Origin of the sequence: Acetobacter musti (genome assembly GCF_011516835.1) — a bacterium.
GTDB classification, from domain to species: Bacteria; Pseudomonadota; Alphaproteobacteria; order Acetobacterales; family Acetobacteraceae; genus Acetobacter; species Acetobacter musti.
Map to the genome: position 1 here is coordinate 109,681 of NZ_WOTB01000003.1, position 115,343 is coordinate 225,023.

The 115,343-nt window shown below is 57.8% G+C and carries 88 protein-coding genes (2 of these 88 only partly in view); 40 read left to right on the plus strand and 48 right to left on the minus strand.

The window, feature by feature from the left end:
• Both GOB93_RS03430 and GOB93_RS03435 read right to left on the minus strand, forming a co-directional pair.
• A protein-coding gene (locus GOB93_RS03430) for a hypothetical protein (RefSeq protein WP_173582133.1) crosses the window boundary here: on the minus strand, positions 1 to 448 show its 5' portion. 122 nt of this gene lie to the left of the window's left edge; the window shows 448 of its 570 coding nt (coding positions 1-448); the start codon lies at positions 446 to 448; the stop codon falls past the left edge of the window.
• 173 nt (positions 449 to 621) lie between these two features.
• Positions 622 to 2,130 (minus strand): pyridoxal phosphate-dependent decarboxylase family protein, encoded by a 1,509-nt coding sequence (locus GOB93_RS03435; RefSeq protein WP_173582134.1) that lies wholly within the window; start codon positions 2,128 to 2,130, stop codon positions 622 to 624.
• 252 nt (positions 2,131 to 2,382) lie between these two features.
• On the opposite strand from GOB93_RS03435, the gene GOB93_RS03440 reads away from it, so the two are divergent.
• On the plus strand, positions 2,383 to 3,177 hold the full coding sequence (locus tag GOB93_RS03440; RefSeq protein ID WP_173582135.1) for an alpha/beta hydrolase: 795 nt from the start codon (positions 2,383 to 2,385) through the stop codon (positions 3,175 to 3,177).
• Between the two features lie 18 nt (positions 3,178 to 3,195).
• Here the strand turns inward: GOB93_RS03440 and GOB93_RS03445 are convergent, their stop codons facing one another.
• Positions 3,196 to 4,059 (minus strand): DUF1217 domain-containing protein, encoded by an 864-nt coding sequence (locus GOB93_RS03445; protein ID WP_173582136.1) that lies wholly within the window; start codon positions 4,057 to 4,059, stop codon positions 3,196 to 3,198.
• Positions 4,060 to 4,336: 277 nt separating this feature from the next.
• Between GOB93_RS03445 and GOB93_RS03450 the strand changes: the two genes are divergently transcribed.
• The 3 genes from GOB93_RS03450 (at position 4,337) to GOB93_RS03460 (ending at position 7,710) form a co-directional block, all read left to right on the plus strand.
• Positions 4,337 to 5,794, plus strand: coding sequence for a circularly permuted type 2 ATP-grasp protein (locus GOB93_RS03450; protein ID WP_173582228.1), 1,458 nt, complete (start codon positions 4,337 to 4,339; stop codon positions 5,792 to 5,794).
• Entirely contained in the window at positions 5,776 to 6,840 is a 1,065-nt protein-coding gene (locus GOB93_RS03455) for an alpha-E domain-containing protein (RefSeq protein ID WP_173582137.1), read from the plus strand. Before GOB93_RS03450 ends, GOB93_RS03455 begins: the two co-directional genes overlap by 19 nt.
• A 150-nt stretch (positions 6,841 to 6,990) precedes the next feature.
• Complete coding sequence (locus GOB93_RS03460; RefSeq protein ID WP_206752607.1) at positions 6,991 to 7,710, plus strand: DsbA family oxidoreductase; 720 nt, start codon at positions 6,991 to 6,993, stop codon at positions 7,708 to 7,710.
• Here the strand turns inward: GOB93_RS03460 and GOB93_RS03465 are convergent.
• Complete coding sequence (locus GOB93_RS03465; protein WP_173582139.1) at positions 7,698 to 8,678, minus strand: bile acid:sodium symporter family protein; 981 nt, start codon at positions 8,676 to 8,678, stop codon at positions 7,698 to 7,700. The two genes, GOB93_RS03460 and GOB93_RS03465, sit on opposite strands and share 13 nt — an antisense overlap.
• A gap of 325 nt (positions 8,679 to 9,003) precedes the next feature.
• On the opposite strand from GOB93_RS03465, the gene GOB93_RS03470 reads away from it, so the two are divergent.
• On the plus strand, positions 9,004 to 9,723 hold the full coding sequence (locus GOB93_RS03470; RefSeq protein WP_242010506.1) for a hypothetical protein: 720 nt from the start codon (positions 9,004 to 9,006) through the stop codon (positions 9,721 to 9,723).
• A 126-nt stretch (positions 9,724 to 9,849) separates the two neighbouring features.
• The gene (locus tag GOB93_RS03475) at positions 9,850 to 10,734 is read left to right on the plus strand and encodes a lipid-binding SYLF domain-containing protein (RefSeq protein ID WP_173582140.1); all 885 of its coding nucleotides are present in this window, start codon (positions 9,850 to 9,852) and stop codon (positions 10,732 to 10,734) included.
• Between the two features lie 29 nt (positions 10,735 to 10,763).
• Here the strand turns inward: GOB93_RS03475 and mltG are convergent, their stop codons facing one another.
• From mltG to GOB93_RS03495, 4 genes are all read right to left on the minus strand, one after another.
• Positions 10,764 to 11,789, minus strand: a complete 1,026-nt coding sequence (gene mltG / locus GOB93_RS03480; RefSeq protein ID WP_173582141.1) for an endolytic transglycosylase MltG — start codon at positions 11,787 to 11,789, stop codon at positions 10,764 to 10,766.
• 29 nt (positions 11,790 to 11,818) lie between these two features.
• Positions 11,819 to 12,697: an aldose 1-epimerase family protein gene (locus GOB93_RS03485; protein WP_173582142.1), complete on the minus strand. Its 879-nt coding sequence runs from the start codon at positions 12,695 to 12,697 to the stop codon at positions 11,819 to 11,821.
• Positions 12,698 to 12,806: 109 nt separating this feature from the next.
• Positions 12,807 to 14,984, minus strand: a complete 2,178-nt coding sequence (locus tag GOB93_RS03490) for an RNA degradosome polyphosphate kinase (protein WP_173582230.1) — start codon at positions 14,982 to 14,984, stop codon at positions 12,807 to 12,809.
• Between the two features lie 283 nt (positions 14,985 to 15,267).
• Complete coding sequence (locus GOB93_RS03495; RefSeq protein ID WP_173582143.1) at positions 15,268 to 16,059, minus strand: chromosomal replication initiator DnaA; 792 nt, start codon at positions 16,057 to 16,059, stop codon at positions 15,268 to 15,270.
• Positions 16,060 to 16,170: 111 nt separating this feature from the next.
• Between GOB93_RS03495 and purM the strand changes: the two genes are divergently transcribed.
• Entirely contained in the window at positions 16,171 to 17,256 is a 1,086-nt protein-coding gene (gene purM, locus GOB93_RS03500) for a phosphoribosylformylglycinamidine cyclo-ligase (protein WP_173582144.1), read from the plus strand.
• A 171-nt stretch (positions 17,257 to 17,427) separates the two neighbouring features.
• Positions 17,428 to 18,084, plus strand: a complete 657-nt coding sequence (gene purN, locus GOB93_RS03505; protein WP_173582145.1) for a phosphoribosylglycinamide formyltransferase — start codon at positions 17,428 to 17,430, stop codon at positions 18,082 to 18,084.
• Positions 18,085 to 18,133: 49 nt separating this feature from the next.
• Here the strand turns inward: purN and GOB93_RS03510 are convergent, their stop codons facing one another.
• Both GOB93_RS03510 and GOB93_RS03515 read right to left on the minus strand, forming a co-directional pair.
• Positions 18,134 to 18,334, minus strand: a complete 201-nt coding sequence (locus tag GOB93_RS03510) for a DUF2905 family protein (protein ID WP_173582146.1) — start codon at positions 18,332 to 18,334, stop codon at positions 18,134 to 18,136.
• Positions 18,335 to 18,355: 21 nt separating this feature from the next.
• On the minus strand, positions 18,356 to 19,615 hold the full coding sequence (locus tag GOB93_RS03515; protein WP_173582147.1) for an MFS transporter: 1,260 nt from the start codon (positions 19,613 to 19,615) through the stop codon (positions 18,356 to 18,358).
• Positions 19,616 to 19,831: 216 nt separating this feature from the next.
• Between GOB93_RS03515 and ada the strand changes: the two genes are divergently transcribed.
• The 5 genes from ada (at position 19,832) to GOB93_RS03540 (ending at position 25,407) form a co-directional block, all read left to right on the plus strand.
• Positions 19,832 to 20,938, plus strand: a complete 1,107-nt coding sequence (gene ada / locus GOB93_RS03520) for a bifunctional DNA-binding transcriptional regulator/O6-methylguanine-DNA methyltransferase Ada (RefSeq protein WP_198912662.1) — start codon at positions 19,832 to 19,834, stop codon at positions 20,936 to 20,938.
• A gap of 138 nt (positions 20,939 to 21,076) precedes the next feature.
• Complete coding sequence (cmk, locus tag GOB93_RS03525; protein ID WP_173582148.1) at positions 21,077 to 21,733, plus strand: (d)CMP kinase; 657 nt, start codon at positions 21,077 to 21,079, stop codon at positions 21,731 to 21,733.
• A 64-nt stretch (positions 21,734 to 21,797) separates the two neighbouring features.
• Positions 21,798 to 22,871 carry a cation diffusion facilitator family transporter gene (locus GOB93_RS03530; RefSeq protein WP_173582149.1) on the plus strand — a complete coding sequence of 358 codons (1,074 nt, stop codon included), beginning with the start codon at positions 21,798 to 21,800 and terminating at the stop codon, positions 22,869 to 22,871.
• A gap of 52 nt (positions 22,872 to 22,923) precedes the next feature.
• A complete protein-coding gene (locus tag GOB93_RS03535) occupies positions 22,924 to 23,826 on the plus strand; it encodes a cation diffusion facilitator family transporter (RefSeq protein ID WP_173582232.1) in 903 nt (300 codons plus the stop codon).
• Between the two features lie 216 nt (positions 23,827 to 24,042).
• Positions 24,043 to 25,407, plus strand: a complete 1,365-nt coding sequence (locus GOB93_RS03540) for a chloride channel protein (protein ID WP_173582150.1) — start codon at positions 24,043 to 24,045, stop codon at positions 25,405 to 25,407.
• Between the two features lie 31 nt (positions 25,408 to 25,438).
• Here the strand turns inward: GOB93_RS03540 and GOB93_RS03545 are convergent, their stop codons facing one another.
• Entirely contained in the window at positions 25,439 to 26,164 is a 726-nt protein-coding gene (locus GOB93_RS03545) for a glycosyltransferase family 25 protein (protein ID WP_173582151.1), read from the minus strand.
• Positions 26,165 to 26,447: 283 nt separating this feature from the next.
• Here GOB93_RS03545 and GOB93_RS03550 point away from each other — a divergent pair, with 283 nt between their 5' ends.
• Positions 26,448 to 27,539 (plus strand): FkbM family methyltransferase, encoded by a 1,092-nt coding sequence (locus GOB93_RS03550; RefSeq protein ID WP_198912663.1) that lies wholly within the window; start codon positions 26,448 to 26,450, stop codon positions 27,537 to 27,539.
• 13 nt (positions 27,540 to 27,552) lie between these two features.
• Here the strand turns inward: GOB93_RS03550 and GOB93_RS03555 are convergent, their stop codons facing one another.
• Positions 27,553 to 28,914, minus strand: coding sequence for a carbohydrate porin (locus GOB93_RS03555; protein WP_338422284.1), 1,362 nt, complete (start codon positions 28,912 to 28,914; stop codon positions 27,553 to 27,555).
• Between the two features lie 61 nt (positions 28,915 to 28,975).
• Between GOB93_RS03555 and GOB93_RS03560 the strand changes: the two genes are divergently transcribed.
• Positions 28,976 to 29,398 carry a secondary thiamine-phosphate synthase enzyme YjbQ gene (locus GOB93_RS03560; RefSeq protein WP_173582152.1) on the plus strand — a complete coding sequence of 141 codons (423 nt, stop codon included), beginning with the start codon at positions 28,976 to 28,978 and terminating at the stop codon, positions 29,396 to 29,398.
• Between the two features lie 208 nt (positions 29,399 to 29,606).
• Here the strand turns inward: GOB93_RS03560 and GOB93_RS03565 are convergent, their stop codons facing one another.
• Both GOB93_RS03565 and GOB93_RS03570 read right to left on the minus strand, forming a co-directional pair.
• Positions 29,607 to 30,020: a hypothetical protein gene (locus GOB93_RS03565; RefSeq protein WP_242010526.1), complete on the minus strand. Its 414-nt coding sequence runs from the start codon at positions 30,018 to 30,020 to the stop codon at positions 29,607 to 29,609.
• A 276-nt stretch (positions 30,021 to 30,296) separates the two neighbouring features.
• A complete protein-coding gene (locus tag GOB93_RS03570; protein ID WP_173582153.1) occupies positions 30,297 to 31,328 on the minus strand; it encodes a glycosyltransferase family 4 protein in 1,032 nt (343 codons plus the stop codon).
• A gap of 202 nt (positions 31,329 to 31,530) precedes the next feature.
• Between GOB93_RS03570 and GOB93_RS03575 the strand changes: the two genes are divergently transcribed.
• The gene (locus GOB93_RS03575) at positions 31,531 to 33,342 is read left to right on the plus strand and encodes an ATP-binding cassette domain-containing protein (RefSeq protein ID WP_173582154.1); all 1,812 of its coding nucleotides are present in this window, start codon (positions 31,531 to 31,533) and stop codon (positions 33,340 to 33,342) included.
• A gap of 267 nt (positions 33,343 to 33,609) precedes the next feature.
• A complete protein-coding gene (locus GOB93_RS03580) occupies positions 33,610 to 34,122 on the plus strand; it encodes a hypothetical protein (protein WP_173582236.1) in 513 nt (170 codons plus the stop codon).
• Between the two features lie 119 nt (positions 34,123 to 34,241).
• Here the strand turns inward: GOB93_RS03580 and GOB93_RS03585 are convergent, their stop codons facing one another.
• From GOB93_RS03585 to GOB93_RS03630, 10 genes are all read right to left on the minus strand, one after another.
• Entirely contained in the window at positions 34,242 to 34,841 is a 600-nt protein-coding gene (locus tag GOB93_RS03585) for an acetate uptake transporter (RefSeq protein ID WP_173582155.1), read from the minus strand.
• A gap of 152 nt (positions 34,842 to 34,993) precedes the next feature.
• Positions 34,994 to 35,710 carry a trypsin-like serine peptidase gene (locus tag GOB93_RS03590; RefSeq protein WP_242010510.1) on the minus strand — a complete coding sequence of 239 codons (717 nt, stop codon included), beginning with the start codon at positions 35,708 to 35,710 and terminating at the stop codon, positions 34,994 to 34,996.
• A gap of 223 nt (positions 35,711 to 35,933) precedes the next feature.
• On the minus strand, positions 35,934 to 36,368 hold the full coding sequence (locus GOB93_RS03595; protein WP_173582157.1) for a cytidine deaminase: 435 nt from the start codon (positions 36,366 to 36,368) through the stop codon (positions 35,934 to 35,936).
• Between the two features lie 8 nt (positions 36,369 to 36,376).
• Entirely contained in the window at positions 36,377 to 37,369 is a 993-nt protein-coding gene (gene galE, locus GOB93_RS03600; RefSeq protein ID WP_173582158.1) for a UDP-glucose 4-epimerase GalE, read from the minus strand.
• Between the two features lie 489 nt (positions 37,370 to 37,858).
• Positions 37,859 to 38,851 carry a CgeB family protein gene (locus GOB93_RS03605; RefSeq protein ID WP_173582159.1) on the minus strand — a complete coding sequence of 331 codons (993 nt, stop codon included), beginning with the start codon at positions 38,849 to 38,851 and terminating at the stop codon, positions 37,859 to 37,861.
• 59 nt (positions 38,852 to 38,910) lie between these two features.
• The gene (locus GOB93_RS03610; RefSeq protein WP_173582160.1) at positions 38,911 to 41,775 is read right to left on the minus strand and encodes a glycosyltransferase; all 2,865 of its coding nucleotides are present in this window, start codon (positions 41,773 to 41,775) and stop codon (positions 38,911 to 38,913) included.
• Positions 41,776 to 41,983: 208 nt separating this feature from the next.
• Positions 41,984 to 45,328 (minus strand): glycosyltransferase family protein, encoded by a 3,345-nt coding sequence (locus GOB93_RS03615; protein WP_173582161.1) that lies wholly within the window; start codon positions 45,326 to 45,328, stop codon positions 41,984 to 41,986.
• A 197-nt stretch (positions 45,329 to 45,525) separates the two neighbouring features.
• A complete protein-coding gene (gene rpsA, locus GOB93_RS03620) occupies positions 45,526 to 47,238 on the minus strand; it encodes a 30S ribosomal protein S1 (RefSeq protein ID WP_173582162.1) in 1,713 nt (570 codons plus the stop codon).
• 375 nt (positions 47,239 to 47,613) lie between these two features.
• Positions 47,614 to 51,930, minus strand: coding sequence for a translocation/assembly module TamB domain-containing protein (locus GOB93_RS03625; protein WP_408742339.1), 4,317 nt, complete (start codon positions 51,928 to 51,930; stop codon positions 47,614 to 47,616).
• Positions 51,930 to 53,927: an autotransporter assembly complex protein TamA gene (locus tag GOB93_RS03630; RefSeq protein ID WP_173582164.1), complete on the minus strand. Its 1,998-nt coding sequence runs from the start codon at positions 53,925 to 53,927 to the stop codon at positions 51,930 to 51,932. Before GOB93_RS03630 ends, GOB93_RS03625 begins: the two co-directional genes overlap by 1 nt.
• A 306-nt stretch (positions 53,928 to 54,233) precedes the next feature.
• Here GOB93_RS03630 and GOB93_RS03635 point away from each other — a divergent pair, with 306 nt between their 5' ends.
• The 5 genes from GOB93_RS03635 (at position 54,234) to GOB93_RS03655 (ending at position 59,555) form a co-directional block, all read left to right on the plus strand.
• Positions 54,234 to 55,289 carry a lysophospholipid acyltransferase family protein gene (locus GOB93_RS03635; protein ID WP_173582165.1) on the plus strand — a complete coding sequence of 352 codons (1,056 nt, stop codon included), beginning with the start codon at positions 54,234 to 54,236 and terminating at the stop codon, positions 55,287 to 55,289.
• A 322-nt stretch (positions 55,290 to 55,611) separates the two neighbouring features.
• The gene (gene miaB, locus GOB93_RS03640) at positions 55,612 to 56,952 is read left to right on the plus strand and encodes a tRNA (N6-isopentenyl adenosine(37)-C2)-methylthiotransferase MiaB (protein WP_173582166.1); all 1,341 of its coding nucleotides are present in this window, start codon (positions 55,612 to 55,614) and stop codon (positions 56,950 to 56,952) included.
• Between the two features lie 68 nt (positions 56,953 to 57,020).
• On the plus strand, positions 57,021 to 58,076 hold the full coding sequence (locus GOB93_RS03645) for a PhoH family protein (RefSeq protein ID WP_173582237.1): 1,056 nt from the start codon (positions 57,021 to 57,023) through the stop codon (positions 58,074 to 58,076).
• Positions 58,060 to 58,629 (plus strand): rRNA maturation RNase YbeY, encoded by a 570-nt coding sequence (ybeY, locus tag GOB93_RS03650; protein ID WP_173582167.1) that lies wholly within the window; start codon positions 58,060 to 58,062, stop codon positions 58,627 to 58,629. Before GOB93_RS03645 ends, ybeY begins: the two co-directional genes overlap by 17 nt.
• On the plus strand, positions 58,611 to 59,555 hold the full coding sequence (locus GOB93_RS03655) for a hemolysin family protein (RefSeq protein WP_173582168.1): 945 nt from the start codon (positions 58,611 to 58,613) through the stop codon (positions 59,553 to 59,555). The genes ybeY and GOB93_RS03655 overlap by 19 nt, the downstream gene beginning before the upstream one ends.
• Positions 59,556 to 59,920: 365 nt before the next feature.
• Here the strand turns inward: GOB93_RS03655 and GOB93_RS03660 are convergent, their stop codons facing one another.
• Together GOB93_RS03660 and GOB93_RS03665 are read right to left on the minus strand one after the other, a co-directional pair.
• Positions 59,921 to 61,027: an NADH:flavin oxidoreductase/NADH oxidase gene (locus tag GOB93_RS03660; RefSeq protein ID WP_173582169.1), complete on the minus strand. Its 1,107-nt coding sequence runs from the start codon at positions 61,025 to 61,027 to the stop codon at positions 59,921 to 59,923.
• A 49-nt stretch (positions 61,028 to 61,076) separates the two neighbouring features.
• Positions 61,077 to 61,739, minus strand: coding sequence for a hypothetical protein (locus GOB93_RS03665; protein WP_173582170.1), 663 nt, complete (start codon positions 61,737 to 61,739; stop codon positions 61,077 to 61,079).
• A gap of 234 nt (positions 61,740 to 61,973) precedes the next feature.
• On the opposite strand from GOB93_RS03665, the gene purU reads away from it, so the two are divergent.
• The gene (gene purU, locus GOB93_RS03670; protein ID WP_173582171.1) at positions 61,974 to 62,864 is read left to right on the plus strand and encodes a formyltetrahydrofolate deformylase; all 891 of its coding nucleotides are present in this window, start codon (positions 61,974 to 61,976) and stop codon (positions 62,862 to 62,864) included.
• A 123-nt stretch (positions 62,865 to 62,987) separates the two neighbouring features.
• Here the strand turns inward: purU and GOB93_RS03675 are convergent, their stop codons facing one another.
• From GOB93_RS03675 to mutM, 7 genes are all read right to left on the minus strand, one after another.
• Positions 62,988 to 63,362 (minus strand): hypothetical protein, encoded by a 375-nt coding sequence (locus GOB93_RS03675; RefSeq protein ID WP_173582172.1) that lies wholly within the window; start codon positions 63,360 to 63,362, stop codon positions 62,988 to 62,990.
• A gap of 129 nt (positions 63,363 to 63,491) precedes the next feature.
• Positions 63,492 to 65,933, minus strand: a complete 2,442-nt coding sequence (gene gyrB / locus GOB93_RS03680; protein ID WP_173582173.1) for a DNA topoisomerase (ATP-hydrolyzing) subunit B — start codon at positions 65,931 to 65,933, stop codon at positions 63,492 to 63,494.
• A 150-nt stretch (positions 65,934 to 66,083) separates the two neighbouring features.
• Positions 66,084 to 67,241 carry a DNA replication/repair protein RecF gene (gene recF / locus GOB93_RS03685; protein ID WP_173582174.1) on the minus strand — a complete coding sequence of 386 codons (1,158 nt, stop codon included), beginning with the start codon at positions 67,239 to 67,241 and terminating at the stop codon, positions 66,084 to 66,086.
• A 59-nt stretch (positions 67,242 to 67,300) separates the two neighbouring features.
• Positions 67,301 to 68,425: a DNA polymerase III subunit beta gene (gene dnaN, locus GOB93_RS03690; protein ID WP_173582175.1), complete on the minus strand. Its 1,125-nt coding sequence runs from the start codon at positions 68,423 to 68,425 to the stop codon at positions 67,301 to 67,303.
• Between the two features lie 226 nt (positions 68,426 to 68,651).
• On the minus strand, positions 68,652 to 70,124 hold the full coding sequence (gene dnaA / locus GOB93_RS03695) for a chromosomal replication initiator protein DnaA (protein ID WP_173582176.1): 1,473 nt from the start codon (positions 70,122 to 70,124) through the stop codon (positions 68,652 to 68,654).
• Positions 70,125 to 70,631: 507 nt separating this feature from the next.
• Positions 70,632 to 70,901: a 30S ribosomal protein S20 gene (gene rpsT / locus GOB93_RS03700; RefSeq protein ID WP_173582177.1), complete on the minus strand. Its 270-nt coding sequence runs from the start codon at positions 70,899 to 70,901 to the stop codon at positions 70,632 to 70,634.
• Between the two features lie 188 nt (positions 70,902 to 71,089).
• On the minus strand, positions 71,090 to 71,947 hold the full coding sequence (gene mutM, locus GOB93_RS03705) for a bifunctional DNA-formamidopyrimidine glycosylase/DNA-(apurinic or apyrimidinic site) lyase (protein WP_173582238.1): 858 nt from the start codon (positions 71,945 to 71,947) through the stop codon (positions 71,090 to 71,092).
• Positions 71,948 to 71,975: 28 nt separating this feature from the next.
• Here mutM and GOB93_RS03710 point away from each other — a divergent pair, with 28 nt between their 5' ends.
• The 5 genes from GOB93_RS03710 (at position 71,976) to GOB93_RS03730 (ending at position 77,615) form a co-directional block, all read left to right on the plus strand.
• On the plus strand, positions 71,976 to 72,770 hold the full coding sequence (locus GOB93_RS03710; protein ID WP_173582178.1) for a class I SAM-dependent methyltransferase: 795 nt from the start codon (positions 71,976 to 71,978) through the stop codon (positions 72,768 to 72,770).
• A 6-nt stretch (positions 72,771 to 72,776) separates the two neighbouring features.
• On the plus strand, positions 72,777 to 74,093 hold the full coding sequence (coaBC, locus tag GOB93_RS03715) for a bifunctional phosphopantothenoylcysteine decarboxylase/phosphopantothenate--cysteine ligase CoaBC (protein WP_173582179.1): 1,317 nt from the start codon (positions 72,777 to 72,779) through the stop codon (positions 74,091 to 74,093).
• Positions 74,094 to 74,130: 37 nt separating this feature from the next.
• Positions 74,131 to 74,583, plus strand: coding sequence for a dUTP diphosphatase (gene dut, locus GOB93_RS03720; RefSeq protein ID WP_173582180.1), 453 nt, complete (start codon positions 74,131 to 74,133; stop codon positions 74,581 to 74,583).
• 111 nt (positions 74,584 to 74,694) lie between these two features.
• Positions 74,695 to 76,452, plus strand: a complete 1,758-nt coding sequence (locus tag GOB93_RS03725; RefSeq protein ID WP_173582181.1) for an ABC transporter permease subunit — start codon at positions 74,695 to 74,697, stop codon at positions 76,450 to 76,452.
• A 194-nt stretch (positions 76,453 to 76,646) separates the two neighbouring features.
• On the plus strand, positions 76,647 to 77,615 hold the full coding sequence (locus tag GOB93_RS03730; RefSeq protein WP_173582182.1) for a LysR substrate-binding domain-containing protein: 969 nt from the start codon (positions 76,647 to 76,649) through the stop codon (positions 77,613 to 77,615).
• Between the two features lie 6 nt (positions 77,616 to 77,621).
• Here GOB93_RS03730 and GOB93_RS03735 read toward each other — a convergent pair whose 3' ends face one another.
• The 3 genes from GOB93_RS03735 to GOB93_RS03750 form a co-directional block, all read right to left on the minus strand.
• The gene (locus GOB93_RS03735) at positions 77,622 to 79,199 is read right to left on the minus strand and encodes an aldehyde dehydrogenase (NADP(+)) (RefSeq protein ID WP_173582183.1); all 1,578 of its coding nucleotides are present in this window, start codon (positions 79,197 to 79,199) and stop codon (positions 77,622 to 77,624) included.
• A gap of 28 nt (positions 79,200 to 79,227) precedes the next feature.
• Entirely contained in the window at positions 79,228 to 82,131 is a 2,904-nt protein-coding gene (locus GOB93_RS22365; RefSeq protein WP_198912664.1) for an MFS transporter, read from the minus strand.
• Between the two features lie 200 nt (positions 82,132 to 82,331).
• The gene (locus GOB93_RS03750; RefSeq protein WP_173582185.1) at positions 82,332 to 83,219 is read right to left on the minus strand and encodes a LysR family transcriptional regulator; all 888 of its coding nucleotides are present in this window, start codon (positions 83,217 to 83,219) and stop codon (positions 82,332 to 82,334) included.
• Between the two features lie 157 nt (positions 83,220 to 83,376).
• On the opposite strand from GOB93_RS03750, the gene GOB93_RS03755 reads away from it, so the two are divergent.
• From GOB93_RS03755 to GOB93_RS03765, 3 genes are read left to right on the plus strand one after another with little or no spacing between them, the layout of a single operon-like run.
• Positions 83,377 to 84,570: an acyl-CoA dehydrogenase gene (locus tag GOB93_RS03755; RefSeq protein WP_173582186.1), complete on the plus strand. Its 1,194-nt coding sequence runs from the start codon at positions 83,377 to 83,379 to the stop codon at positions 84,568 to 84,570.
• 1 nt (position 84,571) lies between these two features.
• Positions 84,572 to 85,726: a CaiB/BaiF CoA transferase family protein gene (locus tag GOB93_RS03760; protein WP_173582187.1), complete on the plus strand. Its 1,155-nt coding sequence runs from the start codon at positions 84,572 to 84,574 to the stop codon at positions 85,724 to 85,726.
• Positions 85,727 to 85,777: 51 nt separating this feature from the next.
• Positions 85,778 to 87,109 carry an MFS transporter gene (locus tag GOB93_RS03765; protein WP_173582188.1) on the plus strand — a complete coding sequence of 444 codons (1,332 nt, stop codon included), beginning with the start codon at positions 85,778 to 85,780 and terminating at the stop codon, positions 87,107 to 87,109.
• Between the two features lie 355 nt (positions 87,110 to 87,464).
• On the opposite strand, the gene GOB93_RS03770 is transcribed toward GOB93_RS03765, so the two are convergent.
• Positions 87,465 to 88,856 (minus strand): M20/M25/M40 family metallo-hydrolase, encoded by a 1,392-nt coding sequence (locus GOB93_RS03770; RefSeq protein WP_173582189.1) that lies wholly within the window; start codon positions 88,854 to 88,856, stop codon positions 87,465 to 87,467.
• 175 nt (positions 88,857 to 89,031) lie between these two features.
• Between GOB93_RS03770 and GOB93_RS03775 the strand changes: the two genes are divergently transcribed.
• Positions 89,032 to 90,444, plus strand: coding sequence for an ABC transporter ATP-binding protein (locus GOB93_RS03775; protein ID WP_198912665.1), 1,413 nt, complete (start codon positions 89,032 to 89,034; stop codon positions 90,442 to 90,444).
• A gap of 313 nt (positions 90,445 to 90,757) precedes the next feature.
• On the opposite strand, the gene GOB93_RS03780 is transcribed toward GOB93_RS03775, so the two are convergent.
• The 3 genes from GOB93_RS03780 to GOB93_RS03790 form a co-directional block, all read right to left on the minus strand.
• Positions 90,758 to 93,466 (minus strand): M16 family metallopeptidase, encoded by a 2,709-nt coding sequence (locus tag GOB93_RS03780; RefSeq protein WP_173582190.1) that lies wholly within the window; start codon positions 93,464 to 93,466, stop codon positions 90,758 to 90,760.
• Positions 93,467 to 93,563: 97 nt separating this feature from the next.
• A complete protein-coding gene (locus tag GOB93_RS03785) occupies positions 93,564 to 94,403 on the minus strand; it encodes an SDR family NAD(P)-dependent oxidoreductase (RefSeq protein ID WP_173582191.1) in 840 nt (279 codons plus the stop codon).
• A 149-nt stretch (positions 94,404 to 94,552) separates the two neighbouring features.
• Positions 94,553 to 97,072, minus strand: a complete 2,520-nt coding sequence (locus GOB93_RS03790; RefSeq protein ID WP_242010512.1) for a DUF3772 domain-containing protein — start codon at positions 97,070 to 97,072, stop codon at positions 94,553 to 94,555.
• Positions 97,073 to 97,430: 358 nt separating this feature from the next.
• On the opposite strand from GOB93_RS03790, the gene GOB93_RS03795 reads away from it, so the two are divergent.
• Positions 97,431 to 99,377: an OPT family oligopeptide transporter gene (locus GOB93_RS03795; RefSeq protein WP_173582192.1), complete on the plus strand. Its 1,947-nt coding sequence runs from the start codon at positions 97,431 to 97,433 to the stop codon at positions 99,375 to 99,377.
• Here GOB93_RS03795 and GOB93_RS03800 read toward each other — a convergent pair.
• Both GOB93_RS03800 and GOB93_RS03805 read right to left on the minus strand, forming a co-directional pair.
• Complete coding sequence (locus tag GOB93_RS03800) at positions 99,352 to 100,098, minus strand: TadE/TadG family type IV pilus assembly protein (RefSeq protein WP_338422285.1); 747 nt, start codon at positions 100,096 to 100,098, stop codon at positions 99,352 to 99,354. The two genes, GOB93_RS03795 and GOB93_RS03800, sit on opposite strands and share 26 nt — an antisense overlap.
• Positions 100,095 to 100,703 (minus strand): TadE/TadG family type IV pilus assembly protein, encoded by a 609-nt coding sequence (locus GOB93_RS03805; RefSeq protein ID WP_173582193.1) that lies wholly within the window; start codon positions 100,701 to 100,703, stop codon positions 100,095 to 100,097. The genes GOB93_RS03800 and GOB93_RS03805 overlap by 4 nt, the downstream gene beginning before the upstream one ends.
• A 295-nt stretch (positions 100,704 to 100,998) precedes the next feature.
• On the opposite strand from GOB93_RS03805, the gene GOB93_RS03810 reads away from it, so the two are divergent.
• The 3 genes from GOB93_RS03810 to GOB93_RS03820 all read left to right on the plus strand — a co-directional run bounded on the left by GOB93_RS03810 (position 100,999) and on the right by GOB93_RS03820 (position 104,202).
• The gene (locus GOB93_RS03810) at positions 100,999 to 103,398 is read left to right on the plus strand and encodes a heavy metal translocating P-type ATPase (protein ID WP_173582194.1); all 2,400 of its coding nucleotides are present in this window, start codon (positions 100,999 to 101,001) and stop codon (positions 103,396 to 103,398) included.
• Between the two features lie 95 nt (positions 103,399 to 103,493).
• Positions 103,494 to 103,700, plus strand: a complete 207-nt coding sequence (locus GOB93_RS03815) for a heavy-metal-associated domain-containing protein (protein ID WP_173582195.1) — start codon at positions 103,494 to 103,496, stop codon at positions 103,698 to 103,700.
• A gap of 220 nt (positions 103,701 to 103,920) precedes the next feature.
• Entirely contained in the window at positions 103,921 to 104,202 is a 282-nt protein-coding gene (locus GOB93_RS03820; protein ID WP_173582242.1) for a hypothetical protein, read from the plus strand.
• 4 nt (positions 104,203 to 104,206) lie between these two features.
• Here GOB93_RS03820 and GOB93_RS03825 read toward each other — a convergent pair whose 3' ends face one another.
• On the minus strand, positions 104,207 to 104,752 hold the full coding sequence (locus GOB93_RS03825; protein ID WP_173582243.1) for an HNH endonuclease: 546 nt from the start codon (positions 104,750 to 104,752) through the stop codon (positions 104,207 to 104,209).
• A 220-nt stretch (positions 104,753 to 104,972) separates the two neighbouring features.
• Here GOB93_RS03825 and gluQRS point away from each other — a divergent pair, with 220 nt between their 5' ends.
• The 3 genes from gluQRS (at position 104,973) to GOB93_RS03840 (ending at position 108,577) form a co-directional block, all read left to right on the plus strand.
• The gene (gluQRS, locus tag GOB93_RS03830; RefSeq protein WP_173582196.1) at positions 104,973 to 105,872 is read left to right on the plus strand and encodes a tRNA glutamyl-Q(34) synthetase GluQRS; all 900 of its coding nucleotides are present in this window, start codon (positions 104,973 to 104,975) and stop codon (positions 105,870 to 105,872) included.
• A gap of 227 nt (positions 105,873 to 106,099) precedes the next feature.
• A complete protein-coding gene (locus GOB93_RS03835; protein ID WP_173582197.1) occupies positions 106,100 to 107,302 on the plus strand; it encodes a pyridoxal phosphate-dependent aminotransferase in 1,203 nt (400 codons plus the stop codon).
• 120 nt (positions 107,303 to 107,422) lie between these two features.
• Positions 107,423 to 108,577, plus strand: a complete 1,155-nt coding sequence (locus GOB93_RS03840) for a pyridoxal phosphate-dependent aminotransferase (protein WP_242010530.1) — start codon at positions 107,423 to 107,425, stop codon at positions 108,575 to 108,577.
• Between the two features lie 10 nt (positions 108,578 to 108,587).
• Here GOB93_RS03840 and GOB93_RS03845 read toward each other — a convergent pair whose 3' ends face one another.
• Positions 108,588 to 109,433 carry a 2OG-Fe(II) oxygenase gene (locus GOB93_RS03845; RefSeq protein WP_173582199.1) on the minus strand — a complete coding sequence of 282 codons (846 nt, stop codon included), beginning with the start codon at positions 109,431 to 109,433 and terminating at the stop codon, positions 108,588 to 108,590.
• Positions 109,434 to 109,645: 212 nt separating this feature from the next.
• On the opposite strand from GOB93_RS03845, the gene GOB93_RS03850 reads away from it, so the two are divergent.
• Positions 109,646 to 111,325, plus strand: a complete 1,680-nt coding sequence (locus GOB93_RS03850; RefSeq protein ID WP_173582200.1) for a M3 family oligoendopeptidase — start codon at positions 109,646 to 109,648, stop codon at positions 111,323 to 111,325.
• Between the two features lie 779 nt (positions 111,326 to 112,104).
• Here GOB93_RS03850 and groL read toward each other — a convergent pair.
• The 4 genes from groL to GOB93_RS03870 all read right to left on the minus strand — a co-directional run.
• Positions 112,105 to 113,748, minus strand: a complete 1,644-nt coding sequence (gene groL, locus GOB93_RS03855; RefSeq protein ID WP_173582201.1) for a chaperonin GroEL — start codon at positions 113,746 to 113,748, stop codon at positions 112,105 to 112,107.
• A gap of 54 nt (positions 113,749 to 113,802) precedes the next feature.
• Positions 113,803 to 114,096: a co-chaperone GroES gene (gene groES, locus GOB93_RS03860; RefSeq protein ID WP_173582202.1), complete on the minus strand. Its 294-nt coding sequence runs from the start codon at positions 114,094 to 114,096 to the stop codon at positions 113,803 to 113,805.
• 505 nt (positions 114,097 to 114,601) lie between these two features.
• Positions 114,602 to 114,805 carry a cold-shock protein gene (locus tag GOB93_RS03865; RefSeq protein WP_146887918.1) on the minus strand — a complete coding sequence of 68 codons (204 nt, stop codon included), beginning with the start codon at positions 114,803 to 114,805 and terminating at the stop codon, positions 114,602 to 114,604.
• 137 nt (positions 114,806 to 114,942) lie between these two features.
• Positions 114,943 to 115,343 carry the final stretch of an adenine deaminase gene (locus GOB93_RS03870; protein ID WP_194299962.1) on the minus strand. The gene runs 1,420 nt beyond the window's last position, so only the last 401 of its 1,821 coding nucleotides appear in the window; its start codon lies beyond the right edge, outside the window; the stop codon is at positions 114,943 to 114,945.

Below are 115,343 nucleotides of genomic sequence, written 5' to 3' on the forward strand. Positions count from 1 at the left end.
ATGTCTCGAAGCCGGCCAGGGTGACTGCGATGCCGGTTCCGGATCCCGAAATCATCATATAGCCCTTACGATCTCCGGAAGCACTTCTGTCTGTCATTCCCAGAGCGTCTTCCTCGGCGATCGTTTCATCCCATGTATAGCGTCCTGCGGCGTAATCCATTCCATGCTGACCGGTGTCGATGGAATGACGCAGTTCTTTCATGTATTCGCCGACAGTCGTGGTCACACTCATACCCGACTGGCCGCCCGGGTCGGTCTCCACTTCCGTGATAATGTCGGAAGCCGAAACCAGCGCTCCTCCGATCTCCACGAGATCATCGCCACGACTTCCGGTTCCTGTGAAAACATCAACTGTCACTGACCCGGTCCCTGCCGAGGTCTGCTCGTAGTAGTCCCATTCAAGTGTTTTTTCATTTGTCGCCGTCATCAGCGTGGCTGCAACCTGCATGATGTCTCTTCTCCCGGATTTTCCAGAATACTCAGAGTCCCGGGTACTTCTTAATAAAGTCCGAAAATTACGGAGACGTGACCGGCAGATCTTTCCTGCGCTTTACGCAACCCGTTTCGAAAAAGGGACCAGATCCCGCCGGGACAACAGGTCCTGACGGTGTCTTACTTTTATCAGCCGGCAGAATTTCCGCGCGATCTGTCTTCTGGCATCCTCTGCAAATCTCGCCGCATCGCCAGGTTCAGCACCGCATCCACCATCCGGTCCGCATCTGCGCAGGTCGTCCGGTGGTTGACGATCGCCGCCCGGATCACCAGTTGCCCGCTGATGCGCGTCGTAGACGGCGCCGTTATGCCGCTTTCCTGCAAATCCTTGACCAGTTCGGCGTTAAACGTATCCTGCGTCGCCTCGTCAGTACCCGGTACACGCACCCTGAAACAGACAATGTTCAGCGTCACCGGCGCCATCAGTTCGAGCGTCGGCTCCCGCTCTACCCTTGCGGCCAGATGCTGTGCGACGTCGCAGCACTGATCGACCATTCTGCCTAGCCGCCGTGTGCCGTAGATCGATAATGTCGCCCAGACTTTCAGTGCGCGAAAGCCGCGTGACAGATCCGGTCCCAGGTCGCAGAACCATGGCGCGCCTGCGGCCAAACCGCGGTCTTCCCGTGAGAGATAAGACAGGGTCTGAGCGAAGGCGGCGGCGTGACGAACCGGATCGCGGACGATGACACAGCCAGCATCGTAAGGGACCTGAGCCCATTTATGGAAATCGAACGCCAGGCTGTCGGCTTTGCCGATCGCTTCGAGCGCCGGATGAAATCGTTCTGACAGCGTTGCCAGGGCTCCGAAGGCGCCGTCGACATGGAACCAGAGCTTTTCGGTCCCGGCGATGGCGGCTATATCCTCCAGCGGATCGATCGCCCCTGTATCCACGGTCCCTGCTGTGCCGACAACCAGAAATGGTTCGGCGCCTGCCTTACGGTCTTCGGCGATCATCTGGCGCAGCGCGGAAACATCCATCCGGAAGGAGGTGTCGACCGGCACCAGCCGCAGCGCATCTGTGCCGAGGCCGGCCAGATCGAATGCCCGGCTGACGCAGCCATGCACGGTCCGGGCCGCGTAGCCCACAAGTTTCCGCGCCTGCAGGCCGGTTTTGCGCATCTCCGTTCCGGCCGGCTGAGCACGGGAGGCAACGATTACGGCGATGAAGTTCGCCATTGAGGACCCGGTGACGAGCAGGCCGGACGCTGTTTCCGGCAGACCCATCATGGTGGCGGCCCAGCGGATGACCATGCGCTCGACCTCGACCGGTGCGTGGTCGCGACCACCAAGATTGGCGTTCAGTCCCGCGGCCAGCATTTCCGCAAGCATGCCAGCGGGTGTGCCGCCGCCATGCACCCAGCCCATGAAGCCAGGGTGTCGGTTTCCAGTGCTGTAGGGCAGGACAGCCTGTTCAAACCGGGTGAAGAACTCTGTGAGTGTTCCGCTTTCTTCGGGTATGGGCGCCTCACGAAAACTTTCGCGTATCTGTTCAGGAACGGGTTGCCAGACCGGACGCTCCCGCAATGTGGAGAGGTTATCGATCATTGCGTCGAGCATACGATGTCCGGACGCGCGGAACTGTTCCCACTCTTCTCCGGATGGATCGAGTGAGTCTGAAGAAAAGTCGCGACTGGTCATTCGTTCCGGTTTCCAGACAGGGTTCAGACGGATATTCGCGTCCGAGTCTGACTTAGCACTTAGCATGGATGAATTTCTGTTCCCAGGCGGCCCGACCGCTGAAATGGATTATGCTTCGTCTGCGGTGATTTCGATCGGCGCATTTTACCGAATACGAATAAACTCTTCCTCTGCCATGGCAGGCTGGTAAATTCGTTCCCGATATCGTTGTTTATCCTTTCTTACGGATACGCTCAGGAGGCGGAACCAGTCATGTTCTTTGAAGGGTTCACGCTGACTACGCGGGAGATCAACGGTGTGGTATACCGGTTCCGTTCAGAGGGAACTGGCAGACAGACAGTCATGCTTCTTCATGGGCGACCGGAGACGCACGCTGCCTGGCATCATGTCGGTCCGTTTCTTGCAGCGGATTATCGGGTCATCTGCCCTGACCTCCATCCCGAACGAACACCGGCGGAACAGGCCTCCGATCTTCTGGAACTGGCAACAGTGACGGGTCACGACAGGCTCGTAATCGCCGGTCAGGATTATGGCGCGCATCTTGCCTGCCAGATTGCAGCTGCGGCGCCGGAAAGGGTGCAGGCCGTGATTGTGATGGAGGCCCTGCCCGCCCCTGATCACACAGGGCGCGATGATATGGCGTTCTCTCTGTCGCAATATGACTGCTGCTGGTTCGGGCAGCTTCATCCTAAACCTGAATCTCAGACGATTCCCGTACCATCCGAATGGCTTGAAAATCCTCTTCCTTCAGAGAGTATTTTTGCGCCTGAAGCTGTCGCAGACTATCTGTCTGCCTCGATATGGCAGTATGCGGTCCCTGTGATCTGGCCTGTGCCCCGCGCCAGACTGACATGCCCGTTGATGGCACTCTGGGCAAATTCCGGCCGTATCGGAGGATGGTACAATCCACTTACCCTGTGGCGCGAAACCACAACGGGCGAGATCAGTGGTCACCCGATCAGCGGACGACATTTTCTTGCGGAAGAGACACCTGTTGACGTCGGGAATTCGATCCGTACTTTCATGCAGCATCTGACATCGGCCTGACGGGCCAGGGCGACCCGGTCAGCCGAAGAGCTGTGAGACGAGAGAAGTGCTGCCGGATGACAGACCGAAGAGGCTGAGTGCCGGATCTGTGCTTCCGTCCGAACCATACAGGGAGAGCACTGTGTTGGTCTTGGTTACAGTCTGCGGGGTTATCTGCAGCATTCCCAGGTAGCGTTCCGCGTATTGCTGGATTTTTTCCGATGACGAAAAATCCGAAAGGTCGACGCTTTTTGTCAGGAGCCGCTTCTGCTCGTCATAATCGAGGGCGCCGAACTCTGTCGGATTAAACCCGCTTACTGTTTCGACGACTTTCAGCAGTTTGCTGTCTGACATGATATCATTGAGCGTCATGCTGCCGCTCATGACGCGTGAGAAATACAGAGCATATCCCACCCCTGATACGGTGCCTGTTGTAGAATCGGAGCTCTCCAGGGAAGTCTCGTACTGGCTCATTTCATAACTGGATACGGTCGATTCCAGCTCGGTCGGGTCAGAAAACGGCGTGGACGAAGACGTTGAAGACGCCGATGAGGACGTTTCGTTCCATGCGGCAAAGGCTTTAGCGAATTTGAGCCATGTCGCGTTGCCGGATTTTGCTGCGACCGATGTCGATGATGTCGGGTCCTGTGTCAGCAGATCTTTCACCAGGGCGGTCTCACCCTGGATGGAGCTCAGACCATACGCGCCCAGCACGACAGCCAGAGCCTTGTAGTTCTTCATCAGAGCGGACGCGGAGGTAATGGTCGACGCGTCGTTCTCGAAAGACGTGACGTAATTGGAAACAGTAGCATCCGTTTTTGCGTAAGTCGTGGCGGCCTTTGCCTCGTCTTTTTCGTCGAGAATATAGGTCGCAACTGGTGATAGTCCTGAAATGCCGGACATCAGGCCGCCTCCGCATCGACCGCATTTTGCGGTCATCGTGTGAACAGGTATGCAGACAGTGAAATATTGGGATTAACAATGGGTTAAGAAGACTGTCCGGCCATTGTGCGAACTTCACGCCGCGGGCATTTCATTTCGGTCTTGGCGGGCGTCTTATTTCTTGCTTGAGTGCAACGAACCCTCCTGAATCATCAGCGTTCGGAGAGGAAACGGGCAGGAGCAACCATTGGCCGACAAACGCGACGGACAGCCAGGACAGGACCCAGCCACTCAGAACATTCCGGAAACACAGTCTGGAACCGGTCTGTTTTCGCACTACCGGAACGGCCATTTTTTTTGCGAACTGACGAACAGCGACGGCACGCCTGATCCCCAGATTGATCTGATCCGCAGCCGGCTTGATGCTCTTCCCCTCAATGACCTCCGTAACCGGGCCAGGCAGGCCGAGCAGGAGCTCTACAATCTTGGAATAACCTTTACGGTCTACTCGGAACGGGATGCTATTGACCGTATTCTGCCCTTTGATCTGGTGCCGCGCATTCTGACTCAGGCGGAGTGGCGGCATGTCGATGCAGGCGTAAAACAGCGTGTACGGGCGCTGAACATGTTTCTGTGGGACATCTACCACGATCAGAAAATCCTGAATGACGGTATTATCCCGCGCGATCTCGTTGTCGGTAATGCAAACTACTGTCCCGCTATGATCGGTCTCGATGTTCCGGGCGGCACATACGTTCATGTCAGTGGCACCGACCTGGTTCGTGACGACAGCGGCAGATTCCTGGTACTGGAAGACAATGCCCGCACGCCGTCCGGCGTGTCCTACGTCATCGAGAACCGGCACACGACGCTGCGTGTCATGCCGGATATTGCGTCAGGTATCGATCTGATGCCCGTTGATGAATATGGCGTGCATCTGCAGAACGCTCTTGCCGAACTGGCTCCCGGAGGTGTGGACGACCCACAGGTGGTTCTGCTGTCTCCGGGTATCTACAATTCCGCCTATTTCGAACATGTTTTCCTCGCCCGGGAGATGGGCGTGCCGCTGGTGGAAGGTCGCGATCTCGTCACCGAAAATGATCGTGTCTATATGCGCACGACTGCGGGCCTGCGTCCGGTGCACTCCATATATCGTCGGCTGAATGACGACTTTCTTGATCCGGAAGCTTTCGATCCCACCAGTATGCTCGGTGTGCCGGGGCTGGTCGAAGCGTATCGCAAGGGTAACGTGACCATTGCGAACGCGATCGGCACGGGTGTGGCGGACGATAAGGCCGTTTATGCGTATATGCCGCGTATCATTCGCTATTATCTCGCGGAAGAGCCTATTCTCTCCAATGTCGAGACCCATATCTGCGCGGAACCTGAAGGACTGGCCTACACGCTCGCGAACCTGAACAATCTGGTTGTCAAACCGGTTGGTGAATCCGGCGGATACGGGCTGATCATCGGGCCTCATGCCACGAAAGAAGAGCTGGCTGAATTCAGAACCAAACTGGAGGCCGATCCGTCAAACTATATCAGCCAGCCGGTCATCAGTCTTTCCGTTTCGCCCACGCTCTGTGAGGACGGTCTCGAACCGAGGCATGTCGATCTTCGTCCGTTTGCCGTAACCGGGAAATCGACCTGGGTGCTTCCTGGCGGCTTGTCCCGGGTCGCGCTCCGGCGCGGTTCGCTCGTCGTCAATTCGTCGCAGGGCGGTGGCTCCAAGGACACATGGGTACTCGCGCAATGACCACCACTGTTGATCCGATCGCCACCGTCCCGCTTCCGCTCCTGTCCCGCTATGCCGAATGCACGATGTGGCTTGCGCGTTATATGGAGCGGATCGAGAATCTCGCACGAATCATCGATGTTACCGAGACGTTTGTCCGGAGCGGCGCGTCGGATGGCTGGCGGGCCATTGTGCAGATCAATGCCGATGAGGAGCGCTTTTTCGCTACCCATGATGCGGCGACGGCCAGAAGCGTGATTACATTTTATACGATCGATACGGAGAACCCGACATCGATTGTCTCTCTCGCCCATGCGGCGCGGGAAAACGCGCGGTCGCTGCGTCCGGTCATTTCGACGGAAATGTGGTCCCAGCTCAACATTTTCACAAAGTTCATCCGTGGCCTGAACCGGGAAGATATCCGTCCGAGCGAGATTTCGCAGCTCTGTGCGCGCATTAAGCAGGACTGTCAGACCCATACGGGGATTACCGAAGGCACGTTCTATCGGGATCAGGCGAGTATTTTCTACAATGCGGGTCGTCATCTGGAGCGGGCCGATCAGATTACCCGGCTGATCGACATCAAATATCACACGCTGCTGCCGTCGGAAGCGGGTGTCGGTTCGGAAGTCGATATCAGCCAGTGGTCAGCCGTTCTGCGTTCCGCTGCCGGCTATCATGCTTATCGTCGTGTCATGACGGCTGATATCCGGCCATCCAGCATTGTCGGGTTTCTGCTCAAGAGCGAGGCGTTTCCGCGTTCGCTTTCCACCAATCTCCGTCATCTGCATGGCAATCTCACACAGTTGCGACGGGATTATAATCTCCGGGGCGCGTCCAGGATTGTCGGGCGGGTCGAGCATCTGCGAAATATTCTTGATCAGCAGACGGCCACCGAGATCATTGTGAGGGGTCTGCATGAGTTCAATGACTGGATTCAGAGCGAGTTACAGGACATCCAGAGAGAAATAGCGAATGTGTTCTGGCCCGCACCCGGTCTGGCTGCCGTCGACGCAAAGATCTCTCAGCCGGAACCGGTGACGGGTCAGACTCAGTCACAATCCTGACAGGCTGCTGGCTCGCGGGTCTGACGAAAAGCTGATCAGACGGCGATTCTGCAAGGCCGCATGAGCGAAAATTGCCCGCCCCGGATAAAATAAACGGGACTGCGGGGATTCGGGTGGGCAACCGGCGCATGGTGTTTCTATTATACCGTCATGAACATGCTTGCCCCTGTCCGGACCAGGATCGGCGTCGAAGTTATCTTTGACTTCGTCTGTCCCTGGTGTTGCCTGGGGATTGAAACGGCGGTTGCAGCTTTCCGGGACAGGCAGGACGTTGAGGTCACCTTTCGCTGGCGTCCGTTTATTCTGAATCCGACAATTCCGCCGGGTGGGACTGATTTCGCGACCTGGCTTCGCGGAAGACATGGCGGTGAGGAGCGGGCCGGGCGTTTTCTGCGGCTTATTGAAGCGCAGGGGCGCGAACTGGGTAAGATTCTTCATTTCGACCGGATCAGACAGGTTCCTCCGACGATGGATGCCCACCGTCTTGTTGCCTGGGCGTCATCGAGAGGAGACTGTACGGGACTCGTGCTCGGGATTTTCGATGCCTATTTCAGGAATGGCTCCGATATCGGCAACCCGGTAATCCTCGCGTATATCGCGGAACAGCATGGGTTCGACCCGGAGCTTGCGCTGCATTTCCTCACGGGCCGGACCCTGATCGGGACTGTCACGTCTGATCAGCTGAGTGCCCAGAGGGCGGGTATTAATGGCGTGCCATCCATCATTATCGACGGCCTCGCCATGACGGGTGTTCATGACGCGCGGGTTCTGTGCCGGCTCCTGGATGCGGCACTGGCCGCGATGCCTGCGGCCGGCATGGATGCCAGGGAGACCTGGAGCGCCGGTCCGGGTCCGTTTCAGGCGGTCTGACTGTCACCCTCTTCCGCCGTTTCGGCCTGCCTGGCAAATCGTTTCGCCATCCAGGCGCAGACAAAGAGCTGAATCTGATGATAGAGCATCAGCGGCAGCACGACGAAACCCACACTTGCCGCCGGGAACAGCACGTTCGCCATTGGCACACCGGACGCCAGGGTTTTCTTTGATCCGCAGAAAACGATAGCGACCTCGTCTTCACGCGAGAATCCGAGCAGGCGGCTGCCGATTGTTGTCACGGTGAGCACGACAGCCAGAAGCGCCGTGTCCACCACGGCGATGACGGCGAGCTGTTCCAGCGGCAGGCGGTGCCAGAGTCCCTGCACGATCGCCTCACTGAAGGCTGTGTAGACCACGATCAGGATTGATCCGCGATCGGTCATGGAAAGCAGTTTCTTGTTTCTGTGCGCCCAGCCACCGATCCATGGCTGCAGCAGCTGGCCTGCCACGAACGGCAGCAGCAGCTGCAGAACGATGCTCATCACGCCGCCTGACTGCGCGCCGTGCTTCGCGAGCACGAGGCCGACGAGAACGGGTGTGATGAAGATGCCCGCGATATTGGAGGCTGTTGCGGAGCATACGGCTGCCGGCACGTTTCCGCGTCCGATTGATGTGAAGGCGATCGAGGACTGAACGGTCGAGGGCAGGCAGCACAGGAAGAGCACGCCCATCCAGACGTCGTCGAGCAGAAGGCCAGGGGCGAGCGCGTGGAGCGCAAGGCCCAGAAGCGGGAATAACACGAAAGTGCATGCAAGGATGGTCAGATGCAGCCGCCATGCTGTCAGGCCGTTCAGCACGGCCGCCCGTGAGAGGCGGGCGCCCTGAAGAAAGAACATGATGGCGATCACGATGACGGCGAGCCACTGAAAGATCGGAACAGCGGCGCCGTGACAGGGCAGAATCGTGGCGATGATCAGCGTGGCAATCAGGCTGAGCAGAAACGGGTCCGGCTTGAACGGCATCATATTTTCCAAATCGATCAGGGCGGACGCGGCGTCGTGCATCTCACTGCGCGGTGTGATTGCGAACCGCCGCCATTTGGGCCACGTTTAGCGACAAATGGAACACTTAGCTATTCATCCCCGCAGGCCGTCGCGATACCGTTACCGCCTGTCCGTTGCTGTCATTTCTGGCCTGTGCGTGGCCGGAATTCTGCTGCCATCCGCTTTGCGAGCTGCTCCTGTTCCTGCCGAGTGTGCGCGGGTTACTCACGGGAATGCAGGCAGTGCCACGGGCGAGATCATTCTGGACCGTGTCACGGTGACATCGGGTTCCGGCGGAGACGTGCTTATGGCGACACGCCAGACATTCTCCGGAGCCGGTGCGGAGAGCGGTCAGGAACTCGCCGATGCGGCCTCTGTTCTGCTGCTGGCTGCGTTTACGGGGCACCATAATGCCGCCTGTTCGGGCTGGCTTGAGGCGGAGGGAAGAGCTGCCGAGAAAGCGCTCGCCGGCAGCCACAATCTCGACATGAGCTGGAGCGGAGCGGATATCCGGCATGGAAAGCTCCATGTCAGCGTCGGCACGGCGCATCTCGCGCTGAAAAACAGTGGTGCCGATGCGAATGCCGCTCTGTCCTTCGATGGTGTTTCGGTCAGCGGGATGACTGCTCAGTCTCTGATGCCATCGACCGCCAGCGCCAGTTTCAGCCTGCCATCCGATGAACTCGCGTCGCTCATGGCTGCCACGGCGGGAAAATCGGCCAGTCTTCCGGCTGTGCATGCGACCATCCATTCTCTCACCGCGCAGCGGGATACGATCGTACTTTCCGGAAATGGTCGTGCGACGCTGACGGGTGAGACCGGAAGCACGTCGGCGGGCGGTCATCTTGAAGTCCGTGATATCAGCGCCCTGATTGATCGTGCCCGCCAGGATAATCAGATGAAACTGGCGGCGGCTCTGATCCTGGCCCGCATGGTCAGTCATAAGATTACTGATGGAAATGCCTGGGACACCACATGGGAAGGCGGTATTCTGACGGTCAACGGCGTGCCTCTTCCCCTGAAGTGACGCCCCCCTGCCCCGGATTTACCCCGGCTGGTCCGAAATTGCAGCGTGAACGAACCTCGGCCATGCTGCGGCCATAAATTCGGGCGATTCGGATTCATCTCGCCTTTCTGACAGGAGACCTTACGTATGCGGGCTCGCCGTTTTCCCCGGCTTTCCCTTTACCCGGCAACTGCCTGTATGGCGGCTGCCCTGAGTTTGTTCGGTCTTCCGGCGAAGGGGCGCGCTGCCACGGAAACTCAGCAGGCTCTTGTGGATAAGGCCACGCTTGCCGTGCAGGACGTGTTCAGTGGTGCCCAGACCACTGATCGCGTTTATCGTTATCTTGGAAAGGCCCGGGCGGTCATGGTCTGTCCGTCCGTTTTCCGGATGTCGATTGGAATCGGAGGCTCTGGCGGCGGGTGTGTGCTGCTGTCGCGGGATGCGCGGGGATCATGGTCGGACCCGGCTTTTTACAGACTTGGTTCCGCTTCTCTGGGCTTTCAGCTCGGTGTTCAGTCGTCTGAAATCCTGTTCTTCGTGATGACCGATCGCGGTCTGCAGGCTCTTCTGGATAGTCAGTTTCAGTTCGGTGCCAATGCCAACGCGTCCTTTGCGACGATGGGTGGCGGAATTGAAAGTGGGACGGCCGGACGCACCAATACGGACATCATGGCGATTCAGAAATCCTCCGGTCTTTTTGCCGGCATCTCTCTTGGCGGATCGAAGCTGACGGTCGACAGCGATGCGAACCGTGCTTACTACAATCAGATCGTCGGTCCGACCGAGATCGTCATTTCAATGCGGGTCAACAACACGAGCGCTGATCCGTTGCGTGAAATTCTGACCCGCTACAGCACAGCAGCGACATCAGCAGCCGCGACGACCGGAGCCGCCACTGCCGGAACGACGACAGCGCCGGCGGACGGTCCGACATCTCTTACGCCGGCCTATACGCCGCCAGCTTCTTCCGGGGCCGGGGGCGCTATCCAGTCTCAGTCACTGCCTCCGGTGACTTCAGGCAAACAATACTGATATCCGGGCCAGCAGTTATGGGGCGGCGATTATGGATGCGTAACGGATGGTGCCATGTCCGCGCCGGAGCCCCGCACGGTGCGTAACGCGGAGACATTCCGATTATGCTCGTTGAGGGATGGCGTGAACCTGTGTGTCCCGTCACCTGCCGCGACGAAGTAAAGGTCGTCGCCTGGCGCCGGGTGAGCCACTGCTTCGAGTGAGGCAAGGCCCGGTGAACAGATCGGTGTGGGGGGCAGACCGGCGGTTACATATGTATTGTAGGGGCTCTGAATGCCCATGTCAGCATGAGTGAGCGCGCGTCCGAGCCGTCCGGCACCGTCGGTCAGTGCGTAAATCGTCGTCGGGTCCGCCTGGAGTTTCATCCCGAGGCGCAGTCTGTTGAGAAAGACCCGGGCCACATGGGGCCTTTCCGCCGGGAGGCCTGTCTCTTTTTCGACGATGGACGCCAGGATAACCATCTGTTCCGGGTCCTGCAGTCCTGCCGAAGGATCGCGATTTTCCCAGACATGAGAGACCGCACGCTGCATCGCCAGCTTCATTCGTGCGACGAGTGCGCCGCGTCCTGTATTGCGCAGATAATAATAGGTCTGTGGCAGGACGTCGCCTTCCGGAAGCGTGTCGATTTTGCCGCTCAGAAGAGGCGCTTCGTTCAGCACCGTGAGGATCTGTTTTGCCGCGAGGCCTTCGGGGATTGTAATCGGATGTCTGACAGGCTGTCCGTGCCGCAATACGTTCAGAAGATCGCGCATCGATCCATACGCGGGAAACTGTAATTCCGCCGCGTGCAGTTGTCCTTCGCGTCGTGTCAGGGCGATGGCCGCGCGAAATATCCAGACATCCGGCATGTCATTCCGCAGCGCCCCGCCCTCCTGAAGTGCAGCGATAGTGCTGGCATAACCGCCTGGCGGGATGACCAGCGCTTTTGTTTCGGGCAGTGGGCCGGGGGCGGAATATCGCCAGTAACCGATACCCGGGACGGCTCCGGCAGCAAGCAGGCCGCCCCCGATGACGGCTGAAAGGATACGGCGCCGGCGTTTTTGCCGTGATTTCACCGCATCCGGTTTTTTCCTGGCTGCTCTCGTCAAAATTCAGCGACTTTCACGGACCAGCATGCTTCCCATTCCTCCTCTGGCTGGAGGTGGAACAGGCCCGGCTTGTCGCGGAATTCACCGCTGAAGCCCTGCGGCGTCGCCATGCCATGCCATGGCTCGATGCAGAGAAAAGGCGCGCCTGGCTTTGTCCACACGCCCAGTTCGGGAAATGCCTGCCAGGACAGACGAAGTCCGCAGCGCCCTGGCTGTCCGAAAACGACTGACCGGCTTCTGATCCGGTCGAAAATCACGGCGTCATCGATGAAGAGGGAATCGTCGAGAGGCAGCTCCCGTCCGATGACGGGCGTGGGATAAGCCGCCGCCGCCAGCAGACCGCCAGAGACTCTCCGGATCGGTTCCGGTTCGGCTTCTTCAAAGACCAGGCGATATTCGTCTCTCACGTCGCCCGGGTGCAGAGGCCAGCGGAAAGCCGGATGGGCGCCAAGGGACGCGTGCAAGCTCCTGTTCTCGTCGGGATTGCGCACTGTGTAGCGGACGGTCAGTTCACCATCGCTGATTGTATAGGCGATCCACAGACGAAAGCGGAACGGGAACATGGCGAGACTCTGCTCATCTTCATGCAGTTCCAGCACACACCCGTTCTCCGTCGTCTCTGACAGACGGAAGACGCGATCCCTGGCGAAACCGTGCTGGGTCATATGATATGATTTGCCGTTGATCGTCGCTGTATCCTCGGGCAGACGCCCGACGATTGGAAATAACACCGGTGAATGGCGGCGCCATTCCGGGCCTGCGTTCCAGAGCAGTTCCGTGCCGTCGCTCTGTGTCAGTGAAACCAGTTCGGCGCCTTTTATGGACACCGCAGCCCTCAGCGATGCGTCGCCGAACGTGTGAATCTCTGTGCCCATAAGGGTTCCTCCGGAGTGTTGATCCGGAAACCTGTATGGAGCATTCAGCGCAGATCGTAAAACCTGGGTGCCGGCGCCTCGGCAGGAAGGGAGGTTGGCCGGACCGTGCTCAGTCGTCGGCCAGCCGGTCCCTTGGATGAGGCGGCAGGGCGGCGCGAATTCCGACATCTCCTGCCGCTGATCCGCGTCCGGAGAGCGATGGGTGGGTCATGAACCACTCATGTGCGGAAAACGGTTTTGCGCCGGGATCAAGGCGGCGATAGCGGCCTGTACGTTCGAGAATCCAGGAGTTCAGATTATCTTTCAGGTCGGTGACCATGATCTGGTCCAGGACCTGGGCATGAACGGTCGGGTTGGTGATAGGGACAAGGCTTTCCACACGCCAGTCCATGTTTCGCGTCATCCAGTCCGCGGATGAAATGAAAACTTTCGCGGAGCGCGACGGCAGGCGATGGCCATCCCCGAAAGCGTAGATACGGGCGTGTTCAAGGAATCGTCCGACGATCGATTTGATACGGATATTTTCGGACAGGCCCGGAACGCCGGGTCTCAGGCAGCACATACCGCGCACCACGGCCATGATCTTTACGCCGGCGCGAGAGGCTTCGTACAGTTTGTCGATCAGTTCGGGATCGACGAGTGCATTCATTTTCAGCCAGATCTGCCCTGGACGTCCGGCGCGGACATGAGCGATCTCGGCTTCGATCAGGGCCTCAAGCGTCTTCCGGCAGGTCAGTGGCGAGAAGGCGATGGCTTCCATTTTGGATGGCATCGCATAGCCGGTCACGTAGTTGAACAGGCGGGCTGAATCCCGGACGAGTTCCGGATTGCAGGTGAAGAACGACAGATCCGTATAAATTTTTGCCGTGATCGGGTGGTAGTTCCCGGTTCCGAAATGCGCGTATGAGCGGACTGTATTTCCTTCGCGCCGGACCACGAGGCTCAGCTTTGCGTGGGTTTTCAGATCGGCGAATCCGAACACCACCTGGACGCCGGCTGCTTCCAGCGCACGGGACAGCCGGATGTTGGCTTCTTCATCGAACCGGGCCCGAAGCTCGACCATCGCCGTCACGGATTTCCCGGATTCCGCTGCCTCGATGAGTGCTTTCACGATCGGGCTGTCGCGGGACGTCCGGTAGAGAGTCTGCTTGATCGCAATGACGTTCGGGTCCAGGGCCGCCTGGCGCAGGAACTGCACCACCACATCGAAACTCTCGAACGGGTGGTGAACGATCAGATCCTTTGCGCGGATCGCCGCGAAACAGTCACCACCGAAATCGACAATCCGCTCCGGGAAACGCGGCGTATAGGGCGGAAACAGCAGATCGGGCCGGTCGTCGACGATCATCTGCCGAAGATCGACGACGCCGATCATGCCGGAATGAACGGCGACCTCCTCGGGCGGAAGATCGAGTTCATCGACGATGGCGGCGGCAAGTTCAGGCGGGACACGTGCTTCCATGTCCACATGGATCACGACACCACGGCGACGCTGTTTAAGCGCTGTTTCGTAGGACCGGACCAGGTCTTCAGCCTCGTCCTCGAATTCGACATCGGTATCGCGGATGACACGCAGCATGCCGCCTTCACCGATGACGAGACCGGGATAAAGCCGGTCGATGCAGAGCGTGATCAGATTTTCGAGAAGAATGAACCTGACGACCGGCGGCTTTCCGGGCGGAGATGGCAGGCGGATAAACCGTTCGACCTGCGCGGGCAGCAGGATCAGCCCGTTCATGACGAATTTGTCTGTCTCGGCCGAGATCAGGCGCAGCGCCAGGGCGAGGCCCATATTCGGGATGAAAGGCAGCGGGTGGGCGGGATCGACTGCCAGCGGTGTCAGAACCGGAAACACGCGCTCCATGAAATATTCGGTCAGCCAGGTGCGATCCGCGTCATCGAGCTGGTCGAGACCGCAGAGCACTACGCCGGCATCTGCCAGAAGCTCGCGCAGATGAGTCCAGATTCTCTGCTGTTCACGCAGAAGCTGTGCGGAGCGCTCACGAACGGCGGCAAGCTGCAGAGCGGGTGTCAGCCCGTCCGGAGACAGTGACACCAGACCCTCACGGACCTGGCCGACAAGGCCTGCCACGCGCACGGAGTAGAATTCATCGAGATTGCTGGCGCTGATCGAGAGGAAACGCAGCCTTTCCAGGAGCGGATTGCGGACATTGTCTGCTTCCTCGACGACACGCTGGTTAAACGCCAGCCAGGACAGTTCACGATTAATGAAACGGTCCGATGAGGTCGCATCGATCGGATGGTCCGCTACATCTCTGGCCCGCACAGCAGCAAGAGCGGATGTCGTTTTGGCGGTTTTTCGACGGGATGGCGCCCCGGCAGTATTTCCTGACGATCGTGACGGTGTGCGTTTCGCCTCGCCTGTCGTGCCTTTTACTCTGCGCCCTGTTCCCCGCGCTCTGGTGCCGTCACTCCCCGCCAATTGTCTCTCCAGCTCTGTAACCATTTCCCCGTGATGGGGTTAGCATGTTTCATCGTAGGCAGCATGACGGCCACTGTCATATGACAATTCGTGGAAAACTCTGCCGGGCCTGTCGGCATCCTGACGATCAGCCGTGTTCCGTGACGGACGCCATGGACATGTCGGCAAGGATACAGGCTGCCGCGACGCGATCCAGCGGCGTGCCGGATGTCAGCATTTTTGCATCGATCCGCGCCACGGCCTCCTGTATGGCCCTTGGCTCACGCGGAAGACGCTGCAGCAGCCATTCTGTGACAGCGCGCGATACGACGAGTTGCCGCTCGGCCAGCAGGCGCAGCATCAGGCGGAGCAGCAGCGTGTCCTCCGCCGGTTTCAGTTCCACTGTCATGGTGGCCCGCAGCCGGCTGCACAGGTCCGGCAGGGACACGCGCCAGCGCGCCGGCGGCAGACGGGCGGCGAGCAGCAAGGGAATTCTGCGTTCCCGCGCCATGTTTACGATCCGCAGGAGCGCCAGTTCGTCGATTCTTTCAGTGGGCAGGGAATCGAGCGCCAGTCCGGCCGGCTCTGGGTCTGTCAGTGCTGCGGCGTCAGGCAGTCCGGCCTTGCATTCGACAACGGGGGCGCTGTGCCGCTCAGCCCATGCCCGGAGCAGATGAGTTTTTCCACGTCCCGGACCGCCCCACAGCAGGAGCCGTCCTTCCGACCAGCCGTGCACGGCATCGTCTGAAAACAGCCATGCACGGGCTGCGGCGTTCGATTTCGCCGCGACAAAGCCGGTCTCATCGAAACGCGGCCTGTGTGTGAATGCGAACGCGGTTTGCGCGGGAAATTTCTGGCAACGCGCGGGTGTGACAATACCTGCGTCGCCTGGAAGGCACGCTGTCTCATAACGTTCCGGATCGCAAACCTGTTCAGTCACCGCTATGCGCGCCGCCCCGCCTGCCCTAAAGGAAACCCTGAACCCTGTTACCTCAAACGGCACGGATATTCGACCTTCCGTCGACCGTCCACAGATGAGACGAGCATACCGATGAGCAACACCACACCAGATTCCCGGTCTCAGGGTCTCACCTATCGTGAAGCCGGTGTGGATATCGAAGCCGGAGATGCCCTTGTCGAGGCTATCAAACCGGCGGCGAAAGCGACGATCCGTTCAGGCGTCATGGGTGGGCTTGGCGGATTTGGCGCCCTGTTCGATCTCAAAGCGGCCGGCTTCGCCGATCCTGTCCTCGTTTCCTGCACGGATGGCGTGGGCACAAAGCTCAATCTGGCCATCGACTGCGGTCTGCATGACACGGTCGGCATCGATCTTGTGGCGATGTGCGTCAATGACCTCGTTGTCCAGGGGGCGGAGCCGCTGTTTTTCCTGGATTATTTCGCAACGGGAAAGTTGGCGGTCGAGGATGCGGCGCGTGTCGTTCGCGGCATAGCGGAGGGCTGCCGACTGTCGGGTTGCGCTCTGGTCGGAGGTGAAACGGCGGAAATGCCCGGCATGTATGCTCCGGGTCACTACGATCTGGCGGGTTTTTCCGTCGGCGCCGCGGAACGTAACGCGCTTCTGCCTGGAACGATCAGGCCTGGTGATGCTCTGATTGGTCTGCCTTCCAGCGGCGTTCATTCCAATGGGTTTTCTCTCGTTCGTCGTATTCTGGAAGCGGCGGGCCTCGCTCTGCGGGATGACGCTCCTTTTTCGGAAGGCCAGACGCTCGCCGAGGCGCTGATGACGCCGACCCGCCTCTATGTAAAACAGGTGCTGGCGTTACATCGCGAAGGGCTGCTGTCGGGTGCTGCTCACATCACGGGTGGCGGGCTGCCTGGCAATCTGCCGCGCGTTCTGCCGAAGGGGACCAAGGCGGTCATCGACCAGACATGGACACCGCTCCCTGTCTTCCGCTGGCTGGCGAAGACCGGTGGTGTCGCTCCGGATGAGATGCTCCGGGTGTTCAACAGCGGGATCGGGATGGTGCTCATCACGCCCGAGCCTGATGCTGCCCTTGCCCGCCTCAGAGACTTCGGTGAAGCACCGATACGTCTTGGGCATGTTGAAGAAGGCACCGAAGCGGACGCCGCTCCGACGCTCGATATGGCTGTGATGCCGGATTTCGCGGAGGGCTGATTCCCGCGCTCAGTGTGAAATTCATCCTGTATGTCGGGAAATGAATTTAATTGCTTGATATTAAATAGTTTTTATGAATTTCAGGCATTCGCCTGATTTCTTAGAAAAATTGTTTAATACCATGTTTTTAAAGCTATTTATCAGTTCTGATTGTTCAGGAAATCGTTTGCTGTGACATCCCCTTCATCTTCACCTGCTGCAAAAAAAATCCGTATCGCTATCCTGATCAGCGGTCGGGGCAGCAATATGCGTTCGCTGATAGCTGCATGTGCTGCGTCCGATTTTCCGGCTTCGGTATCGCTGGTTCTGAGCAACAGAGAGGATGCGGCCGGACTTATTTACGCACGGGAAGCGGGTCTTGAGGTCCGGGCGGTTCCGCATCGGCCTTACGGCAAAGATCGTGAAAGCCATGAGCGCGCGGTTAATGCTGCTCTGACAGAGGCGGGTGTCGAATTTGTCTGTCTCGCTGGCTATATGCGGCTTCTCACGCCGTATTTTACCGATAGCTGGGCGGGGCAGATGATCAATATTCATCCCAGTCTTCTGCCGCTTTTTCCGGGCACGCATACGCATGAACGGGCGCTTGAAGCCGGTGTGCGCGTTCATGGGTGTACGGTGCATCGCGTCACCGCCGGCATGGATGAAGGACCGATCATCGCGCAGGCCGCCGTTCCTGTTTTTCCGGACACCGACACGCCCGACAGTCTGGCCGCCCGCGTTCTGGCTCAGGAGCATCTGCTCTATCCGGCCGCTTTGCGACGTCTTCTGTGTGGTCCGGCCTGTGAGATGCCGGTTCCGGAGAAGAACGACGCTCTGCTGGTGGTCTGAGGCGCGGGGACTACGAATGACCGCTCTTCGGAAAAGGCAGTGAAGACCTTTACCGGCGCAGCAGCCACAGAATCAGCGACAGAACGACGCTGAGCAGAAGCCCGGTCATGAGAGGCATGTAGAATGTAAAACCGGGTCTCTGGATGACGATGTCTCCGGGCAGGCGTCCGAAATGCAGGCGCATCAGCCAGGGCCAGAGCAGTCCGGCAGCCAGAATCAGCAGGCCTGCGACGATCAGGACTCTCGACACGGACTGTTCACTCCGAAAAAATCATGCCCGCTCCATCGGGTGTAGCCGGGCGTTCAGAATCGTCAGCGTAAGGACCGATAATGCTGCTGCGCCGACCACCAGCATAAGCGGCAGCGCGAGGCCGACGCCAAGGACGGAGGCAATACCATGCTGCAGCAATGCGTTGCTCGCCGCAATCAGATTGCCGAACTGATAGGCCACGCCGGGAAAAGTGGCGCGCACGGATGCGGGAGACAGTTCACTGAGATAGGCCGGTACCACGCCCCATGCTCCCTGAATGCAGAACTGCATGCAGATGGCGCCGATCGTCAGCCAGATCAGCGAATGCGGGAGCGTCCAGAGGGGTAGCAGCGGGAGGACCAGGAAGGCCGCAAGTGCAATTGCATATTGCCTTCCGATCTTCTGGGACAGATAGCCGAAGAAGACCCCGCCCGTTATCGCCCCGATATTATAGAGCACCACGATCAGGGTGACGTGCTCCGGCGCGATTTTTCTCTCAAGGGCGAGGAACAGCTTCGGGTACAGATCCTGCGAGCCATGGCTCATAAAGTTGAATGAGGCCATGAGTGTGACTGCGAAGATGCACAGGGCTGTGTTGCCGCGGATCACGCTCCACAGACCCGGAGCGGCTTCCCTGTCACCATCCTTCTGGCGTGCCAGCCAGTCGGGGCTCTCCGGGACACGCCACCAGATATAGATCGCGGATACGACCGCGCTTCCGCCAAGGATGAACAGGCCGCGCCATCCGAGAACCGGTAGCAGGAGAAACATCAGTGAGGCGAGCAGATAGCCTGCCGGATAGCCTGCCTGCAGAATGCCCGAGGACATTCCCTTCCATGATGGCGGCACACTCTCCATGATAAGGGATGTTCCGACGCCCCATTCACCTCCGAGGGCGACGCCGAACAGCGTGCGCAGGACAAGAAACACTCCGATTGTCGGCGCGAAGGCCGAGGCCACTTCGATCAGCGAGTAGATCAGGATTGTCCCGATCAGGACCGGTTTACGGCCGTATTTATCCGCTGCCCGGCCGCACAGAAACGCTCCGATCGGGCGTGTGAGGAGAGTCAGCGTCGGTGCGAGCAGCACGGTCGGGAGCGGGACGGCGAAGCTTTCGGCGACATTGTCCAGGGTGAACAGAACGATGAAAAAATCGCATGCGTCCAGCATCCAGCCCAGAAACGATGCCGCGACGACATGCCGTGCTGTTGCGAGATCCTGTCTTGTGTCCGGAACGCGGGCGCCGGGAAAAGCCGATGGCGAAAAACTCTCAGTGGTCATGCCGTATCTCCAGATCGACCGTGCTTCGTCGCATGCGAACGCGGGCGAGGCCACTGATGACGCAATCACGTTCCTGACATTCCGGGACTGCAGGCTGCATCCCGTTCCGGGATCGCAGTTCATGCTGGCAACGGAAAGAGTCCGCTTCCCTGCAGTCCGGATTCAATCGCAAAATCCGGAGTGCCTGTCGCCCAGCCGCGTGGCAGGTTCGGAAACATGATGAACAGACAGAAGAATGCCTGGCCCCTGCCCTGCCCGCCGATTCCGGAAGATCCTCGCCTGGCACGAATCCGCGATCGTGATCCGACGGCTGACGGGGTTTTCTGGTATTCTGTTGCAACGACGGGTGTTTATTGTCGTCCTTCCTGCCCTTCACGGCACGCAAATCCGGGCAATATTCGTTTTCATGCCAGTCCGGCTGAAGCGCATGCGGCGGGATTTCGGCCCTGTCAGCGCTGTCACCCGGACGAGACCAGCTTCCATCATGCAGCACTGATCGAACAGGCCTGCCGGAGCATGGATCGTGCGGAAATATTCCCTTCGCTTCCGGATCTGGCGCGGCAGGCAGGGCTTAGTCCCGGTCACTTTCACCGACTCTTCCGTGCCGCGACCGAACTGACTCCTGCCGCGTATGCTCAGGCTGTCCGGGCGGACAGGGCACGCGCCGCGCTCAGCACAGCCGAAACGGTTACTGAGGCGGTTTATGACAGCGGCTTCAGCTCCGGCGGACGTTTCTACGAGCGGGCCGGCTCGATGTTCGGCATGACACCCACATCGTGGCGCGCTGGTGGAAAAGGCGAGACTATCCGTTTTTCTCTCGGAACATGCTCGCTGGGGGCGATCCTGATCGCGAGTACGGAGCGCGGCCTTTGTTCGGTGCTTCTCGGGGATGATCCGCAGTCCCTCTCTGCCGATCTGCGGCGCCGTTTTCCGAACGCGCTCCTGACCGGATCTGATCCCGTTTACGACCGTATTGCGGCGCAGGTTATCGCCTGCATCGAGAACGGAACCATGCCGGATCTCCCGCTTGATCTGCGTGGCACGATATTCCGTCAGCATGTATGGGCCGCGCTTCGGGATATTCCTTCGGGAGCGACGACGACTTATGCTGAACTTGCCGCACGTCTCGGCTCGCCGGGTGCCAGTCGCGCGGTCGGGAGCGCCTGCGCGGCCAATCCGCTTGCCGTGATCGTGCCGTGTCATCGTGTCGTCCGCCGGAGCGGTGATCTTGCGGGCTACCGCTGGGGTCTTGCCCGCAAACGGGCGCTGCTGGACCGGGAAGCCGTTCCTGAACCGTGTCCGGAGAGTGACACAGACAGGTGACACGCCGCGAACTCATTCTCGCAGGTTGACGGTGAATTTCCGCTCAGGGTATCGCCCTGCCCGGGACATGCATGTCCGTCGCTATGGCGACGCGTTCGCCCGGAGACGCCGCGCACAAACCGGGAAGAGGAATTTGCCATGACGAAGTCGCCGCCGGTTATTGCCGTGGACGGACCTGCAGCTGCCGGCAAAGGGACTCTCGCCAGATGCCTCGCCGAATCTCTGAATCTGCCTTATCTCGATACAGGTCTTCTTTACCGTGCCGTTGGTCGCCGGATGCTTGATGAGCGGCTCGACCCTGCTTCGCAGTCCGGTGAACAGCTGGCGCTTTCGCTTCGGCCTGACGACCTGAAGCGTACTGATCTCCGGACTCCCGATGTGGACCGGGCAGCGAGTCTTGTCGCACGGGATCAGGCTGTGCGGCAGGCACTTGTCCATATACAGCGGGCCTTCGCGGCGGAGCGTGGCGGCGTGCTTGACGGTCGTGACATCGGGACCGTGATCTTTCCGGACGCCGATGTGAAACTGTATATTACGGCCTCTGCCCGCACGCGCGCCGAACGTCGCTATATGCAGATGGCCGGAACGGAGACTGAGACGAACCGCGATGCTGCAATCAGCGAAGTGGAAGCAGCACTTATCGAACGGGACAGGGCCGATGCGACGCGCGCGGCGGCGCCGCTCCGCATGGCTGACGATGCTGTCAGGATTGAAACGGACAATCTGAACGCTGGGCAGGTACTGGCGGAAGCCATCCGGATCGTTAAATCTGTTCTTGACGCGAAAATGGTCTGATCTTTCTGCCTGAACAGAACCGGGCAGCTATCGCGTCATCATCTGTCCTGAGGAGTATCGTGCCATGAACGCCCCACGGACTGAAAACGACCCGCGCCACGTACATGTTTCCGCCTGTGGTCATGATCACGAAGAGCATGACCACGCTCCTGGTCACGGGCATGAACATGGGCACGGGGACAATCCGGGACATGACCATGCTCATGATCACCATGATCATGAGCATGGCCTGTTCGGTCATCACCATCATGCGCCGGATTCATTCGGAACAGCTTTTGCCATCGGCATCGGGCTGAATACGCTCTATCTTATTGCCGAGACTGTCTGGGGTATTCTCGCGCACTCACTCGCCTTGCTGGCCGATGCCGGACACAATCTTTCGGATGTTCTCGCTCTTGGCGCTGCATGGCTCGCGCACAGTCTTTCCCGACGAGCACCGTCCACGCGCTTTACCTATGGTCTGCGGCGCTCTTCCATCCTGGCGGCGCTCAGCAACGCGGTGATTCTGCTTGTCATTACCGGCGGGATTGCATGGGAAGCCATTCTGCGTCTGATGCATCCGGCGCCTATCACCGGTAGGGTCGTTATGATCGTCGCCGCTCTGGGCATTCTCGTAAATGGCGGCACGGCGCTGCTCTTCATGCGCGGGCAGAAGAACGATCTTAATCTTCGTGGCGCCTTTCTGCATATGGCAACAGATGCCGTCGCCTCTCTTGCTGTCGTCATTACCGGCGCGCTGGTGATGCTCACGGGCTTTCTCTGGCTTGATCCTGCCATCAGCCTCGCAATTTCCGTCCTGATCGTCGCGGCGACCTGGTCGCTGCTTCGTGATTCGCTGGATATGGCGCTTGACGGGGTTCCGAAAGGAATCGATGTCGCTGGCGTGGAAGCCTATCTCCGGAGTCTTCCCGGCGTCACTGGTCTCCATGACCTGCATGTCTGGGCGATGAGCACGACCGAAACGGCGCTGACTGTTCATCTTGTGCGTTCAGGCACGGACGGTTCGGACAATGACCGGATTCTGGAAGCAGCCGGTGAAACACTCCGCTCGCGCTTTGGAATCATCCATCCCACGCTCCAGATTGAACTGAGCCGCTGCGATACCGGTTGCAGTCTCGGAGTGATGCCTGTTGCCTGATACCGTCGCGCCGCCCGAACTCTCCGGCCATCCGGCAGCCCGGGAGGACGGTATTGGCAAAACCGCCGTTGCCTGGCTCAGTCTCGGGGTCGCCGTTATTGCTCTGGGTCTGAAATATGCTGCATGGGCCTGCACCGGCAGCGTTGCGCTGAAATCGGATGCGCTTGAGACGGTCATCAACGTTGTGGCGGCTGTTGCCGGGCTTCTGGCGATCAGACTGGCCGAACGTCCGGCGGACGATAATCATACCTACGGGCATTATAAAGCAGAATATCTGTCGGCGATTATCGAAAGCGCCATGGTTCTGGTGACGGCTTTCGCGATCGGCAGGGCGTCGGTCGGCGGTTTTCTTCATCCGGTTCATGTCGATGCGCCCTGGTCCGGGATTGTTCTGAACGGGACCGCCACGATTCTGAACCTTGTCTGGGGATACACGCTTCTGCGTATCGGTCGCGCGAGGCGTTCCCCCGCTCTTGTCGCTGGTGGCCAGCATGTCTTATCCGATGTCTGGACCGGATTTGCTCTCATCGCGGGACTGGCTCTGATTCCCTTTACGGGCTGGCACTGGCTGGATCCCACTCTTGCGGCGCTTGTCGCTGTCAATGTGCTTCGCGTTGGCTGGGAGATGCTTCGCCAGTCTGTCGCCGGTCTGATGGATGAAGCGCCGGATCCGGAAACACTTCAGAAAATGCGCGAGGTCATCGCCCGGAACGCGGTCGGCGCACTTGAGGCCCATGACATTCGTATCCGCGAAGTCGGTGCGGTCACTTTCATTGAATTTCATCTTGTTGTGCCCGGAAGCATGACTGTCGCCGTGGTTCATGAAATCTGTGATCGTATCGAGGTCGGACTCCGCCAGGTTATCGGACGGGCGCTGATCAATATTCATGTCGAGCCCGAGTACAAGGCCAAGAATACCGGCATCATCCTGACATCCGATGACCAGAAGGCCTGATCCGGAAGTCTTTGCTCCTGCGGAATGACATAACCGGACGATCGGTGAACCAGGGCGGCGCACACGCGTTACAGAAAAGACAGATTTAAATCGGGGTCACATGTTTAGGCTTGGAAAGTTACACGACCGGGCGTAAGCCCGGATTACAGTCTTCGCCGTAATTCTGTCGATGAAGGCTCCGCGTCATGCCCCCGGAAACGAGTTGACAGAAACCGCATGTCTCCTGCTTCAGGCCGTATCAGACATTTTCGTGAAACTGCCCGCATCACGACAGCGGAATGGCGCCGGAAGCTGATTTACTGGGGCGGTTCGATCATGGTTGGGATCGTCGCCGTTACTTTTGCCGAACTCGCTGACGATGCCGCGAAACTTCGCCATGTGGTTCTGACATGGAGCCCGTGGCTCATGCTGATTGTCACACCGGGCGGTCTTGCTCTTTCAATCTGGCTGACGCGGACCTTTTTCCGGGGGGCGCAGGGCAGCGGTATTCCGCAGGCTATTGCCTGCATGCATCTGTCCGATATCACGGTCGTCAACCGCGTTCTCTCCATCCGCATCGCTGCTGCGAAAATCATGCTCACCTGTCTGGGGCTTTTTTCAGGAGCTTCTATCGGCCGCGAAGGGCCGACGGTTCAGGTGGGCGCCGCTATTATGAACGCCGTCGGTCGTTTTACCTGGCTTGGTGACGCGGTTTCCCATCGCGCCCTTGTGCTGACCGGTGGCGCGGCCGGTGTTGCCGCTGCCTTTAATACTCCTCTTGCCGGCATTGTGTTCGGAATTGAGGAACTGGCTCATTCCTTTGAGCAACGCACCAGCGGCGTCGTTCTTGCCGGTGTCGTTCTGGCTGGTGTGACAGCCATCGCTCTTGTCGGCAATTACTCCTATTTCGGTCACACGGACTCGATTGTACCGGTTGGCGCAAGCTGGGTGGCCGTGCTTGCCTGCGGGTTGCTGGGCGGTATTACCGGCGGCTCGTTCTCCGCTATTCTGATCCGGGCTTCTCGCGGCCTTCCCGGTACGGCCGGGCGGTTCATCGCGCAGCGTCCTGTCGCTTTTGCTGCTCTTTGTGGTCTTGTACTTGCGATAATCGGCCTCGCTTCCGGCGGGATGACTTATGGCACCGGGTATGCTCAGGCCAGAGCGATTATTCAGGGCGAGGAGCATTATCCGGCGTCCTATTTTATACTGAAATACATCGCAACCATTGTTTCTTACTGTTCCGGCATACCGGGCGGCCTGTTCGCGCCTTCTCTTTCAGTGGGAGCGGGTATGGGAGGCTGGGTAGCTCAGTTTCTGCCGCAGGCTTCGCCAGGCGCGGTCGTTCTTCTTGGGACTGTGGCCTATTTTTCTGCCGTGGTGCAGGCTCCGCTGACGGCGACTGTCATCGTCATGGAAATGTGCGACAATCAGCAGGTTACTCTTGCTCTTCTGGCGAGTTCGTTCCTGGCATTCGGTGTTTCCCGCATGATCTGTAAACAGCCACTCTACGGAGCGCTCGCGGAACGCTTTCTGCGCACGGTTTCGCCCGGCAGTGTTCCCCCTGTCCGGGAAAATGCGGATAAGAAAAAATATGTCGCGTAGCAGTAATGTTATGACATGACGGCTCGTCAGGTCAGGAACTGATAATTGTTGATTTTGCGTGCTCGTTCTTTGTGATGCAGAGCGCGGGAAAGCTCACGAATGATGCCAGACTCTCGTAATGCTCGCTCATGACATGATCGAGAGAGGTGTTGAAGAGCGTATCGTGAGTGCGGAAGTGGTATCTCTTCTTATTATGCAGAGGCAGGCAGACATCGAGCATACGACGGGCTCCCTTCGGTGATATGGCGTAACCGCAGATGCCGAGCGTATGATAGAGCCGGAATGGTAAAGACCGGACGTCAAGCTTTCTGAATTTTTCAGCGCCGAGGCGAACAAGTGTTTCGTTGAATCTGGCGACGCAGTAAGTGACGTCCGGCAGCAGTTCAAATGTCAGGCTGATATCGGCATTACTTCCCCAGAGGATGATGTCCCAGTCCTCCGGCAGCTCTGACAGGATTTTCTCCGACTGGGAAATGAAATTCCGGCAAAGCATGGCGTCGTCCTCAAAGATGCAGGCTGGCTCGTCATTTTCCAGGACAGCATTCCAGAGCAGGATATGAGACATCGCCGAACCGAGCGCGCCTTTCGAGTAGGACAGGTCGGGCTTCATGATCCCGCCCGCGATCAGTTCTTCCCGGTCAAGAGTGGTGCCTTCCACAGCGCTGAAACGACGAATATCATCGATATGTGCATTGGCGTTCCGGAACTCTTTCAGCCGCTCTGTGTCACAGTCCCGGTTGATGACCACAAGTTTCACGCTTCCTCGCCCGTCCCGTCAGTTGTTCTCAGGGAATAGTCACAGGGAGTGTTTAAGACGCCGATAACAGGAACGGCGTTCGTTTCTGTTCGCCGGCAATGCGTCACGACTACGTGAAACATTGCCGGGACCAGCCGCTTTGCGTTGCCGGCTCGTTCTTTCCCGACTGTCAGCCTCACCGGATCGGGGTCAGGCCATCCGGCTCTGCAGAGGCGGCGAGGTTTTGCGGTTTCGAGACAATGCGTTACCATCTGGAAACAGAGTCCGGGACCGGGGAAGCGTTATGCCGCGAACGATACTACCCGGCGATGCGACCGGTGAGTTTTTTCGGGAAATCGGTGGAACAATGCGTCATGTCGCCATGGCACTGGCTTTGCGTATTCCTCCGCTTCGTCGTCTGCATACGCAGAGAGATACGCTTGTCAGGGAGCGTGATGCTATCCAGGCCCGGCTGGATCTCGAACGGGTCAGATGCGCCGGAACGGAAGCAAGAACTCCGTTCTGGTTCTACAACAGCGCCTTTGACGCCATTGCTCTCATGAAAAAATATCAGGCGGCGGATGTACCGCCGAAGGCCGGGCATCTCGGCAATTATCTCGGTGTTTATACGCACATACGCTTCTTTCCCGGCATCCTCGACTGCCGGGAAGGTCAGGTGGATGCCGGTCTTCCCCTGCCCGCAAACTGGCATACCGACATTGTCGAATGGGGAGCTGCCCTGCGAGCCGTCGATCTGTCCGGTCCGGTATTTACTGTCATGGAGCTTGGTTGCGGCTGGGGCTGCTGGCTTAACAATACCGGGGCCGCCGCGCGGCGCGCGGGGAAGAAGGTCAGACTGATCGGGATCGAGGGCGAACCTGTCTACGTGGACTTCGCCAGAGAGGCCTGCGCGACAAATGGTTTTCAGCCTGATGAAGTCACCATTATCCATGGCGTCGCCGCCAGTCGCAAAGGCGCCGCTCTCTTCCCGACGCAGACTGTTGAAGGTGCGTCCTGGGGGCTCGAACCTGTCTTTGGGGCCTCAGAGCAGCAGCGCCGGGAAGCCGCAGTCAGCGGCTCGCACGTCGAAGTGCCGATGCTGCCGCTCTCTGATCTCATTCCCGAAGGTATGTCTCTCGATCTGCTCCACATGGATATCCAGGGCGGAGAGGCCGATTTCGTCAGAGACTGTATCGCCACGCTGAACCGGTCTGTCGCTTATCTCGTCATCGGCACTCATTCACGCGAGATTGAAGGTCAGCTCTTCCACCTTCTCTCCGGAGCCGGCTGGATACCGGAGATCGAGCGTCCCTGCATCTTCACGCTGAATGGCAAAGAGTGTTTCACAACCGTTGACGGGGTGCAGGGCTGGAGAAATCCGGCATTACGGCCGTAAGTCCCGTGGATTTCTAAAGCGACATCCCCAGATGCAGTCCGAAGATCAGTGCGTCCTGAACTTTCCGGCCCGAGATCGTATCGTAAACGCCGCCGCTCGGATTGATCAGGCCCTGCATGTCGGGCTGCACGGACAGCCAGGACAGTGCCTGCCATGTGTAGGTCAGCTCAATATGATACTCATTCACTAGGGATTTTGAACTGCCGTCCGGTCTTTGTGCCGTCACATAGCGACCAGGCGCCGCGTAGCCGAACCCCAGCCCCAGACTGTCTCCCTTGCGGTGAAACGGATCCACAAGCACGATCCCGGCATCCAGTGAGGCCGCGATCTGGTTTCTGTCCGAGAGCCCGGTATAATCCCAGCGCACAAAGCCTTTCAGTGTGCCCTCACCGGTGTTTTTCACCAGGGTATGATCGAGGGTCATGTAAACGGCCCAGTTGCCGCGACGGTTCACCGAAGGATCGGCCTGAAGTGGAAACGGTCCGGTATCGGCAAAGAAACCGGCCTTCCATGTGCCTTCATGCCCGAAAAAACTGACGTCCCGGTCCAGTTCCCCGATCACGAACGTTCCGGTGCCAAACCAGAATTTCGTGCCGCTCGGGTCCTGGTTCTGATTCCACGGATCCGTAGGGTTAGTGAACCGCCGCGCGCCCGTGGCGTTGTCATCCGAAACAGCCAGTCTGAGCAGCCATTTTTTTGCGAAAGCGATATTGATCCGCACCGCCGGGGACGCCACCGGGGAGGCCGGTCCCTGATCGTAGAGATTGTTGCTCGGCAACATTGGCCAGCCGAATGACCCATTGAGAAAATTCTGCGCTGTATCGCTGACCATGAAGTCCGAGCTGAGATCGAGTTTGCCGATCCGCAGCGAAAAACGGTTATCTCTGCTGTGCCAGTTGTAAGCCAGTTCATACAGACGCAGATTCGGATCGGCCTCGCTCGTGGAGGTCTGGTTGAATGCGTAAAGCGGATAGTTACTGAAAGGTTTGCCGCGAATGTCCATCGCGCTGATCTCAAATGTCCCCCAGGCGCCGTCCGCCGTGCTCATTCCCGCCAGCCGCGCGGGATCAAGCGTCAGATCCACCGTCGTTGCGCCGATATAATGTTCCGACGGTCTGGCGCCTCCGCGTGGAATGCCCCAGACTTCCTCGGCGTCTGACACGCTTACGCCGACACCGGCCTTCGCCCATTTCTGCTTCAGTTCGTTCCAGCCAAAAGGATCGTCAATACTGAAACGATCCTCCGCCTGAGCGAGCCCCGCGAAAACTGTCCCGGAAAGAGCGAACGCCGCGCCGGAACGAAATAAAAACCGGTGCAGACATAATACGGAACGTAGAACTGACCATCTCCCCATCAGACAGACCGGAACCGGCACATCACACCGGTCCTGCGTCCCGGACCTGTCCGCGATATATCACATCGGAAAGGAGAAACGCATGAGACAGGCCACGCATCGCCTGACCATCAGAACCGGTGGTAAAGGCCTCATTCCCATCACACACTTCGTCACGGACTGGATCACGGAAACCGGCATCGTTACCGGCCTGCTCACCGTCTGGTGTCCGCACACCTCCTGCTCGCTCACCGTTCAGGAGAACGCTGATCCCACCGTGCGGGAGGACATTGCCCGCTTCTTCGAGAGTCTCGTTCCGGAACAGGCCGGACGTTACGTCCATTCTTACGAAGGTCCGGACGACATGCCCGCTCATCTGCGCACCATGCTGACGCAGTCCGGACTTTCCATTCCGGTCATTGACGGTGAACCCACATTTGGCGTGTGGCAGGGGCTCTATCTTTTTGAACATCGTCGTGCATCGCATCACAGGGAGATCGTACTGCATCTGATGGGTGAGGAGTAGGACAACCTTTGCCCGTCGGGGGCACATCCCTCTGCGCGGGCCGGTCGCGGGATGCAGGAGATCCAGGTGTGTATGACGGCTTCCGCGCGCTGCGCGCAGACTATCCGACGGAACTGAATTTCCGCTCCCGGGTCATCAGGATGATCGTGTGAAGCGGAAACTTCATCGGACTGTCAAAATCCGGCGGACCGTGAGGGGGTGTCTGCCCTCAGTGTTTTTCCATGCGATCATCTCCAGGGCGCACGGAAGCAGCCGGAGCGGCGGTTACCGCAGGTTCATTCACGGAAATGACGGCTTCGTTAGCGATCGAGACCACATCCGTTGGCCGGTCGGCATTTTCCTGTTCTGTCTGTGCGATTCCTGTCGTCATTGCACGCAGCCGCGCCACTTCTTCCCGCACATCGCTGAGAATTTCGACCAGCGCCGCGTGATCTTCGGCGGCGCGCTGGTCCGATCCGCGTGTCAGGATGGCGTTTCCCACCATCAGCGCCGGAAGCGCCACAAGCTGGATCGAGTTGCTTACGTACAGCAAAGGCCCCTGCCATGTCGGTTCCAGGACGGGGATCAGCGAAAACAGGAAGAATGCGTAAACGCACCAGATACTGCCAAATATCACCGTCATTCGTACGGCGAGATGGTCATTAAAGCGGTCAAGCAGACCGGGCTCGCCGGGGGATGAATCAGATCTGCGCCGGTCCCGGTAGAACCAGCTGAGAGGTCTCCACGTATGGCGGGATTTCACAACGACAGGTCCGTTCATGAATCAGTCAGGCAGAAGTGCCGATAACATCGTTTCCTGTTTCATGAGGTGGGGTCAACAGAATTGCCGGCATGACAGTCATCCGCCATCGTGTCTGCGATGCCATTCCGCATCGCTGAATATGGCTGCGGGACGCATTCAGGGTTTACGGGCATCGATCAGAGTCTGATAAATTGCCAGATAATCATCGGCCATCCGGCGCGCTGTGAAGCGCCGCTCGAATTCGCGTCTGATCGTCGCATGGTCCAGAGCCTCGACACCGGGATAGGCTGCGATCGCCTCCTGTTCGTCGGAAACGACCGCACCTGTCACACCATCTTCCAGCACTTCGGGAACCGAGCCGTGCCGGAAGGCGATGACCGGTGTTCCGCAGGCCATCGCCTCGATCATGACGAGGCCGAATGGCTCCGGCCAGTCTATCGGCATCAGGAGCGCCCGCGCGCCGGACAGGAAGGCGGGTTTCTGCCGATCGTTGATCTCGCCGATCAGTTCCACGCCTTCGCCCAGCATCGGCACGATTTCACGCTCGAAATACTCGGCGTCCACCTTATCGATTTTTGCCGCGATCTTAAGCGGAACACCGACTGCCCGTGCAATCCGGATTGCCTTATCCACGCCTTTTTCCGGGCAGATCCTGCCGAGGAAAGCAAGATAGTCACGCGGCCCGGGCAATGGCGTGAGCAGATTTTCCGGAAGGCCGTGCAGGACCGTTCCGACATAATGGGCCTGGGGCAGTGGCAGTCGCTGATTATTTGAAATCGACACGATCGGCACGTGAGGAAACGCGTCGAAAACAGGCTGCAGTTCCATCAGATCGAGCCGCCCGTGCATTGTTGTGACAAAAGGTGTCTTCTGGCGGCTGAAATGGGTAAAGGGCCAGTAATCCATATGAAAATGCATAATATCGAACTGGTCGGCGAGCCGCGCGACGTGTTCCATGAGGAGCATGTGCGGCGCGATCGGATCGCGGATCGCAGGGTCCAGCCGCAGGGCCCGGGGCCAGACTGCGTCCAGAGTTGCTGTCGTCACGCTGTCGCCGCTCGCAAAAAGCGTTACGTCATGGCCGAGAGCTACGAGTTCGTCCGTCAGATACGAGACGACGCGCTCCGTGCCACCGTAAAGTTTCGGAGGTACAGCCTCATGAAGAGGGGCTATCTGGGCGATACGCATGAGCCAGTGAACTCCGGTCTTATTCTGTTGCAGCGGAATGGTGCCTGCGTAATATCAATACAGGCACTGTTTCCACCTGCACACCTGAAAGATACGTGACGATCACGCTGCTCATCGCCTCCTGCTCTCGCTTTCCTCATGTGTTGCAAACGCCTACACTGATGAAAAGTTACAGAGTGGAGCTACGCATGGGTGCCCACGCGTGAAGCGCGCCGGTGAAGTTACAATTCCCGACGACGAACTCCCGCATTATGCGGGACATCCCGTCAGGTTCATTGTCCGATATGCCCGGAGCCGGGCTCTTCCGCATCTGATCGTATTCGGATTTGTAACCCTGGCGGTTTCATGTGCCGTCTTCTCATCATATGCCATCAGACACCTGGTCGATACGATGGATGCTGTTCCGCGTGGCGGAGGCGATCACGGGTCCGTTCATGCGGTATGGGTCGCGGTTGCATGGCTTGCTGTCATCATCGCGGCGGATAATCTTTCATGGCGTGTCGCCGGCTGGTACGCGGTAAAAGCCTTTGTTGCCGTCACCGGCGACGTAAGGCTCGATCTGTTCCGGTATCTGACGGGACATTCCACCGGCTATTTCGCGGACCGGATGCCTGCGGCCCTTGCCGCCCGCATTTCCACGGCGGGAACGGCAACCTTCACGCTTGAGAGCCTGATGGCGTGGAATGTCCTTCCACCGTGCCTCAACGTCCTGCTCTCCATCGGCCTGATGATTACCGTCAGTCCGCTGATGGGAAGCGTTATTACTCTGCTGTCATTCAGTCTTGCCGCGCTCATGTTCCGCATGGCCCGGAACGGGCGGCAGCTTCACGCGACCTACGCTACTGACGCGGCGGGTGTTGACGGTGAGATGCAGGACGTTGTCGGCAATCTGCCGCTCGTCCGGACGTTCGGGATGCTGGGCTTTGAGCGGACCCGGCTAGCCCACACCCTGCATGGAGAAATGGCGACCCGCGGAAAATCTCTTCGTCATATGGAGAAGCTCCGGCTGGTTCACGCCCTGCTCACGGCCGTTCTGACGGCGGGTCTGCTGATATGGGTTGTCCTTCTATGGCAGGCTGGCAAGGCCACCGTGGGCGATGTCGTCATGGTGGTTAATCTTGGTTTCATGATTCTGCACGGCACGCGGGATCTCGCCGTCGCGCTGGTTGAGACGGTCCAGCATACCGCCCGTCTTGGCGAGACGCTGTCCACCATTCTTGTGCCTCATGAAATGCAGGACCGTCCCAATGCGACCGGCTTTAAAGGTGCCACCGCCGGCGAGGTCCGGTTTCAGGATGTCACTTTTGCCTATCCGACCGGCCCGAACGTGCTGGAGCATTTCAATCTGCACGTCGCTGCGGGAACCCGCGTCGGTCTGGTCGGCCGTTCCGGCTCTGGCAAAAGTACTGTGCTCGCGCTGCTTCAGCGCCAGCGTTATGTCCTGAGTGGCGCAGTTCTGATCGATGGTCAGAATATCAATGATCTTTCCGAGACAGCACTTCGTGGCTGTATGTCGGTCGTGCCGCAGGATGTTTCGCTTCTGCGGCGATCGGTTGCTGACAACATCCGCTACGGTAAACCCGAGGCCTCAGACGAGGATGTACGCCAGGCCGCTGATGCGGCTGGCTGTACTGACTTCATTACCGCGCTTCCTCAGGGCTTTGATACGGAAGTTGGCGATCGTGGTGTGAAGCTCTCCGGCGGCCAGCGTCAGCGTCTCGCCATTGCCCGCGCGTTTCTCCGGAACGCTCCGATTCTGATCCTTGATGAGGCGACCAGCGCACTGGACAGCGAAAGCGAACAGCACATCCAGATAGCGCTTTCGAAGCTGATGGTCGGACGCACGGTCATTGCCGTGGCCCATCGTCTCTCCACACTGAAAGATTTTGACCGGATCGTCGTTATGCAGAAGGGTCATATTGTGGAAGATGGCTCGCCGGCGGAACTTGAACGTCGCGAGGGTCCTTATCGGGAGTTCCTCAGCCTCCAGGCGATGGATATTGCGCCAATCTGAGCCTGTGACGGTGATATCTGCCAGCCTTGATGATGTATTCTGGTCCGTGACCTCAGGTCTGCAGACCGCGATCTTACGTAGCCGGCCTGGTCCGTAACGTGTTCTCTGGCGTCGAATACGAGGCTCAACGGGCTTATGTCGGGGGCCGGATACCAGGCATGAAGAAAAACGGGCTGGCAATTCGCTCATCTCTGCGGAATCTCTTTGGGCAGTTTTTTCTGTCTGATTTCAGACAACTGGCAGGCTCAGGATCGAAGTTTCAGCGCAATGACGATGACGTGGGGAGATTTTCAGGCTGTTGTTCAGCTTTCGGCCGGGCTTAACGTCGCCATTCTGAGTTTTGTCGATATCAGCCTGCCTGCCATCAAGGAGAGGCGACGCGTTTTCAGCAAGGCGCGGCAGGAGCTGGAAATTCACCGCAAGAATCCGCACAAACAGACCGTCACGGAGATCGCCGAGCATAAGCAGAATGTTGGCAATATCGACCGGCAGCTTTTCGATCTCTGGCGGGAGACCGCCGACTTTGAGAGTTTCGAAGACTCACTGATGAAATCGACAGGTGTCTTTGGTATTGTTGGCGCCGTTCTGAGTCTCAGCCTGCTGATGTATTCAGCGTTTCACTACGACGAGGCAGTAACGCTTACGGATGAAGCGCTGGTCTTCCTGTCATTCCTGTCGCTTGGCGCGGCCTTTATTATCAATTTCTTCACCGCGTCGAAGGCCAGTCGTTTTACGAAGCGGTGCAACGATCTCCGCGAAAAAATGCGTACGACCCTCTGAAAGGTCTCCGGTGGGTATTCTTCGTTCCGGACATTGCTTCCCTGACAATAAAAAGACCCACCGGCAGGGTGCTGGCGGGTCCATGGATGCATGATGACAGAGAATGAAGACGACAGAAATCAGGCGGCGACAGGTGAACCCACGGGCAGATGCGCGACGACACGAGGGATGCCAACCGGAAGAACCGCCCGGCCAAGCTGCGCTTCGATGACTTCGGCCATCGCCAGATAGAGAGCTGAAACGCCGCAAAGCAGGCCTTCAAAGCCGGCGAAATGCGTAATCGCGGCGTTGCCTGTTGCTTCACCGGCGGCAAGAAGTGCGAACAGCACGGTCAGTGAGCCGAAGACGAATTGCAGCACCCGGTTAGACCGCAATGTGCCGACAAACATGAATGCCGTGAATACGCCCCACAGGCCGAGATAGCAGGCCATTGCGGTTGGGTCCGAGGCAGCGATCAGCCCGAGTTTAGGCAGGAAAATCAGCAGGACAAGAGAAATCCAGAAAGCCCCGTAGGATGTAAAGGCGGTCAGGCCGAAGGTGTTGCCTTTCGGATATTCCAGCAAACCTGCGCACATCTGCGCGGCTCCGCCAAAGATAATTCCCGTAGCGATTACGGATGAATTAAGCGGCAAAAAACCTGCATTACAGAGATTGAGCAGGATTGTCGTCATTCCGAACCCGGCAAGTCCGAGGGGTGCGGGATTAGCTAGACGTTCCATCGCGGAACTCCCGGCAAATAGGGGATTATGAACTGAGCAGAACCAGACTGGTCCGGAGCTGCCCGGCGCACGCATAGTCGCGCGCTTCCGGCTATCTAACAATAATTATAATAACTGAGATGCATTATGTTTTTATCACAATTTTGTGTGGATTATCTCCGATCGTCTTGGGTTTTCTCTGATGTCACTGGCATCAGAGGCGCTGCGGCTCCGCCGCGCCCGAAATTAGCGAGAACCTGCACCCCTGTTACGATCCAGTTGCCGTTCCGGTAGACGAGCAGTGGAGCACCGCTGCTTCCCCGCGTTGCATCGCAGTTGTGGGAAATCATTGGCTGTCCGTTGCCGTCGGCGACAATGGCCATGACATGACAGGCCATATCTGACGTTACGACCTCGCGAAAATCCTGCTCGTAACCGCCGAGCATTACGCCATCGCCCGGAGCAGGAAGGTTCTGTGCGACAGTCAGACTCTGTGTCGGTGTGCCGGCTGGCGCGTCAAGGAACAGGGTTGCCCGGTCGTAAGCTGCTGTAAGGGCTTCACGACGAGGATCGTAGCCGGGCGGTATCAGGAACCGTGCGACACGGGCATGAGAGGCAAATTGACCCCGGTTGTAGGCGCGAAGAAAATGAACGTCACGCGGCTGGATATAATGGCCGGTTTTTGCGATCCACAGACAATGGGCTGCAGTTTCCACAACAGCAGGAGCGATCAGAAATCCTGTACAGCGGCCGCCCAGTTCGGTCTGAACCCGGCCGATTGCGCTCCATGGCAAATCTTCCACGCCCACCTGCCGGCGTGTATCCCCAGTTCCGATCCCGGGTCTTGCAGGAACCGGGACAAGCTGGGCATGAGCGATCGGGGCTGACATGGCGACGAACAGGCCGCTGATTGCTGCTGCCCACCAGAGTATTTTTATGCCGATCTTTGCTGTCTGGCATTGACTGGGGAATAATTTTATTCCGGATGTTGCTTTCGCAGAACAGACCATAGAGATAACATCATAAATTATTCCGGATTTTTCTGGAATCCGGCTATTGATATCTGGATCTGACGATCGCCGGGAACGGCGCAGTGCATCCGGATTTCAATGATTACCTCGGCGTTCCCACTGAAACACCGAGATTATCAGGACCAAAACTATCTGGCAGAAGCTCGGCCAGTGTCCGTGTCAGCAGAATTTTACCGGCCGGATCTACCATATGCACCTTCGTCTCGGGTGCCGCGAACTCACGCAGTTTCTGGCGGCAACCTCCACATGGCGGGCAGGGCTCGGCCGCACCGCAAACGACGGCTTCAATGATCCGGCGTCCGCCAGCAGCGACCATCGCCGAGATAGCACCGCCTTCTGCACAGATTCCTTCCGGGTAGGCTGCATTTTCCACGTTACAGCCAGAGTAAATATGGCCGTCATCGCAAAACATCGCTGCGCCGACTTTAAAGTGTGAATATGGCGCGTAGGCCTTCTCGCGGATTGACGTTGCTGCGGCAATTAACTCGTGAGGAACGGTTCCGGGAGCAGTGTTCATGATATCATTCAGTCCTGATATCCACCCGGATGCGCTTCGCGCCATGCCAGAGCCGTTTCCACCGTTTTGTCGAGTTCGGTGAAGGCGGGAGTCCATCGGGTCTCTTTCATGAGGAGCGCCGGACTGGCGACCAGACTCGCCGGGTCACCCGGACGCCGCGGCCCGGCTTTCCAGGGGACAGGTCGTCCGCTGACGCGTTCGACAGCCCGGATCACTTCGAGATTGGAATTGCCCTTTCCGGTACCGACATTGAATGTCACACTCCGGTCATCGAGCAATGGCAGAACTGCGAGATGGGCCTGAGCCAGATCCGCAACGTGAATATAATCACGGATACAACTTCCGTCCGGAGTTGGATAATCCTGCCCGAACAGCGTCAGGGCTTCCCTTCGACCCAGCGCCGCGTCGATGACCAGAGGAATCAAATGAGTCTCAGGGCGATGATCCTCCCCTGCCCTTCCGGCGGGATCGGCACCGGCGGCGTTGAAGTAGCGCAGGCACGCGCTGCGCAGGCCGTGAATCCGGTCTGCCCAGTACAGCGCCCGTTCGACGACGCGCTTGCTTTCACCATAGGGAGATCCCGGATCAACGGGGGTCGTTTCGTCGATCGGGCCGTCTCCGGCCGAACCAAAGAGAGCAGCCGTGGAGGAAAACACAAATTTTTTCACGCCATGCTTTATGCAGGCGTCAATCAGACCAAATCCAAGGGCACCATTATCGGTCATGTACATTAATGGATGCTGCATACTTTCACCCACCAGCGACAAGGCGGCGAAGTGAAAGACGCAATCCCAGGGGCCGTCGGCAAGAACGGAATTCAGCAATGGCAGATCGGCAAGATCACCTTCGATAAAGCGCGCTCCGGATGGAACGGCGGCCCGATGTCCGGTGCGGAGACTGTCGTAGACTGTCACCTCATGTCCGGCATCAAGCAAAGCCAGAACCATATGACTACCAACGTAACCCGCTCCGCCGGTCACCAGAAAACGTGAATTTTTCATCTCTTTTCCGCACCCTTAATATATGCGGGGACTACGAATGAGCCGCCGCCGTTTATAAGTTCATCCCTCACCGAAACCACAAATACGGGCTGGCACAGAAAAAATCTTCATCGCATGATTTGTATCAAATTCACCGATATCTGCCCAATTCAAAATTCGATTTCTGTCTGTATATGAGGAATCTTGTGTTGTGGCGAACGCCAGCAATAATTTACGTGCTCGTTATGAATGAGTCGAATTATTTTTATGGGTTGACCATATAATTTACTATAAAATAAGTAATAATTTTATTTTACAGAAAAAATAATTTTTATCTCATAAAATTCATCAATATTTAATTATTTATTACACCTTATCGAAGATAATTTTTGATATAATCACAGTCATTAAAACAAACATACACAAAAACAGTAAATCCGAAATCTATAATTTTTCGGATTTACCTTGTATTGCCGTTGCGAAAAGAACTAATTCAATATTAGCTATGACTTAGCCAGGCAAAAAGTCATTTTCTTTCAGAATGCCCAAAGCGTGCCGGATCCGCTGGCCATAAGTATGCTCGGCCATTGTCCTCGCCTGTGCTTTTTTAGCTGTTTCAAGGCGCAGAGCCTCGTTATCGAGATAGGTTGCAACCAGCCTGTCAAAATCCTTACGATTAGAAAATGAAGGAATTTCGTCTTTCGTGTAATAACGCCTGATCTCGTAGGTATCTTCATGAAAGATCTGCATGGCGCCTGCTGCTGCTGCCTCGTAGGTTCGTGGGCCGGGCGTGGATGGCGCGATCATGAACCGCTTGTTCTCGAAATTCAGGCTTCGGCCGAGATTCAGCACCAGTTTGGAGCGTGAATAAAACTGGACCAGTTGCTCCTTTTCCAGCCTGGCATCTGAGAACCCGATACCAAGCTCACCCCAGCCCGGACCGACAATTTTGATGTTCAGATTGCGCAGGGTTGGCATTAATCCGCGCACGATGTCCTTCCGGTTCGTGAATGCCACGCCACAAAAAAGAACATCAATCGTCCGCTCGACGTCTTCAATAATCGGTCGGTAATGCAGTTTCGGACACGCTGCGAGAGGCAGATGCCATACGTCTTTCCGGGTGTAAAAATTCGAGCCCCAACGCTCACATGAGAAAATTACGTCGAAATCGTCGCAAATACGATAAGACGCATCCTGCTCATAAGGATCTTCCGTGGCCCAGAATACTGTAGCAGCGCCGATCTTCTTTGCTTCCCGGCAGACTTCACCGAAATATGTGCTTTCCGGGAGGTAGGACCCGATCCCGAAAACAATCGTAGGTCTGAGATACTGGATAGCGGCTGCGGCACCGCTGATATTGGCGGCCACAACATTTTCATCACCGAAACATTCGCCCCAGCCGGCCATGATCGATTCACGAACCTGCGCATTGGCCTGTGACTCAAAACGGCCACCGCTACAGATCAAAACCCGTCCGGAATACTCGCTTACCTTACCCACCATCGTTCCTCTTCACACCCAGGCACCATCGTTTCGAACTGCTTCTATCACAGCAACACCGGCTAACGACACGCCTCCTTCAGTATCTCCATGACCGACGTATCGAATTTAGCAGGACTGCAATCCGTTTCGACACGATGCAGCGCTTCCTGCCGCACCTGCTCCCACAGCTCTTCATTCTGATACAATGTCGTCACAGCTTCTGCGAATGTCGCAGCGTCTGGTGCTCCGCCGGACAGGATGTCTTTGCCAGCCGTCCAGCCGAGTTGCCCGATCAGGATGTCGCTCGCAACCACAGGCACGCCGTGTGCGGCACTTTCATGGACCTTGTAAGGAATTCCGCCTGCAAATCGTGTCGGAGCCACAAAAACACGGTGCTGTTCATAATACTCCCGGAGATCGTCTGCTCCTTCGATGACGTCAATTCCGTCAAACTCCCGCAATCCGCCGAGATCGACACCTCGTGTCCGGAAGCCCACCGCCGTCAGGCGAATATCATCACCCAGTTTCTCTCTCAGCAAGGGTATCACGTCCCGCATGAACCACAGTAATGAATCCAGATTCGGAGAGTGCGCATCGATAACAGCGCCGACAAACAGCAGCCCATTTCGTGCACTGAACGAAGTCCGGGTGGGTTCTGTCTTCAGAGCATGTCCCAGAATACTGACATTCATATGCCCGGCACGTCTTATGAAATCAGCCTCCTGTCCGGTTACGGCGACAATCTGCTGACAGAAATATGCGCATTCAAATTCAGCGCGGAGTTTCTCATCGAGATCCTCGTGCGTTCCATTCAGACCAAGCACGCGCTCACGCATCAGCAGGCGCGGACTCGCGACTGCTTCCGTATCGAGAATGAAGCCCTTTGCTGCCATATAGCGGGTGTTTTTATGAAGAACCGGCAGAATTCTTGCGAGATTATGCGTTCGTCCGATCCAGACCGCGTCAAACGATCCGGCCCGTTCTTCGAGGAATGTGTCGAGATCGACAGCGGACCGGTCGAAAAGAACTTCCACCGTATCAGGAAAGTCACCGTAAATGCGGCTCAGTGAGTGATAATGCGTGTTGATCGGAAAAACGGTGACCGCGCATCCCTGTCGCGCGAGGCTCCGGACAATGTCATTGGAGCGGACATAACCTGAACCGAGTGAACGCAACGGCACACGGTCCTCGATGAAGAGTACACGCGGTGCGGCGCTCCGTCGTGACCGGCCGAGCACGGCATTACCGAGATGAGCGGGCAACTGGTCTCTCAGAAACTCAGCCTGCCGCTGAACGAAAACCCGTTTGTTCCTCTGCATCAGTGCGATTGACGCCTCGGACGTCGAAGAACCGAATTCCAGATGCTCGATAACGACAGACGGATCGTAGACGACGCGATACCCTTTTCTGATCAGTCTGACGCAGAAATCGGCTTCTTCGAAATAGGCGGGGCAATAGCTTTCATCGAAACCTCCGAGACTCTTTGCCAGAGATGTCGGCACAAGGAGAAAAGCACCGGAACAGTAATCCACGTCTCTGACGAAATTGGCTTCGGGACAGTTCGGATCATGGTCGCGCAGATAACCAAGTGTTCCGCCGTCACGCCATATGATCGATCCGGCCTCCTGCAAAAGGCCATTCGTGCGGATGATTTTTCCGCCTACGGCGCCGACATACGGGCTGGAATGGAGACGGTTCAGTGCCGCACGAACAGCTCCGGGAGCCAGTCTCACATCATTATTGAGGTAGAGCACGGCGTTCGCCGTAACCTGTTCAAGCGCCATGTTACAGGAAAGAAGAAAGCCCGCGTTATACCGAAGATGAGTGATCTTCGCGCCCTGAACATAACGCTCCAGATGTACCGTCTCGTCATGCGAACAGGAATCAATGATGATAAGCTCTATATTTCCGTCGAAATTATCACGCAGCGACGCGAGTGCCATCAGAGTCAGCGCGAACTGATTATGAAGAACAATGATAACGCTGAGGACCGGATGGTCCGGACATGTGAAATCCAGAACGCTTCGGCCACTCTGCACCGTCAGTCCGCGTGCGAGCCTGCAGAATGCCAGTTTGGCATCCATCTCCTCCAGATCATCGTAGCAAAATCGCGGGTCCTGTTTTTCGTGGGCCGCGATCCAGTGCGCATAAGGATCACGAAACAGGCCGCTCTCGATATCCGCACGCACGGTCGCCAGGGACGCATAATGCGCCAGCGAGACATCCGGAGCCGGCAGCCGTCCTTCGGACGCTCCGGCTGTCAGAAAATGGTCATAACCTGAACGAAACAGGCCGGCAGAGATACAGGCTGCAACATCGGGATATTTTTCCCGGTAGAATTCTTCGGAAAAACTGGCCTGCGGCGAATACTGATTATACTGACCTGCTGTCACGTAATGATGAAGCGCGGAGGTATATGTACCATTCCGGATAAGTTCCCGGACTTCGGGGTAGCGATCCAGATACCATACCGGATCGAAATACCACGACGTCCGGCAGCGATCGGAAATACTGTCTGACAGCGTCAGGAACAGGCTATAATCAGAGTCCGGTTTACTGTCCGTCGTCTGCCCATATGGCTCAGCGTTATGCGTAATCCGCGATATAAAGCAGGAAAACACACCGGGATCGAAAAACACGCTGCCGCTTCTGTATCCGCACTCTCCGCCTGACAGATAGTGATCGTAACCGTTCGCGCATCCTTCCGCGCTGAACACAAATGACGTCAGTTCAGGATTGAAGGATCTGTAGTATTCTTCAGAGAACAGCCAGTGTGGCGACCGCTCACGATAGCCATGCTGTACATAATGCTGAAAGCCGGACTTCCACTGACCACTGGCGACAGCATCCGCGACATCGCTATATGTTGCGAGATACCACGTTTCATCAAACCATTTATTAGGCGATTGCTTCAGCAGCTGTCCGGCCTGGAGATAATATTCCAAGGCAGACGAATATTTTCCGGCTGCAATCGCTTCTTCGGAAGCAGGATAACGCGCCCGAAACCACTCCTGATCAAACCTGAGCCATACAGGTATCCGAGAATAGCTGCCAGCCGCGCTTCCGATGTTCCAGTCAAACACGGAAGGCAGCTCAGAAAGGGGCACTAACACCAATAGTCAGATCCAGTTTTAACGATGTGAAGAAAAACCGTCAGTCGATCACCTCCAGAGCAATTTCCTTACACAGCGCGACTGTCTCATCCGAGGGGCCTGTCTGTTCTACTGATCTGATCTGCCCTTCTTCACAAAGCACCCGGATACCGGTCGGACGCATCCCCATTTCATCCGCAACAACATTGAGCAGACAAATACGATACCAGCCATCAAGCTTTTCGTTGAAGCCTTTGTTCAGATTCAGATTTCCGACAAAGCCGACACAGAGCGGTGCGTCCCGGAAAATCGTCTGCACATCCTGGCGAATCAGGCGCGATGTTCCGAAAAATACGGTCTTGCCATTAGTCTCGTTTACGAACGCAACATAAAGCTGTCCGGCGCGGGAAATACCCTGAAGGAAACCCCAGCCACGAACGACAATATCGCTCTCTTCGATATCCCGTTCATGGCTGCCGCCATCCTCGATGATGCCTGTGAAATGATCGATGTAGAATTCAAGACTGCCTTTATACTCCTGGCCGATACGCCTGTTCAGCGCGGCCAGCTTTACTCCGCGGAGCAGACCATCACTTTCTGATATTCGTTCGAAATCACGAAGAATCTGACCATTGGATGGTGGAACACGGGCAATGCCGATGATCTGACCGCCTTCGATCTCGATCTGTACACTTGTCAGCTGGAATGCACCACGGCCGTGGACCACATTAACGAGGCCGATGCGGTAAACACCCTCGCACCATTTCCCGCGAAGGGCCGCCTGCCCGGCAAAGCCTGAGCGTCGCGGGGCGCCGGGGAACAGGCCGGTTACGTCAGACCGGACCTCACGTGCGGTCGGGATAAAGATAGCGGGCGACTCATCGTCTCCGATGAGAACTGCATAAAGGTGGCCGGACCCCGACACACCGGGAACCACATACCAGCCCCGGATGTGGAATTCACCTGCTATCACGAAGTCTTCGTCATCGGAGTCCGCGAATACATGGCGGCATACGTCGTCAATATAGTATTCAGCCCCCTGGATCGAATACCAGTCCGTAACGGCTTCCGGCAGTTCGATCGAAATATCCCTCTGAGTCGGCGGATCGAAGATATGACGCGGAGGCGCCTGATGTTTCCATGACGCATGTGGAAGCAGATGAACCTGCCCGACATCGAACTGCACGTTACTGCTGCCCATCATCCGGCGCGGAGCAACGTTCCTGTAGACATCCAGAAGTGCCGCGCCGTAATCGCGGGCGTTCGTCCACAGTTCGGGCGTAATATTCGACATGAGCCGTTCGCGTGTACTTTCGCTGCAACGGATCAGTTCCAGACGCTGCAGAACGTCGGCAGGAGAGCCAATCGGAACCTTATAGCCATTGACATCATTAATAACCCGGTCTCCGAGCGCCCCGACATTCGTTACGATCGGAATCAGGCCGTTCTGCCAGGCTTCGGAAAGCGAAATGCAATATGTCTCGGGCCAGATTGAAAGATTTAGCGCAACATCGGCAATTTTCAGCGCATCAATGTCACCGGCCGAGTAACGACCGTAGGTAATAACATTTTTCCGGTCGAGATTATTCAGCACGCCCTCATATTCAGGGTGCACATAGCCAAATATGTGGAACTCAAACAGGTCGGGATGAGCCATCTCGATCACGCTCAGAACCGCATCCGCACCTTTTGTACGGAGGAAGTTTCCGATGATCGCAACCGAGAGACGACGACCGTTCAGCGGTTCGTAAACTTTCTTCTCGACGGGCGCTGGTGTTTCAGGAGACGGTATTCCCAGGATCAGACTCTCTTTCTGATCCAGATGCGGATAGACCGTGTGCGTCAGATTTCGGGAGTGCTCGGTTCCGAACAGGATTGCGTCCACGGAATCGAGCATTTTCGCGACGAAAGCACGGCGTGTCTGCTCACCGCCAAACTCGACGTTATCTGACCGCTTGAGGGAAATATCAGCTGCAAGAACCCATTTCACATCTTCTTCGCAATAGCGAAGCTCGTGGTTCAGCAGATTATAACGCGATGAGACCAGGAAAAAATCGTGCGCAGAAAAGACCACTCCGGCACCGTTTGCTTTCGCAATAATCGGCAATGACAGACAGTGATGTCCGAGATGCTGGAAATGCACGATATCAAAATTATACTGACTAAGGGCGCTGGAGAACGCCATTTCTTCGGTGCCGTCACACATCGTGTCCAGCCAGCCGGTATCCGGCACGTCGAAGCTTTCAATCTCACGGCCGCTTGCGTCTGTCAGACGGCACATCCCGTCCCGATGCAGCCAGTAAAAGAACTCCACGTCACGCAACAGCATCGATGAAATTGTCTGCTGATAAACCTCGACGCCGCCCCAGGCCTGCTCGTGAATGGTGGAGTGAGTGCACATCAGCACACGGAGACGACCCCGGCGTGCCGGTGCGGCAGATATGTGCTGGTTTCGACTGAAATCGGCACCGGTGACATCCATCATCCGACGCAGCCGGTGCTCGTAGAGATGCGACTCAAGAACCGATTTCTGGGCTGCTGTCGCGCATTTTCGACGCATCGTCTTATTGGACAGAAGTGCGTCTATATGTTCGACGACGCCCTCAACTGTTCGCGCAAGACCGACGCCGGCAACTTCTTTAATATAATCTTCATTCAGCTGCTCGCCTGCCTCGACCACCTGGGCCGTGCCGGCCAGAGCCAGCTCATAGAACCGCGGACCTGGAGCCGTCGCCTGCCCTACATCACCATGGCTTGCGTAATCCCGGAACATGGTCAGCGTAACAGCGCTGGCGTTCGCAAAATCGATAAAGGCCTCATGACTGATTGGCCGCTGGATAGCCAGTTCGGCAATATCAGCCGGAAGCGGCGGCAGATATTCGTTGCCGGGACAGATCAGCTTGATCCGCGCATCCGGGAACGCGGTGATGACGCGGCGAAGCGTGTATACTCTGTTCGGCCACATCGTTCCGGCGAAGAAAATATCATAATCAAGATCGGCGGCAGATTTAACTTTTCTTTCATGAAAAGACAGACTGGCTGCCAGCGGCAGATAATGCCCTTTCCCCTGATAGAAATCAGTACAGGATGGATCATTTGTAAAGACGTAATCAAATAAACCGATGTTATCGGCATTGAAGGTCACCATAAACGGATCTTCAAACGCCCAGAAAATCATTGTTTTAAAGGCGGGACGAACACGCCGCATCAGTTCCATATTGATACGCTGACCATCAATACAGATCAGAACATCATGCTCACCTGCCGCAGCAAGTCCCGCAAGTGTCATATTATCGGCAACAACGACGTTTTCGTCACCCAGAACTGTTTTCGCAGCCCGTTCGAAAGCCAGAGTCAAGTAATAGTTAGGATTATGCGTGTAGTTCGTGTTGTATATGATCGCCATGAATTACGCCGACGTTGCCGTCCCCGCCTTCCTTACTGAATTACATCGATCTGGTATCGTCTCTTTTCACGGACACTACCGCAAACGGGACAGGGAAAAAAGACCTCACATCAGAGCCCTGCTCCTGTAATTCCAAAAAAAAATGGCATCTCATTACGAGATGCCATTTTCTCACAGTCAGACTAACGACGGTTTAATTACGCATCCGCGTTACGACGCCGGATAGCGGCCCCAAGGATATCACCAAGGGACGCACCACTGTCAGACGATCCGTATTCGTTGATCGCCTGCTTGTCTTCGTCAGCCTCACGACCACGGATGGTCAGAGCCAACTTGCGGGCCGCGCGATCAACCGAGACGATCTTCGCATCAACCTTCTCGCCGACGGCGAAACGCTCCGGACGCTGTTCAGCTTTATCACGGGCCAGTTCGGCGCGACGGATGAAGCCGGTCAGAACATCGTCGACCTTCACTTCGACGCCGTTCGTCTGGATACCCGTCACAACGCAGGTGACAATCGCGCCTTTCTGAACATGCGACAGGACATCAGCCGCCGGATCTTCCTGAAGCTGCTTGATACCGAGAGAGATACGCTCTTTCTCAACATCAACGTCCAGAACCTTGGCCTTAACGACCTGGCCCTTTTCGTAGTTCTTCATGGCTTCTTCGCCGGACTCATCCCAAGACAGGTCGGACATGTGAACCATGCCGTCGATGTCTGCGGACAGGCCGACAAACAGGCCGAACTCAGTGATGTTGCGGATTTCGCCTTCGACGATCGAGCCAACCTTATGCTCTTCGGCGAACTGCTCCCACGGATTACGCTGAACCTGCTTCAGGCCAAGCGAAATACGACGCTTGCCGCTGTCAACGTCCAGGACCATGACGTCGACTTCCTGCGAAGTGGCGACGATCTTGCCCGGATGGACGTTCTTCTTCGTCCAGGACATCTCGGAAACGTGGACCAGACCTTCGACGCCCGGCTCGAGCTCAACGAACGCGCCGTAATCGGTGATGTTCGTCACACGACCCGTGAAGCGGGCACCCGGCGGATATTTCAGCGCCACGTTCTCCCACGGATCAGCCTCAAGCTGCTTCATGCCGAGAGAAATACGCTGTGTGTCCGGATTGAAACGGATGACCTGCACGCGGACCGGCTGACCGATCTGCAGCGCTTCGGACGGGTGGTTGATGCGCTTCCACGCAATATCCGTCACATGCAGCAGGCCGTCGACGCCGCCGAGATCTACGAACGCACCATAATCGGTGATGTTCTTGACCACGCCGTCGAGGATCATGCCCTCTTTCAGGCCCTGGATCAGCTCGCTGCGCTGTTCCGCGCGCGTCTCTTCGAGAACCGCACGACGTGAAACGACGATGTTGCCGCGCGCGCGGTCCATCTTCAGGATCTGGAATGGCTGCGGCACGCCCATCAGAGGCGTCACATCGCGAACCGGACGAATATCCACCTGGCTGCCTGGCAGGAACGCCATCGCGCCGCCCAGATCAACCGTGAAGCCACCTTTCACACGACCATAGATCGTGCCGTTGACGCGCTGGCTGGCCTCAAACGCTTTCTCAAGATTTGTCCAGGCCTCTTCCCGGCGCGCCTTTTCACGCGACAGAACGATGGAGCCGTCACGATCCTCGTAACGCTCGATGTAGAGCTCGACATAATCACCCGGCTTGACTTCCGGGGTGACACCCGGCGGACCAAACTCACGAAGCGAGACACGTCCTTCGCTCTTCAGACCAACATCGACGATCGCATAATCATCGGTGAGGCGAACGACACGTCCCTTAACGACCGACCCTTCAAAGCCGCTGTCTTTCCCGAGTGTTTCATCGAGAAGTGCCGCGAAATCTTCGCCGGCGAAATGGTCGGTTGCTGTCTGTGTGGCTGAAGCCATTAAAAAACTATTCCCTGCCAGAGAAAACCCTGACAATTCCTGCGCTCCGCATCGCTGCGAAACGACTTGCCGGTGTCTTTTTTCGGTATTATCCGCGAAAACCGGCCGCATTAAAAACCATGTATCGCTTTACGGGCGATTCACAGGGGCGGATGAAAGACATGCGCGCGACGGCTTTGTCAATAGCGTGAATGACATGACACCGCGCGTGGCTGTGCTGCCAGATCCTCGGCCGCGATAACTTACTGAAAACGAACATATCTGGTGATAAGGACGACGCCCTGCTGGATAAATTTATCTCAGATAAATGATGAGAGACGCCGCCCGAACAGAAACGAGAAGAGGGTTCCGTCAGCGCCTGCTTCCGGAAGAGCGTCAGTAACGGTACTGCCAGAGGAGGCCGACGCTGCTGCCTGGGTCGTTTTCCGGGGTGGTGAACCCGGTGACATTGCCTCCGGTTCCGACGGTGGTGTTAAGTTTCAGATGTTTTGTGAGATCAACCTGGACCTGAGCCTGGGTTCCGGAGCCTGAGGTGGCCTGTTTGGCGCCGACATAGACACCTTTCATGACGTATTTACCGGCTTCGATACTGGTGCCGCCGTTATTAACACCGGAGCCGCCACCGATGGCGAGGCGGTCGAGGCCAAGGGTTTTGCGTACCGTGCCGAGAGGATCGAAACCGGAGCCGCCGGCGAGGGTGGCGAGAGCGGCGCCGATTTCGGCCATCTGGGTGGTCGACAGGGAGTGGGAATCCGTCCCGAAGAGCAGCATTGCGAGGATCTGATCCTGCGGGAGTTGCGGGATGGATTCAAAAGCGATTTTCGGGTTGCTGGCGTAACCGGTCACCTTCAGCATGGCGGTCTGGCCTTCGACATTACGGTCGGCTTCGAAATCGAGCGTCGGGTCGAGTTTGTGTTTGACGCCGGTTCCGTTGAAACCGACGCGGCCGCGCGTGAAGTTCAGGGTGACACCACCAAAGCTGAACAGACCACTGCGCATATCGAAACCGCCTTCGATACTGGGGGTGGCAGCCGTTCCGCCGATATGGAGATTGCCGGCCATCTCGGCATCGAGGCCGTGACCGCGGACGAAGAATTCGCCGGGCGAGGTCAGTTTCAGGTCGAGACCGATGACGCGGCTGCTGGTCTTCTGTGTCTCGTCCGGCGGTTTGTCACCCGGGCGGACAACGTTGAGGGTCGCGACCGAGCCGGGCATCGAATTGGGAATATTGATTTCCACATGCGGAAGCGTGATCTGGCCGGCGACATCGACGCGGGTGTCGGCCTGGCCCCTGATAGCGATGTCGGCGTTGATCAGAGCGGTCAGCAGATCGCTGGCGACGGGCTGAGCCTTGTTTGCGGTCAGATGCAGGTCGACCGGCATGCCTGGGGCGAACGCGCCGACGCTGCCGCTGAGGCTGATGGTGCCATCTTTTCCGGTATGGGCGACGAAGGACTGAATGACGAGACTGTCGTGCCGGGCAACGATGGCGGCATCGATGTCCTGGAGGTGGAGGCCCTGGGCAAAATCCTGGATATCGCCATTATGCAGCGTGACGGTGCCGGTGGCTTCGGGGCTGGCGATGGTGCCGGCGATATTAAGGGCGTAGTTCACCTGACCGAGCGCCTGGCGACCGCTGGCGCCAAGGATGGCGTTGGCGAGCGAAAGATCGAGATTACCATTCGTCCGGAGGCCGATGGGGCCGGTTTTTGAGGTGGGTACGGTACCGCTGGCTTCGAGATTCAGTTTCGGTCCGGCGCTGGCGTGGGCATCGATACGGGCTGTGGCGCCGGCAAGGTCAGCGGTGGCGTCGATCCGGGCGGGCGCCAGCGAGGCGGCGTCGCCGGTGGTCATGTGCAGGTCCCTCCCAGTGAGAGAGACAGTACCGCGTGGAGCTTCGAGGGTTCCGCTGAGCTTTGCGTCGGCGGAGAGGGTCCCGGCGGCGTGGAGCGTGGGTGCGAAGGGCTGCGCGAGGGCGGGCGTGACGTTTTTGACAGACGCGGTGAGGTTCAGAGCGGGTTTGGCGGTTCCGGCGATGTCGATCGAAGCCGGAGTGATCCCTTTCGGTGCGAGAGTGGCGCGCAGGCGATCGACGCCCATGGTTTTTCCGTATGAAACAGTGGCAGGAGCCTGGAGCTGGAGATTTTCGCCTTTGGCCGTGCCGGTCAGACGGCTGATTTTGACGCTCTGAGCCGGGATGCTCGCGACGGCGGCAAGGTCGAGCGTGCCAGGCGCGCCGTAGAGTTCGGAGAAACGGGCCTGAGCGGTGGTGGCGAGCGCGGTCTGCGGGCCTTTGACGGTGGCGCTGAGGCTGCCGGCGACTGAGGGCGCTGCTACTCTGTCGAGAACCAGGGCAAGGCTGGTGTCGGGAGTGCCTTCCGGATCGGTAATGGTGCCGGTGAGTTTGATGGAGCCGATGCTGTAGGGAGCCATGGCTGCATTGCCGGACACGTCGATGGCGGCTTTGACGGGGGCGCTGTCGGTGGCGGCTGTGGTTTTCAGAGAAGCATTGAGCGCACCGGAGATGGGCTGGCCGATAAGGTTGCGCAGGTCGGCCAGGCGGGCGACGTGCAGATCAAGGGTGCCGAGCGGAATTTTGCGTTTCGACGGAAGATCGAGTTTGCCGGCGCCGTGGACGCTGTTCCAGTCCAGTTTAGTCAGAGTGAGATGGCGGGTGCCCCCGGTGTCCTGAGCGACTGTGGCGTCGAGGGCGAGCGGGGCACGGTCAATGGTGCCGCTGGCTGTGATGTGGCCCTGCGGTGTCGCAGGCAGGTGGGCGACGTCGGCATCCAGCGTGACCGGGGCTTTCGGCATGGTGGCGGTACCGAAATCGCTGGCGAGATGTGCTTTTGCAGCGAGATCGTCGATGGGACCTGTGGCTGTGAGGTCAAGTTTCGCGTCACCACGCAGAGTCTTCGCAACGGCGGCGAGGGCGGACAGAGTCAGGCTGGCCTGAGCGTCGACTGTCGTATTGCCGCCGATTTTGCCGGTGGTCTTTTCGGCGGCTTTTTCTCCCGATCTGTCTGCTGTCCGGATGACGTTGCCACCCGCCGTGAAGTGGAGGGCTTTGCCGTCCAGGGCGAAGGTGTCGAGATGAATCGTGCGGTCGCCCTGCCCGCTTTCTTTCATGGAGGCGTGGGCGGCGAGCTTGCCGTTGGGACCGATCATTTTGACGGCCTGTTCGAGCCCGGTGAGGGCGGCGATATCTCCGTTCAGGCTGAGGGTCGTTGTGTCACCGGGATGGGCCGGATCGGATTTATCCGGCAGGGCAAACGCGGCGGTCAGGGCGGTATGGCCGCCGAGTTTCTGACCACCCATGGCGGCGAACGGCGCGAGGTCCGGAAGGGTGAGTTTTGCGTTGCCTTTGACGGAGGGCTTTGTCGCGGCGTCGGCATCAAGTTCCAGCAGCGGGTGGCTGACGCTGAGCGTGGCGCGGCGTGTGGAATCGTTCGGGGCGTAAGTGACGTCGAGCAGGAGGGGCGCGCTGGCGAGCAGGGTCGGGTTGCCGCCAGGGATGCGAAGACCGGAGGCAGTGGCGTGCAGGTGCAGGAGATCGATCTGATCGCCCTGCCCCATTCCGTCGAAATGGGCGCTGAGAGCACCGAGTTGCGTGCCACCCGCGACGACGCGGTCGAGGGTGAGGTCGGCAGTGCCGGCAGGTGCGGTAAAAGGACCACTGAGCTTCGCGGTGAGGCTTGCGGCCTGCCAGCTGAGTGTCGGGCCGGGGGTCATGGCCGGGGCGGTCAGATTTGCGGTGATGTTTGCTGTGCTGGCCAGAAGGTTCAGTTTGCCGTCAATGGTGGCGGAGATGTTTCCGGCGTCGGCATTCAGATCCAGTGCGGCGTTGTCGGTAGGGCCGTTCAGGGTCATGGCCAGAGCGACAGGGGCAAGGTCTGGCATGTGAGTCATACCGGCGACGATGCCGTCTTTGCCGTCCTGGGCGTTAAGCTTCAGGTTGACATGTTTTGTGTCGGTCTTTGCTGCGAGGGTCAGAGTTCCGGCGGCATCGAGGCGGCGGAGATCGATCGCGATGTCCGAGACAGGAAGGTTTCTGAAGGACGGGCTGTTGAGCAGGGCGTCGAGGTTCGGGAGAGCGGCATGGCCTTTGAGGGCGAGCACGGCCGGGATACCAGCGAGTGGAGCACCGACTTCGATGCGACGGGCATCGACTTTGCGGATATCGATGGAGAGACCGGTTTTCGTGGGGCCGGTGGACGGAGCGGCAGGCTGGTTCGGGTCCGAATATGGTAGCCGCGGGATGGCGAGGCGGTCGGCGCTGACGAAATCGACGCGGGCGGTGCGGCCGATCATGCGCAGAGGCGACCAGTCGAATTCGAGATTCTCAATGGTCAGCCAGACGCCTTTTGTGTCGCGCAGTTCGATGCGCCCGACATGGAGTGCGTCGGGGAAGCGGCCTTTCAGGCCGGTGATGAGGACGGTATTGCCGGTGAGCGAAGCGGTCTGGCGTTCGAGGAAGTGACGGCCGGGATTTGTGTTCGCGCCGACGAGAACAATACCGACTGTAAGCACGGCGAGGCCTGCGACCGAAGCTGCAGCGATGCCTGCGCCTTTTGCGATACGACGTGGCCAGGAGCGGCGGGGTTTTGCCGGGGTCCGTGGCGCGGGCGGGACCATGCGGTCAGGTGGATTCTGCTGCCCGTTCCGGAATGTCTCGTTCTGATCCGCAGGCATCAGAAGGTTTCTCCCAGACCGATATAGAGTTCCCATTTGTCACCGCGTGGCGGCCGGTTAAGCGGCACGGCGATATCGAGGCGGATGGGACCGATGGGGGTAAAGTAGCGGGCGCCTCCTCCTGCGCCGACACGAAGCTTGCCGGTAAAGGGCGAACTGCCGGAACCGACCTGGCCTGCGTCGATGAAAGCGGCGGCGCCGAAGCTTTTCAGGATACGCTGGCGAAATTCGACGGTGCCGGCATCGAGCGAGGTACCGCCGATGGCATATTTGGTTCCGGCGAACTGAGGGCCGACGCCCTGGTAGCGGAAACCGCGAATGGTGGCAGTGCCGCCACCGTAAAGCCGCTGATCGGGTGGGATATCGAGTGTTGAGGCTCCCTGGACACTGCCGACGATGGCGCGGAAGGCGAAGACGCTGCGTCCGGGTCTGGTCAGGCCGGTACGGGCGAGATCGACATAGGTTGAGGCGTTGGCCTGCAGCAGGGCGAAGAAGGAAGTGCCCTGATCGAAGGATGCGGACGGGGTAGCGCTGAGGGAGACACGCCAGCCACGGGTCGCGGGCAGCAGAGGCGAAGCCAGGTCGGTGTTATCGAAATTCGCCGAGAGAGGGGCGAAAATCATGGTGTAATCTCTGGTGATCCAGAACTGCTCGATTTTTTCCTGTTCCGCGGCGAGCCCATAGGACACATTCCAGTGCCTGTTGAGGCGGCGGACGATGCCGGCGCGGGCGATAAGCGCGGTCTGGCGATAGGAATAGAAATCCTGTTTTAGTCCTTCCAGGCGAAAGCTGGCGTTCTGGTTGCGTCCCGGAAAGTCGGGTTTGAAGAGGTCGGCGTAGATGTCGTAACCGAGACCTTGCTGGGCGGAACCGCCGAGGCCGGTGACGAGAGCGGTCAGACGCAGGCGCTCGGCATTGCCGAACAGGTTGTAATGCGTCCATGTGGCCCCGACCCGGCCACCGAGGTCGGTGGAATATCCGATTTCGGCTCCGACGGAGCGCAGTTTGGCTTCCTTAAAATTAAAGGCGAGCGGCATGGTGCCATCGGGGGCAAGTCTGGAGGCATCCTTGACCCCCACGGTGGAAAAGATGCCGAGAGAGGCGAGATCCTGCCGGGCGTTTTCGATTTTCGATGGCTGGTAGAGCTGGCCGGGACTAACGGTAAGGCGTCGGCGGATGAAAGCGGGTTTTGTTCTGCCAAGACCGTTCAGAGTGATGTTTCCGATATCGGCTTTCGGACCGACAGAGATCGGAAAGGTCAGGTCCAGGGTTCGGGTGGCCGGGCGGAGATATGCTGTCGGCGCATCGACACTGGCCAGCGGATGCCCTTCCTCCTGAAGTTTACCGGCGAGGGCATCTCCGGCGCCAAGCACGGTGGAAGCAATGGCAGGATCACCGGATTTCAGACCAAAAGCGGTCTGTTCATCGGGGGAGATGGTAACCGGCTGTTTTCTGTCCGGCGAGACAAGACTGACTTTACCGAGGTGATAGAGTGGTCCCGGAATTGCGGAGACTTCGATCGCAAGGGTTTCACCGGCGGGAATGCTGCTGAGCCATTGCGGAAGGTTGATGTCGTTACCGTCCATCTGAAGATCAGGCGGGGTTCTGGCGGTTTTGGGTCTTCTGACGGTGACGGTCACGTGGCCTTCGTAATATCCGAAGCTCTCCAGCGCGGTGGTCATGCGGGCGTATTCGCTGCGAATCCGTCCGGCGAGGGCAAACGGGCCAACGGCGTGAGTTTTCTGCAAACCCAGCAGATCCGAGGATGCTGTGAGCGCGGAATCGAGGTCAGCGTTTTTCGTGGGAGTGATCGTCGTTGTGTAGGGCAAAGTCGGACCGGTCGGGGCAACGGTTTTTGTCGTGGCTTGCTTTGTTTTGCCGGATGCGTTCTGGGCAATGAACGGAGCAAGCGCCGTTGCAGCGAAAAGAAGAATAAACGTTCGGGCGTGAGCACTCCGCAGGACAACGAGGCGAGGCGCAACCAGAGGGCCGTTCATCAGCACCGTGCCTCCCTGTTTGCGGCACGGGAATACAGATTGACGGAAGCGGAATGGCACCGCGTGGGGCTGACCGCTGAGCCCGGCAAGGGAAAGGCGTCCTCTCATCGGGTTCTTAATGGCATGAAAGTGCTTTAAAGCGAGGCCGTTTACACGGAAAAATCCGTCTTTTCATACGATTTTTTGCCTGCCTTTCCCATGCGTTGTCGTCTTCCGCTGTTTGGATGTATGAGAAAGCATGAATCTGGCTTTTCTTTGCCCGCGCCTGATGGCGGGCCGTATGATTTTGTTGCAGTCGGGGCGCTTATGAAAGTCCCTCTGCTGAAACGCCGCACTCCGCCTTTCAGGATTGATCCTAACGAGCTGGACCGCATTGATATCCGCGAGCGGGAAGCAGCAGCGCGCAGTCTGTACAGGCGGTTGCGGGGAGCTGCGCGCCTGGCAGCGATCGCTGTCTGGGTCCCGACATCGGTGGGTTTTGAGGCATGTCTGCTTCTGGTGCCCGGAACAGCGAAGATTCGCTGGACCAGGGTGATCTGGGGCGTGATCTGTAAGCTGCTGTCACTGAAGCTCAACGTGATTGGCCGGCGTGCGGGCACGGTTGGCGGTGCGAGAGCGCGGGCGCGCGGCGACCGGCCGGTGATTTATGTGTCGAATCACTCGACGTGGCTGGATGTGCCGGTTCTGGGGACGATTTTACCGTCAGTGTTTGTCGCGAAAGGCGATATCGAGCACTGGCCGATCATGGGACTGGTGTCGAAGATCGGACGCACGATTTTTGTGAGCAGGCAGCGCAATACGACCGGGCGCGAGCGTGATGAGATGATTTCGCGGCTGGCGGAGGGCGATAATCTGGTGCTGTTCCCGGAGGGAACATCCTCGGACGGGTCGCGCGTGCTGCCGTTCATGTCGGCGTTTTTTGCAATCGCGAAACCACCGAGATTGCGGAATGCGGATGCGCAGGAAGTGGGAATTACATTTCCGCCGGGAATGGTGCCGCTGATCCAGCCGGTTTCCGTGGTTTATGACCAGCTTGACGGGTTGCCGATCGGTCGGGCGCGACGCCCTGTTTTTGCCTGGTACGGTGACATGGAGCTTGGCCCGCATCTCTGGCAACTCGTGAAGTGGCGCTCGATGCGGGCATCGGTTCTGCTGCATCCGCCGCTGGATCCGGATGATTTTCCGAGTCGGAAAGCGCTGGCTCAGGCGACCTGGCGGGCGGTGACCAGCGGGGCGGCGGAGCTTCGGCAGAATGTGCAGCCCGTAGCGCCGGAATGGGAGCTGAAACCAGCCTCTCCGGCAGCGGATATCCGTGGAAGTGATAAAGCTTCACTTGACAGGACTCGTCCATCCTTTGCCTGATGATATTGTCTTACGAGGCCCGGGCGGACCGGGTTTTGTGTCTCTTGTGAGGAGGCCCGGTGCTGGCAGGTTCCTGCTCTTTCCGTTCTGACGTGGCGGTTGTTTATGACTCCGGTTTTTCACCCCTGACCAGGACGGGGTCTTGACCGGGGCGGCAGCACGCATGATTTCTCCGTTCCGTCGTGCGGAATGGTCCGGCGACATGCCGGAACGAGCCTGATCTGTGACGACTGACTTCTCCCTCCCTTCTGACAAATCTGACACGCGGGATGTGTCCCTTTCCCCTGCGGCTCGGGCGGACGGGGTTCGTCGGAGGCTGCATATGATCACCTGGGGTTGTCAGATGAACGTGTATGACAGCGCGCGGATGACGGATGTGCTCCGGCCGCTCGGCTACGGGCCGGTCGACAATCCTGCTGACGCTGACATGATCATTCTTAACACCTGTCATATTCGTGACCGGGCGGCGGAGAAGGTTTTTTCCGAACTTGGCCGGCTGCGGGTGATCAAGGATGAGCGGAAGGCGGAAGGACGGAGCACGGTTCTGGCGGTTGCGGGTTGTGTGGCCCAGGCCGAGGGCGAGCAGATTCTGAAACGCGCGCCTTATGTGGATATCGTGCTGGGGCCGCAGACCTATCACCGGTTGCCGGAGATGGTGGCGCGGGCAGCGCGGGCTGGCGGATCTGTGATCGATACGGATTTTCCGGCCGAGCAGAAATTTGATTTTCTGCCGGAGGACGCGGCTCCGCAGACAGCGGCCAACGTTTCGGCTTTTCTGACTGTGCAGGAAGGCTGTGACAAGTTCTGTTCTTTCTGTGTCGTGCCTTATACGCGCGGCGCAGAAGCGAGCCGGCCGGTTGCGTCCGTTCTGGCAGAGGCACGGCGGATGGTGGCAGGCGGCGTGCGGGAGATCACGCTGCTTGGGCAGAATGTAAATGCGTATCACGGCGAGGGACCGGATGGTGGCGTGTGGGGACTGGCGCGGCTGGCTTATGCGCTGGCTGAGATTCCGGGGCTGGACCGCATTCGCTACACGACGTCTCATCCCCGCGACATGGACGATGCGCTGATTATGGCGCACCGCGATCTGCCGGCGCTGATGCCGTTTCTGCATCTGCCGGTGCAGTCAGGGTCTGATTCGATCCTGAAAGCGATGAATCGGGGACACACGGCCGACGAGTATCGCCATCTGGCAGATCGGCTGCGCGAGGCGCGGCCGGATCTGGCGCTGTCGTCCGATTTCATCGTCGGGCATCCGGGGGAGACGGATACCGATTTCGAGGACACGATGCGGCTGATTCGCGATGTCGGTTTCGCTCTGGCCTATTCGTTCAAATATTCCGTTCGGCCGGGAACGCCTGCAGCCGGAGCGCCGCTGCAGGTGGCTGAGGATGTGAAGGACCAGCGTCTGCAGGCGTTGCAGGCGCTTCTGCGTGAGCAGCAGGATGACTTTAACGGTTCCGTGGTGGATCGTGTGGCACCTGTTCTGTTCACCGGACGCGGCCGGAAGCCGGGCCAGATGGTCGGGCGGTCGCCGTGGCTGCAGCCCGTTCATGTGGACGGAACGGACGATCTGACTGGCACGGTTCGTCCTGTGCTGATTACGACGCGGCTCAGCAACTCGCTGGCCGGGCATCTTATCGAGGAGTGCGCGCTCGCTTGACCCAACTGTCAGCCACCGGAACCTCGCATCCCCGCACCAGGGGCACTCATTCTCTTGCCGGAGCAGGGATGTCGAAACCGACGACCCTGCAGTTCGGCGATAACGCGTTGCTGGCGCAACTGGTTGGCGATCATGACCGCCACCTGCACCATCTGGAGGAAGCGCTCGGTGTCCGTCTGACGCGACGGGGAAACCGGGTGGCGATCAGCGGTGATCCGGGCCGGGTGGCTCTGGCGCATTCGGCGCTGACCTCTCTTTACCGGCGGGCTGAGCGTGGCGGGGTGATTGACACGGGCGAGATCGATGCGGCGATCCGGTTGTCGGACATTCATGCCGCGCTGAGAGATCAGTCACCGGGCATTACGGGCGCAGGCGCCGTGGCCGGAGAGCCGGCGCCGGTGCTGGCGGATCTGCCGGCGATCCGTACGAAGCGCGGGGCAATCGAGCCACGCTCGCCGGGTCAGGCGGCGTATATGGACATGCTGGCACGTCAGGAAATGGTGTTCGGTGTGGGTCCTGCGGGTACAGGCAAGACCTATCTGGCGGTGGCGCAGGCGGTGGCGATGCTGCAGGCCGGGCAGGTGGACCGGATCATTCTGTCGCGACCGGCGGTTGAGGCAGGTGAGCGGCTTGGGTTTCTTCCGGGAGACATGAAAGACAAGATCGATCCGTATCTGCGGCCGCTTTATGACGCGCTGCATGACATGATGCCGGGCGATCAGGTGATCCGGCGGATGGCGACGGGTGAGATCGAAGTAGCGCCACTGGCATTCATGCGCGGGCGGACACTGGCTCATGCTTATGTGATTCTCGACGAGGCGCAGAATACGACGCCGGCACAGATGAAGATGTTTCTGACGCGCATGGGCAATGGTACCCGCATGGTTGTGACAGGCGATCTGAGTCAGGTGGACCTGCCTTCCGGCACGGTTTCCGGGCTTCAGGACGCGCTGAACACGCTGGAAGGGGTTCAGGGTATTGCCGTGAACCGCTTTGACGCGAGCGATGTGGTGCGGCACAGACTGGTTGCGCGCATTGTTGATGCGTATGATCAACGGAAGACGGCGGAACGGGAAACTTCCCGCAACAGGTTCCGCCGGGAGCAAGATGGAACCGCCAGGTAGTATAAGTTGTAGCTTAGCGGCTGCGACAGAGAGCGACCCTTCCAGACGGAACGGGTCTCCCCCCTCCCCTCTTTTTATCAATGAGGGGAAATTTGGAATCTCTGACGGTGGTCCTGAGATCATCGTTGAGGATGTGCGCTGGCGGGCTTTTGTTCCGCGCGCGGAAGCGATTGTCTGGCGCGCCTGCACGGCGGCCTGTCGGCGAACGGAAGCCCCTGCTCCGGAGACGGTTGTTCTGTCTTCGGATCGCGTGGTGAAGCTGCTGAATGCGCGGCATCGCGGACGCAACAAACCCACGAATGTTCTGACTTTTGAGCCGCCGGAAGGGTTTCCTGGCGGCGAGATTATCCTTGCGCTGGAGACGGTGCGTCGCGAGGCAGAGGCGGCACATCGGCCTGTTGCCGATCATCTTGCGCATCTTGTGGTCCACGGAGTGCTGCACCTTGACGGGCATGACCATCACGGTGCCGGCGAGGCTGTGCGGATGGAGATGGAAGAGGCGCGGGTGCTGTCAACGATTGGTGTTCCTAATCCATGGAAGCCACGGACATGAGCGGTTCTGAAAACGGATTTTCGGGCGAGAAGCATGACGGGCGCGGCAAGCGCGGGTTGTTTTCGCTGTTCGGGCGACGGAAGGACCAAGGGCTGCGTCATTCCATCGCGGCGCTGGTTCAGGAAGCGGCGGAGGCCGGGGATTCAGGCGATGAAGCACCGGAACTGGATCGTCAGGAACGGGCGCTGATTGCCAATGTTCTGCGGCTGCGGGAGACGAGTGCGGACGATGTCATGATTCCGCGGGCGGACATTGTGGCGATGTCGGCGGATATCAGTCTGGATGACGCGCTGGCGATGATGCGGCGGGAGAATCATTCCCGGATGCCGGTTTATCGCGGACAGCTCGATGACATTGTCGGCATGATTCATGTGAAGGATCTGATTGCCTATCTGGGTACGAGCGAGGCGTTCACGCTGGAGCCGCTTTTGCGACAGCCACTGATGATTGCACCGCAGATGCCGGTTCTCGATCTGCTGCTAATGATGCGGCAGCGGCGGATGCATATGGCACTGGTGATCGATGAGTATGGCGGTATCGACGGGCTGGTAACGATCGAGGATCTGGTTGAGACGATTGTCGGCGATATATCGGACGAGCACGACGAGCCGACGACTTCGATGATCGTGGAGCGTCCGGACGGTTCTTATGACGTTGACGCACGGTGTCCGGTGGAAAAGTTTGAGACAGTTCTCGGGCCGATTCTGACGGAGACCGAACGTGAAGCGGAAATCGAGACCATTGGCGGGCTGGTATTCCGGCTGGCGGGGCATGTGCCGACGCGGGGCGAGGTGTTTACCCATGAAGGGGGCTTCCTGTTCCGGGTTCTGGACTCTGATGCGCGGCATATCCGGCGGGTAAGGGTTCGGAAGACCGCAGTGGATACCCCCGCCGGGGAAGCCGGCGACGGGAAGCAGGGTAGCTGAGTGCTGCGGACGGTTCTGCCGGCGCCGTCTTCTGGCGATAGCGGGCAGTGTGCTTCCATGAAGGCTTCGCGTCCATCGTCCGAGCACCCTGAGAAATAGCTGTAACGCTGAGTGTGGCCGTAATTAGGTACGGATCAGGGCTTTTGCGTACAAAACAGTCAGATGAGTTGCGCGATAAGTGAAGTTGATGCGTTTTTGCGGATCGCTGGCAAGGGCTTTGAACCCTCCTTCGGCGGGCTCACCGGCGCGTTGCGCTCCTGGCAGGGAACGACGTCGAAAGAATGAAAAGCGGAACACGGCTGTTGAGAGAAATGATCCGGCGTGTCGCAACCGGATCATTTTGTCCCTGATTATAACGAAATCGATCAGGACGGAGGCAGGAAGAGTTCCTTCAGGGTATGAGGCTGGCAGCGGAGATACTGGTTCGGAGCTCTGACCTTTGCACCGAGATGGGCGGCGGCGTGCCAGGGCCAGCGGGGATCGTAGAGAATGGTCCTCGCCAGGGCGACGAAGTCGGCGTCACCGGTGGAAACAATAGCTTCGGCCTGCTCAAAACCGGTGATGAGACCGACAGCTATGACGGGAAGCTTCGTTTCGGCTTTAACGGCACGTGCGAGCGGCACCTGATAACTGGGACCGACGGGGATCTGCTGCTGCGGGCTGAGACCACCGCTGGAGACGTGGATGGCGTCACAGCCTCGCGTTTCGAGAGCTTTCGCAAGGACGATGGTCTGATCGATATCCCAGCCGCCAGGAACCCAGTCGGTTCCGGAAACGCGGATGGTGACAGGACCATTCGGGAAAGCCGCACGGATAGTGTCGAAAATTTCCAGTGGGAAGCGGAGACGGTTTTCCAGACTACCACCATAGTCGTCACTCCGTTGATTGGAGAGCGGTGAGAGAAACTGGTGGATGAGATAGCCGTGGGCTGCGTGGAGCTGCACAGCGTTGAAGCCGAGATTCGCGGCCCGTTTCGCGGCAGCGGAGTACGCGGCACGGAGGCGGCTGAGATCAGATTTGTCGAGCGTGTGCGGCGGCACGGTGCCTTCGGTGAAAGGAATAGCGGATGGGGCTTCGGTCTGCCATCCGCCGGGATTACCGGCCGGGATGTGTTTCCCGCCTTTCCAGGGTACCTCCACCGAGGCTTTCCGGCCAGCGTGACCGAGCTGAATGGCGAGCGGGATGTCCGAGACGGCGCGGATGCCGCCGAGTGTACGGGCCATGGCGGCTTCGGTCTTGTCGTCCCAGAGACCGACATCATGCGCGGTGATGCGGCCTTCCGGGGTGATGGCAGTAGCCTCGACAGTGAGCAGAGCGGAGCCGGAAAGGGCGAGATTACCGAGATGGATAAGGTGCCAGTCGGTCATACAGCCGTCGATCGCGGAGTACTGGCACATCGGAGCGATAATGATGCGGTTATCGAGGTTCAGTTCGCCGATTTTTGCGGGTTCGAAGAGTTTTGGTCCGGACATGGGATTCTCCTGCCTGCGCTAAGATTTTTTACGTCCGGGCCGGAAAGACTCAGTAGAACTGGAGACCACTGATCTCCATTTCCGGGTCCAAATAGTACGGAACATAGAATGTCGGCGTGGCGGACGTGGTTATACTGTTGATACCTGATGGCAGCGCGGCGGGTTTGTGCCCGGTCGCGGCAAGACAGGTGTAGAGTGTACTGCGCAGTTTGTCTTCGGACAGACCAGTCTGGCCAGTTTTACGGAACAGGTCTTCCGCGTACGGTTTACAGGCAGCGGGCGTACGGTCGATCTTATCCGCGGTCTGTTTGTCGCGGTAGGCGGTAACCTGAGCATCGGTCAGCCAGACGCGGAAATAATCAGGCGAAGAAGGATCAAGCCAGAGGGCACGCCAGCCTTTCGGACCGTTTTTAAGGCGGGTGACGGCGATGCCTTCTTCTTTTGAGCCATCGGCACGGGTCAGGGTGCCATGGCAGGCCATCGCCTGGTAATGAGAGCCGAACAGCGAGCCACGAATGGCACCATTGCTGAACGTTGTGGCAGAACTTGCGGGTGGTGCACCGGTCACGTCAGGCAGAGGTGACGGGCTGTTGGCGACAGCGACGATGGCGTTGGCGATATCGGGTTCGGCGCAATAATTTTTTAGCGGATCGACCGTATAGGAACATCCGGAGACGAGAAGCGCCGCGAGGGCTGTGATGCGGGATTTCATGGTCTGGCTCGCTGTGTGAGGCCGTTTTCCGTCGGGCCGGTTATATGTCCATCTCGACGCATGGCGGCTAAATATAACATGTGTCTGACATGACTCATTTTTTTGTGCATTGTCCTGGATCAATTCCGGACTGCGGGGCGAAACGTGGACGGACGGTCCTGTATTGGCTATCGGTACCCGGTTTGCGGCCAGTTTCCTGCATCATGAGACCGGATTTCCGGCATGGGGAGTTTTATGTCTGCGGCATCTGTAAACGGCACTGCCGCAACCGGCGGGTTTCGCACGCTGACGCTGAGCTGTGTTAACAGGCCGGGGATCGTGGCCGCAATTTCGCATAAGCTGTTCGAACTGGGTGCGAACATTACGGAAGCGCAGCAGTTTGACGACACGGAGAGTGGTAAATTCTTCATGCGGGTGGTGTTCAGTCCGTTTGAAGGATGGAAACCAGAGCGCCTGATACCTGAGATATCGGCGCTGGCGGCTGAGTTCGGCATGACGTGGACGATCAAGGAAAATGCACGTCCGACACGGGTAATACTGATGGTGTCGAAATTCGATCACTGTCTGGTCGATCTGCTCTATCGCTGGCGCGTGGGTGAACTGGCAATCGAACCGGTTGGGATTATCGCCAATCATCCGGCGTCTGTTTATGAAGGTGTCGATTTCTGTGGGATTCCGTTTCATTATTTGCCTGTAACCGGAAGCACGAAAGCGGTACAGGAGACGCTGGTTCTGCAACTGGTTGAAGAGACAGGAACAGAACTGGTGGTGCTGGCGCGCTATATGCAGATTTTGTCGAACGAAATGGCGGCGAAATTATCGGGACGCTGCATTAATATTCATCACTCGTTTCTGCCTGGCTTCAAGGGGGCGCGGCCGTATCATCAGGCGCATGAACGGGGTGTAAAACTGATTGGCGCGACGGCTCATTTCGTGACGCATGATCTCGATGAAGGACCGATTATCGAGCAGGATGTGGAACGGATCAGCCATGCGGACACGCCCGAGGATCTGATCCGCAAGGGCCGCGATATTGAGCGGCGGGTTCTGGCACGAGCAGTGCGGTATTATACCGAGCAGCGTGCGATCCTGAACGGACGGAAGACGATTGTATTTCTGGACTGATTTTATCCCAGGGCTCTCTGCCTGCGGATCCTCCGGATACCAGGAACCTTTGAAATCCGTTTTGCTTTCGTAAATCGGGCGCAGTATTCTGCCGGGCTCAGGCGGAACCTGACACTATATGATTTATGCTGTCAGAGAACGGAACTTTGCGTAATTCGGCTGTCCGTCAAACACGAACAGCATGTAATAATCGAGATAATGCCGTTTATTGCGGGCAACTTTCGAATAGAATGGATAAACGTTAAACGGACCGAGATAACCGGGCGGAAGAGGATCACGGTCCAGGATACACTGCACGCGAAAGAGCGGTATGTAGACAGCACCCTCCTCATTTTTGCGTTTGCGCACGTGCCAGAGGTTTCTGCGAAAGTCCTTCAGTTTATCAGGGAGGATGAAGATCATTGTTTTTTCGATGAAGGGCTTCTGAAACTCTTTCGGCTTCAGATAGCGCAGATCGTCTGGCATGTCGCAAAACCAGGGATGATCCTGAACGATCAAGCTGCGGTCTCCAAGTGGTGTTGGTTTATGCGGACTGCTCCTGCCCCGTTCTGACGACCAGTAAAATGTTTAGTAACGGTCTGAAGCCTTTGATCCGCTTCGGGGCTGTCCCCCGAAGCGGATCCTGCCTTAAACGTCGAGATTGGCAACCTTGAGCGCGTTTCCGACGATGAAGTCGCGACGCGGCTCGACAACGTCGCCCATAAGGGTAGAAAACACCTCACCGGCTTCTTCGAGATCAGAAATCCGGACCTGAAGCAGTGTACGAACAGCGGGGTCGAGTGTCGTATCCCAGAGCTGCTCGTCATTCATTTCGCCCAGACCTTTAAAGCGATTGATGGCGAGGCCCTTTCGCCCCTGGGCCAGCAGCCGGGCGAAAGCTGTCGATGGACCGGAGGCAGGCAATTCCGTGCCGTTTTCAAGATGAATAACGATACCCTGCGCATAATCACGCATCAGACGAGTGGCATTGTGTCCCAGCCAGCGAATATCCGTGCCGGTAAAGGTTGTCCGGTCGATCCGGTACATCTCTCCTATCCCGCGGACATTACGCCCCAGTTCCAGTCCTGTATCGCTGAGAACAACTTTCCACCCGCGCTCGGCAGGTTCTGAAGCGTCATCGAGACGTTTCTGCAGATCGGGGATGCGACTTTGTGCCGTGTCACGATCCGCATCGAATACACCTGCGATAGCGGCCTGTTCTATAACCCAGCCGGGAACACGGCTGGAAAGACGGGCGATGACATTTGCGGCTTCGCGCATGAAAGCAATCTCAGCCTCACGTTCGTCGCCTTCGAGGATATGGCCATTTCCGAGCGTCAGAGTGGTATTATTCAATGCTTTATCGAGCAGATAGCGTTCGAGTGCAGCATCATCTTTCAGATACCGCTCTTCATTGCCGCGCTTGGCACGGTAGAGCGGCGGCTGGGCAATATAAAGATAGCCCTTCTCGATCAGCTCAGGCATCTGCCGGAAGAAGAACGTCAGCAACAGGGTCCGGATATGCGACCCGTCAACATCGGCGTCTGTCATAATCACAATGCGATGATAGCGAAGCTTTTCGAGCGAGAAGCCACCCTGATCTGCCTCGCCGCGACCTATGCCGGTGCCGAGCGCAGTAATGAGTGTGCCGATTTCGGCTGAGCCGAGCATGCGGTCGAAACGAGCCCGCTCGACGTTCAGGATTTTGCCTTTGAGGGGCAGGATGGCCTGAAAGCGGCGGTCTCTGCCCTGCTTGGCGGTCCCGCCTGCGGAATCACCCTCGACGATAAAGATTTCGGCTTTCGAGGCATCACGTTCCTGGCAGTCAGCAAGTTTTCCCGGCAGGGAAGAAATATCCAGAACCCCTTTGCGGCGGGTCAGTTCACGGGCCCGACGGGCGGCCTCACGGGCAGAGGCGGCGTCAAGCACCTTTGAGACGACCACTTTCGCCTCTTTGGGATGCGTTTCGAACCAGTGGCCGATCATATCGGCAGCAGCTGTGTGAACGACGGGCTGCACTTCCGACGAGACGAGTTTATCTTTGGTCTGCGAAGAGAATTTCGGGTCTGGCACCTTCACGGAAAGGACTGCCGTGAGTCCTTCCCGCATGTCATCACCGACCAGGGAAGCGGCATCTTTTTTAGCGATACTTTCCGCGTATTTGCCGACGATGCGCGTCAGGGCCTGGCGGAAACCAGCGAGATGCGACCCACCATCACGCTGCGGGATATTGTTTGTGAAACACAGCATCGTTTCGTGATAGCTGTCGTTCCAGGTCAGTGCGAACTCGACCTTAATGCCGTTATCCGGGTTTTCCAGACTGCCATAGATGGGCGGCGCGATGATCGGAGCACGGGAACGATCAAGCCATTCGACAAACGCAATAAGTCCGCCGTCATAATGAAAGACCTCCTCACGGACGGGCTCCGTACGGGCGTCGCGCAAAGTGATTTTCAGTCCTGAATTGAGAAAAGCCAGTTCTCTCAGGCGGCGTTCGAGAATGGAAAATTCGAAAATCGTTTTCGTGAACGTCTGTCCGCTTGGCAGAAAGGTGACCTGGGTGCCACGCTCTTCGTCCGAGGACCCGATCTCCACCAGCGGGGCGACGCGTTCGCCGTGACTGAAGCGAATCATGTGCTCGGTGCCGTTACGCCAGATACGGACTTCCATCCATTCGGACAGGGCGTTGACAACAGCGGCACCGACACCATGCAGGCCGCCGGAAACTTTGTAAGAGTTCTGGTTAAATTTTCCACCTGCGTGCAGTTTCGTCAGCACAACTTCGGCGGCGCTGATACCCTCTTCCGGATGCATATCGGTGGGGATGCCACGCCCGTTGTCACGCACGGTGACGCTGCCATCTGCATTGAGGGTCAGTTCGCAATGAGTAGCGTGGCCAGCCTGGGCTTCATCGACGGCATTGTCGATGATTTCAAAAGCCATGTGATGCAGGCCCGAACCATCATCCGTGTCGCCGATATACATACCGGGGCGTTTGCGTACGGCGTCCAGCCCCCTGAGAACCGAGATTGAAGACGCGCCATAGTCATCATTCCCGGCAGGTGTGGAAGGCGTGGCTGACTCTGTCATTCGGGGAGGATGCTCCGGTGATTTTGTGCTGAAATGATTATCGGGATCTTATACTCCCTTTGCTGGTGCGGGGCCAGCTTGCAGACCGGGGAAGTGCGCGATTTGCCACCGGTTTTCGCAAAATGAAGCCGTTTTTGGGACGCTGTGCCGTTATGCGTGCGAACCGGTTCCTGCGCCGGCCGGATCGGGTCCAAGGGCACCGTCATTCAGGCGCACGAAAAGGGCTTTTTTGCGCAGAGGAGCGAAAGGGTCAGGATCGGTTCCGGTCAGCAGGACCGGGGTCTGGAAATCGAGGAGCATACTCAGCAGCGCAGCGCGTCGAGCAGCGTCCAGATGGACGAGCGGCTCGTCGAGAAGGAGCATTGGCGCAATGTTACCCGGCGCACTCATAAGACGAGCGTGGGCGAGAATCACGCCGATGAGCAGCGCTTTCTGCTGCCCTGTGCTGGCTTCACTGGCCGGGCGACCGGTTTCCAGATCCTGAAGAGAAAAATCGGTGCGGTGAGCCCCGAGTACGGCGTGGCCGCGAAGACGGTCAGCATCGCGTGAGGTGCGAAATTCGGCGCGGAGCCAGTCTTCCACCGCGAGAGCCGGTTCAGTCCCCAGCCGGCTGGCAATAGGACAGATCAGGGACAAAAACGCGGACGGAAAGGCGCCGGACGGATCGGCGCCTGTGGCGTTAAGGCGGGTGATGAGTTCCTGACGGGCGGCCACAACAGCGACGCCATGACGGACCATGGCGTCTTCGACACCGGAAAGCCAGGCAGGATCTGTGGACCGGGTGGAGAGGATGCGGTTACGCTGGGCGGTGGCACGTTCACAGGCGGCGAGTTCACGGGCGTGGTGCGGGGCCATGGCGACAACGAGACGGTCCAGGAAACGTCTTCTGCCACTTGCGCTTTCTCCGAACAGGCGATCCATCTGCGGTGTGATCCAGACGGCGGAAAGATAGTCTGCCACTGCGGCGCGGGCGCGGAGGGCAACACCGTCAACGAGGAACTTGCGGGCACCGTCCTGGCCGGCTTCCATGCCGGTGGCGATTTCGAATGTGCCGCGATGGTCGGCGAAGCGGGCGGCGACACCCCATCCTGTTGCGGTGGCATCAGTCCCGGGCAGGTGACGGCGGAGATCGGCGGTCCGTGCGCTGCGGAGACCGCGTCCGGGGGTGAGAAGTGAGAGGGCTTCGAGAAGGTTGGTTTTTCCACTGCCGTTATCACCGGTGATGATGACGGGCGATGAGGCCGGCTCCCAGGCGAGCCGGTCGTAATTACGGAAGTTTGTGAGGACGAGACGAAGAAGATGTGTCATCGGCTGAAGCCGGAGTAGCCCGGCTCTCTCCGGGCTGATCTGTGCGTTTGAAACGGATTTCAGACCCGCATTGGCATCAGCACGTACAGTGCCGAAGGACTGTCCACGTCACGGACGATGGTGGGCGCTGCACTGTCAGCGAAGACGAATTCGACATCCCTGGCAACCTGATCGGTGATGTCATTGAGATAGCGAGCCTGGAAGCCGATTTCCATATCCTCGCCATCATAGGTGACGCGGTTGTCGTCAAGTTCTTCTTTTGCAGTACCCTGATCGGCGCTGGACGCGGACAAAATGAGCAGATCGCGGGAAAGAGTCAGTTTGACCGGCCGCGAACGCTCCTGACTGATGGCAGCGACACGGGCAACAGCATCTGAAAAATCCTTTTTGCCAACACGAAGTGTACGATTATTACCCGTTGGGATAACGCGCTGATATTCGGGAAAAGTGCCATCGATCAGCTTGGATGTCAGGGTGATCGGGCCGACGGTAAACTGAATACGGGTGTCGGATACGGCTACATCGACTTCCTCCGGCGCTTCGTCAAGAAGTTTACGGATTTCACCGACAGTTTTACGGGGAATGATAACGCCGGGCATACCAGACGCGCCGGCTGGCACTTCAGTTTCGACGCGGGCCAGACGATGACCGTCTGTGGCAACAGCGCGCAGAAGGCCACCGGCATCGCCTTCAGCCACGTGCATGTAGATACCGTTAAGATAATAACGGGTTTCTTCTGTCGAAATTGCAAAACGCGAGCGGTCGATGAGGGATTTCAGAACCATGCTGTTCAGTCTGAACTGGTGCGGCAGATCGCCGGCGATCATGGAGGGGAAATCATCGACGGACAGGGCGTTCAGGCGCGTAGCGTAGCGACCGGCACGGAGATCGAGCTGTGAGTCCGCTCCGGGATGACTGAGCTCGACATCGCTGCCATCGGGAAGTTTACGAACGATTTCGTAAAGGACAGCAGCGGGGGCTGTTGCCGAACCGGGTGTATGAATGGTGGCGGGCACTTCCTCGACGATGGCGATTTCCATGTCGGTGGCGGTGAGAGCAAGACGACCGCTGGTGGCATCGATCAGCACATTGGCCAGAATGGGGATGGTATTCCGCTTTTCGGCGACACTCTGAATATGAGCGAGAGCCTTGAGCAGGGTGGCACGCTCGGCCGTAAACTTCATCGACGCCTGTTCCTCTGTGAAGCGCGGACTGATCGCGCCATCCGGCCATGCTGACCGGCTGAAAAGTGGTTGGATACTTTAACAGGGAGCGGCACGGGGGCAAAGGCTGGCAGGCGCAATTTTCGGGTCTTCGTCGTGTTTCAGACCCGCCTTTCCCGGCTGTCCGTTTGCCCTGCTCCGGTCCGGCCGTGGTCCTGCCGAACCTTTCCGGCCCTGCTACCGGATCTCAGCTTTCAAGCATACGTCTCATGAGTTCGACGTCTTCGGCGAAAGCGGTATCGCGTTCCATCAGTTCAGTAACGCGGGAGACGGCATGCATGACGGTAGTATGATCGCGGTTACCGAATTTACGGCCGATTTCCGGAAGTGACCGGCTGGTGAGCTGCTTGGCAAGATACATCGCGACCTGGCGCGGACGGGCGACGGCACGGGCGCGGCGGGCGGAAGACATATCGGTAAGGCGGATATTCCAGTGCTCGGCGACCTTGCGCTGGATTTCCTCGATGGTGACACGCCGGTCGTGTGCCTTCAGGATGTCGTGCAGGACTTCCTGGGTCGACTCCAGCGTAACCGGCCGCCCAAAGAGATTGGCGTGGGCGATAAGACGATTCAGCGCGCCTTCAAGCTCCCGGACATTGGTGGTGATCTTGTGGGCGAGAAATTCCAGCACCTTCGCAGGCACGGTCACGCCTGAGGCAGCAGCCTTCGCTTCCAGAATCGAGATGCGGAGTTCGAAGGTTGTCGCGTGGATATCGGCGACCATACCACACCCCAGACGGGTACGGAGACGATCTTCAAGACCGGACAGATCGGAAGGAGATTTGTCGGCTGAAACGACGATCTGACGGCCGGCATCCACGAGGGCATTGAAAGTATGAAAGAACTCTTCCTGGGTGTTGTCCTTGCCGATGAGAAACTGGAGATCATCAATCATCAGAACGTCGACAGAGCGGAGCTGGTCCTTGAATTCCACGGTGGACTGGGAACGGATCGCCGCAATGAAGCGATACATGAATTTTTCGGCCGACATATAAGCGACGGAAATCCGGCCTTCCCGCATAAGCTCGGCGCCGATGGCATGCATGAGGTGAGTTTTACCGAGACCAACGCCGCCATAGAGGAAAAGTGGATTGAATCCGGCGCTGGACGGTTTTTCTGCGACGCGACGTGCGCAGGCGTAAGCGAATTCGTTGGGCTTGCCGACGATGAAGGTATCGAAGGTGAAGCGCGGATCGAGCGGAGCGGCGAGGTCCGAGCGGGCATCACCCGGGCGCTCAGCGGCACGGGATGGCGTGGAAACAGCCGGGGCTGCGGCCATGGGTGTTGCGGAAATCGGCCCGCCGGAGTCCACAGCGGCGGGCGGCATATCGCCCGGACGCATGACCTGAAGCTCGACGCGCCGGATCGCCGGAATTTCCTGATTCCACAATGTACTGAGACGATCGCCGTACTGACCACGGACCCAGTCACGAAGGAATCGCGTCGGCAAAAGGAGTGTGACCTCATCGCCGTCTATGGGGCCGGGAACAATCTGCTGAAGCCAGGTGCGGTATTCGACATCCCCGACCTCCGACTTCATCCGTGCGGCGATCCTCGACCAGGCGTCGGTGATGAGGCCGGAAAAAGCACCTGCGGCAGCCTGCTCTGCATCCGGAAGCCCTTCGTTCAGCAATCTTTCGGACTGTGTTGGAACCGGCATCTTCCGCGTGCACCCATTTCCTGGGAGTCAGTACGGGCTGACCGGCTTGCGCGGCGCGTCCGTCGACTCCAGCAATCGTTTTCGTTCACAGGCCCGCACCGCCAGACAGCGATACCATCAGAATTTCCGTTACCAGACCCTCCGCTACGCGGCGGGCACAGAAGCCCGTTGCGGTCTTTAGCTCCGCCAACTCCGACGTCCACCGATGACCGCATAATGCGGTCAGTCGACCTGCGTCTGCATATCAAGCTGTTCGGCAGAAAGTAGATCATCGATTCGCATGGCGCAATGAGATTCTCGACTCGGTTACGCAATTTGACATGAGGTATTGCAAATCGCGAATAGCGTAAGATGATCGCTTCTTAATCTCATCATTACACTTCCGCTCAAAATAAATAAGCCGAAACACTTTAAGAGTGTTTCGGCTTATTTAAGCATCATATAATTAATATTTGAGAAACCAGAAATTTAACGCTTTACGAAAACGCTCTGGCGGCTCAACCCTGTTCAGGCAACGGCAAGTGCCTTGATACGCGAAGACAGGCGTGAAATTTTGCGGGCTGCCAGGTTACGATGAATGACACCCTTGGTAGCCGCACGCTGGATTTCCGGCTGAGCCACCTTCAGTGCGGCATTCGCTTCGTCTTTGTTACCTGCTGCAATAGCCGTTTCAACCTTCTTGAGGAAGGTGCGCATGCGGGACATGCGGGCGGTGTTGCGAAGGGTACGACGCTCCGTCTGACGGATGCGTTTACGAGCGGATGCGATGTTCGCCATTGTTTTCTGTCTGGTCCAGCAAAGTCGATGTGGTGATGCGTGTCCCGTCTGTCCGACGGTCATGCCCGAATAAGGTTGGCTTCTCTAGTCCAGTGCCGGTTCGCACGTCAAGCAGAGTTCTCGGGTGACCGCGCTTTTCGCAGCCGGCAGGCCATGCATATGCCGCAGGCCCTTCGTGCCGACAGCTCTTATTTCATGTCAGGAGCCGGTTGCTGGCGAGGACAGAAGAACGTCGAACGACCGGACTGAGTTATCTTCACGATACCGGGACAAGCTTCCCTGCCCTTCTCTTTCTGACAGTCAGGACAGCACTGGCCGGCGCGGCCATAGACACGCCAGGCATGCTGGAAATAGCCAAGCTCTCCGTCGGGCTGGACGTAATCGCGCAGGCTGGACCCGCCGGCGGCGACAGCTTCCGTCAGAACAGCGCGGATGGCGCTGACAAGGCGCCGGATGGCGGGCATGGTCAGCGTGCCGGATGGCGTAGCCGGATGGATGCGTGCGCGGAACAGGGCCTCGCAGACATAGATATTGCCGAGACCGGCAACGACGCGCTGATCGAGCAGCATGGCTTTGATCGGAGATCGGCGCCCTGCGAGACTTCTGGCCAGGCTGTCGGCGGTAAAGTCCGGCTCCAGTGGTTCCGGCCCCATACCCGCAACGAATCGATGGGAATTTTCTTTCTCTGTCGCCACGAGATCGATGGCACCGAAACGGCGAGGATCGATCAGGCCGAAACGGTGGCCTTCTTCTGTTGTAAACGTGACGTGTTCATGGAGAGCGGCCTCATCGGAAGCATCCAGGGTAACGCGACCGGACATGCCGAGATGCAGCAGCATCGACATTCCGCCGGAGAGTCGCATGAAGATGTATTTCCCGCGCCGGCGGAAACTTTCAATACGCCGGCCGTTGAGAATTTTTGTCAGGTTCTCCGGCAGAGGCCAGCGGAGGTCCGGACGGCGGGCGACGGCAGAGGCGATCCTCTGGCCTTCCAGGCTGGCGCGCATGCCGCGCATCACGGTTTCGACTTCGGGGAGTTCTGGCATTGCGACAAACACGCTATAGGTCGGCGCCATGACCGACAATGCCCCCTACAAGATCCATGAAGCGACGGGCGCCACGGGCGCTGCTGCTGATGAAACCACCGATTTTGGCTATCGCGATGTGCCACTCACTGAAAAGAAGCCGCTTGTAAGGGCGGTGTTCGACAGTGTTGCGAGTCGCTACGATGTGATGAACGATCTGATGTCGCTGGGCGTGCATCGGGTCTGGAAGCGGATTTTCAACGCGCAACTGGCGCCTCAGCCGGGTCTGTCCCTGCTCGACCTTGCGGGCGGAACGGGCGATGTGACATTTGGCTGGCTGGCCGGCGGCGGTGGCCCTGCGATCATGACGGACATTAATGAGAAGATGCTGTCCGTGGGGCGGGACAGGGCGATTGCACGGGGCTATGTCTCAGATCTGTCGTTCTGTGTGGTAGATGCGGAGCAGATTCCACTGGCGGATCGTTCGGTGGATCGGGTGACGATCTCTTTTGGTCTGAGAAACTGCACAGACAAGATGGCCGTGCTGAAGGAAGCGAGGCGGGTTCTGAAGCCCGGCGGGCGCTTTATGTGTCTGGAGTTCTCACAGGTTCAGGTTGCGGCTCTGGCGCCGGTCTATGACGCCTGGTCGTTTAAGGTGCTGCCGACGATGGGACAGCTCATCGCGAAGGACCGCGACAGTTACCAGTATCTGGCGGAGAGCATCCGCATGTTCCCGGATCAGGAGACGCTGGCGGACATGTTCCGGGAGGCCGGATTTGCGCATGTGAAGTATCAGTCGCTTTCTGGCGGCATCGCGGCGATTCACTCCGGCTGGCGGCTCTGATTTCGCATGAAAGCCGCAGCGGCGCGAGGTGACGGAGCAGCGCAGAAGCGGGTTCTGCTGATCGTCAGCGGCGGGATCGCGGCCTACAAGGCGCTGGAGCTTGTGCGGTTGCTGAAAACATCCGGCGTGGATGTTCGCTGTGTGCTGACAAAGGCGGCGACGGAGTTTGTCACGCCGCTCTCGTTGCAGGCGCTGAGCGGAGAACCGGTCGGACAGGATCTGTTTTCGCTGACGGACGAGCAGGAAATGGGACACATTGTGCTGTCCCGCTCGGCAGATCTGGTTGTGGTGGCACCTGCGACGGCGAACATCCTGGCAAAAATGGCACAGGGACTGGCGGATGATCTCGCGACGACATTGCTTCTGGCGACGGATACGCCGGTAATGGTCGCACCGGCAATGAACGTGCGGATGTGGGAGCATCCGGCGACACAGGCCAATATGGCGCTGCTGGTGGATCGGGGCGTGATGGTTGTCGGCCCGGATGAAGGCGAGATGGCCTGCGGAGAGTTTGGAGCCGGACGGTTTGTCGAGCCCCCAATGCTGCGGGATGCGATTCTCGGGTGGTTTGGAGGGCAGTCCTCTTCTGGCGCAGCTGCTGCGTCAGTGGGGTTTCAGGGTGCGGCATTAGGGTGGGAGCCGCTGGCGGGACGGCGGGCACTGGTGACGGCCGGGCCGACGCATGAGCCGGTCGATCCGGTGCGATATCTTGGGAACCGGTCTTCGGGACTGCAGGGCTATGCGATTGCGGCGGCTCTGGTGGTGCTCGGAGCGCGGGTAACGCTGGTGAGCGGACCTGTGTCGCTGGCTGATCCGGCGGGTGTGAATGTGGTTCGGGTTGAGACCGGGCTGGAGATGGAACGGGCCGTGCGCGCGGCCCTGCCGGTGGACATTGCCGTGTGCGCGGCGGCCGTGGCTGACTGGCGGGTGGATGGAATTTCGGGTCGGAAGCTCAAGAAACGGGCGGATATGGCACCCCCGGTTCTGACGCTGGTACCGAACCCGGATATTCTGGCGATTCTGTCGGCTCCTGGACCGGAACGTCCGACGCTTGTGGTGGGATTTGCAGCTGAAACGGATGATGTGGAGGTCAATGCGGTTGCCAAGCGCACCCGGAAAGGGTGTGACTGGATCGTGGCGAATGATGTTTCAGCTGGTACGAATGTGATGGGCGGTCCGGATAATCGGGCCGTTCTGATCACGGAAGACGGAATTGAGCGCTGGCCGCTGCTGCCGAAAGCAGATCTGGCACGGCGGCTGGCGCAGAGGATCGCGGCGCGGTTTGAGGCGCCTGTGATGGCGAGTGGCGGCGAGCGGGTCTGAGGCCGGGCTTTTTGTTTTTGTATCCGGGAGATTGTGGATGACGGCGCCTTTGGTTCCTGTTTCTGTGCGACGGCTGGCTCATGCGGATGGGCTTCCCCTGCCCTCCTATGCGACTGCAGGCGCAGCTGGAATGGATCTGCTTGCGGCGGTGAGCGGGTCTCTGAGTGTTCTGCCGGGCGGTCGGGCGATTATTCCGACGGGACTCTGCATTGCACTGCCACCGGGCTATGAGTTGCAGATCAGGCCCCGCTCCGGCCTGGCGCTGAAACATGGCATTACGGTTCCGAATACGCCTGGAACGATTGACGAGGATTACCGGGGCGAGATCTGCGTGATTCTGCTGAATACCGGAACGGAGGTGTTTACGGTGGAGCGCGGGATGCGGATTGCGCAGGCGGTAATTGCACCGGTCTTCCGGGTGCTGTGGAACGAGGTGGACGATCTGGACGAGACCGCGCGTGGCATGGGCGGTTTCGGTAGTACGGGATAGTAATTCCTGATCGCTCAGTGACAGGAAGTGTGACAGATACCCGCTGAGCCTTTGACAAAGGGAGCCTGAAAGGGCTCCATTTCTTTATCACGGGCAGAAAACACGGAAAATATGAGCGCCTCTGGCAGTCCTTTATCTGAACGTTTCGCAGCGGATGTGGTGCCACCACGAGCCGGGATGTTCCGGCTGGCAGGTATCCGCGCGCTTGTCTGCATTCTCTGTCTGGAAATGCTGGCTGGCGTCGGAGTGGATGTTCTGACGGAACCGGATGCAGTATCCGGACGGCAGGTGGCGCATCTGTCGCTTCTCAGACTGCCGGACTGTGCACTGCATACGACTTTGCGGATGGCGACGGTTCTCATCGTGGCCCTCGTTTTTTCAGTCTGTTGCGCTCTGGTGATGGTGCGGTCGGCGCGGCTTCGCGAAAATATCCTGTCGTTTCTGACTGAAATGCGGACCATCCCGGTCTGTGGATTCCTTGTGTTTGTCGCGCCGTTTTTCTCGATGCTGATGCCGGCTCATGGCGTTGCCGGAGAATGCCTGGCAGACGCCGCTGTTTTTCCGGTTCTGGCGGGACCGATGACGGCGTCATTTTTGCAGGCAATCGGAGAAGTTCCGGGCGATCTCACTCTTATGGCACGCGGATTCCGGCTGACAGGCTGGCAGATGTTCTGGCGACTGATTGTTCCGGTTTCAGTTCCTGCGCTGGTGCGCGGGATGGCGCGGGCCATGCCGTATGCCTGGCTGGCACTTCTCTGGACAGAGATTTTCATACGGCATCGGGCTTCTTTTGTAACACCGGGTTTGGGAGCCTATGTTTCGGCGGCGGCATCAAACAGCGACGGGTGGCCCGTGGTTCTGTCAGCGGCAGTGATGATGCTGATTGTCGCTATGTATGACTGGTTTATTTTCCAGCCTGCTCTGACCTGGTCTTACCGGTTTGTTGCCGATAATGACGGTCAGCCGGTTTCCGATGGGCCCGAGGAACCCTGGATGCTGCAGTTTGTGCGACGGGCGCCAGCTATCGGATGGCTGGGCGGACATCTTGTACGGACGGCGCGGACGTTGGGAACGCTCCGGCTGGGAACGAAGCCGTTGGCGGAACCTTCGGCGGATATCTCGATACGGTCAGGTCTGCATGAGACAGCGGCTCTGACGGTGCTGTGTGCCCTGACGCTGGCTTTCTGCTGGCAGCCTCTGGTCTTTCATATTGGACCAATCGGGATTGTGCGGGTTGTGGCGCTCGGGTTCACGACGCTTCTGCATGTGATGGCGATGGTGTTTCTGGTATCCGCAATCTGGATTTTTCCGGGTGTGTGGCTTGGAAAACGTCTTGGCGCCATAGCCGGACATATGACGCTTCTGCGGCTTCTTGGTGTGTTTCCGACGGTCATGCTGTTTCCGCTTGCCGCAGCTCTGATCACCGCATTCCGGCTTTCTTCCGGCTTCTGGCTGATGCCGCTTCTGGTGACTGGTCCGCAGTGGCTTCTGGCAACCCGCCTGGTCAGTAGCGTCGCGGAATTTCCAAAAGGGCTGTTCGAAGCAGCCCAGGCTTATAACATCCGGGGCTGGATGTGGTGGCGATCGGTTGTGTTGCCGGGACTTGGCGGTGGCTGGCTTGCCGGGGCGCGGGCAGCTTTTTTTGGAGCCTGGAATCTGGCGATTGCGGCGGAGTTTGTGCGCTGGGGAAATGTCCGGCTGACTTCGGAAGGGATCGGATCGTATATAGCGGAGGCCGTGGAGGCCGGGGACAGCATACGGGCGGCGTTTGGCGTGACGGTGATGACGGCGTTTGCAGCGCTTCTCAGCGCGCTGGTATGGGAGCCTCTGACAACCTGGGTCCGGCGGCGGACAACCGGAGCCGGGTAAGGAAAATTTCGTTCGTTTTTGGGAACTCTGTCATACGTGACGGGTAAGTCAGGCCGATCTTGGCCTGATTTTGAGATATTTTAATTTTTTAAGGGAATTTCCAGCAGAACCGACAGCTGCATGGGACGTAATCAGCCTCCGGAAGACCCTGCGTCCGATCCGAACCGGAAACCGGTTCATGTGGAGAATATCCGGTGAATTCTGACGATCTGGCGCTTTTCGCGCTTGTTGCCGGTGATCTGAGTATTTCGAGGGCCGCCATGGCACTGGGGCTCGATCAGTCCACGGTCAGCCGGCGTATTGGTCTGCTGGAGACGCAGTTGGGTGGTCAGTTGTTTCGTCGCAGTGGACATGGGGTCAGACTGACGGAACGAGGGCGTCTGCTGCTGGATTATGCTGAGCGCGTTGGCCTGATTCTGGATGAAGCCTTTCAGGCTGTGCAATCCCGTTCCGGGACCGGTCCCGCGCATTTATGTATTGCGGCGCAGCCAACGATTGCCCGGATGCTGTTCGGAAGTCTCAGCCGCGCTGTCCGGGCGCGCTTTCCTGCGACCCGTATCCGTCTGATTGAGGGGCTGGCCGCTCAGATCCTTCCCCGTATGGATGCGGGAGAGATCGATCTTTCCATACTCTATGTCCCCGAACACACGGGCGGCCAGCACTGGGAAGCACTTTTGCTGGAAGATGTGCATCTGATCACGCCTGCCGGCCATCCTCTGGAAGGTAGCACGGTGGACGTTCGGGATCTGGGAGCAATTCCTCTGATTCTTCCAAGCACGCATCATGGTCTGCGCGTTCTGGTTGAAAAACTTGCCTCGCGTTATGATTTCCCTTTGCAGCTGGCGCTGGAATGCGATGGTTCGATTTCCATCACCAAGCGGCTTGTCCGGGAAAACTGCGGCTGCACGATTCTGCCTTCAGCAGCCGTTCTGGAGGATATTGCGTCTGGTACACTGAAGAGTTTCCGACTGACGAATCCGACGATCACACGCACAGTGGCTGCGACGTGGCCAAAGAAAAGTCTGCTGACGGATGATTTATCGTCGATTCTGCGGATTCTGCGCCACTGCACGGAAAGCATTGTCGCAGAAGAGCGATGGCCGGATGCCCGTCTCTGCCCGGCCACGACATCCCTTCCTGCGACTGCAGTCGAAAATTCCTGACAATAGTCAGCCGGGGACGGGAATTCCGTCCTGCAGGCGCCATACATGCAGAGGATTATCCCGTTGCAGTGATGCCGGAAGCAGAGCGTCGGGTATGTTCTGATAACAGACCGGCCGGAGGAAGCGGTCCATAGCCTCACTTCCGACAGACGTGGTACGGCTGTCGGAAGTCGACGGCCAGGGACCTCCGTGAACGATGGCGTCACATACTTCGACGCCGGTCGGATAGTTATTGACGAGAATGCGCCCGGCTTTACGTTCCAGAACGGGCAGAAGGACGCGTGCCATTGGATAGTCGTCCGGTTCGAGATGCAGGGTGGCGGTCAGCTGTCCTGAGAGATGGCTGGCAAGCCGGTACATTTCATCGACATTGCGGCAGACGACCAGAAGTGAACTGGGGCCGAAATTTTCTTCTTCCAGAATCGGGTCAGCCAGAAAGGCGGCAGCGTCCGTGCGGTAGAGAACGCCGCTTACCCTGCCCTGCTCTGTGCTTTCTCCATTCCCCGCGATACGGGTCACGGCAGGATGACGGGTAAGTCTGCTGATACCTCCGCACCAGGACTGATGGATTTTCTGTGTCAGCATTGACGCTGGCGGCACTTCTGACAGTGTGGACGCAATGGTTTTCACAAACCGGGCAAGAGCCGGACTTTCGAGGGCAATGAGAAGCCCGGGGCTGGTGCAGAGCTGACCCGCGCCGGTAGTCAGCGATACCGAGAAACCTTCCGCTATATCCTCGGCACGTTTTTCCAAAGCGGCAGGCAGGAGAAAAACCGGATTGATGCTGCTCATTTCAGCATAAAGCGGTATTGGTTGCAGTCGTGACTGCGCGATACGTAACAAGGCTGTTCCACCTTGCCGGGAGCCCGTGAAGCCGACGGCCTGAATGCCCGGATGGCTGACGAGTTCCTGACCGATGGTGATGTCGCTGGCAAAAAGCAGGGAAAACACGCCACCCGGCATTCCGGTGCGTTCGACCGCCTGCAGGATGGCCTGTCCGACTATTGCGGACGTGCCGGGATGGGCTTCATGCGCCTTAACGATGACGGGACAGCCTGCGGCCAGGGCGGATGCTGTGTCACCGCCGGCTACGGAGAAAGCGAGCGGGAAATTACTGGCGCCAAAGACAGCGACGGGACCCAGCGGAACGCGCCTCTGACGCAGATCGGCGCGGGGTGGCCGCCGGTCTGGCAAGGCGGAGTCCAGAACCGGCGCCTCATTTCTTCCTTCGCGGACCAGACGCGCGAACAGCCGAAGCTGGTTTACTGTCCGCAGCCGTTCACCGGTAAGGCGCGGCAATGGCAACCCGGTTTCCTCATGCCCCCTTATGAGAAGAGTCTCCCCGAGCGCCATGATCTCGTCGCCGATGGCCTCGAGAAACAGAGCGCGCTGCTCGCCGGGTAACTGGCGGTATTCATCAAAGGCGGAGACTGCGTGTGATACCGCTGCATCCACATCTTCCGGAAGCGCTCCGCCGAAAGTGGGTTCAGGTATTCGTTCTCCTTCCGGTGTCCATGCACAGAAATCACCTCCCCTGCCCCGCACGTATCGCCGACCGATAATCATGTCACCGCTGAGCTTCATCTGTTTTCTTCCTTTCTTTCTCGCGGACTTACGCGAGGCCTGTCTGGGTCAGGCGCGTCTGCGCGGTGATCTGTGACGGATCGACCATCAGTTCGATCAGGGCCGGTTTTCCCGCAGCCCGGGCGCGTTCAAAGGCAGCGGGAAAATCTTCTGTTCTTTCGACGCGTTCACCATGAGCGCCGAAAGACTGCGCGAACCGGATGAAATCGGGATTGGACAGCGTCGTCCCACTGATCCGGCCGGGAAATTTCTGCTCCTGATGCATGCGGATTGTCGCAAGCATGCCGTTATTGACGACGATAACGACGACTGGCGCATCGAACTGCATGGCTGTCGCAAGTTCCTGCGGATACATCATGAAGCAGCCGTCTCCGGCGAAACAGATGGCCGGGCGTGACGGGTCCTGCAGGCTGGCGGCAACCGCGGCGGGCAGGCCATATCCCATGGCACCGTTCGTGGGAGCCAGTTCGGTGCCGGGTTGCCGGTAACGGTAAAACCGATGGACCCAGGCGGTGTAATTACCGGCCCCGTTAGTAATCACGGCGTTGTCAGGAAGAATGTCATCCAGCCACGCTACGACGCGCGCCAGATCCACACCTTTATGATCAGCGTGGAGCGCAGGAGGAGTCGAGTGCTTCACATAATCAGCATGAGCGTCCCTGGTCCAGGCGCCCCAGGGCACTGACCCGGGAAGCGGGATATCGCTCAGCGCTACGGCAAATTCCTGCATCGAAGCGTTGACAGGAAGATGGGCCTGATAGACATGCCCCAGTTCTTCCGGGTCAGGGTGAACATGGATCATGATCTGTTCCGGCTGTGGCACTCCGATAAGAGTGTAGCCGGACGTCACGGCCTCGGAGAGGCGCGATCCGATGACCAGCAGGAGATCGGCTTTTCGGACGCGGTCTGCCAGCGCGGGAGAAATACCGATGCCGATCTGTCCCGCATATTCAGGCAGACGATTATCGAACAGATCCTGCCGTCTGAATGAGGCTGCGACCGGAAGGCTGTTTGCATGCGCGAAACGCTCCAGCGCCTTACAGGCGGCGGGTGACCATCCGGTGCCGCCAACGATGACCAGCGGGCGGCTGGATGTGGCCAGGAGGCGCTGCATTTCCGCCATTGCGTCTGGCGCGGGAGCCGCATGCGCGATGCGGGGAGCAGGAAGGTCGTTAACCTGAGCTGTCCCGAAAAGCACGTCTTCCGGCAGAGCGATGACGACCGGACCTGGACGGCCAGACAGGGCGGTTGAGAAAGCACGTGATATAATCTCGGGGATACGCTCGATTGTGTCGAGTTCAGTGACCCATTTCGCGATGCCGCCAAACATCTGGCGGTAATCGATTTCCTGAAACGCCTCACGACCAAGAAACTCTGTTTCCACCTGTCCGATGAACATGATCATTGGTGTGGAATCCTGATGAGCTGTGTGGACGCCGTTGCTGGCGTGCGTGGCACCCGGGCCCCGGGTAACGAAACAGATACCGGGACGGCCCGTCAGTTTCCCATAGGCATCTGCCATGTTGGAGGCGGCGCCTTCATGCCGTGTCACGATAGTACGGATGCCGGCTGCGTCATGCAGCGCATCCAGCACCGGAAGATAGCTCTCACCGGGCATGCAGTAGATCGTGTCCACGCCATTAGAGGAAAGAGCGGAAACGAGGATCTGGCCCCCGTTTCTCTGAGAGATCAGGTCAGACATGCTCAAGCTCCAGGCCATGAGTTTCGGGCAGGAAAACAGCGACGATAAAAACAAGCACGTAGGAGCAGGCGGCCCATACGCCGATTGCGAGCGCCAGGCCCATCGAGGTTGCGGTGAAGCCAACGATTGTCGGCACCATGGCACCGGCGCCTCTGCCGACATTGTAGGAAATTCCGGCAGCTGTTCCGCGAATACGGGTCGGGAAGAGTTCCGTAAAACATGCGCCCATTCCGGAGACGATCCCCGACTGAAAAAAGCCGAGCGGGAAGCCCAGGAAGAGCAGAACAGGCATGGACAGATCAGCTGAGTATATGCCAGAACCGTGATGAACGCGCCTGCCGCGGACAGGGAGAAAGTCTTACGCCGCCCGATATAATCACTGACATGAGCCATGAGGACGTATCCCGCGAAAGAGCCCAGGAGATTCACCGCGAGATACAAGGATGTCATATTCACCGTCATTTCGCGGGTCTGGCGCAGATATGTGACGAGCCATGTCAGGATCGTGTAATTTCCTCCCAGCGCTCCGGCAACCATGAGGCATGACAGGATCATTCTGGAGCGTACGCCTGACGCCATAAGCTGTGTAAAAACAGACCGGTCATTTGCCTGTCTGCGTTTTTCGACCGCAACATGGAATGCGTCAGAGTCTTTGATGCCGCGACGCATCCACAGGACCAGAAGTCCTGGCAGAAGGCCCACCAGGAACAGCGCTCTCCAGGCGATCGCCTCGGGTGCGATACTGAAGACAATCCACCATGCCAGCGCGGCCGCAGCATATCCGACTGGCCATCCGGCCTGAACGGATCCGACGGCGCGGCCACGGATACTTTTGTCAACAACTTCGCCGATCAGAATTGCGCCGGCCGCCCATTCTCCGCCGAAACCGACCCCCTGAAGGCTTCGCGTGATGAGAAGCTGGTGGAAAGAGTTCGTAAAAGCTGAGAGACCGGTAAACACGGTAAACCAGAGGATAGCGAGTTTGAGCACTTTCACCCGGCCTATGCGGTCAGCGAGTGTTCCGGCGAGAATGCCACCGACGGCGGACATCATAATGGCAGAGGTGCTGATGATGCCGGCTTCGCCTTTTGTCATCCCCCAGAGGGGCATCAGTGTCGGAATGACGAAGGCGAAAAGCTGGACATCCATCGCATCGAGAGCCCAGCCGAGAAAGCAAGCCCAGAATGTCCGGCGCTGATCAGGCGGCATGGTCTGATACCAGGAAGACATAAAACCTCTCCAGTTCAGCAGATTTTTCTTTTTATTTCCGTCTGGAAGAAACGGTGCGGCGACCATGGCTGAAAACGCCGGACGGCTCAGGGCTCTGCACGCATATCTGTTATGGAGGACGCTCGATCATTCCTTAACCGGCACTTCTCACCCGAACGTGAAAAGATATTTTATGTCCAGCAAGGATGAGAAGACCTCTTTCAGGGAGACTCGAGGTGCGTCACGATCTCCCTGATAAGGGAATCCGGTGTGCCGGACCGCCAGGCAAGCGTTAGCTGCACCTGGTCATGAAAATCCGTCAGCTCTCTGAAGACTATTCCTGCCAGCGACAGTTTGCGGAGCGATGCCGGAGCGAGAACAATCCCGCGACCACCAGCAGCCATACAGAGGGCTGTGATGAAGTCACTGGTCGTGTGCGTGGGAGGTGGTGGAAAACCGCCTGCCTGGGCCAGGCGGATGAGATTGTCGATCAGGCCGAATTTCTCGTGAAACTGAGGTACTATGAATGTTTCTCCGGCAAGGTCCGCTGCTCGCAGCGAAGGTGCGTCCGCCAGCCTGTGGCTGAGCGGCAAGGCTATGACAATGTCTTCGCTGTGAACGAAGCGGGTCATGATGGCTTCAGGATAGACCGGACGAGGACGGACAAATCCGAGAGTGAGTCGGGCATCGGCTATGGCGGCGATCTGATCGGGTGTCTCCATAAGATGCGGCGTGATTTCCAGCAGCGGAAACCGTGCGTGGAGATGACGCAGGACGGATGGCACGAGACCGCAGATAGCGGCGGAGAATACGTATCCGATATGGACCGGGCCACCTTCTCCAAGGCCCGTCAGCCGCGTGAGCCGTGATGCGCGTTCGACATGTGCAAGGATATTCCGTGCTTCTTCAAGAAACAGATGTCCGGCCGGAGTAAGAGTCGGGTGGGAACGCCGGTTGCGCACCAGTAAAGGTGTGCCAACCATATCTTCCAGTCGCATGATCTGCGTACTGAGTGCGGACTGCGCGATATTCAGTTTTTCTGCTGCTCTGCCGAAGTGAAGTTTCTCGGCGAGGACGATGAAAGCATGAAGGTGCCGGTTTTCGATCATGACGGGTTTTAATCTCCGGATCAGATCATATGCACTGAAATACAGAATTGAGGAGATGGTTCATCTCCTTCTAGCATTCCGGATAACGGGCTTTGGCTCCTCATGGCCGGCGGACTGAATAATAAAAACAGCCGGTCAGAACTTCCGGAGACGGATTTTGGAAACTGCGCAGCATTCGGGCCGGCTTGACTGGTCTGATCCTTTCATTCTGGACGATCAGCTTACGACGGATGAGCGACTGATCCGTGATTCCGCACGAGCTTTTGCACAGGACCGGTTACAGCCCCGCGTCATTGAAGCCTATGCGGACGAGCACACCGATCCGGAGATTTTTCGCGAGATGGGCGCACAGGGGCTCCTGGGCGTCACGGTCCCTGAAATCTATGGTGGGGCAGAGGCATCCTATGTAGCCTACGGCCTGGTGGCGCGTGAGGTCGAGCGAGTGGACTCCGGCTACCGGTCGATGATGTCGGTGCAATCCAGTCTCGTAATGTATCCGATCTTTGCCTATGGCTCAGAAGACCAGAAGCAGCGTTACCTGCCCCGTCTGGCGTCCGGGGAACTGATTGGCTGTTTCGGACTCACAGAGCCGGATGCGGGATCTGATCCTGGCGGAATGCGGACAAAGGCTGAGCGGATTGATGGCGGGTACCGCCTGAGTGGCACGAAAACCTGGATTTCCAATTCACCGATTGCGGATATTTTTGTGGTCTGGGCAAAATCCACAGCCCATGGTGGCGCGATTCGGGGTTTTGTTCTTGAAAAGGGAACAAAGGGACTTTCCGCGCCTAAGATCGGTGGGAAGCTGAGTCTCCGGGCTTCGATCACCGGTATGATCAATATGGACGAGGTGGAAGTGGGTGAAGACGCTCTTCTGCCAAATATCGAAGGCCTGAAAGGACCTTTCGGCTGTCTGAACCGGGCGCGTTACGGCATTTCGTGGGGCGTCCTGGGTGCTGCTGAATACTGCTTCCATGCTGCCCGTCTCTACGGCCTCGACAGGAAACAGTTCGGACGGCCACTGGCTGCGACACAACTTTATCAGAAAAAACTCGCCGACATGATGACAGAAATCACACTGGGACTTCAGGCAAGCCTGCGGGTGGGCCGCCTGATGGACGAAGGGCGTTTCGCTCCGGACATGATCTCTCTCATCAAGCGGAACAACTGTGGAAAAGCGCTCGATATCGCAAGGATGTCACGCGACATGCATGGCGGAAACGGCATTTCAGAAGAGTTCCAGGTCATCCGCCATATGATCAACCTTGAAACCGTCAACACCTATGAGGGAACGCACGATGTTCACGCCCTGATTCTGGGGCGTGCCATTACCGGCATAGCGGCGTTCTGACATGAACGCGCCTCTCGCGGGTCTGAAGGTTATCGAACTCGCCAGAATTCTGGCAGGTCCGTGGGCCGGGCAGATCCTCGCAGATCTTGGTGCTGAGGTCATCAAGATCGAGAGCCCGGCGGGAGATGATACCCGCCGGTGGGGTCCTCCATTTGTTGAAAACGCCGATGGAACGCATGACGCGGCTTATTTTCACGCTGCTAACCGGGGCAAGAAATCTGTCTGCGTTGATTTCGCTACAGAGGAAGGACAGGCCGCGTTATGGGAGCTTATCGCTGACGCAGACGTTGTGATCGAGAATTTCAAGGTTGAAGGACTGAAAAAATACGGCCTTGATTACGCCAGCCTGTCAGCCGTCAATCCGCGGATTGTTTATTGCTCAATTACGGGTTTTGGTCAGGACGGACCTTATGCTCCGCGCGCTGGCTATGACTTTATCGTGCAGGGTATGGGCGGGATCATGGATCTGACCGGCGATCCTGCCGGCGCACCGCAAAAGATCGGCGTGGCGTATGCAGATATCATGACGGGTCTGTATGCGGTAATTGGCATCCAGGCAGCCCTGGCACAACGCGAGCGGACAGGCCTGGGTCAGCAGATCGATATGGCTCTCTTGGATGTCATGGTCAGCACACTGGCCAATCAGGCGATGAATTACCTGATGTCGGGGGTGTCTCCGACGCGGCTTGGTAATGTCCATCCGAATATCGCGCCTTATGAGGCCTTTCCGACCTCCGATGGCTGGTTCACACTTGCGGTTGGTAATGATGCACAGTTCCATAGGTTCTGTGAAGTGGTTTCCCTGCCGCACGATATACGTTTTGAAACCAATGCGTTGCGTGTTGCGCTGCGTGAGCAGTTGAGCCCGCTGATTGCGAAAGCAACGCTGCAATGGCAGCGGAACGATCTTCTTGCAGCGCTGGCGGCGCAGGGCGTACCGGCGGGACCGATCAACACGGTGGCTGAGGCGCTGTCAGATCCGCAGGTCGTGCATCGCGGCCTGGTGACGTGGGTGGAGCGCGCCAACGGGGAGCCGGTACCAACGGTCCGCACGCCAATTCGCTTTTCCGACGCGGAGCTGACGATCCGTTGTGCGGCCCCGGGCATGCCTGGTCGTGAGACGCCGGTTTCACAGGAAGATGCCATCACTTCGTGATGGTACACGAACCAGATTGATTTCATAATTTCAACATAAGAAGAAAATCAGATGATGGAAGATCCGCACACGCTGATGGCGCGATCATCTCCTGGGAAATGGCAGATTATTGCAATCTGCGTCTGTGTCCTTCTCAACGGGATTGATGGTTTTGATGTGCTGTCCATCAGCTTCGCAGCACCTGGTATTGCAGCTCAGTGGGGCGTAGATCGCAGTGCACTGGGATTTATTCTCTCAATGGAGTTGCTTGGCATGTCTGCCGGTTCGATTGTATCTGGCAATCTGGCGGACAGAACAGGGCGGCGACCCGTGATCCTCGGCTGCCTTGTAATCATGAGTTGCGGCATGTGGGCCTGCACCCAGGCGTGGGATCTGACGGTACTTTCACTGTGCCGTCTGTTTACCGGCTTCGGTGTCGGGGGGATGCTGGCCTGCGGAACGGTGATGGTTTCGGAACTCTCTAACGCAAAGTTTCGGAACCTTTCACTGTCCGCAATCGCAGCCGGATATCCTCTCGGCGCCGTCGCCGGAGGCTATTTCGCATCTCGTCTCCTGATTCATGGCGACTGGCGCAATGTTTTTATGCTGGGAGGCTGTCTGACACTATTCTTTATTCCGGTCGTAATGCTGTTGTTGCCGGAGTCCGTGACGTGGCTTGCGCAACGTCAGCCACCGCGTGCGCTGGAACGGCTGAACAGAACACTACGTCGCTATGGTCACGAGGAAACATCACAGTTACCGCTCAGAGCGACGACAGTTTCAAAAACCTCTTTGCGCGAACTTCTTTCACCCCCGCTTGTTTCGACGACATTGCTACTGACTCTTGCCTATTTTTCTCAGATGCTGACCTATTATTTCATTCTGAAATGGGTGCCAAAGCTTCTGGCAGACATGGGATTTTCTCATTCCGAAGCTGGCACCGCGCTGGTATGGGTTAATATCGGCGGTCTCATCAGCGGTTTTGTAGTCAGCGCCCTCAGTCTTCGCGTCAACATGAGAAAACTGGTCATGACTTTGCTGATTATGGCTTCGGGGCTTGTCGTCCTGTTTGGTCGTTGCCCGGCGGACATGACTTCAATCCGTGCTGTTCTGACCCTTGCGGGTTTTTGCAGTCAGGGTGCAGTCAACGGGCTGTTTGCCATTATCGCGCAGAGTTTTCCCGAAAGAGTTCGCGGCAGTGGAACCGGATTTGTTTTTGGTTTCGGACGCGGAGGTGCGGCTATAGGTCCTGTTATTGCCGGCTGGCTGCTGTCTCACGGCCTGCTCCTCTCGGGAGTCACACTGGTGATGGCAACAGGCGCGATCGTTGCCGCATGCGCAGTATTTGCACTGGGAGGGGGGACGCGCTCCAAACCAGCGGAGATGACGGCACCGGGAGCCTGATCGTGAAACTTCCGGTCAATTATAAAGAAGTTTTTGGTGAAGGTTTTTCAAAAAACGTTCAGAAGAGACAGTCTTTTTCAAAAAAAGACGGCACCAAAAAACTTTTAATTATTTTTTAACAAAGACTTATCTCTAAGTGCTCTCTGATCCTGGCTGAAGCGAACAGGTGACCGGGACTCAAAAAACAATAACATCATCAGTTTTTTTGCATTTAAATATTTTGAAACAGTCTCTTAGACTTTTGTCGATCTGTTCCATGGCGGCGATACATTATCGTGTCACCAGAAGTGTCGTGATACGGTAATGACACCTCATTATCTGCAGATTGAAGTGTCATTGCCGGAACAGATATTCTCTAGCGGGACAGATCCGGCAGAAGGGCCAGATAGAAATCAATGGCCGGAGTGATGCTGGCGACTGGCGTTCTCTCGTTCAGACCATGTGAGAAGTTTTCAGAAGGTCTCAGAAAGACCGAACTGATGGAATAGCTCGGAACGTTGTGACTTCGAAACCACATGCTGTCACTTGCGCCGGAACTCATGCCGGAGAAGACAGGGAGGCCGGGATAAACGCTGTGCATGGCTTTATCGATGGCCTGAGTGAAATCCGGGCGCATTGGAGAGGCTTCCGTTTCCACGGAGCCCTGAGTGACATCAGTAAAATGAATCTGTGGATCGGCGGCGACTTTTTCGAGTTCGGCCATGATGGTGCTGCGAGGATGACCGGGGAAAATACGACAGTTGATATTGGCGGTGGCGTTTTGTGGCAGGGCATTAAGCGCGTGGCCGCCACTGATCATGGTGACGACGCAGGTGGTGCCGATTTTGCCGATCAGGGCCGGATCGGCGCTGAGAGTGGCGATGGCGTTTCTGTCACCAGGATTGATGGCGAAAGCACGCATAGCGGAGGCAATATTCGCGGGCTGAAACTGTGCAGCGTTTGTGAAATAGTTTTTGCTCAGCGCGTTAAGTTCCGGTCTGAACTGGTATTTCTGAATACGCAGAAGAGCGGCGGCGAGACGGTCGATGGCATTGTCGGCGCGAGGTTCTGACGAATGGCCCCCGGGGTTCGTGACGGTCATCTGGAAATCGGCGTAGGTCTTTTCAGCGCCTTCCCAGGAATAGTAGGATGGTTTGCCGGTTTTTTCGTCGAGGATACCGACGCCGACATCGCCGTTCAGAACCAGATCGGCGTTTGAAAGTTTGTCGGCGAGGATTTTACCGGTTTCCATTGCGGTTTCTTCGTCGCCTGAAAGAGCGAGAATGATATCGCGGCGAGGTTTATAGCCCTCACGCTTCAGTTCGGACAAAGTGGCGATGACAATAGTGGCATCGAGTTTCATATCAGTGGCACCCCGCCCATAGAGGTAACCGTTTTCGACGACGGGTCTGAACGGGTCACGCTGCCAGTCCGCGGGTTTTGCCTCAACGACATCCATATGTCCGGAGAGGACGAGCGGTTTGAGTGAAGGGTCGGAACCGGGCCAGCGGGCGATCATATATGCGGTGTCGCCGAAGGGAGTGATGGTGATATCTTTTGCCTGAAAACCGCCCTCGATCAGAGCGGAACGGAACAGTATGGCGACCTGCGGAGTCTGGTTGCCGGGGCCGGCGACGGAGCGCAGGGCAATAGCTTTTTCGGCAAGGGTCAGGGCCTGGGCTTCGGCCTGCGGGTGATGCGGGATGTCGGCGCGGGCGACCGCCGGGGTAAGGGCTGTCAGGCCGAGCAGGATAAGCACCTTGCGCATTGAGAGTAATCTCCATCTGTCATTCGGTGCGGATGGGTAACATCCGGGCAGAGGGACGAACAGGGGTGCAGATGAGGCTTTCTTCCGGTGCAATGAGGCGATAGCGTGAGGTAATGTACCTCTGATTTCCTTTCCCGTCCGGTGGAAAGGAAATCACTCTCTGACCGAAGACCTGATGCACCCAGTGATGCCGGATTCCCTGCCTGCTTTTCCATCATCTTCAGACCCGGCTCAGTCCGCGGAGACGGAGCGACGGGAGATACTGCTTTCGCTTCGGGATATCCGGCAATCCTACCATCGTGGAGGTAACGCTGATCTGCTGGTGCTCGACGATGTATCCATCGACGTTGCGTCGGGAGAGATTGTCGGGCTGCTTGGTCGGGCGGGCTCAGGCAAGTCGATGCTGCTTCGGATCATGGCGGGACTGATGGCTCCGACATCAGGCGCGGTGATGTGGCGTGGTGTGGCACTGCATGGGCCGGTTGCCGGAATTGCGATGGTGTTTCAGTCCGGTGCGCTGTTTCCGTGGCTGAGTGTGCAGGACAATGTGGAACTGGTTCTGGAGACGCAGGGGATTGCGCGGAAGGAACGCGAAGCACGGGCACGGGAGGCGATCAATCTGATCGGACTTGGCGGCCATGAAAATGCCTGGCCGCGTGAACTGTCGGGTGGGATGGCGCAGCGCGCCGGTCTGGCGCGGGCGTTATCGGTGCGACCTGATCTGCTGCTGATGGACGAGCCTTTTTCCGCGCTGGACGTGCTGACAGCAGAGAATCTGCGCACTGATCTGGTGGAACTGTGGTGCGAAAATAAGCTGCCGGTGAAATCAATACTGATGGTGACGCACAGCATTGAGGAAGCGGTGCTGATGTGTGACCGGATTCTGGTATTCGCGGCTAATCCGGGACGGGTGGAACACGAGGTGCGGGTACCCCTGCCCCATCCGCGACACCGGGACGATCCTGCGTTTCGGGAGTTTGTCGACCAGATTTACGGGCTGATGACACGGCGGGCACCCGTGCTGTCCGAGGCGGACCTTCCTGAGGAAGTGGGCGCTGTCCCCGTGTCTGCTGCCCCTGTGTATGTGGCGATTGCACCGGTGACGATTGGCAGCATGGTGGGACTGATCGAAGGGCTGGCCGCACCTCCGCTGAACGGGCGGGCGGATCTGCCATTACTGGCGGAAAAGGCTCAGCTTGAGCTGGACGATCTGTTTCCTCTGGTTGAGGCGTTGCAGTTACTGGGTTTTGCCGAACTGGAGGACGGAGACATTCTTCTGACGGAGGAAGGGACGCATTTCTCGACGAGTGAATTTGACGAGCGCAAGACGATTTTACGGCATGCGTTGTTGCAGCAGGTTCCGCTGGCGAAAGCCATCTGCACCGTTCTTGATGAACGTCCGAATCACGCCGCGGATGCTGGACGGTTTCGGGAGGAGTTGTGCGAAAGCATGTCGCCGGGTTACGCAACGCAGACATTGCAGACCATCATCGACTGGGCCCGTTATGCGGAACTTTTCGATTTTGACGAGGATGCGGACCAGTTTTTCCTTGATGAGGATGAGGAGCCCCGGCGAACGGGGCGGTGACGATCACCAGCGATGGCCTGGTCTTCATCGCCTCCGCGCATTCGGGAATATCGTCATGCAACGTGATGACTCAGAAGTGAGCTTCGATAAGGTAGATCCACTGCTTCTGTTCTGACTTCAGTCTGACTTTCCGAGGAAACTGAAACATCCGAAGAGCATGTCTTCCGGGAACATTCTGATTCCACCCTCTGATTTCCGTCCTGGAAAGAGCAGAGGAACTTTGCGAAACAGACAGATATCCGAAAGGAACCGGGGTTAGCACAGGACAGAGCCCTGCGAAGCATCGATCAATGGGCAGTCAGCTAAATTCAGATTACCATTTCGGATCGGGGCCTTTGACGATTTCTGCGAGATCATCGGGGCGAACCCATTTACGGAAAGCAGCCTGAACATCTGCAGCAGTAGCCTTGTAGAAGGCCTGAGCCGCGATATCGGGGCTGTTGAGAGGCAGACCGAGACGAATCAGGCGGAGATAGCCTGAGGCAATACTGTCGAGGCTGGCACGTTCGAGAGGCAGACCGCGCAGTAGGCCGGATTTCGCGATGTTAAGTTCGTCTTCTGTGACGGGGGAGGTCTGCATGGCGCGGATGTCGTGGAGAGCAGCCTCACGCGCCTGTCCGACTTTATCGGGATCGGCGCCATAGGATACGGAATAAGCTCCGCGGGTACGTCCGATGCTGAAACCGCTGCTGACGGAATAGACATAACCGGTTTTGACCCGCAGATCGCGATAGAGACGTGACGAAAAACCTCCGCCGAGAATTTCATCACCGACACTCAGCATATAGCGCTCGGGATTTGCAGCGGTAAGGGTGAGGCTTTCGGCCAGGGCAACGGTATCCTGGACGTTGCTTTTATCCGGGACATGAGCGCGGGAGGCCTTGCTGTCTGGCCTGGCTGGCAGATCGACTTCCGGTTTCGGACCGGAGGCTTTCCATTCGCCGAAAGTTTTTTCGACGGTGGCTCGGGCTTTTTCCGGAGTGATGTCACCAGTGATGACGATAGTGGTCATATCGGGGCGCCAGACGGCGCTGTAATAGGCGCGGACGTCGGCGAGGGAGAGGGCCATGATGGTCTGCGGGGTCGCCTGCCGCAGGGTCGGGTCATCCTTCGGGGAGATAGCCGACCTGATAGCGCGACCGAACAGATAGCCGGGGGACTGAAGCTCTCCGGCCTGACCCTGTGCGGCCTGCATCTTCACAACCTGAAAAGCCTGCGCCGGGAATGCCGGATGCAGTTCGTTTTCCGCCAGAAGGCTCATGCCCTGATCGAATTTTGCTGAGGGAATATTCAAAGAGAAACCTGTTCCTGCACTGGCCCAGGCCGGCACGTCATCCAGGGCTTTGCGGAAAGCCAGCCGATCATGCTTTGTCGTTCCGTAACTGAACAGATCTTCGGTGACGCCGGCCAGACCTTCTTTACCTTTAGGTAACTGGATATCCGGATTATTGCGGATTTCACCTACGACCTGGATGGTATGACTGACATCAGACGGATGAACGATGAGCGTCAGACCATTGGGCAGGGTCTGAACGCTGGGTGTCGGGACCGGGGGCGGCAGGTCAAGTTTAGCCAGTGCCGAGGTAGCCCAGTCCGGGAGTGCGACGGGCTTATCGGGTGCGGAGGCGAAGGACTCAGCGCCGCCGAAGCCCTTGTCACTCTGAGGTTTTCCGGATTCTTCCGGCGTCAGGATAGCCGTGACAGCGCGGGACGGATCGAGAATACGGGCTGCGAGACGGTTTACGTCATCCGGGGTAACGGCGCGGTAGGCGGCGGCAATGTCATCCGGCGCGGAGAGGTTCTGAAAAGCCAGTGCCTGGGACCAGCTTTCGGCAAGGCCACTGATGGAATTTGCGGAGAAGCCGAGCTGGGCGACTTCCTTTGTTTTCGCGGCTTCGACGAGTTCGGCCGGGACGCCATGGGCGCGGATATCAGCCAGAATCGCCTTCATTTCGGCAAGGGGTTTTGCGGAGTCGCCGCCTTTCGGGAAAGCGGCGACGGCGATGCCCATACCGGCACGTTTGATCGGGCTGAATTCGAATCCGGCGAACAGGGCTTTACCAGCGGGAACGAGCTGGAAGAGCGCGCCACGCTGGCTGCCCAGAACATCAGACAGGATATCGGCGGTGGCAAATTCCTTCGAGGTCAGACCGGGCATCGGGTAGGCGATGGTGGCGATGCCAATCGGCAGATCGGTCGGGAATGACAGGGCCTGAGCTGGCGGGGGCGCCGGATTGACGGGGGCGCGGTCTGGCAGAGTCCGGCTCGCAATGGCACCGAACGCCTGTTTTACCTTATCGAGCGTAGCCTGAGGATCGACATCGCCGACGATGACGAGGATGGCGTTATTGGGCGCGTACCATTTTTCGTAGAAACTGCGCAGGAGAGCAGCATCGGTTTTATCGAAGGATGGCCGCGTGCCCAGAGCGTCGTGCTCGTAGGGCGTGCCTTTATAGAGGATCGAACGGAGCTGCGAGATGTAACGATAAACGGGGCTGGAAAGATCGCGGGAGACTTCCTGCTCAATGGCGCCACGCTCTTTGTCCCAGTCGGCCGCCGACAGGGTGAGGCCATTCATGCGGAGCGCTTCGATATGAAGCAGCAGGCCGAGATCTTCGGCCGGGGCGGTGTAAAAATATTGAGTTACGTCTTCGGTGGTGTCGGCGTTGTAGCTGCCGCCGAGACGGGCCGCCAGGGCGGCGAGCTGGTCCTTATCGAGATCCTTGCTGCCGCGGAACATCATATGTTCGAGTGCGTGAGCCGTTCCTGGAAAACCATCCGGAGCGTTGGATGAGCCGACGAGATAGTTCAGTTCAGTCGTGACAACGGGGGCCAGGCGATTCTGCACGATGACGACGTGGAGACCGTTAGGCAGGGTAGCACGGGTAACTTCCCCGGCTGTGCTGGCGATGCGGGCCACCTCAGATGGACGGGCTGTGGCGGTGTGAGGTGTGAGGAAGGTTCCGGCGAGAAGACCCGCACAGAGGAATGAGGGAAGAAGTCGCGTCGTTCTGAAAAGCATAATATGTCTGGCGTCCCGCTGCCTTTGATTTTGCAGAGGATCATGCAGGGTCGTCGGCTCTGTGTCACCTCCGCCCGTATTGTATTATGATGTCAGCTCAGACGTTCGGGCTTCTTCCGCTGGCGCGATCGGAGCCGCGGCGGCCGAACCAGGTGAGGACCGGGAGGGCCATACGGAGGATTCCCGGGAACATCATGCAGAGGCGACCGAAAAGTCCATCTATGGCGGGCTCAAAGCGTTCCTGACCCGGGTGGCGAAGGGTTTTCATGACGGCGGCGGCGATGGCTTCGGGCTTTGCGGGCGGGGTCACGAAATTCAGCACTGAGCCGCCACGGGCCATCTCGTCGCGCAGCATGGGGGTATCTACAGCACCGGGAAAAACGGAGGATACAGCGATGGCGCTGGATTTTGTTTCCAGAGTCAGGGCCAGGGCGAAGCTGCGAAGAGCAGCCTTGCTGGCGACATAGACGGCGCTGTCAGCGAGCGGGATAACGGCGGCAAGCGAGTTGATAAAGACGACATGACCTCCGCGTGGGATCAGATGGAGCAATTGCGAGGTCAGCAGCACGGGAGCTGTCAGGTTGATGGCGATCTGACGCTGGACATCTTCCGGGCGAAGGCTGCTGACCGGACCGGGCACGATAACGCCGGCACAATGGATGAGAACCCGGACCGGGCGACCTTCGGCCATAAGCGTAGCGGTGGCACGGCCAATATCTGCGGCACTGGTGAGATCACATGGAATGTGCCGGATCTGTGCAGTATATGGAACCGGGGATGATGGTGCTGTGCGGGACAGAGTGACGGTATCATAACCGTTATGAGCCAGTGCCATAAGAATGGTCTGGCCGATCCCGCCCGATCCTCCGGTGATAACCGCAAGAGGCGGCCTGCCGGTGTACGCTGTATCGCCCGCGAACGGCCCGGTCCTGATCATAGGGTCTCCTGTTTGCCGGTTTTTACACTGGCATGGCTCCTGGTTCCAGCCTGCTTCTCATCACCGGGTAAATTAACGACCGTGTTGTGGCTTCCATACATCGCGGGCATCCGCGAGTGATCCTGTGTGCAAACCTGGCAGACCGGTTTTCATGACTCTGTCTTCTTCGTGGACCCCGCCGGGGCATCTGTCTGCGATATTTTATCCGGCTGTGCCCCGGTGGCGGTCCCCTGAGTATTCTTTTCCGGTTCCACGCTGGCCACGATCCCGGCGTCCTGCAGCGCGCTCCACAGAGCAAAACGGACAGCATTCGCGACACTGTCGACATTTCTTGGTGACGACGTTTTCGCGGAAGCCGTCAGCGTGACCGTGTCGAGAGTGATGGAAGCGACGGTAACGCCTGGCGCCGGGTCTTTCAGGAGGCCGGACACAGTGCCAAGAGTTTCTGACATGACGCTCACGGCTTTCGTCAGGTCAGTTCCGACCGGCATGCCTATGGAGACAGACAGGGCGCCGGCAGGATGTCCCAGGGTCACGTTCCGGACGGCGGATGTGATGAACTGCGAGTTCGGGACGATCATCGTGGAGCCATCGGACAGTCCTATATCGGTAGAACGGACACTGATGCGACGAATATCACCGGTGGTGCCGTTGATCTGGACAAGGTCACCGATGGTTACGGGACGCTCAGCGAGCAGGATGATGCCGGAGACAAAGTTCTGCACGATAGACTGCAGACCGAAACCGATACCAACGGACAGCGCGCTGACGACCCAGGTCATGCTGCTGACGGTGATGCCGATAGTCGACATAACAGTCAGTCCGATGACGATCCAGGCGGCATAGGTGAAAATGGTGATGATGGAAGTCTGGGAGCCGAGGTCCAGATTCGTCGTCGGAAACAGTCTGCCGCTCAGCCAGTTTCGGGTCAGACGAATAAGATAGTAGCCGATAACCGGGATCGCAATGCATTTAAGAATGACGTCAAAGGACAGGGTGATGCCACCGATACTCTGGCCGAACACCACCTTTCCGATATTTCCCGATATGACAGAGAAGTCGAAATCACCACCTGACTGGGCGACGGCAATGCCGACGAAGAGGAGCAGGATGCTGAACAGGCCGCTGAAGACAGTGACGCTCTGATCGACGAGGCGGGGTGAAAGTCCAAGCCGGACCAGATGACAGCCGAGCGGGCCGGAACTAATGAAAACGGTGGAGGCAAGGTCGTTGACCAGGAGAAAAACAAGCGACAGCCCCAGAACGGTGATGACCATGGAACAGATCCACGACAGCATCGTATAGCCCAGCGGGATGTAGCCAATAAGGCTGGCGATCACGCAGAAGACGGAGATGACGAATGCCAGGATCCGGGCGATGCGGCCGATGGTACTTTGCAATGGCGGTGTATCGTCCTGTCCGGTCTCACCGCTCCGCATGATCTGTTTTGGTGTCATGAAGAGCAAGGGTGCGGCGGCGAAGACAAAGACAAGATCGGAAGTCTGAACGCCGAACGGACCAAGGCCCGATTCCGTATCGATGTAACGCAGAACACCTCGCAGAATGAGAAGGAGCGCGAACCACAGGGCATAAGGTCCGAGCGCCCGGGCGGCGGCATTCCCCAGAGGCACAAGACGCCAGTCGGGTTTACGGGGCGCGAGCATGGCTGTGGCTGCGCCGAGAATGAACCCTGCAAGCGGGATCTGGGCGCCGACGAAACCGGCGAGACGGGCGAGGCTGCTGCCATCGACATCGCTGGCACCGGTGATTCCAAGCCACAGGACCAGAGCGCTGCCACCGGAGAAGGCGGCGCAGCAGGCCGAATAGATTACGACGGCGCCGATGCGACGCACGCGACCATCCGGCAGAAGACGGGCAGCGGCGCGACGGGCCTGGGTCAGCAGGAAGAATGGGGCGGTGAAGAGAATACCTGCTCCGGCAAGGCAGATGAGCAGGGTCATAAGGGCTGAACCACGGGCGGTCCCGGCGATGGTTCCGGCAGTCTCACCGGCGAATTCCCGGACGCGGGCAAGGTTTGACGCGGCTTCCGTGGACAGATTGCTCCAGAAAGCGGGGGCTGCAGGAGACGGAAAACGCTGCAGGAGCATGGCTTGCTGGACGGCATCGTTACGCTGGCCGAGCACCTGAACAAGCTGATGCGCCTGAAGTGCGTAGAGGCGGGCACGGGTCAGGCGGGTATCGAGATCCTGTTTCGCTCTGAGCAGTCTGCTGCGCTGCGCCGTCAGGGTTGCCGGCTCGGGCGGGGCATCCTTTGCGGGCGCCGGTCCGAGAACGTCAAGCATGGTTTTGAAGATGTTCTGATAGGGTTCGAGCTTTGCCACAAGGCTGCTGGCCCGGGTTTCTGCGGCGGTGGCGCGCCGGGTCAGGTCGGCGACAGTCATCGCGCCTTCGCTGGTACCAGACACGACGCGCGTGCGAAATACGTCCTGAATGGTCTGTTCGAGTTCGTTCAGAGTGGCATCGGAAGCAATGGTATTGGGAACGGCGAACAGCGTATCCTGCTGGTCAGCGGAGGCACTGGTCATCGCGGGAGCCTCATCGGCCGCGCGGGCGGATATGGGCGCGACACCTCCAGTCAGACCCGTGAAACAGGCAAGGAACACAAGCGGCCCTGCGATGCCCGGCACAAGATGGAAAACAGCCCTCAAAATCGAGGATAACGTCCTCTGGACCGGTTGTGTGATATGGGGGGTAAACGCTTCCGGCATCAGTATTCCTGACACGGTTCCTCCTGATCGATGACCGCCCGAAATGCGGATTATTGTTCTCTGTTCTCTTATTAACCCCCTGAGAGGCAAACTGGTTTCCGGGCTCGCTCGTCAACGGACGTTTGCATATCGAACCGGTTCGGCCATCATGGGCGGAATCAGCAATGTGTGTGTCGGGCCGTAAGTCGGCATACCACCTTTCGTCAACCGGGGTCTGGCCTGGGAGAGCTCTGGCAGGCCGGAAGTTTTCTCCGGACGTGCAGTGCTTTTCAGGGCAGGCTCTTTTCAGGATCGCTTTATGCAGCAACCCGCCAGCTCCCGCGAGCTGACCGTTCGCGGTCTTATTATCGGTGCTCTTATCACCGTGGTGTTTACAGCTTCCAACACTTATCTCGGGCTGAAGATCGGGCTGACCTTTGCATCGTCGATTCCGGCGGCAGTCATTTCGATGGCGGTCTTACGGATGCTGGGCGGTGGCTCGATCCTCGAAAATAATATGGTGCAGAGCCAGGCGTCGGCAGCGGGCACGATTTCGACAGTATTCGCGGTGTTTCCCGCGCTGATTCTGATCGGACACTGGACACGGTTTCCGTACCTTGAAACCGCAGGTCTCACGGCGGCAGGCGGCATGGCAGGAGTGCTGTTCACAATTCCGTTGCGGCGTGCCCTGGTGAACGACAGTCCCCTCCCCTATCCCGAAGGCGTGGCAGCAGCGCAGATCCTGCGGGCAGGGGACACACAGACCGGGCGAGGCAATGGGGCCAGTGGCCTCACGACACTGCTTCTGGGTACTTTGATTTCTGCCGTGTTTTCATTCTTCAGCGGTGGATTACGGGTGGCAGCGGACAGCGCCTCGGTGGTTTTCTCTTCCGGCTCCGCCATATTCCGTCTTTCAACAGGGTTTTCGATGGCGCTGCTTGGTGCCGGTTATCTTGTTGGAATCACGGGCGGCCTCGCAATGCTGTTCGGATACATTTTATCATGGCTGATTGCTGTTCCCTGGCTGACAGCGATAACCCCGAATACGGATCATCTGGCTCCGGCTGCGTTTGCGACATGGATATGGATGCATAAAGTCCGTTTTATCGGAGCGGGGTCGATAGCACTTGCTTCGGTATGGACACTCGGGGAACTGGCCGTGCCGGTCATCCGGGGTGTGAAGGATGCGCTGACATCTGCCGCCGGAGTATCGATCGATAAGCGCGACCTGTCTCCCAGAACGATCGGTCTGACCGGTGCCGGTCTGTTTGTTCTGATTGCTGTCCTGCTGACGATGTTTCTTCTCCCGTTTACGTCACATGTTATCGTGCCGGTGCTGTTCGGTACGGTCTTTCTGTTCGTTTTCGGATTCCTCACGGCGGCTGCGTGTGGATATATGGCAGGTCTTGTCGGATCATCTTCATCTCCGATATCCGGCATTGTTCTCATTGCTACAATTCTGGTCTCGGCTTTTATGCTTGGAATGGATTCTTTCGGGCTTCTACCAGCAGTATTTTCAGAAAACGGCCACCATCTGGCGATCGCATTCACAATCGTTGTTCTGTCCGCGGTCGTTGCAGCGGCGGCAATTTCCAACGACAACCTTCAGGACCTCAAGACCGGGCAACTCGTCGGGGCTTCGCCATGGAAACAGGAAGCGGTGCTGCTGCTGGGATGCGGAGTGGGGGCGCTCGTTGTTCCACCGGTCCTGAACCTTCTTTATCAGGCTTACGGATTTGCCGGAGCATTGCCGCGTGCCGGCATGGATCCGGCCAGAGCTCTGGCTGCGCCTCAGCCAGCAATTATTTCCATGGTATCGACTGGCATCTTTGAACGGAATCTTGACTGGACAATGATTTCGGCGGGACTGCTGCTGGGTGTCATTCTGATCGGGTTGGATCGTCTCCTAAGGCGAGGTGGACTGGCGCTTCCACCTCTCGCAGTCGGGATTGGCCTGTATCTGCCTCCGGCAGTTTCCACGACTCTTGCCATTGGCGCACTGATCGGCTGGTGGCTGCAGCGCCGGACAGGACGCGCGCAGGGCGAAACCGGACCAGGGACGATGATTGCGTCCGGTCTGATTGTCGGCGAGAGTCTGATGGGTGTCGCACTGGCAGCCGTCTCCGGGCTTACCGGTTCGGATAACGCGCTTTCCGTCACAGGAAGTGGTATCGCCCCCTGGGATACAGTGACCGGATGTCTGGGTTTTCTCGTTGTGTGCTGGTGGTTTGTGGCGCGCGTCAGGAAGACGAGTAATTACATTTGACAGTGGCGCTGCCACTCGTCAGCGAGACATCACCGGACCCGGAACCGGCTGTCAGCGGAATGGAGGAGGACTGGCGCGGCACCATGTAAAGGCTCTCATACATCGACAATGTATAAGGGCTGCTCTGGCCGGAACCGGAAAATTTCGGCAGATATGAACTGAGTACCGGTGGCAGATAATCGTACCAGGCCTCCCCGTAAATGAGGTAGCTGGAGGCCGTTGAATCCGTTCCGGCTGGCAACGTGACAGTTTCATTCAGAGCACGGGCAGCACGATTGAGGCCGCAGCTCCATACTACTGTGCCGGTACCACTGCTTCCCACCGAAACCTCGGAAACAACCATTTCGGCGGGATTCGTAGAATAAGGTTCCAGAACCAGCAATGAGGCGGCCAGGACAAGTGAAGCATCGTCCGTGGTCATGGTTTCATACTGAGTCGTCAGGTTTGCGATGGTGTGGGAGGCGGTCGTGACTTTCCGCATGACAATAACGGCGTCTTCAATTTCGGCCCCGCAAATGAACAGAATAATCAGAACGGGTGCCACCAGAGCAAACTCAATGGCCGAAACCCCGCGCCGGCAGTTTCGAAACTGCAACCAGCTTTTCCGGACCAGATCACGAGCGAGTTTTTTTTCGCGAATGAGTTCTCTTTTGTGAAGACGATCTTTACCTGGTATTTTGTGGCTGGCGTCCGAAGTCGTGCCCGTAGAGCGCCGTATCACGTGGCGGGCTCCGCTTTAATGACCACGGTCGAGACCATAGCCAGATTTTGCCCTGCACCTTTTGTTACGGGATTGAAGCCGCCAAGACCTCCGGACAGCGGAACAGGCAGCATATATATCAGCTCGAGAACCACAATATCGCCCGGACTTCCCGGATCGTAATTCAGGCTGTTTGTCAGTTGTCCCCCGCTGCCAAATACCGGTTGCGTTTCCGCCGCGTTGACATCAGAAAAACTGCTGACCGTCTGTACATTGATGTACAGCGAAGAGCAGTTCATATATGATGGTAAGCTCGCGCAGGCCTGAGCCTTGAACTCCGAAGCGTTTCCGGATGCCGGAGCCTGCCCCGTAAGAATCTGGCGGGACATCTGATCCGAAATGGCATCAAGCGAATCCTGGGTGAAATAGATGATGCTCGTCATCACCGATGCGTAGAGGAGCGCAAACAACGGAATCGCAATAAATGCGAATTCAAGAGCCGTCGCACCTGCCTGATCCCTGAAAAATACGCCGGGCGCAGTTGTCCTGTTCAGTGATTTTCGTTCTGCCGGGCCGGCAGCCGGGCACGATGTCGCGCGTCTTTTGATTGGATCCTCTTTTTGCATCTGACCGGCCGCCTGATCACGCGCACCGATTTAAAAAATCTCGTAGCGACAGAAACAGGAGGATACCTTCGCAGTCTGGCGTTAACGGCACGTTTAAAACACCAGGACCCTCCCCTTGCGTGATCCGAAGAAAATATCCTTATGTCCTGCACCGATATGCGCCCAGTCGTGCCGCAACACGTTATGTGTGCCTTCTGAAGCTGTCATACTCGGGACGCATGCGCTGAATTCACGACATTTAATGAACAGAAAGGACCCGGCGAACCGGTATCTCCTTCCTGTATCGGAGACGGTAATGGCAGCATCGATCTCTCTGCCTGTTGAAGGCATGACGTGTGCAGCCTGCGCGGCACGCATCGAAAAGGTTCTGAACCGGCTCGAAGGAGTGACCGCACATGTGAATTTCGCAGCGGGAAAAGCCTCCGTAACTCTGGGCGAAAAGCACGCACCGGTTGGCGATATCGAGGCGGCGATCGGAAGGGCCGGATTTACTGTACCGCATGAGCATGTCGTGCTGTCGATCGAGGGCATGACATGCGCGGCCTGTGCGACACGGATTGAGAAGGTTCTGAATCGGCTCGAAGGAGTGACCGCACATGTGAATTTCGCGTCCGCACGGACGACAGCAGACATCACTCCCGGGCTTGCCGGAATCGATGACCTGATTGCGGCTGTGAAGGGCGCCGGATTTCAGGCGGAGCTGACAGAGACGGATGAGGCAGCGCGTCTGGCGCGCCGCGCCGGATTACGGCGGCGGCTATGGATCGAGTTCATTGCCGGCGCGGTAATGACACTGCCTCTGCTTCTGCAGATGGCGCCGGGTGCTGGTCATGTGCTGATGCTGCCGCGGTGGATCCAGCTTGTTCTGGCAAGTGTTGTGCAGTTCTGGCCGGGACTGAAATTCTATCGGGGAGCATGGGCGGCTCTGCGGGGAGGCGGTGCGAACATGGACGTGCTGGTGGCTCTCGGCACGACGATTGCGTGGCTGTCGAGTGCGGTCGTGACTGTATTCGGGCTGAATGCACCGGTGTGGTTCGAGTCCGGAGCGACGGTCCTGACGCTGGTGACAGCCGGCAGGCTGATGGAGGCAAATGCAAAAGACCAGGCGGCGTCAGGCATTGCGCGCCTGGTGAAGCTCCAGCCGCAAACGGCGCATGTAGAGACGGCGGATGGGGTTCACGATCAGCCCGCAGCGGGGCTTGCGCTTGGTGATGTGTTTGTTGTGCGACCCGGTGAAGCGGTGCCGACGGACGGATCAGTGTTAACGGGAGAATCGGCGCTGGATGAGGCGATGCTGACCGGGGAAAGCCTGCCGGTAATGCGCGGCCCGGGCGATCTGGTGCGTGGCGGAACGATTAACGGGGACGGCGTTCTGCGGGTAAAGGCAACGGCTGTCGGGGCGGACACAGCTCTGGCACGTATCACGCGAATGGTGGACGAGGCAGAGGGATCGAAAGCGCCAATCGAGCGGCTGGTGGACCGGGTTTCAGCCATTTTCGTACCGGTGATTCTGGCGATTGCGCTGCTGACACTGGGGATTGGCTGGGCGGCTTCCGGATCATTTGAATGGAGCCTGCTCAACGCGGTAGCGGTACTGGTTGTAGCCTGCCCGTGCGCTCTGGGGCTGGCGACGCCGACCGCGATCATGGTCGGGGCGGGACGCGGAGCGGCGGCAGGACTGCTGTTTCGCTCGGCAGAGGCGCTGGAGCAGATGGGGCGCATTTCCGTGCTGCTTCTGGACAAGACCGGAACGCTGACGGAAGGGCGACCCGAAGTGACTGGCGTGTTTCCGACAGATGGTCTGGCACGGGGAGACGTTCTGGCACTGGCGGCGGGAATGGAGAGGGACTCCACCCATCCGCTGGCGAAGGCAGTACGGAATGCGGCGACAGAAGCCGGAGTGACACCGGCTGACGTGACGGACGGACAGGCTGTGGCAGGGCATGGACTGACTGCACAGGCTGGCGGCGTACTGGTGCGACTGGGATCGGAGCGGTTTCTGGGAACCGTGCCTCAGGGACCGGCGGCGGAGGCTGCGCTGCTTGGAGAGACTTTGATCGGGGTTGAGCGGAATGGCGTTATTGCGGGATGGATCGCTGTAGCGGACACGATCCGGGCGGATGCGGCGCAGGCTGTCGAGCTGCTGAAGGATCTTGGAATTCGTCCGGTGATGGTGACGGGAGATTCCGAGGCGGCGGCACGACGTGTGGCGACAGCGGTCGGGATAACAGACGTTCGGGCGGGCGTGTTACCGGGTGACAAGGCTGCGGAAGTGGCAGACGCCCGGGAGTTTGCGGGTGAAAGTGGTCTGATCGGGATGGTCGGTGACGGGATCAATGATGCACCGGCTCTGGCGGCGGCTGATGTCGGAATCGCGATGGGCAGCGGCACGGACGTGGCGCTGGATACGGCTGCAGTCGTGTTGATGAGGTCGCAGCTTCTGGCACTTGTGGATGCTGTCAGTCTGTCGCGGGCAACGTCACGCAAAATCCGGCAAAACCTGTTTTTCGCCTGTATCTACAACGGGCTTGGAGTGCCACTGGCGGCGTTTGGAATCCTGCCGCCGATGTTGTCCGGGGCCGCAATGGCGATGAGTTCGGTTTCGGTGGTGAGCAATGCTCTGCTTCTCAACCGGTGGCGTCCTGTCTCGCAGGATGTGCGATCAGTTCCGATGATAGCCGGGGCTGGACAATGACCAGATGAGGCGTAATGGTCGCGACCTGTTGAACACGATGACCGGATCTGCGAGCTGAAAAGTTGCGGGATCGGATCTGTAAGGAGGAAAGAGCGATGAAAACAGAGACATTTCTCGTACAGGGTATGACATGCGAAGGATGTGTTTCATCGATCAAGCGGGCGCTTGAAGGTCTCTCCGGAGTGAAAGAGGCGCGACCTTCTCTGGAAAAAGGCGAGGTCTCAGTAGATTACGATCCTTCTCTGACCGGCGAATCGGCAATCCGTCGGACGGTCGAGGCGGCAGGTTTCGACGTCAACTGATATTTTCGCCAGCGAATTACGTTAAGCCGGCCCGTGTCCCATCAGGTTTCGGCCATGCAGAGTGCACGCGGGGGAACTGCCGGGGCTGGACTTCATTGATCTGGCGGAACGTGGCAGATGGAGTGTGTCGTGGCGGATATGTTGCGACGCTGAGTCAGAAAAGAACGAGGTCGCGGTGTCTCATCCAGCAGAAACCATGAAGCGTAAGTCCTGGGGATGGATGCACGCGCGCAGGCTGGCGCCGTTGCTGGCTCTGTGCGTTGCAGGATGTTCTGCGGAGATGGGCCGGACAATCAACGATACCGATATTTCATGCCTGCGAAAGCAGATGGGTTCTGAGATTCACACCTCTTTCCCGCTTGCGGCAAATACATGTCAGCGCTGGACCAATCACAACACGATTTTCAATCAGAAGACCGCGAAACCAATTCCGCTTAATCTGAAGGGTGCGCCGGATCTGCAGGCTCTGGCTGAAGAATATAGCTATACCTATACGAAATAAAGCTTCAGGTTTCCAGTTCGACGTCCCAGTAGAGATAGTCACGCCAGCTCTCATGCAGATAATTCGGCGGAAAGGCTCGTCCGTTTTCCTGAAGTTCCCAGGTCGTAGGCTGCGCGGGACGACGACGCGGGAACATACGGATTTCCTGCGGCAGATGATCGGCTTTGAGAAGGTTACATGTGCCACAGGCAGTGATGACATTTTCCCATGTCGTTCTGCCCCCCTTGCTGCGGGGAATGACATGGTCGAAGGTCAGTTCATGCGTGGGAAGCTGGTCACTGCAATACTGACAGGAAAAATTGTCACGGAGGAAAACGTTGAAACGCGTGAAGGCAGGACGTCTGGCTGTCGGGACATATTCTCTGAGAGCGATCACGCTCGGCAGACGCATACTGCAGCTCGGTGAGCGGACTTCTGCATCGTATTCGTTGAGAACAGAAACCCGGTCGAGACAGACCGCCTTGATGGTGTCCTGCCAGGACCACAGCGAAAGCGGAAAATAGGAGAGCGGCCTGAAATCGGCGTTCAGGACGAGAGACGGATAGTGCATACTGCCACAGGTCAAAGCGCGTATCCTTTCCCCGGAGACGGCTCATGAATTCCACGGCTGGGCTCGAAACAGAACGCCATGGGTCACGCGTCGTCGAGAATTGTCATAAAAACTATAGGCCCGAAAATTCGCGTACTGCAAGAAAGCGGACTCTGCGGGAATATGAGAGTTCCATGACAATATCGCATGAAAGAGCCCGTTTCCGGCGCCGGGACATCCGGTGAACGGTAAATCCGCCAAGGCAGGTGAGCCGGTTACGACCCGTTTTGCACCGAGCCCGACAGGGCCGCTGCATCCTGGGCATATAGCGGCAGCCTTTTTTGCCAGACGTCAGGCCGGAATGGATGGTCGGTTTCTGTTGCGGATGGAAGATATTGACACGCAGCGCTGCCGGGAGCGGTTTATCGACGAAGCGCTGGAGGATCTGGAGTGGGTCGGGCTGCGGTGGCATGGCGCCGTGATCCGGCAATCAGAGCGAATGGCCCTTTACCGGACAACGCTGGAGGCACTTGATGCCCGAGGGCTGATTTATCCGTGTTTCTGCACGCGGTCGGCGATTGCGCGGGAGCTGTATGAAGCGGCTTCGGCGCCGCATCATGCACCGGACGGAAGTCTGATTTATCCGGGAACGTGCCGGAGGTTGAATGCCGGGACGCGGACCCGGCGAATAGCGGCAGGGGAACCTTATGCATTGCGACTGAATGTCGCGCGGGCTCTGGGCGAAATCGGACCAGCCTCCCTCACCTTCCGGGATCTGAGTCGCGGCACCATCGTGTGTGATCCGCTGGCATTCGGAGACGTGGTGCTGGCAAGGCGGGATGTGCCGGCATCCTATAATCTTTGTGTAACATACGACGATGCGGCGCAGGGTGTGACGCTGGTGACGCGGGGTGAGGATCTGCGGGATGTTACGGCAATCCATCGGCTTTTGCAGGAGCTGATGGGGTGGCCGGAGCCGGATTACCTGTTTCATCCGTTGTTATGTGATGCCGACGGACGGCGGCTTTCGAAACGGGACGGGGCCTTCTCGATCCGGGCGATGCGGAAGGCCGGGATGAGTGCGGAAATGGTGCGGCGGGCAGCAGGGATTCAGGATGATTTCTGTTGCACACACACATAACAGATACACTGACCCCGGAATTTCCTGACTGGTTCAGACCCAGGTTTGTCATGTGGCTTTTTGTCAGTGCTGAGGAGAAAATCAGCAATTTCCTGTTCGGACGTAACTTCACAGGATGTGAACGTCCGGCTGTTCCGCATTGGCATGAAACCTTCTATTGTGCTGCGCCGCCGGGAGACGGCTTGTGACCGGATCTGTTCCGGTCTCCACTTCTCAGGATCGAGATCATGTCTTTCATCGCCGACCGCCTGAATAAAATCAGCCCGAGCCAGACCATTGCCATTACGGCTAAAGCCAGTGCACTGAAGGCGGCAGGGCGCGATATTATCAGCCTGTCGGCAGGCGAGCCTGATTTCGATACTCCGACGAACATCAAAGCGGCGGCGATCCGGGCGATCGAGACAGGCCAGACGAAATATACGGATGTCGCGGGTACGCCTGCCCTGCGTGCGGCTGTGGCTGAGCGATTCCGGCTGGATTCCGGTCTGGATTACAAGCCAGAGGAGATCATTGTCTCTACCGGCGGCAAGCAGGTTATTTATAACGCGATGGTCTCGACCATTAATAAGGGCGACGAAGCGATCATTCCGGCACCGTGCTGGGTGTCCTATCCGGATATTGTAGCGCTGGCTGATGGCGTGCCGGTGGTTGTGCCCTGTCTTGCGGAAAACAGTTTCAAGCTGACTGCGACCGAGCTTGAGGCAGCGATTACGCCACAAACGAAGTGGTTCTTTCTCAACTCACCATGTAACCCGACAGGCGCGACCTATTCGGCCGAGGATTTGCGACCACTCTGCGATGTGCTGCTGCGACACCCTGATGTCTGGATCTTTACCGACGATATCTATGCAAAGCTGGTTTATGATGGTTTTAAGCCGGCGACGATTGTTGAAGTCGAGCCGAAGCTGCGGAATCGCACCGTGACGATGAGCGGGGTATCGAAGGCTTACGCGATGACGGGCTGGCGGATCGGGTTCTCGGGAGCGCCGGTGGAACTGACGCGCGCAATGAATAAACTGCAGGGGCAGTCGACATCGAACCCGTGTTCGATCGCACAGGCGGCGGCACTTGAGGCTCTGACGGGGCCACAGGATTTCATCGGGACGATGTGTGAAACCTATCGGGGACGGCGCGATCTGGTGGTGTCGATGCTTAATCAGGCGAGCGGGCTGAAATGCGCACGACCGGAAGGAGCGTTTTACGTATTCCCGTCGATGGCGGAATGCTTTGGTAAAAAGACCACTTCGGGCAAAGTGATTGATACGGATGAAGCGTTTGTCACTGCTCTGCTGGATGAAGAGGGCGTGGCGGCTGTGCATGGATCGGCGTTTATGTTCGCCGGGCATTTCCGGGTATCTTATGCAACGGATACTGAGAGTCTGAAGGAAGCCTGCACGCGCATTCAACGTTTCTGTGCGAGCCTGCGCTGAGAGATAGAGAGACGGTGAGTAATGGAAGGCGGAGCGGCTTCAGTGGGGCAGATTTCAGAGACAGGCATATCCCGACCTCGTCTGGCAAGGCGGCTTGACGGGCTGCCCGCTCCGGCGACCATGGAGATGGCCCGGAAGGCGCGGGCTTTGCGGGCGGAGGGACACAATGTGATCTCCCTGGCTCTGGGCGAGCCGGATTTTCCGACGCCACCTTATGCGATTGAGGCTGCACACGCGGCGGCGCTGGCGGGAGATACGAAATACCCGCCGGTCGATGGAAAGCCGGCACTGAAGGCGGCGATTGCACGGAAATTCGAGCGCGAGAACGGGCTGAATTTTGCGCCTGACGAACTGATGGTTTGTAATGGCGGCAAACAGGTCATCTTCGATGCGTTCATGGCAACGATTGATCCGGGTGACGAGGTCGTTGTTCCGGCGCCATACTGGGTAAGCTACCCGCTGATCGCACGGATGTTTGGCGGAGTTCCTGTGCATCCGGAATGTGATGAGGCGGACGGGTTCAGTCTTCGGCCGGAACGGCTGGCAGCGGTGATGTCGCCAAAGACGAAATGGCTGGTACTGAATTTCCCGAATAATCCGTCAGGCGCTCTGTGCACGGAAGAAGATTTGCGCGGCATTGCCGCCGTACTTCGGCGGTATCCTGATGTATGGATTCTCTCTGACGAAATCTACGAACACCTTGTTTTCGATAACCATTCGTTCCGATCATTTGCAGCAGTGGCGCCAGATCTGAAAGATCGGGTGCTGACGATGAACGGAGTGGCGAAAGCTTATGCGATGACGGGCTGGCGCGTGGGTTACGCCGGTGGGCCACGCGAGTTGATTGCAGCAATGCGGGTGGTTCAGGGCAATGCGACCTCAGGTGTCTGCACAGTGGCGCAGGCGGCAGCGGCGGCGGCGCTGGACGGACCAGCGGATATGATCCGGGAGATGGTGGCGACCTATGCGCGGCGGCGGCTACTGGTGGTCAAAGCACTGCGGGCCATTCCCGGGATGACCTGCGCGATGCCGTCAGGAGCGTTTTATGCGTATCCCGGAGTTGCGAGCTATCTTGGAAAAACCACAAGGAATGGCCAGCTGCTGAGGACAGACATAGATTTTGCGATGGCATTACTGGAGCAAGCCTATGTGGCAACGGTTCCGGGAAGTGCTTTCGGGCTGTCGCCTTATCTTCGGCTGTCCTGCGCAACCTCAGATGCCGTCCTGAAAGAAGCCTGCGAGCGGATTGCGGAATTTACAGCGACATTACACTGAATGGATGAGTTTAAATTGTTCGTTTGTGCACCAACTGGGATTGAAGATTTCGAAGCGATCTGATGACTGGTTGCGGAAAAATATCCCGGATGGTCATCTGGATGCGCCGAGACAAAGGCATGCTAGGCCGCCGTATATAAAGAGTTGTATCAACCGCGGCTTCAGCGGGATGTTCCGGTTCTGTATAAAAGTAAGCAATGAGAGCGCGGCGAGGACGGTCCCCCGGAAGCGAGGTTGGATAGCCATGTGCCGCGATTGGCGACTGTCCCATGATGACGGTTCGCCCAAGAAGCGGTAAAATACTGATCTCGGCACGATTTTCATTCATGTTCCAGAGTTCGAGCGCACCGCCATCGAACTCGGTCCAGTTTGCGTTCAGATAGGTGATGACCGCGATGCGGTTTTCCAGTCCAGTGGACGGATGACGCTGAAAATCAACATGAATTTCAAAATGGCCGTCCGCTCCGGCTTCATGCACACCACCACCAAGAAGAGTGAGATCAGGCTGTAGTGACATAATTCCTGTTACGGATTGCAGAAAAAGGATGAAATCCGGAGAATTAATGACTTCGAAATAATGCGCCGCCAGCGCTGGCAAATCACCGGCATTATTCATCATGCGTTTCTTTTGCAGAGCTGTATAATGCGGCGCCCAGTCAGCTGACGGAAGCGTTTTTATCTCCTCAGCCACTTTATTGAGAAAATCTGCGTCAAACAGATTGTCGATAATCAGATGAGGAAAGGGACTTGCTTTGACGAACGAACTGGCGAGCGCTTTGCCTTTCGTTTCCGAGGGAGGATGCCACACGGAACTGGTGTCCGATCTTCGGGAAATGATGAGCTGATCTGTCGTCATCGAAACCGATCCTTTTCCCTGGAGAGGACAGGAAATATTGGTCAGATCGTCTCATTTATATTAAATGTATTAATATTTTCTTTATTATATGAATCAATAACAAAATTCCATTAAATAATATCCCGACATAACGTGATGCCGGCCCTTGCAATGAGTTGTATCGGGCGATCGTATCGCTGGACGCATGACGTGCCGGATGTCACCATATCCATATGATTCCTGAATTTATCTCCCTCACCATCCCGCGCCCAACGGAAGCCGGTCTCTCGGATGGTTTCCGCGCTGTCGTCACGTTACTTGACGCCGGTAATCTGCAGGCATCACTGAAACGGTTCGACCGGGAACGCCGTTTATTCGATAGCTGGGCAGCGCTCGTTTACCTGCGGTTTTCGCAGGATACGGCAAGTGAAACGAATAAGGCCGAACGTGATTATGCTGACAGGCTGGGACCGAAAGCGACGGCGCTTGAGGTTGCTATCAAGAAGCGGCTGCTGGCACTACCCGAGCGGGAAAAACTGATTGCGATTATCGGATCGCATGTCGTTCAGCTCTGGGAGAGCGACATCACAACATTCGATGAGCGCATAGAGACCGCGCTTGAGGAAGAGTCCAGACTTTGCAGTGAATATACGATGCTTCTGGCGTCGGCGCGGATCACCGTTGCGGGCCAGACGGTTAATCTTTCAGGACTGGCACCCTGGCTGGAGAATGCGGACCGGACGGTGCGTCACGAAGCTGAGCAGGTACGCTGGGCGTTCTTTGCTGAGCATGGCGAGACTCTCGATGCACTATATGCGCGCCTGGTGTCATTGCGGACAGGGATGGCGCGAACATTGGGCTTTGAGCGGTATACGCCTCTGGGCTACCGGAGAATGCGCCGCGTCGATTATGAACCAGAGCAGGTGGCGCGCTTCCGTGACGAGGTGTTGACGCATGTTACGCCTCTGGTGGCGAAACTGCTGGAGAAGCGGCGCCAGGAGATGGGCTGGGATCATCTCCGTTACTGGGATGAGAGTTTCATTGATCCCAAGGGCAACCCGAAACCGGCTGGAGATTATGACCTTCTGATCGGACGGGCACAGACGATGTTCGACCGGATGCCGGGAGAGATCGGACTGTTTTTCGCGGAAATGGTAAAGAATGGCTATCTTGATCTGAAGAATCGCGACGGTAAGGCCGGTGGCGGGTTTTGTACCGCGTTTCCATCTGTCAAAATGCCCTTTATTTTCGCGAATTTCAACGGCACTCATGGGGATATCAGTGTCTTTACCCATGAAATGGGCCATGCGTATCAGAACTGGCGGAGCCGTGAACTGCCGGTCATCGATGAATTGTGGCCAACGATGGAGGCTGCGGAGATCGATTCAATGGGGCTGGAGTTTCTGACCTGGCCTCATATGGAACTCATGGTTGAGGATGGTGCAGCCGATCGGTTCCGAAGAATGCATCTCATCTCGTCGCTAAGCTTTCTTCCTTATGGAGTCTGTGTAGATCATTTTCAGCACGAGATTTATGCGCGACCGGAGATGAGTCCCGAGGAACGACACGCAACCTGGCGAAAACTGGAACAGTTGTACATGCCGTGGCGCGATTATGGGGACATTGCCTATCCGGCTAAAGGTGGCCGCTGGCAGGCACAGGGTCATATTTATAAATCTCCTTTTTATTACATCGATTATACGCTTGCGCTATGCTGTGCGATGCAACTCTGGCTGAGGTCGCGCAAGGACGAACCTGCGGCGATGAAGGCTTATGAAACTCTGTGTGCGCAGGGTGGTTCGATGCCGTTCACAACACTGGTGGCTCAGGCTGATCTGGTTTCGCCGTTTATCCCTGGAGCGCTCGCGGACGTTGTGCGTGAGGCATCGGTCGTACTTGGCGCAACAGATTAATATGTCCTGAATCTGGGACCTTTCATCAGTTAAGTCCGATGATAGCTATGACGATCTGGATAGTTGCGAAGAAGGTTGTTTTCAGCTTGTCATAGCGTGTTGCGATAGCTTTAAACTGTTTCAGCTTTACAAAAATTATTCAGTGATGTTTCGTTTTTTATAAAGCACGAAGCGGGTTTTTCATGGCTTTCGGTGATTTTTTCCTGAAGGGATAACCTCTGTTATCTGCCGTTCTTTGGGCTTTTCAATAAACGGATCGGTGTAATAAGCCTTATCAGCGATGAAGACTTCGGAATCGACTTTTATCCGGAAGAATGTCTGCTTCAGTGATGTCGGCCCTTTATCCGGATGTCAGGGACAGATCAGCAGCCTTTTCCTGTGGCATCGACCATTATCGCGTGGATTTTGGTGATCAGTCCACCCTGGGACCGTCCGATAGCCTGACATGTATTCATTAGCATAATCAGCAATCAGATAGCGGAAAATCCGCCCGGTCACGCGCTTTCGCATCAGCGACGTAACTGCCGATGTACGTTCTTCCTGTCACCGCATCAAACAGCCAGATCGTGCCAGAGAATACCTGCGCGGTAACAATGCAGCACGACTTCGACAAACAGCAGGCGTGCGACTGAAACAAATCTTCTCTGAGGCTCAAAGAGTATTTTTTAAATTCTTCCGCTTTATCAGTCAGCAGCGCTGACCGTAGTTATATCAGGAAACAAAAAAGGGAGGACGAAATCGCCCTCCCCTCTTCAATCTCATAACGACTTTGAGCGGGATCAGAAATCCATATCGCCCATACCGCCCATTCCGCCGCCACCCGGCATTGGAGGAGCCTTCTTTTCCGGTCTCTCAGCAACCATAGCTTCCGTCGTGATCAGCAGGCCTGCAACCGAAGCCGCATCCTGAAGAGCCGTGCGGACAACCTTAGTCGGGTCGATGATACCGGCATCAACGAGGTTCTTGTATTCGCCGAGCTGAGCATCGAAGCCGTAGGCATAGTCATTCGACTCGAGCACTTTACCAGCGATGACTGCACCATCTTCACCGGCGTTGTGAGCGATCTGGCGCAGCGGAGCCTGAAGAGCCTTGCGGATGATTTCGCCGCCGACTTTCTGGTCTTCGTTGTGATAATGCAGATGCCCGAGAGCCGTGGACGCACGGGCCAGAGCAGTGCCACCACCAGGAACGATACCTTCTTCGACAGCGGCGCGGGTTGCATGCAACGCGTCATCGACGCGATCCTTGCGCTCCTTCACCTCAACTTCTGTAGAACCGCCTACGCGGATGACAGCGACGCCACCAGCCAGTTTCGCGAGACGCTCCTGCAGCTTCTCACGGTCATAGTCCGAGGTGGTCTCCTCGATCTGTGCACGGATCTGGTTGCAGCGCCCCTTGATGTCGTCGCCGTTACCAGCACCTTCGACGATTGTGGTGTTCTCTTTCTCGATATGCACCTTTTTGGCGCGACCGAGCATCGGCAGCGTGACGTTCTCAAGTTTGATACCGATGTCTTCGCTGATGACCTGACCACCAGTGAGAATCGCGATGTCTTCGAGCATCGCTTTGCGACGATCACCGAAACCCGGAGCCTTGACAGCGGCGATCTTCAGACCACCACGCAGCTTGTTGACGACCAGCGTAGCCAGAGCTTCACCATCGACGTCTTCGGCGATGATAACCAGAGGACGGCCGGACTGCACAACAGCCTCGAGCAGCGGCAGAATCGGCTGAAGCGAGGACAGCTTCTTCTCATGGATCAGGATATAGGGGTTATCCATATCCGCGATCATCTTTTCCGCATTCGTGATGAAATACGGGGAGATGTAACCACGATCGAACTGCATACCTTCGACGACGTCGAGCTCAGTATGGAGGCCCTTGGCTTCCTCAACTGTGATGACACCCTCGGATCCGACTTTCTGCATGGCCTGCGAGATCATCTCGCCGATCTCATGCTCTCCATTGGCGGAGATCGTGCCAACCTGGGCTGTCTCGGCAGGGGTCGTGATCTTCTTGGTGTTTTTCTTCAGCTCTTCGACGACAGAAGCAACAGCCTTATCGATACCGCGCTTGAGGTCCATCGGATTCATACCAGCAGCGACAGCCTTATGGCCCTCGCGGACGATAGCCTGAGCAAGCACGGTTGCTGTGGTGGTGCCGTCACCGGCCACGTCATTGGTCTTCGAGGCCACTTCGCGCAGCATCTGCGCACCCATGTTCTCGAACTTATCGGCCAGTTCAATCTCTTTCGCGACCGACACACCGTCCTTGGTGATACGGGGCGCACCAAAACTCTTATCGAGGACAACATTACGACCCTTCGGGCCGAGCGTCACTTTGACGGCGTCTGCGAGGATGTCGACACCGCGCAGCATACGCTGACGTGCATCACCACCGAACTTTACGTCCTTAGCAGCCATGAAAAATTCTCCTTAAAGGATGAAAACGATCAGAAAGGGGGATCAGAAGCCTGATCAGGAGGCGATCACGCCCATAATGTCGCTTTCTTTCATGATCAGAAGCTCTTCGCTTTCGATCTTCACTTCCGTGCCGGACCATTTACCGAACAGAACGCGGTCACCGGCTTTGACATCGAGTGCCACGATCTGGCCCTGTTCATTGCGGGCGCCCGGACCGACAGCGACGACTTCGCCTTCCATCGGCTTTTCTTTTGCTGTGTCGGGAATGATGATCCCGCCAACGGTCTTTTCTTCGCTCGTCAGACGACGAACCACCACACGGTCGTGCAGGGGACGAAATTTCGTCATTATGGATCGCTCCATGTTCTTTTTTCGGGACGACGCCCTCAGAGTAAGCGACGCCGCCTCTTGCCACGCGCTCTACGCCGCGGTGCGTTAGCACTCCCACCCCGGGAGTGCCACAATGGAGATAGGAGCGCTTCAGAAGAGTGTCAAGGATGTCTGGCACTTTTCTTCACAGAGTGCCAGTTAGCTGGATTTATCTCAGCTTTTTCAAAATACGACGAAACAGCCAGATCGTAATGCAGAGACTTCCGGCGCTCACCGGATTATGCCTGAACAAGAGACATAACGATCGTGACAAACATGAGAATTTTTAAAGCCAAAGAAACATTATGAGAGAAAGGAAACTGACCCTCATAACAGGCAGCGTTATACAGCACTTAACCTGACAACTCAGGTAAAAACACAGGGCCATTACAGGTATACATATAACCTGTTATTAAGGCCCTGACTGCATCAGATCAATCCACAGACTGTTTTGCTGGTTACTGTCGCAACCAGCAGTGTAGTCTCAGATTGTTTTGAGATTCGTCGCTGCGGCTTTCCCGCGCTCAGTGACCAGCTCGTAGCTGACCTTCTCGTTCTCAGTAAGACCAGTCAGGCCGGCTGCCTGTACGGCAGTGATGTGGACGAAAACGTCCTTATCGCCATCATCAGGCTGAATGAAGCCGAAGCCCTTTGTCGCATTGAACCATTTTACTGTGCCGGTGGGCATTGGAAACATCCTTCCTCGTAGAGCGCGGCCCGACCTGAGGACGAGCGCACCGGTCAGTCGGACAGCCACACTCTGTGACGCCTCTGACTTAGGCGCATCCCCTCACGATCCGGCATCATTGTCAATCGCAGTTACATTCAGAGGACAAAAAGAGGGACCTGCTCCATAGACGGCACAGTAATAAGTCCTCTGTCAGTAATCCGGATATCCGGAATGACCGAAAGCGGAATCAGATTGAAACCCATGTAAGGCAAGGTACAGCCAAGTTCACTCCACGCCTGTTTCAGTTCTTCTGTCTGCTGCGCGACCGTCCCTGCCCGCTCATCCGAAAGCAGTCCGGCGACGGGAAGCGGAACGAGTGCTCTCACCTTGCCTTCCGATACAACAACAACACCGCCACGGCTGTCGCGCACGGTTTCAACGGCGAGGCGCATATCGGCTTCATTGCGTCCGGCTACGATGATGTTGTGCGCGTCATGTCCGACACTGCTGGCGACAGCGCCGCTGGTGAGACCGAAGCCGCGAAGAAGACCGTGCG

What these genes read in the sequence shown, in the direction of transcription:
- GOB93_RS03845 (WP_173582199.1), bottom strand. Translation starts at nt 109,433, where the DNA reads ATGACGACAGATCAGCTCATCATTTCCCGAAGATCGGACACCAGTTCC.
- GOB93_RS03655 (WP_173582168.1), top strand. Translation starts at nt 58,611, where the DNA reads ATGGAAGCCACGGACATGAGCGGTTCTGAAAACGGATTTTCGGGCGAG.
- GOB93_RS03435 (WP_173582134.1), bottom strand. Translation starts at nt 2,130, where the DNA reads ATGACCAGTCGCGACTTTTCTTCAGACTCACTCGATCCATCCGGAGAA.
- GOB93_RS03645 (WP_173582237.1), top strand. Translation starts at nt 57,021, where the DNA reads ATGTCGAAACCGACGACCCTGCAGTTCGGCGATAACGCGTTGCTGGCG.
- GOB93_RS03590 (WP_242010510.1), bottom strand. Translation starts at nt 35,710, where the DNA reads ATGTCAGCCCCGATCGCTCATGCCCAGCTTGTCCCGGTTCCTGCAAGA.
- GOB93_RS03840 (WP_242010530.1), top strand. Translation starts at nt 107,423, where the DNA reads ATGGAGATGGCCCGGAAGGCGCGGGCTTTGCGGGCGGAGGGACACAAT.
- GOB93_RS03725 (WP_173582181.1), top strand. Translation starts at nt 74,695, where the DNA reads ATGAGCGCCTCTGGCAGTCCTTTATCTGAACGTTTCGCAGCGGATGTG.
- rpsA (WP_173582162.1), bottom strand. Translation starts at nt 47,238, where the DNA reads ATGGCTTCAGCCACACAGACAGCAACCGACCATTTCGCCGGCGAAGAT.
- GOB93_RS03540 (WP_173582150.1), top strand. Translation starts at nt 24,043, where the DNA reads ATGTCTCCTGCTTCAGGCCGTATCAGACATTTTCGTGAAACTGCCCGC.
- GOB93_RS03570 (WP_173582153.1), bottom strand. Translation starts at nt 31,328, where the DNA reads ATGCGTATCGCCCAGATAGCCCCTCTTCATGAGGCTGTACCTCCGAAA.
- GOB93_RS03465 (WP_173582139.1), bottom strand. Translation starts at nt 8,678, where the DNA reads ATGATGCCGTTCAAGCCGGACCCGTTTCTGCTCAGCCTGATTGCCACG.
- ada (WP_198912662.1), top strand. Translation starts at nt 19,832, where the DNA reads ATGATGAACAGACAGAAGAATGCCTGGCCCCTGCCCTGCCCGCCGATT.
- ybeY (WP_173582167.1), top strand. Translation starts at nt 58,060, where the DNA reads ATGGAACCGCCAGGTAGTATAAGTTGTAGCTTAGCGGCTGCGACAGAG.
- GOB93_RS03825 (WP_173582243.1), bottom strand. Translation starts at nt 104,752, where the DNA reads ATGCACTATCCGTCTCTCGTCCTGAACGCCGATTTCAGGCCGCTCTCC.
- cmk (WP_173582148.1), top strand. Translation starts at nt 21,077, where the DNA reads ATGACGAAGTCGCCGCCGGTTATTGCCGTGGACGGACCTGCAGCTGCC.
- GOB93_RS03780 (WP_173582190.1), bottom strand. Translation starts at nt 93,466, where the DNA reads ATGCTTTTCAGAACGACGCGACTTCTTCCCTCATTCCTCTGTGCGGGT.
- GOB93_RS03770 (WP_173582189.1), bottom strand. Translation starts at nt 88,856, where the DNA reads ATGCGCAAGGTGCTTATCCTGCTCGGCCTGACAGCCCTTACCCCGGCG.
- GOB93_RS03815 (WP_173582195.1), top strand. Translation starts at nt 103,494, where the DNA reads ATGAAAACAGAGACATTTCTCGTACAGGGTATGACATGCGAAGGATGT.
- GOB93_RS03440 (WP_173582135.1), top strand. Translation starts at nt 2,383, where the DNA reads ATGTTCTTTGAAGGGTTCACGCTGACTACGCGGGAGATCAACGGTGTG.
- GOB93_RS03445 (WP_173582136.1), bottom strand. Translation starts at nt 4,059, where the DNA reads ATGTCCGGCATTTCAGGACTATCACCAGTTGCGACCTATATTCTCGAC.
- GOB93_RS03635 (WP_173582165.1), top strand. Translation starts at nt 54,234, where the DNA reads ATGAAAGTCCCTCTGCTGAAACGCCGCACTCCGCCTTTCAGGATTGAT.
- GOB93_RS03710 (WP_173582178.1), top strand. Translation starts at nt 71,976, where the DNA reads ATGACCGACAATGCCCCCTACAAGATCCATGAAGCGACGGGCGCCACG.
- GOB93_RS03605 (WP_173582159.1), bottom strand. Translation starts at nt 38,851, where the DNA reads ATGGTGGGTAAGGTAAGCGAGTATTCCGGACGGGTTTTGATCTGTAGC.
- GOB93_RS03585 (WP_173582155.1), bottom strand. Translation starts at nt 34,841, where the DNA reads ATGGAACGTCTAGCTAATCCCGCACCCCTCGGACTTGCCGGGTTCGGA.
- GOB93_RS03765 (WP_173582188.1), top strand. Translation starts at nt 85,778, where the DNA reads ATGATGGAAGATCCGCACACGCTGATGGCGCGATCATCTCCTGGGAAA.
- GOB93_RS03615 (WP_173582161.1), bottom strand. Translation starts at nt 45,328, where the DNA reads ATGGCGATCATATACAACACGAACTACACGCATAATCCTAACTATTAC.
- GOB93_RS03750 (WP_173582185.1), bottom strand. Translation starts at nt 83,219, where the DNA reads ATGATCGAAAACCGGCACCTTCATGCTTTCATCGTCCTCGCCGAGAAA.
- GOB93_RS03785 (WP_173582191.1), bottom strand. Translation starts at nt 94,403, where the DNA reads ATGATCAGGACCGGGCCGTTCGCGGGCGATACAGCGTACACCGGCAGG.
- GOB93_RS03475 (WP_173582140.1), top strand. Translation starts at nt 9,850, where the DNA reads ATGCGGGCTCGCCGTTTTCCCCGGCTTTCCCTTTACCCGGCAACTGCC.
- GOB93_RS03625 (WP_408742339.1), bottom strand. Translation starts at nt 51,930, where the DNA reads ATGCCTGCGGATCAGAACGAGACATTCCGGAACGGGCAGCAGAATCCA.
- miaB (WP_173582166.1), top strand. Translation starts at nt 55,612, where the DNA reads ATGATCACCTGGGGTTGTCAGATGAACGTGTATGACAGCGCGCGGATG.
- GOB93_RS03550 (WP_198912663.1), top strand. Translation starts at nt 26,448, where the DNA reads ATGCCGCGAACGATACTACCCGGCGATGCGACCGGTGAGTTTTTTCGG.
- purM (WP_173582144.1), top strand. Translation starts at nt 16,171, where the DNA reads ATGAGCAACACCACACCAGATTCCCGGTCTCAGGGTCTCACCTATCGT.
- GOB93_RS03470 (WP_242010506.1), top strand. Translation starts at nt 9,004, where the DNA reads ATGGCGACACGCCAGACATTCTCCGGAGCCGGTGCGGAGAGCGGTCAG.
- GOB93_RS03630 (WP_173582164.1), bottom strand. Translation starts at nt 53,927, where the DNA reads ATGAACGGCCCTCTGGTTGCGCCTCGCCTCGTTGTCCTGCGGAGTGCT.
- groES (WP_173582202.1), bottom strand. Translation starts at nt 114,096, where the DNA reads ATGACGAAATTTCGTCCCCTGCACGACCGTGTGGTGGTTCGTCGTCTG.
- dnaN (WP_173582175.1), bottom strand. Translation starts at nt 68,425, where the DNA reads ATGAAGTTTACGGCCGAGCGTGCCACCCTGCTCAAGGCTCTCGCTCAT.
- coaBC (WP_173582179.1), top strand. Translation starts at nt 72,777, where the DNA reads ATGAAAGCCGCAGCGGCGCGAGGTGACGGAGCAGCGCAGAAGCGGGTT.
- GOB93_RS03530 (WP_173582149.1), top strand. Translation starts at nt 21,798, where the DNA reads ATGAACGCCCCACGGACTGAAAACGACCCGCGCCACGTACATGTTTCC.
- galE (WP_173582158.1), bottom strand. Translation starts at nt 37,369, where the DNA reads ATGAAAAATTCACGTTTTCTGGTGACCGGCGGAGCGGGTTACGTTGGT.
- GOB93_RS03485 (WP_173582142.1), bottom strand. Translation starts at nt 12,697, where the DNA reads ATGGGCACAGAGATTCACACGTTCGGCGACGCATCGCTGAGGGCTGCG.
- rpsT (WP_173582177.1), bottom strand. Translation starts at nt 70,901, where the DNA reads ATGGCGAACATCGCATCCGCTCGTAAACGCATCCGTCAGACGGAGCGT.
- dnaA (WP_173582176.1), bottom strand. Translation starts at nt 70,124, where the DNA reads ATGCCGGTTCCAACACAGTCCGAAAGATTGCTGAACGAAGGGCTTCCG.
- GOB93_RS03805 (WP_173582193.1), bottom strand. Translation starts at nt 100,703, where the DNA reads ATGCAAAAAGAGGATCCAATCAAAAGACGCGCGACATCGTGCCCGGCT.
- GOB93_RS03665 (WP_173582170.1), bottom strand. Translation starts at nt 61,739, where the DNA reads ATGAAATCCCGCATCACAGCCCTCGCGGCGCTTCTCGTCTCCGGATGT.
- GOB93_RS03565 (WP_242010526.1), bottom strand. Translation starts at nt 30,020, where the DNA reads ATGACGGTGATATTTGGCAGTATCTGGTGCGTTTACGCATTCTTCCTG.
- GOB93_RS03795 (WP_173582192.1), top strand. Translation starts at nt 97,431, where the DNA reads ATGCAGCAACCCGCCAGCTCCCGCGAGCTGACCGTTCGCGGTCTTATT.
- GOB93_RS03850 (WP_173582200.1), top strand. Translation starts at nt 109,646, where the DNA reads ATGATTCCTGAATTTATCTCCCTCACCATCCCGCGCCCAACGGAAGCC.
- GOB93_RS03515 (WP_173582147.1), bottom strand. Translation starts at nt 19,615, where the DNA reads ATGACCACTGAGAGTTTTTCGCCATCGGCTTTTCCCGGCGCCCGCGTT.
- purU (WP_173582171.1), top strand. Translation starts at nt 61,974, where the DNA reads ATGTCTGCGGCATCTGTAAACGGCACTGCCGCAACCGGCGGGTTTCGC.
- GOB93_RS03775 (WP_198912665.1), top strand. Translation starts at nt 89,032, where the DNA reads ATGCACCCAGTGATGCCGGATTCCCTGCCTGCTTTTCCATCATCTTCA.
- GOB93_RS03760 (WP_173582187.1), top strand. Translation starts at nt 84,572, where the DNA reads ATGAACGCGCCTCTCGCGGGTCTGAAGGTTATCGAACTCGCCAGAATT.
- GOB93_RS03455 (WP_173582137.1), top strand. Translation starts at nt 5,776, where the DNA reads ATGGGTACTCGCGCAATGACCACCACTGTTGATCCGATCGCCACCGTC.
- GOB93_RS03735 (WP_173582183.1), bottom strand. Translation starts at nt 79,199, where the DNA reads ATGAAGCTCAGCGGTGACATGATTATCGGTCGGCGATACGTGCGGGGC.
- gyrB (WP_173582173.1), bottom strand. Translation starts at nt 65,933, where the DNA reads ATGACAGAGTCAGCCACGCCTTCCACACCTGCCGGGAATGATGACTAT.
- GOB93_RS03810 (WP_173582194.1), top strand. Translation starts at nt 100,999, where the DNA reads ATGGCAGCATCGATCTCTCTGCCTGTTGAAGGCATGACGTGTGCAGCC.
- GOB93_RS03460 (WP_206752607.1), top strand. Translation starts at nt 6,991, where the DNA reads ATGAACATGCTTGCCCCTGTCCGGACCAGGATCGGCGTCGAAGTTATC.
- GOB93_RS03865 (WP_146887918.1), bottom strand. Translation starts at nt 114,805, where the DNA reads ATGCCCACCGGCACAGTAAAATGGTTCAATGCGACAAAGGGCTTCGGC.
- GOB93_RS22365 (WP_198912664.1), bottom strand. Translation starts at nt 82,131, where the DNA reads ATGTCTTCCTGGTATCAGACCATGCCGCCTGATCAGCGCCGGACATTC.
- GOB93_RS03820 (WP_173582242.1), top strand. Translation starts at nt 103,921, where the DNA reads ATGCACGCGCGCAGGCTGGCGCCGTTGCTGGCTCTGTGCGTTGCAGGA.
- dut (WP_173582180.1), top strand. Translation starts at nt 74,131, where the DNA reads ATGACGGCGCCTTTGGTTCCTGTTTCTGTGCGACGGCTGGCTCATGCG.
- mutM (WP_173582238.1), bottom strand. Translation starts at nt 71,947, where the DNA reads ATGCCAGAACTCCCCGAAGTCGAAACCGTGATGCGCGGCATGCGCGCC.
- GOB93_RS03595 (WP_173582157.1), bottom strand. Translation starts at nt 36,368, where the DNA reads ATGAACACTGCTCCCGGAACCGTTCCTCACGAGTTAATTGCCGCAGCA.
- GOB93_RS03835 (WP_173582197.1), top strand. Translation starts at nt 106,100, where the DNA reads ATGTCTTTCATCGCCGACCGCCTGAATAAAATCAGCCCGAGCCAGACC.
- GOB93_RS03560 (WP_173582152.1), top strand. Translation starts at nt 28,976, where the DNA reads ATGAGACAGGCCACGCATCGCCTGACCATCAGAACCGGTGGTAAAGGC.
- GOB93_RS03580 (WP_173582236.1), top strand. Translation starts at nt 33,610, where the DNA reads ATGACGATGACGTGGGGAGATTTTCAGGCTGTTGTTCAGCTTTCGGCC.
- recF (WP_173582174.1), bottom strand. Translation starts at nt 67,241, where the DNA reads ATGACACATCTTCTTCGTCTCGTCCTCACAAACTTCCGTAATTACGAC.
- groL (WP_173582201.1), bottom strand. Translation starts at nt 113,748, where the DNA reads ATGGCTGCTAAGGACGTAAAGTTCGGTGGTGATGCACGTCAGCGTATG.
- GOB93_RS03660 (WP_173582169.1), bottom strand. Translation starts at nt 61,027, where the DNA reads ATGTCCGGACCAAAACTCTTCGAACCCGCAAAAATCGGCGAACTGAAC.